This window comes from Paenibacillus sp. FSL H7-0737, assembly GCF_000758545.1.
Classification (GTDB): Bacteria; Bacillota; Bacilli; order Paenibacillales; family Paenibacillaceae; genus Paenibacillus_AQ.
Genome location: NZ_CP009279.1, coordinates 1,614,802 through 1,730,144 on the forward strand (window position 1 = coordinate 1,614,802; position 115,343 = coordinate 1,730,144).

Here is a 115,343-nt window from a genome sequence, read left to right on the forward strand (position 1 = left end):
ACCGCTTAAATCCTCCAGATATTCCATCCACATATCACGTTCATTGTTGCCACCAATGGTGAAGATATCCGGTTCATCTCCAGATGAGAACTTGGCGCGTAGGGAGGCACCATAATCGGTCCCGCCACCCACGCTTTGCACCTCCAGCTTAATATCGGGGTGTTCCTTCTCAAACTCAGTCTTAAGCGAAGCTAGCGCTTCAGATATTTCAACCTTGAACTGGTAGATATGCACGGTTTTAACTCCATTCGCATTGTCACTGCCACGTCCGCAGCCGGCTGTCAGAGCAGCCAGCAGCAGGGAGCATGCGAGGAGAATTCCACGTTTGGTTCTCATATTCATTCATCCTCTCTGGCTGAAAATAACATGTATCGTTAGCCCTTTACGGAGCCTTGGGCAATGCCTTCAATAATATATTTTTGCATCGCTAGGAAAAAGATGACCACGGGCGTAATCCCGAGCACAAGTCCCGGAAGTGCTAAATCCCACTGTTTCGTATATTGTCCGAAGAAGCTATAAGTGGCGATGGGAATGGTGCGAAGCACCGGGTCCTGCAGAATAAGCGAAGGCATCAGGTAATCGTTCCAGATCCACAGGGTATTCAGAATAATGACAGTGACAATAATCGGCTGCATGAGCGGAAGCACAATCCGGAAAAAGGTACCATAAGGACTGTTGCCATCTACTCTCGAAGCTTCCTCAATATCAAGAGGTACCGATTTGACGAAGCCATGGAACAGAAATACAGTCATCGGGGCGCCAAATCCAAGATACGCTAAAATCAAACCTGTGGTTGAATCCATGACGCCCAGACCGCTAACAACTTGCACCAGCGGGATCATGATCGCCTGAAACGGAATAACCATAGCGGCCACTAAAGCAATATAAAGTATGCGGTTATATAAGCTGTTATTGCGAACCATTTTGTAAGCGCACATAGAGCAGAGGAACGCTAGCAGAATATTACTAATCACCGTGATAATAAAAGAGTTCAGGAAGGCACGAGGAAAATTGATAGCTTTCCAAGCTTCGGCGTAGTTGCTCCACTGGAATACGGAGGGCAGCGCAGCGGAATCCGAAAGAATCTCACTATAGCTTTTAACCGAGTTAGCTAGAAGAAAGTAAAACGGTACTAGAAATAGAAGGCCCAGGAGGATCACAATTACTTCGACGAGAAGCAGAGACACATTGAATTTTTTGGCGGTAGTCTCCATTACAGCTCCACCTCTCTTTTCTTGGTTGCTCTAACCTGTAGCAGGGAGATTACGGCCACAATGACGAAGAAAATCATCGCTTTTGCGGAGCCCATCCCGAATCGGCTAATAGTGTAGGCCTCATTGTAAATATTCAACGCTACAGATTCAGTAGCTTTGAAGGGACCACCCTTGGTCAGCGACAGGTTAAGGTCGAACAGCTTAAATGACCAAGAGATAGAAAGGAACAGACAAACGGTTACAGCTGGCATAACCAGCGGGATGGTGACATGGCGTAAAGCCTGAAAGCGTCCGGCGCCATCCACTTTTGAGGCTTCAATCAGGCTTTTGGGAACGTTGTTGATTGCAGAAATGTAGATGACCATTAGGTACCCTGCATTTTGCCAGACAAATACGATTACAATCGCCCAGAAGGCTGTCCCTCCGGTGCCCAGCCACGGAAGATTAAAGAAGGACCAGCCCGTAGCCTGTCCAATCGAGGAGAACCCTCTGACAAAAATAAACTGCCAAATGAACCCGAGCAAAAGTCCACCGATAACATGAGGTACAAAAAATACCGTTCTCAGGACATTGCGCGTGAATAGCTTGCGGGTCAGTACATAAGCGAGTGCGAAGCCGAGCAGATTGGTCAGTATCAGACCGAAGAAAGTGAACTTCGCCGTGAACCAGAATGAATGAAGAAAGGAAGGGTCCTTTGTGAAGATATGTAGATAATTCCGGAGTCCGGTCCACTCCACATCACGTGAGATTCCGTTCCAACTGGTAAAAGAATAATAGAGTCCTAAAAAGAAAGGAATCAGCACAATCATAAAGAAAAACAAGGAAGTCGGCCCGACAAAAACAAACTGCTGCATCAGGCGTGATCTTTTTCTATGGTCCATCGTTCCTCACCCCTTTTTGTTAATGTAAACTTTTCATTCTATAACCGGATTGGTGATTAAGCGAAACAAACATACTTGAAATTATCGCTGCTCAGAATGATTTCAACACAGGCTTGACAGCCCTTTCAAAGAATCGGTATGGTGGACTTGTCAGACTAATAGGAGGTTGATGCGCATGTCAGGATTGCTTGGTAATTTTGTTACGCAGATTGGAATATTGGTGAATGATGTGGAGAAGGTAAGTACGGCATATGCGGAGTTTTTTGGACTCAAAAAGCCGGAAATTATCGTTACAGATACAGAAGATATTGCGCAGACCCGGCATAATGGCGTGGCTACGCAGGCGCGGGCTAAGCTAGCTTTTTTTGATATGGGCTCTTTACAGCTGGAATTGATTGAACCGGATCATGAGCCGAGTACGTGGCGGGATTACTTGAATGAACATGGTGAGGGGCCTCATCATATTGCTTTTGTAGTTGAAGGAATGAAAGAAAAGATAATGCTGCTAGAAGGCAAAGGCTTCCCACTCCAGCAAAAGGGTGAGTATACCGGGGGGCGTTATGCTTATATGGACACTTTCAAGGAGTTAAAAGTAATTGTGGAGCTGCTAGAGAACGATAAGGATAACGGGGAGGAATAACTATGAATATTATCATTACAGGTGCTGGACGTGGACTGGGTTATGAACTGGCGGCCGAAGCGCTGAAGCGGGGCTATGGAGTTATTGCTGGGGTTCGCCGGCCCGATCAGGAACAAACAGCGCTATCGAAGCTTGCTGAAACCTATGGAGAGAAGCTAACCATCGCTGCGATGGACGTGACGGACGAGGCAGGAATCGCGGCACTGGCTGCGAGTCTACAAGAACAAGGTCGGACCCTCGGTGCCATTATTAATAATGCGGCGGTACTCAACGCTCGGGATACATCGATTGAAGCGTTGGATTTCCAAGATATGCTTATAACGATGGATATTAATCTGTATGGACCGATACGAGTGGTTAAGCATTTCCTGCCGCTACTTACGGAACCCGAATGCTCGATCATCAATATATCGTCGGAAGCAGGAAGTATCACCAATGCTTATCCGAACGACTATCCTTATGGCATTTCCAAAGCGGCGCTCAATATGTTCACACAGCAGTTGCATGTCTATGTAAAAGAACGTGGGATTCAAGTGCTCAGCGTGCATCCGGGGTGGATGCAAACCGATATGGGTGGGGCAGAGGCACCGACAAATCCAAATCAAAGTGCCGAGGGGATCCTTGACCTGATCGAGAAGCGTACTACACCAGAAGGTCATTTCATGTTTGTAGATTATACGGGTAAGGATATGAAGATTTAGGTGATATATAGGCTGAACTAAATTTGCGAACAAAAAGCTCAGTATTCACTGCGGTGAATCATTGGACTTCCGGCCGTTGTTGTCCCCAGATTTCTTGATTGAACCGCTCGTAGCGGTGGAAATCTGGGGACAGAGACGGTCAGTAAAGAGAACCTCGGCAATTATGCCGAGGTCCTCTTTTTTGTTTATAGAACTGCTTATTTCTTAAGCAATAAATAAGCGAAATAAGGTACGCCGATTAGCGACACCATGATCCCTGCCGGAATGCCGTCAGGATCGACGAGATTGCGGCCAACGGTGTCCGCGATCAGAAGTAACCAGCCGCCCAGCAATACAGCGACGGGAATAAACATCTGATTACGCGGGCCGACTAGCGATTTGGCAATATGTGGAGCCATCAGTCCGATGAAGGCGATCCCGCCTGTGACAGAAACCGCGGAGGCGGATGCTGCAACTGCCGTGAGAATCAGAACGATACGTTCACGTTCGAGATTCAGCCCGACACCAATGGCAGAGACTTCACTTAGGCTGAGCAGGTTGAGTCGCTGTGATTTGTACAGGGTAAAGGGAACTAGTAAGATCAACCAAGGCAGTAAAGCCCAAATGAATGGCCAATCTGTACCCCATATATTCCCTGCGATCCATTTTGCAATAAAATCTACCTTGGCACGATCCGCGGACGAAATGATCACGATCATAACGCCAGACAACGCTAGGGAGAACCCTACCCCAACGAGCACCAATCGAACAGGATCAAGCCCCTTAGTCCGACTATATGAAAATAGATAGATTAACGCTGCCGTAAGTAATGCCCCTATAAAAGCAACCAGCGGCAGCGCATAAATGAATGATCCAGCGCTAACCGGGAAAAAAAGAAAGAAAACAGCGACAGCGACACCCGCACCAGAGTTGATACCAATAATACCGGGGTCGGCTAGATCGTTTCGTGTAACGCTTTGCAGAATGGAACCGGATAACGCCAAGGCCATGCCTGCCAGCAGTGTTATCAGAATCCTCGGCAATCTTACAGAGAATAATACAAAGTCTTCTTTAAAGGTTCCATGCCCGAACAGAACCGGAAGCAGTCTGTCAAAAGATAGGGAAGAGTACCCGATTCCCATACTGACGATTGCTGTTAGCAGAATCAAACCGGTGCATACACAAAGGATAATACGTTGCTTTCGCACGGGTGCAGAGGAAATCATGAGAGTGTTTTACCTCCTTTCCGAACAACAAACAAGAAGAAAGGTAGCCCAAGCATAGCAACGACGGCGACCACTGGCGTCTCATAAGGTGCATGGATTGTCCGTCCAATTGTATCCGCGAGAAGCATGAACGATGCACCCGTAAAGATCGATATCGGCAAAATATACCGGTAATCGGTACCGACAATCTTACGGACAATATGCGGAATCATCAGCCCTACAAAAGCCATATCCCCAATTAGAGCGACCGATGCTCCAGTCAGCAGAATAATAAGAGTGAATAGAATCCCTTTAACCACAGCAAGGTTTTGTCCTAATCCGATGGCTACCACGTCACTTAAGCTAAGAATTGTTAACTGGTTTGAAAATATTAATGCCACCACAATGCCGATGAGAATAACGGGTGCGATAGCCTGAAGCTGGCCCCAGGTTGTGCCGATCAATCCACCCGCTGTCCACATGGATACATCCTTGGATATTTTGAAGGCAATGCTTACACCACTTGCAATAGCATACAGAAAGGCAGATACCGCTGCACCGGCGAGTACGATTCGAATCGGAGAGAAGCCACCTTGGCGCACAGAACCGAGAACAAGTACTAGCACGGCTCCTAGGGCAGCGCCAAAGAAACAAGCGATCATGGTACCAAAATAATTCAGTCCCGGCAGAAATACAAACGTAAGAGCCAGCGCCATATTCGCGCCCGAGGTCAGACCGAGCAGGCCTGGGTCGGCTAATGGATTGCGTGTAACCCCCTGCATGATAGCACCGGATACGGCAAAGGCAGCACCGATTAGCATGGCGGCGAGTTCGCGAGGCAGCCGGATCTCGCGCAGAATAAGGACATTGTCTGCCTTTGAATTTGAGGTGATGGCAAGCCACAGATCATTGAAAGTGGTTTCTTTAGCCCCGAATAGCATAGCAATCACGAGGCATATAACCATTACCAGCACGCTACCAAGCAGTTTATATAAAAATGGAAAGGAAGTTTGCTTCGTAGTCATTATCTTTATTTTCCAAGAAATTGTTGTTCAAAGAATTCCAACTGGTACTCAAGGCTAAGCGGATCGTTAAAATAGAATGCTTTTGCATCAGCCTCGAATACGCGATTGTTTTTGACGGCAGGGATGCTCTTGTAGATTTCTGTATTCTGGAAGGAATTATCTTCATCCGCATTTTTACTGAAAATAACGTAATCGCCCAGATAATCCTTCAGCACTTCTGTCGAGACAGCAAAGAATCCATCCGTTTTGGTGCTTTCTTTTACTGTTTCTGGCATGCCAAGCTTGAAGTCCCCATAGAGGAGTTCAGTTCCGCGGCCAAAGTTATACCCGTATACATACAATTGCTTATTAAAGGTCTCAATAACAGAGACAGTTGCATTATCACCGATCTTCGCTCTGATTTCTTCACCCGCTTTTTTGGTACGGGCACTAAAATCATCGACCCAAGCTTGAGCTTCTTTTTCTTTGTTCACCAATTTGCCGACTTCCAGCTGTTGGGTTAAGTAATCCACTTTATTATAAGTATAAGTAACGGTTGGTGCGATTTGCTTGAATTTATCGATATTCTTAATATCGGAGAGCCCGATGATCAGATCCGGCTGCAGTTCAATGATTTTCTCCAGACTTTCATCGCTAACTGCCTCTACGTCTTTTAGTTGCTCTTCAAAGCGCGGGTTAGTTTTGGACATTTCATCTACGCCCACAACAGGTACACCCAGTGCCATGACATTACCTGTTAAAAAACGGGTGAGTACAACAACACGCTGAGGATGTGTTGGAACCTCAACAGGTCCATCTTCGGATTGATAAGTAAAGGTCGCACTTTCTGACTCCGCAGCAGGAGTAGAAGATGGGCTGTTTGTAGGACTAGCATCATTTTTCGCCTGGTTTCCCCCACAAGCACTAAGTGCAATCCCCATAATAAGTACAAACGGAATAAATATCTTTCTCATTAAATAATTCTCCCCTTTTTTGTATGACAGTGTTACTTTGAACAATTCAAACAATGTAAATCAATCTTCAGCCTATGCCTTAGAGTGATTATGAGAATCATTCGCATTTGTAATCATTATAGGGATCACTCATGTGCCTAACCATGCCTTTTTGTTGGAAAAAAGACTTGGACTATTATTTGCCTCCGAATAAAGCTACCGCTCGTCCTAGTTGTAAGCGAATCGAAGCCGGGTTATAAGGCACCCAATCATCCAGATCAAGAATATGGACTTTCTTCTGCTGCACTGCGGGAAGCTGGCTCCAATAAGGGGATTGAAAGATCGCTTCAGTATGCGCAGTAGAGCCTTTGGCATCGGGAAATACAATGACTAAAATTCGGTCTCCTGCATAATCTGCAAGATCTGAAACCCCGATCGAAATCGAATGGAACTGATCTCCCAATCTTTTTATCTCGTTGTCAATCAAGGTCGGTGCTCTAAGTCCAAGGGATTGGTACATCACATAACCTACATTCCTTGCTCCGTAAACGAGTAGCTCCTCAGGCTTGATTACCAGAATGGTGATGATATCGTTAGCGACTGTGCTGTGCTGTACTATTTCTCGGGCTTCTAGCTCTTCTTGTTCAAAATCCTTCAGCCACTGCTCCGCCCGTTCACTCCGCTGAATGGCTCGGCCGATTAGGCGTAGCTGATCTTTCCAGCCGATTTCGTTCCAAGAGATCTCCATAATAGGTGCTACAGCTCGCAGCTGCCCGGCCTTCAATCCGTATTCCTCCAGATGTTCTTTGGCCGCAATAATCAGTTCAACGTTGGCATCAATTAATAGCGATCTGATCTGTTCAGCCGAGCTGTTTGTATTGATAAACTTCATCGACTGCGGTGGCTCCTGATCCGAAAGATTCAAATATTCACTACTTTCAGAGATGGTTACCGCAGGTTCTAAGCCAAGTAACAGCAAATGGCTTGCATAAGGGGTAAGCATTACGGCAACTCGCTGGAAAGAGCTTCGGCTGTAACCAGACGGAGATGCGCCTGTCTGCAGCTTAAAACGACGACTGAGATAAAATTCATCCTTGTAGCCTACCTTTAGCGCAATTTCCCTAAGTGTGCCTGAACCGTTAAGCAAAAGCTCCTTGGCACTATGAACCCGTAGCCGCGACAGATATTCGCTCTGGCTGAAGCCTGTCACCTGCTTAAACAACGTTGAATAATGCGAGCTGCTTACACCCGCAATGGCGGCTAAGTGCTCACGTGTTATTTTTTCGCTAAAGTGATTCTCCAGGTAAGAAATGCTCCGTTCCATCGATGGTTGCTCGTTAACTGTATATCTGGCTTCCTGCTGTTCGAGCAATTGTAGAATAATCTGATGAAAAAGCATTTGATTCTGTACATGGCGTGTTTCTCGATCTGGCAGTCGGTGAAGATACAATTCCTTGACACTGGATACAATAGTAGGCTCATAAGGAAACAACAGCATATTTGTACTCGAAGCCATTTCGCTTTTTCGTATCATCGCACCGCCTGGTATAGCCTGAGTCTGCTCTTGAATCCAGATGGTGAGCTTATAGGCATGAAGCGGCTGCTGGAGATTTGTAATTAAAGAGGCATGAGTATTAGCGGGGAGAAGGATTACGCTTCCTTCCGTAAGCTCATAAGTCAGATTATTAACCTCAAGGCTCCCTTTACCAGCGGCAACGGCCAGTAATACGGTTAGATTCTCATGAATCTGAACTCTTGGTAGATTTGAGGTCCCATACATCGATTGAATGCTGCCAGCGCTATATAAAGGAAAATGAGATTCGGCCCATTCCGGGATAACGTTATTCAAAATAAGGCCTCCGTTACTTGAATATATTTTCAAACTATAATGCTATGGATCGAACTGTATTATTGACGTCTGTGGAACTAATTATAACATCTTACCTTTTTAGATAAGCCTGTTAATTATCTGCCCTATTATTCTTTTTAAAGGATACGTCTGTCCAAGAGAAAGCATATTGGATCGAATATATATACTACCAGGTATTCTTCATCCATTTTAAAGAGGTGATTAAGATGAAAAAGCAGACAGCCTCCACTAAGAAGCGAAGGCTTCTCGCCAGTCCTAAGCCCAAACGTAATCTGAATCCTAAAGCAACAGCCCAGACTATCAACTTCGCGGTAATTGGGGATAGTCATGTGGGATATGGGAATAGCGCAAGCATTTTTAGAAATCTATTGCCAAAGGCTGTAGGGAGCGGGAATAAGAGATTTGTTATTTTTGGAGGAGATAACACGCAAGCGGGAGCGAATCATGGAAATAATGCAAATGCCTATTACAAGGACTTCAAGGATACAGTAACTAGCACGCTCGGAAGTATCCCCTATAAAGCATCGATAGGAAATTGGGAGGCAAGTACCCAGTCCTTATTCACGCAATATTTAGGTGCAGTAGAAGGGCAAATGAATTTCCCTGGGACACAGGGTAAGGTGAAGTACGTGTGGCTTAATTGTGCTCTGGGTCTGTTCACTCCGGGAAGCATAAATATATTGAAAAATTTAGATGATCAGCATTTTTATATTATTGATTTTCATTGGCCTTTAAAAGTGGGCGGGATCACGGTCGATCCTAGCCATGTATTAAGCGCGGCGGAGACTGCTAAGTTTTTTGCAGCTATTCCTACGAAAGTGAGGGATAAAGTGCTAGCTATTTTCACACATCATGGACATTTGTTTTATCGAAAGCTTACTAATATATATCCAGGTTATACAAATACAAAATTCTTTGTGTGCGGATGTTCGGGTGATTATAAATGTAAGCCGAGTGGTGATCGCGGTTATTACAACGCCACATTAACCATCAATGGGACGGCATTGAATGTCGATGCTTTTAAGGTAGCGGTCACTTAGTGAAGAAGTGGATGCGGTTAAAATAAAACGCTAATTTTCGGGAGATAACCGAGATTAGCGTTTTTCTTATATTAAGAATAACCCATTAACCATGGAGTCACAGGTAAATAATAAGTAAGCGGGATTATTTAACATATTTGTATAATAGTTTATATATGTATTGAATAAATTTATTTAGGAGGGCTACCCATGAAAGAACTATTATTTCATTCTTTAGAACAGGCGGGTGTGTCGGCTTACGGTGTAGAGCGCATACGTATAGCAGCTGCACAAATGGTTGAAGACAACATCACACCGGCACAAGTTATTGTTGCTGCGAGAAAGGGGATGCTACTGGTCCATCAAGCGAACGGGAAATTCGGTCCAGAGCCAGGCGCAGCGGAATTAACTGTAGATGCTATTTATCCACTGTGTTCCATAACAAAACTGTTTACGGCAACCGCTATAATGATGTTAATGGAACAAGGGAAGATTGGTCTAAACAGACCTGTTTCCGATTACATCCCCGAATTTACAGGTGAAGGCAAAACTAAGGTATGCGTACATCACTTATTGACACATACCTCTGGCCTGGAGGGTGAGGTGATTTGGCAGAACGGACAGTTGAAAAAGGAACAAGGAGAGTACCCTCCACACGAACCTAATCAAGATCCAGATCAGCATAAGTACTTATATGGCGGTTATGATGCACCGCTTAGTAACGAACCTGGTACGGTCATGTCTTATTGCGGGTATGGCTATGAGCTGTTGGGTGAAATCATCCGGCGCGTTAGCGGACAGGCTTATGATGTATTCGTAAAGGAAACCATTTTTAAACCGCTTGGTATGGAAAATACATATTATCGTGTACCCATGGATGTGCGGGACAAAGTAGTAAGACGTGCACCAGAAGCAGCGTGCGCGGAATGGGTGGACAGCGAGTATAATTTGAATTCCGTATCTGCGGGGGGCGGCGCTTACTCGACGGCTATGGATTTGGCTGTCTTTGGCCAGATGTTTCTTAACGGTGGGATATATAACGGAGTACGATTTCTTAGTCCGGTAACCGTAAAAGAAATGACCCGCAACCAAATTCCAGGCGTATCCTCACAATATAGAAACGAGGTTTTTCCAGAAGCGTATTGGGGGTACGGATGGGCGATTAACGGCTCGAAGCGTGATGGTGGAGATTTGTTTTCTCCAGAAGCCTATTCACACTGGGGCGCGGCAGGTCCTTTCCTCTGCGTTGATCCGATTTATCAGACAGTTACGGTGCATTTATCTGTAGAGCTAGATCACCAGAAGCCATTTAAAAATATGTATGTGGATTACTTCAATAATACTGTTCTGGCAGCCATCACTGATCTTTAATCCTCTTTTTAGTTTTTTTGTCGTGTTATCTATACTTAAAGCGTGCTTTCCCAGTTTCTTCTGAATTGTTTAGGGGTGGTGCCAGTATATTTCTTAAACACTTTGGTAAAATAGCTCTGGTCATTGAAATGTAGCCTCGTAGCGATATCAGATAAGCTAATGCCCGGTAATTCGATTAATCGTTTGGCTTCTACAATCCGCTCGAATTGAATAAAATCACTGATGGTGAATCCTGTTTCCTTCTTAAATAATAGGGAGAGATAGCTTCTGTTCAATCCAGCGACTTCAGCCAGCTTATCTAAGGAGAGTTCCTCATATAAGTGATTAAAAATATAGTTCTGACAGAGGGCCACGGTGCGCGAAAGTTTCGCCATCCGGCTCTCTTTGACATGGTCGGCGAAATCGCAAAGCGCATTAAGAATAGCATGATCTACAGCCGGAACATCCTTTAGTTCTTCGATATGCTGGATATGAAAGTCGCTGAGGGTATAAGAAATCTCCCAATACAGTCCTCCATCTATTGCTGCACGAGTAGCGAGCGTAATACAGGAGATCGCCAGATTTTTTTTGTTGCGTAAATGGCTCTTCTTGGAGAGTACTCCGTAATTGTCTTCGGAGAAGGTTGCTTGGACACGAAGTAGCTCAGCCTTATTTCCATTTTTGATATGGTGAAATAAGGATTTTTCCAGCATGGGTTCGTGGTGCAGCCATGTATTCTCACGTCGATAGGAAACATCCAAGTCCAAACTGCCTGCGGGAGGCTGTTTATGCTCAAGAGTTCGGGTGTCGAGTAGCAGTTCGCTAAGAGATAACGTCTTTCCGGTGACGAGCGAGTACATCAGCATAGCGGTATGGTAGAGTCTCATTTTATTTAGCACGGTCAAGCTGCGGTAGTATTTCATCCATTGCTCTTGAAGCTTTAATGGAACTTCATGGTCACGCATCAGACTTGTCATATTGTCCTCTGAAAGGTGAGTATAAAGTGTAGGACCGATCACAATGCTTCCCCCGTTACTGCTGCCTGAGGGCAGATGGAGAAGGATGTAATTCTCTAGGAAGTTAGTGGTGCGAATGATCGGTATAGAGGCATTTGAGCTATCGTGCTTAGAGTTGTTCTCGCTTTTAGTAGAGTCTGCAATTTCTGAAAGAAGCTCGTTGAGGTTATGAACCCACGGGGCGCTCTCTGAAGAGGAAGGCAGCGCTAGCTCGATTCTCCGATTGGCATCTAGCAGAAACACAGGAATTTGCAGCGATTCATACAACACTTTACAAATATATTGAGCTCCTTCATGACCGTCCAAATGATTCAACATTCTTTCAACCTCCTCGCCCAACCAGAATACCAAAAATACAATGATAATGCCATAAATCTAACATGAAGTAGATTAAAATGGGGATAGTATACATTCAGAGGAGGTATTTTTATGAAAACCAATATTCATGAACTCATATCACAAATGACCCTTGAGGAGAAAGCAGGACTCTGCTCAGGGCTTGATTTCTGGAATACAAAGGGCATTGAACGACTCGGAATCCCCTCTTTAATGGTAACGGACGGACCCCATGGTTTACGCAAGCAAAAAGAGAGCGCCGATCACCTCGGACTCCATAACAGTGTACCCGCGACTTGTTTTCCTTCGGCAGCAGGGATGGCTTCTTCCTGGGATCGGGAGTTAATCGGGCGTGTAGGTAAAGCACTCGGGAAAGAGTGTCAAGCAGAGAACGTTGCTGTTCTGCTCGGACCGGGAACAAATATTAAGCGCTCTCCACTGAACGGTCGTAACTTTGAATATTTTTCGGAAGACCCTTATCTTTCCTCGGAGATGGGTGGGAATCATATCAAAGGTGTGCAAAGTGAAGGGGTAGGCACCTCGCTTAAGCATTTTGCTGCTAATAATCAGGAACACCGGAGAATGTCTGTAGATGCTGTGATTGATGAGCGGACGCTACGAGAAATTTATTTGGCTAGCTTTGAAGGCGCAGTTAAGCAGAGTCAGCCATGGAGCGTGATGTGCTCTTACAATCGGGTAAATGGTGAATATGCCTCCGAGAGTGAATTTCTCCTGACAAAGATTCTTAGAGAGGAATGGGGCTACAAGGGATTCGTCGTTTCCGACTGGGGAGCGGTTAATGAACGGGTGAAGGCTCTACAAGCAGGACTGGAGCTGGAAATGCCGTCACCCGGAGGCATTGGTGATGCCAAGATTGTCGCAGCAGTACAAAGTGGCGAGCTGTCTGAAGAAACGTTAGATCTTGCAGTGGAACGGTTACTTACCTTTGTTTTTAAGGCGGTGGAGAACCGTAAAGATAATGCTTCATTTAATGCTGATGAGCATCACCGTCTGGCTCGTGAAGTGGCGCGGGAGAGTATGGTTCTCCTTAGAAATGAGGAAGGCATTCTGCCGCTGTCAAAGCAAGGAACGATTGCGGTCATTGGCGAGTTTGCTAGAAATCCGCGTTATCAGGGCGGGGGCAGCTCACATGTGAATCCGACGAAATTGGACGATGCTTTTGAAGAGATGAAGGCCCATGCAGGTTCTGCCGAACTGCTATATGCGCAAGGATATGAACTGAATCATGACGGGATTAATGAAGCTTTGCTACAAGAGGCACGGGATACAGCGGCAAAAGGGGATGTAGCCGTATTGTTCCTTGGACTTCCGGATAACTATGAATCAGAGGGTTATGATCGTAGTCATTTGTCGCTTCCAGAGAGCCATAAAGCGTTGATCGAAGCAGTGTCTGAGGTGCAAAGCAATATCGTTGTTGTACTCAGCAATGGTTCACCCATAGAAATGCCTTGGATTCATAAAACTAAGGGGATTCTTGAAGGTTATCTAGGCGGTCAGGCTTTTGGCGGTGCAGTGGCAGATTTACTGTTTGGAGAGGTTAGTCCAAGTGGTAAACTGGCAGAGACCTTTCCGATGAAGCTGAGCGATAATCCATCCTTTCTTAATTTCCCAGGTGAAGGGGATACGGTAGAGTACAAAGAAGGCTTGTTTGTAGGCTATCGTTATTATGATAAAAAAGAGCTTGAACCGCTGTTTCCTTTCGGCTTCGGACTAAGCTACACAGCGTTTCAATACAGCAATTTGAGAATCTCCAAGAGCAGTATAAAAGATACCGAGAACGTACAAGTTACGGCCACCGTCAAAAACACGGGTACTCGCGCAGGAAAAGAAATCGTTCAGCTCTATGTTAGCGATGTGAAGAGCAGCGTGATCCGTCCACTTAAGGAGCTTAAGGGCTTCCAGAAGATAGAGCTTCAGCCTAGGGAAGAGCAAGAGGTTTCTTTTGAACTGGATAAACGCTCCTTTGCTTATTACAACGTTAACATTGGTGATTGGCATGTGGAAAGTGGAGTCTTTGAGATTGCTATCGGTTCATCTTCGCGGGATATTCGTCTGACTGCTTCTATTGAAGTGGAATCGACTGCTCCGCTTGCATTAAGTTATCATCGCAACAGTACCGTTGGTGATTTGCTGGACAATCCACGCACGGCAGATAAAGTGAAGAAGTTCAGCAGTATTTTTGGCATGGAAGGTGCGATGGATGATAATCCGGAAATGTTCATGGCGATGATGAAATATATGCCGCTACGGGCGCTGGTTGGGTTCGGTCAAGGGAAATACACAGAAGAAGATTTAGCCAAGGATCTGCAAGAATTTAATGCTTTGGCTGTAGAGTAGGAGATAGAAAAGGCCAAGTCTGATCTTTAATAAAAATCTAATATAAGTAAGCCAGTAGTTCATATTAGTCATTTATAATATGCACCACTGGCTTTTTTTTATATTTCGTGTTCGGCTACCGTGATCCGTAAACTTGATGATTGTGGCATGATTTCATAGGTGTGCTTCAACGCTTTCTTGAAGGAAATCCGTATTCTTTAGCGCGCCACGCTACTAGTAGCGCAAGAATTAATAGAATAAACAGTACCCACGGGAAGGAGCGGACACCAACTGTTTCAATAAGAATCCCACCCATCACGCCGCCACCGCCGATAGCTAGGTTCCATGCCGTCACTAACATCGACTGGGCCACATCTGCACTTTCGCCAGCTGCTTCAGCAACTGCTGTTTGTAGCAAAGTAGCCGCTCCTCCGAACGTCAACCCCCATACAGCAACCACTAGATAGATCACTATGGGTTGGCTGCTGCTAATGCCCAGTGCAATGGATGACAAGGCGAAAGCAACGAGGCTGTTAAGAACCAATGGACGTAGTTTACGGTCGATCAAAATACCGATGACCCAGATGCCAATAAGCGCAGTAATGCCGAAAATAAGCAGTACCAAGTCAACGCGCTGGGTAAGCCCAGCCTGAGTAAGATAGGGTGCAATGTAGGTATACAGGATGTTATGTGCTAGCACCCATGTCAGAACGACAAACAGTACCGGCCGTACCCCTGGAATAACAAAAACCTTGTAGAGAGGGAGCCGCTTATCAGGAGCCCCCCCTGGATAGTCCGGTAGCTTCCAAAGTACCCAGCCGACCAGCATCAGAGCCAGCAGCGACATGATCCCGAAGATGGAGCGCCAGCCCACAAGAGTGCCAAGAAGTGTTCCAGCAGGGACTCCGAGTGCCAGAGCTAGAGGCGTGCCAACCATCGCTACCGCCATTGCTCGTCCCTTGAGTGACTCCGGCACCATGCGCCGGGCATAACCTGCTATCATGCCCCATAAGACTCCAGCGGATACACCTGCGAAGAACCGAGCTGCCAGCGTAAGTATATAATTGGAAGAAAAAGTGGTGACGGTGTTGAATACGAGAAAACCAAGGATGCACATTAGTAGCAGTGGTCGCCGCCGCCATCCACGCGTCATGGTGGTTAAGGGAATCGCGGCCAACAGTGAACCAAGGGCGTACAAAGTGACAAGTTGACCCGCAAGGGCCTCGGAGACACCAAGCCCATCACCTATTTGGAGCAACAAGCCGGCCGGAATCGTTTCGGTAAGAATACAGATAAACCCCGTCATAGCAAGGGCGAGTAATCCTGCCCATGGTAAATGTTCAGAAGAGGGAGTACTGGAGGCACTTTGTGTGGCAGAAGTTGTGTTTTGGGTCATTGGAGAAGCACCTCTCTTTTAAATTGTAAAAAACTCAATGATACACACTCGAATAGGATTTACTAGACAGAGAGCCTAGACCGGTTCATTCCGGACCAAGGCTCTTTGTGTTCGTTCTTTATTTATTACGTCTATCATAAATGGCATCACAAAGGTCAACGGTAAACTGACCCGACATACCTTCTAGTGCAGTATTAGTAAATGCCACGACACTGAGCCGTTGCTCGGGGTCGACGAACCACGAATGACCATAGGTGCCACCCATACGCCATGTACCCGGGGATTCCGAAGTGTCTGCGGCGACAGGATCCTTCAGTACCGTAATGCCTAGGCCAAAGCCTCGTCCTGGCCAGAAGGCCATTGGCAGATCACCGATCTGGTTGGTCGTCATATCGTGAACCAGAGACTCTGGTAGCAGCGGTGCTCCGCCCTTACGTAATGTTTCCAGCAGCTGCAAAAAATCCCCAGCACTGCCGACCATGCCAGCTCCTCCAGAATGATAGGCAGTATCGTCAAGTGCTCGACCAGGGGCAAGCAGGAATCCAGCCGTTCCCTCCATAAAGGCAATACTGTCGGGATCATGTAAAGGACGTGGCTCTGGAGTATCATTGGCATAGGAAGTAGCCAGTCGTTCTCGATTGACTGCAATAAAACCCGTGTCGCTCATGCCAAGCGGTTTTGTCACGAGTGAATGTACGGCCTCATTGAGCGGTGTTTCTGTGACCTTTGCAATTACTGCTCCTAGCACATCTGTCGCGATGGAGTATTTCCACTCGGTACCTGGCGTATAGAGGAGGGGGACAGAGGCAAGACGACGCAAGTTCTCTTCCAATGTGATGCCGGACTGATCCATACCATCTGATACCCCTGCTGACTGATAGGAACCATTCTCTTCTTGGAAAAATCGGTAAGAAAGGCCTGCTGTGTGCGTCATCAAATGACGAATCGTCAATGTCGCGAACTCGCCATTCTGCAAACGTGGCCGAAACTCTGGGAGCCAACGATCAACGCGGTCATCCAGCTGTAGTCGACCTTGCGCAACTAATACTAGGGCTGCCGTTGAAACGATAGGTTTGCTAACTGAGGCGAGCCGGAATAAGGCGTCTTCTTGCATAAGTCTGCTCATCTCGCGGTCGGCAAGACCGGCAGCGCGGCTATAAACCAGTTCCCCATCTATCGCCACTTTAATGACAGCACCGACCAGGCGCTTGTCAGCAAGGGTTCGATCAATTACTTCATCGATGCGACCTGATAACCATTCTGTATTTATTTTGTTTGAATCCAATATACTCAACATTCTTCATCCCTTCGGAATAGTTAAAGCCAGGAACACTTTACTATTGTAGGGTTATTATATATAACAAGTTATCTTGATTACATAAGGCAACTAAGTTAAATTAGCCTTATAACGGTTAATTACAAGCTAGTTTATAGGGGGAACCTTAAATTTAAAGGATGTGATTTTGATGGACCATATTGATAAGCAAATTCTTTTTCATCTTCAAAATCAAGCGAGAATTTCTATGACAGAGCTGGGAAAATGTGTCGGTTTATCGCAACCTGCAGTTACGGAAAGAGTTAGGCGTATGGAGGAGAAAGGCATCATCAGCGAGTATCGCACCATTATTTCCCCTGAAAAAATTGGAAAACATGCTGCTGCCTACATGTTATTTCATTCTAGGGATTGTAATGCATTCCTTGATTTCTGCCGCTCAAGTCCTGATGTCGTCGAATGTTACCGTATAAGTGGGGAACACAACTACTTATTGAAAGTAGTAACCGACTCTACACGAGCCCTCGAGGATTTCGGAAATCAATGTGACAAATACGGTACCTATACGATTCTAATCGTGATGTCATCGCCAATCGATCATAAATTTCTTATACCTTCGCTTGAAGAAGAAAGCATCAACTTGCTGAGTTAGAATTGAACATTACTTCTGCCAGCCCTTCAACGCAAAAAGACTCTTCTATATAAATAGAGGAGTCTTTTTGATTGGAATATTTTTCAGGATAAATGGTTCCACAAATCGTTGTCGGTCCCCTTTACATTCAAATTAATTAGCTAAGACATTGCCAGCATCGCCTAGTTTCCAACGGCAGGTCATTATCAGCTTCTCACCCTCCAGTTCGGCTGTCAGCGTGCCACCCATTTTATTCATTAGACTTTTGGCGATGGAGAGACCCAGCCCGGAAGCTTGAGAAGATCGGGTACGGTCTGCGGTATAGAATCGGTCAAATAAGAGGTTAATATCGCTTCCGGCTAGTTCCTTCGCATCGTTTACTATCGTTAAGTCAGCTGTTACCTGCCGTCGTTCGAAACGGATTTCCACATACCCGGTCGCGTGTTTGACCGTATTGACAAGTAAATTCTCGACAACCCTCCGCACAGCGGACTCATCGGCGTATACGGATACATTTTCCTCAGGTAGCCGTATATCCGGTGTAATATTGCGTTCGTTGAAAGAATCGTAAAATCCGACCAGAATTTCCGAGAGTAGGGCCGTCATCCCAAGCTTTTCGGTATGTAGAGGATAATCTAGCGATTCGATCAAGGAAAGCTCAAAAAAATCATTCAGCAGTGCCTGCAGCCGTTTCGTCCGATTTTTAACGATGGCAACATATTCAAGTTTTTCATCAGGGGTAATTGACTCATCCTCCAACAGTTGAATATAACCGAAGATGGAGGTGAGGGGGGTACGGATATCATGTGAAATATTCGCTACAGCCTGACGGAATTCTTGTTCGACACGTTTTCGTTGGGCTTCCGCTTCGACGATTAAATTAGATTGACGATTGATTTGTCCCGCAAGTGCCTCAAGCTTCTGGTCGAATAGAGCCACATCGATTTTTTTACCGGTTGATCGCTCATTGTAGGTATGCAATTGCCCTGTTATCCGCCCTAGCTCTCGCCTTAACATCAACAAACGGAAAAGCAGGAGAGCTCCTACCGCAAACAATATGATTGTCAGAATAAGCAACACTCTCCTGCACCTCCTATTTATTATTTGATTTCTTTTCTGTGGAATACGAGAATACCGAGTACCCCGGAAACGGCTATTGTCAACAACGGTACAAGTAAAAGCGCTGGCCAATCTCCACTGTCGATACTGGGCTTACCGATATCGCTCACCAGTTTGAAGATGGAATAATCGTACAAATTACTAAAGAAAGAGATCTTCGAAACTATACCAGCCAAAACCGTATCGATCATAAGGAAGAAAATCATTGAGAAGCCGATAGTTTTGCCGCTGTCGGTTAGGATTACGGTGAACAGCGCCCCGATGGCTGCGTAACCAGCTGTGTACAACAACGTTAGCCCGAGGGCTCGCGGTATAAAAAGTGTAGTGCTTCCTTCCGGCAGATGACCGAAGCCCGAAAGCAGCGTGACTTCGACTGTGCTGACAATAGGAAAGACGAGAGAAATCGCCATGGCCCCAACTGCGAATACGATTAGTTTTGCCGCGAACAGCCGGCCTCTGGTGTTGCCCGAAGATGCGATCGTCTTCATGACTCCCGTGGAATATTCGTTAGAGATAAAGAATCCAGCCAGAATGGCTACGCCGAATTTAATAATGTAGGCATTGCTTGAAATAAAGGTAGTCAGAAATTCAGCGCCGGTGATCTGAGGTTCCCCATTGGACCGATGATCAAAATAATATAGCAATGGGTAAGCAAGCGAGAGAACGGAAAGTGCCAATAGAAAAGTCCAAAATGATCTATTCTTACGGAGCTTGAAAAACTCGACTCTGATCAGATTATACATTTGGATTCCCCCCAATCCGCTTCGTAAAATAACTTTCCAAGTCTTCACCCATAGGCATAAACTTCTCGATCTCGAGGCCTGCAGAGAATAACGCTGTTGATACTTTGCCTGGCTGCTCAATACGGCTATACAACTTGATGGTTCCATCCTGCATCACTTCGAAATCGGCCGTACCCAGCTCGTTCTGAATGACGGCTGTTGCCTTGCCCGGATCATCCACTTTGATAAACAAATACTGCTGACATTTCTCGTTTAATTCCTCCGCAGTGAGTTGTTCAAGCAACTGACCGCGATGAATAATGCCATAATGACTTGCCATTAAATGCAGCTCACTTAGAATATGACTTGAGATCATTATCGTAATGCCAAGCTCACGGTTTAGTCGCTTGAGCAGTTCGCGCATTTCGACGACACCCATCGGATCTAACCCATTGGTCGGCTCGTCCAGAATCAGAAATTCTGGATCTCCCAGCAAGGCGATGGCAAGACCTAACCGCTGCTTCATTCCAAGTGAGAAATTCTTGGCTTTCTTCTTGCCGGCGCCCTGCAGTCCAACTTGCTCTAGCATTCTAGGAACGCAATCTTTGCCGGGAATACCACGTAGAATCCGGTTTGCTTCTAAATTTTCGCTCGCAGTCATATGGGGGAACAAAGCGGGACTCTCGATAATCGAGCCGATTCGCTTACGAGCCTGGATCAAGGCCTGCTCTTCACTGGCTCCGAACAGCTCGATCGTCCCCTGAGTCGGAAAAGCAAGTCCGGTCACAATCCGGATTAATGTTGATTTTCCAGCTCCGTTTTGCCCAATAAAACCATAAATAGAGCCTTTACGGATTGACAAATTGACTTTGTCCAGCGCTGTATGGCCCTTGAACTTTTTGGATAGCTGATTTGTTTTTAATACATACTCGTACATCTCGTCTTGGCCTCCTTTTCGTGATAGACCAAGTATAGAATTGAAAACATAAGAAGAGCTAAAGCCAAATCTTAAGAATGTCTTAAGGCTTGAGCCGATAACCTATGCCCCATACTGTCTCGATAAATTCGCTTCCTGGTGCGGCCTTGGTTAGCTTGCTGCGCAAATTGCTCATATGGACATTGACCGTATTGTCATCCCCGTAATATGGCTCGTGCCAGACCCTTTCGTACAAATTCGCTTTCGTGAACACCTTCTTAGGGGCCGACAAAAGCAACGAGAGAATCTCAAACTCTAGAGCTGTGAGCGTCAGTTTCGCTCCATTTGCCGTAACCGACATCGCATCTCGATGAAGTACAAGGCCCTGATGCTGGAGCACGTTAGGCATAGCCGATTGCGCAATCCGCGAATACAAACGTAGATGAGAATCGATCCGTGCAGAGACTTCCTCAACGTCGAAGGGTTTCGTAATGAAATCATCCGCCCCCGCCCGCAGGGCAGATACCTTGGTCTGGGGCTCACCCTTGGCTGAAATGATAATTACGGACATATCGACCCGCCCGGCAATCTTCTCAAGTAGTTCCTCTCCCGACATGCCAGGCAGCATCAGATCCAGTAGCAGCATGCTCCATTGACGTTGCTCCAGATAGAGAAGTGCCTCCGTTCCCGAGTAAGCAGGTTGGGGGATGTAGCCACTTTTCTTAATAATGTTGCACAGCAATCGGTTGATGTCGCTGTCGTCCTCAGCAACGAGAATATGTATCGGGTTATTCATTTAATCTCCTTATTCCACCTAAAATAGGTCATTATTCGGATGAATGCCTATTAAATAGGATAGCAGGTTTTAGATTCTGTATCCAGATCCAGCCAATTTCTGCATTTTGGTTATTCAAATCTATATCACCGATTCTGGTGAGTTCATTTTTATATAACAAAGAGACTCTTCTATATAAATAGAGGAGTCTCTTTGTGGTGTTAAGGTATTTAGATAAATAGATTATGACTAGATTGATCAGCTTGACCGAGGTAATATCCTACACCGCCGATTCCAACACCGTCGATCAGTTCTTCACGGGTAATGCCCATAAGATCCATAGACATTTGGCAGGCAACGATCTCGACACCTTGGTCGACAGCCATCTGAATCAATTCTTCCAAAGAAGAGACATTATTGTTCTTCATTACAGAGCGGATCATTTTGGAGCCCATGCCCATCATGTTCATATTCGAAAGCGTTAGCTTCCGACTGCCGCGGGGCATCATTGCTCCGAACATTTTGCCGATGAAATTTTTGTTCACAGCCACTTTTTCATCCTTGCGGATAATATTGAGACCCCAGAAGGTAAAGAACATCGTCACTTTTTTGCCGCTGGAGGCTGCTCCGTTGGCAATGATGAAAGAAGCGATCGCTTTATCCAGATCACCGCTGAATACCACCATCGTACTTGCATTATTAGTTTGGACGGGTTGTGCTCCTGCTGGTTCGGATTCCGCGGTAATGCCTTTGCGCAGATAAGCTTCAATCATGCCAGTAGGCAGCTTCGTTAATTGCAAAAGCGTGTGCTTCGACATGCGAGCCCATGCCTTAATATCTTCATAGAATCCCGGATCGGAAGCCGTTACCTTCAAGACTTGCCCGTCCAAGAGCGGGTCCATGCTCATCTTGACTTGGATCAGCGGCCCAGGGCAGCATAGTCCGCAAGCATCAAGCACGGAATCAGGTGTTAGATTCAATTCTTGTTCGGCAGGGGTGGATATAGATGCGCTGGTGTTGGCTGCGAAAGCTGTAGTATTGGTATTGGCTGTAGCAGTCCCACTCCCAGTGCTAGTGTCAGTCCCCGCCGGTGCTCCCGTTGCTGCGATTTCTTTACGGACTGCTGAAATGCCTGCGTTTGGCGTCAGGCTATCTTTTTTTTTAGGCGAATATTTGCTCAGTTGATACGTCTTATAGCCTCCGGTCAGATTCTTCACACGGAAACCTTTTTGCTGCAATATCCGGGAAGCCGTGTAGCCTCTAAGTCCAACTTGGCAATACACCCATATTTCTTTATTAGGGTCAAACTCGGCTAGACGACCACGCAGATCATCCACAGGGATGTTAATGGAGCCTTCAATATGACCGTTGGCATGCTCGATTTCCGAACGTACGTCAACTAAAATGGTATTGTTGTTGTCACGACCTTCTAAATCCTTAGGAACGAATACTGTAGTCATGCCTTTCAAAATATTTTCAGCAGCAAAGCCAGCCATATTCACTGGATCTTTAGCAGAAGAGTAAGGAGGGGCATAAGTAAGCTCCAATTCCGTTAAATCAGTGACCGTACCTCTAAAGCGAATCACTGTAGCGATATCGTCGATACGTTTATCTACTCCACTGTAACCCACAGCTTGTGCGCCGAGTACTGTACCTTTTGGATCAAAAATCAGCTTCATAGATATTGGAGTTGCTCCCGGATAATAAGTTGCATGAGAGCTTGGATGTACGTAAATCACGTGATATGGTAAGCCCAAACGTTGTAATGTTTTTTCGTTATTGCCGGTAGAAGCACCCGTGACTCCAAAAACCTTAATAATAGAAGTCCCTTGTGATCCTTTGTAAGTAGTGCCTAGACCGCTGACGTTGTCCGCAGCAATCCGTCCTTGCTTATTGGCAGGACCAGCTAGTGGAATAGCAGTTTTAGTTCCGTTCACGAAATCAACCACCTCGACCGCGTCACCTACTGCATAGACCTGATCCAAATTTGTTTCCATGCGCTCGTTGACCAAGATATGGCCGCGTGGACCGAACTCTAAACCACTATCCTTCAGGAAAGAGGTATCCGGCGAAACGCCGATGGCCAACAGAACCATATCACTTTGAAGCACAGTGCCACTTGCCAACTGAACCTCTATTTGTTCACCCACTTCTGCAAACCCCTGGACCATATCGGAAAAAATAAGATTAACGCCATGCTCGTCGAGCTCTTTTGCCAAAATAGAAGACATTTCAGTATCGAACGGAGCTAAGATTTGTGGACCCGCCTCGATCAAGCTTACTTCCAGACCTGCTTCTCTGAGGTTCTCCGCCATCTCAACACCGATAAACCCACCACCGATCACAACGGCGGAACGAGTGCCTTCGGCTGCGACTTTGGTTTTGATTTTGTCGGTGTCGGGAATGTTGCGCAGCATGTGAATTTTGGAACTCTCGATACCAGGTAGATTCGGACGAATCGGTTTAGCGCCGGGTGATAAAATAAGCGCATCATAGCTCTCTTCATAGGAGCCTTTTTCTATACTTTCTACTCTTACTTTCTTGTTCACAGGGTCGATAGACACCACTTCACTTTGAATCCGAACATCGATGTTAAAACGTTTATGCATCGCCTCTGGTGTCTGAACCAGCAGCTTGGAGCGATCCTGAATGGAACCTCCGATATAATAAGGCAGTCCGCAATTGGCAAAAGAAATGTACGGATCACGTTCAAACATGATGATATGAGCCTCTTCATCTAATCTCCGAAGCCTGGCGGCCGCTGATGCGCCTCCTGCAACTCCTCCGACAATCAGTACTTTTTTACTCATGATGTTTTATTCCTCCCCTAAAAATAGCTGAATTAGATGTTTGATTTTCTCGTCTTTAACAGAATAGTTAATTTCCAGTCCATTACGTTCGGTTTCGACAATGCCTAGAGCTCTAAGCTTCTGCAAATGCTGGGATACCGTAGATTGTGGAAGGTCGAGACAGTCCTGCATGAAGCTAACGTTGCAGCTGCCTTTTTCAAGCAGACCTTTAATGATGCACAAGCGAACGGGATGAGCGATTGCCTTTAGGGTTTCGGCGGTTTGATTATAGGCTTTGAAATTTTTGTCCATGGTTATGAACTCCTCGCTTTACAATATCCTTATATCGTAATATTATGATATAGTGATATTAAAATCAAGTTATTTTTTAAAAAAAGAGAAGGAGAGATGCTCGATGTCTTTTAAAATTTTAAAGGAAATTACCCCTCAGCAAGTGGCGGAACGTCTGAAGAATGGAGAGGCTCCTACGCTGCTGGATGTACGCGAACCCGCCGAATGGGTGGAGGGACATGTGATCGGTGCGAAGCATATTCCGCTTGGGCAGCTGTTAATGCGTATAGATGAACTAGATCCTAATGGAGAGATGATTGTAATGTGCTTAAGTGGTGGTCGAAGCGGATTGGCTTGTGAGCTGCTGAGCGAAAAGGGTTATAACGTTGTGAACATGACGGGTGGATTAAGCGCTTGGACGGATGATTTTTTGGTACGGGGGTAATAGATGAACATGATGTTTAGGATCCTACTGAGTATAGTAATTGCTTTTAGTATAGTAAGGTTCTTACGTTCCGCTTGGCCAGTCCGTTCACTCTCCTATGTAGAAGCCCGTGACGTTCGCGAATTAGCAGATCAATCACTGGACATGAAAATGCTCGATGTTAGAGATGCCGTAGATTATGAGAAGGATAGTATCCGTGGCTCGATAAATATATCGATCGGGCGGTTAGCCTATGTCTGGCAACATTGTCTATCTACTGACGATTCGGTTCTAATCCTTGCTGATAGTTACTATAAAAGAAACAAAGCTGCGAGAATTCTGTATAAACAGGGCTTTCGAAAGTTATATGCGGTAAATGGTGATTTTTTAGGAAGTAAAAGAACACTCTCCGACATTTCGGTGAAAGGTTGTTGTGAAGGATAATGGATTTAAGCTCATTAATGTCCCGTCTCGGATTTGGTAAAAGCGCAAGTGTAAGTGTAAGAACGTTAAAGGTGTCAGAGTTTCGGAGCGAAATGGAGCAATCCAAAAATAGGCTGCTGATCGATGTCCGCGAACCGGATGAATACAAGAGTGGATTTATTCCGGGGGCGAAAAACATCCCGCTGTCTCAGTTGGAAAAGCGGCTCGGTGAAATCCCTAAGGATCGGGATGTGTTGCTCTACTGCCGCAGCGGTATGCGAAGCAAAAGTGCAGCGCGGATTCTGAGCAAGCAGGGGTATACTCGCCTTGCACATTTGCAGGGCGGGGTAAGCAGCTGGAATGGGAAGTTGAGTCGACGGTAACTGAACTAATTTCTCTGAACAAACTCTAATAGAGCTAACTCCAAATGAGCTTACTAAAGCTGGCTTTGCTTTAACGCAACGTACTTAAACCAATTAGCTTTTTTGATGGATAAGTTAAATTTTGCTGGATCTATCATTGAATGTAGAGTGTTTATTGACAGCATCAGAAAGTGAATACTATACTTTTGAGGAATAGGACGAAGCACGTCCCGTACCCATATTGGGTGCGGGATTTTTTTATGCCAAGAAGGAGGGTGACGTATGGGATTTACGGAGGAGCATCGTAAGTGGGTAGAGGATCATATTAGTAGAAGAACGGGAGAACGGCGGGGGAGATTGGAGCGTGGACATGGCCATGGTGAGCGGATGTTTTTGGAGAAGGTATGGTGGCCTATGATGGGGCATTTCAATAATCTTCATCCTGAATATGAAGTGTTGGATTGGCGTAGTAAGCCCTACTTTGTTGATTTTGTGTGGAAGCCTGGCCAGGTTAAGTTTGCGTTTGAAGTTAAAGGCTACGGCCCACATGTGCAAAATACAGACCGAACACGCTACAGACAGGAGCTGAATCGAGAGACTTATCTGCAAATCGCGGGTTATCGGGTCGTGGCGATTCCTTATGATGATCTGGATGCGAATCCTGAACTTACGATTACTTTGCTAAGACCATTGCTGATGCCTTACCTCGCTGTGAAGATGGAGGAGCAGGGGGAGTTTAGCCGACTGGAGCGTGATATTTTGCGGATTGCGGTTCGCACGAATGGGTGCATTCGTCCGGTTGATTTGGTGAGGGAGCTTGGGATTGATAAGCGTACGGCTCGAAAAGGACTGAGTGCTCTCAGCCAAAAAAGGAAAGTTCTCCCCAATAGTTTCTCAGGAGAGCGGTAGAGTCTGCAAATATGAATATATCCATTCCTTAAAGGATATTCAGTTATGGTAAGGCAATTAAAATACCCCAGATGCGACCCAAAAGGCTGAAATTGAGCAAAAGAGGGGTAGAAATACCCCAGATGCGACCCAAAAGGCTGGAATTGAGCAAAAGAGGGGTAGAAATACCCCAGATGCGACCCAAAAGGCTGGAATTGAGCAAAAGAGGGGTAAAAATACCCCAGATGCGACCTAAAAGGCTGGAATTGAGCAAAAGAGGGGTAGAAATACCCCAGATGCGACCCAAAAGGCTGGAATTGAGCAAAAGAGGGGTGAAAATACCCCAGATGCGACCCAAAAGGCTGGAATTGAGCAAAAGAGGGGTAAAAATACCCCAGATGCGACCCAAAAGGCTGGAAATGAGCAAAAGAGGGGTGAAAATACCCCAGATGCGACCCAAAAGGCTGGAATTGAGCGAAAGAGGGGTAAAAATACCCCAGATCAGCCCTCTCCAATCCACCTCGTCCCGTTATCATCCGCATCACTTCACCAAGGGAGACGGGCGAGCGAAGCATACGATAAATCTCTAATTTTGACCTGATTTTCACTTAGATTGTTTAGGTGTTACTTATCAAGCTAATCTTCTATGATTAAGTTGATAGACCAGATTTGTGTTAGACACAGACAACTACCTCGAGAACATATGAAACCGCTATCAACTTGAATCGAAGGAGCGATTATGATGGAAACAGTGACATCTAAATATCCATTTCAACAGATTGATTTACCCTTAAAAGACCGAGTGCAGGATTTGATCTCCAGATTAACGCTTGATGAAAAAGTAAGCCTGATCCCCCAGTATCAAGCGGCCATAGAGCGTTTGGGCGTTGGAGCCTATAAGCATGGTACAGAAGCGGCGCACGGAATCTCCTGGCTTGGAAAAGCGACCTCTTTTCCTCAACCAAGCGGACTGGCTTGTACTTGGAATCCAGAGCTAATGAAGGAAATCGGCTCGGCTATTGGAGATGAAGCAAGAGCATTTTACAAAAAGAATCCAACGGTGAATGGCCTGACGTTATGGGCACCAACGGTGGATATGGAGCGTGACCCACGTTGGGGTAGAACGGAAGAAGCCTACGGTGAAGATCCAGAGTTAACTGGACAACTCAGCACATCACTTGTGCAAGGAATCCAAGGCGATCACCCGGTTTATTTGAAAGCGGTCGCAACGCTTAAACACTTCCTAGGGAACAACAACGAAATCGAACGCGGAAATTGTTCCGCCAGCATCGATCCGAGAAATATGCGTGAGTATTATCTGGAAGCATTCAAGCCTGCTTTTCAAGAAGGTGGCGCGCAGTCTATGATGACCGCCTATAACTCGGTGAATGGCGTGCCTGTTATTCTTCATCCGGCAGTGATGGATGTTGTCAAAGGCGAATGGGACATGGACGGTTTTGTCGTCAGTGATGCTGGTGATTTATTCGGGATTGTGAAAGATCATAAGTATTATGAATCTTTTGCACAGTCGATGGCGGAATCTATCAAAAACGGTATTGACAGCGTAACAGAAGAAACTGAAGAGACGATCAAGGTTCTTCATGAAGCACTAGACCAAGGCCTACTGGCAGAGGAAGATCTGGATCGTGCACTAACTAACACATTTAGAGTTCGTTTCCGTCTGGGAGAGTTTGATCCCGCTGAAGGTAATCCATACACAGCAATCGACGATTCCGTAATTCTTAGTAAAAAACATGCCGCACTTTCCTTGGAAGCTGCCAAACAATCCATTGTGCTGCTGAAGAATGATCAGGCAACATTGCCACTGAGCAAGACTGAATTAAACAAAGTGGCGATTATTGGTCCACTTGGCGATGAAGCTTTCAGAGACTGGTATTCCGGCACATTACCTTATGGAGTGACTCCACTGCAAGGTGTTAGTAAGAAACTGCCTGGTAAACAAGTTACTTTTGAGAGCGGCGCAGATCAAATCATTCTTACCTCAGCTGCAAACGGCCAAGCCATCGGAATCACGGGTGAGGACGGAAGGCTGGCTGTACAACATGACATAGCAGAGCACGGAGAATTGTTCCAACATACCGCTTGGGGCTGGACTAGCAATACTCTGAAGGCGACAAGTCGTGGACAGTATGTAACTTTAAGCGAAGCGGAGACACTTACAGCATCTGCTGATGAAATCTACGGCTGGTTTGTAAAAGAATCCTTGAACATCGTCCCGGAAGCTGAGGGTAAAGTCTCTTTGCGGACTTGGAATGACAAATTGATCTCTGTGAATGCTGAGGATGGCACGCTGCAGGTTGCTGATCAGGTCGCAAGTGCGGACGCTCGTCTTTTCAAAAAGAACATCGTTACAAACGGACTGGACGCTGCGGTAGAAGCTGCCAAAGCAGCTGAAGTAGCAGTGGTTTTTGTCGGTAATCATCCACTCCTTAATGGAAAAGAAGAAATCGACAGACCTGATATTATACTTCCGGAAGAGCAGGAGCGCCTGGTCAAAGCAGTCTATGAAGCGAATCCAAATACAGTGGTAGTTATTGTCGGCAGTTATCCGATTTCTTCCACTTGGATTGACGAGAATATCCCGGCAGTATTGTATACATCCCACAGTGGACAAGAGCTTGGTAATGCGGTTGCAGAAGTGTTGTTCGGAGATTACAGTCCTTCTGGTAAGCTGAATATGACTTGGTTCCGTTCTGTGGAGCAGCTGCCTGAGCTGATGGATTATGATATTATCAAAGGTAAAAGAACCTATATGTACTTTGACGGTAAGCCATTGTATCCTTTTGGTCACGGCCTAAGTTATGCTGAAGTGAATTACAAGAATCTAAATTTGAGTACAAAGGAACTGCAGCAAGACGATACGCTTAACATTGCCGTTCAAGTGGATAATACTGGTGCAGTCGATGGGGACGAGGTTGTTCAGTTATATGTGCAAGCTTTGAATTCCCGGGTCAAACGTCCGATTAAGCAGCTGAAGGGTTTTGAAAAAGTGAGCACCGCCGCAGGTCAATCGAATACTATAGAGTTTGCATTACCAGTTACAGAGTTAGCATTCTGGGATGTTACACGCGAACAATATTGCGTCGAAAATGGAGAATACGCAATTTTGATCGGCTGTTCTTCTGCTGATATTAAATTATCTTCAGTAGTAACGGTGAAAGGGGACATCATTCCTTCCCGTAATTTATATAACAACACCAAAGCAGAGAACTATGATGACTACGAAGGCGTATATCTGGACGAATGCAAAGCAGGCGGGGCTTCGGTACATCCGGTAAAAGAGGGCGCTTGGATCGCTTTTAATGACGTATTGTTCGATCATGGAGCAGTAGCAATTGAAGCTCAGGTCTCCTCTGCAAAAGGTGGCAGCATTGAGATCAGAACCGGAAGCGCAGCTGGGAAACTGGTTGGAACCGTGACCGTCCCTTCTGGTGGAGTTCTGCAACAGTGGAGCACATTGAAAGGCGAAGTATCCGTGGAGACGGGTACTAGCGATGTTTATGTAGTTTTTAACGGTGAGGTGCTTCTCAGCCGGTTTCAATTTAATCAATAATAGAGATGACCTTTGATTATGGGATGGAGTGTGCTATATGGAGTGTTTGGGGTGTCGGATTGCTAACGGAATTGAGCCTAACGTAAAAGTAGTATATGAGAATGAATTTATTACTTGTGTGCTAGATATCGCTCCGTTTAACGAAGGACATCTCCTGATCCTTCCTAAAAAGCATTATTGGGATCTCGAAGAAATCGATTCAGAGACTTCCTATGCGATAATGGACGCATCAAAGAAGCTGTCAATCGTCTTGAAGGATCTATTCAAACCAGATGGCATAAGCATATGCCAAAATGGCGGGAAGTTTAACGACCTGACCCATTACCATATGCACCTCATCCCTAGATACGAAGGAGACGGATTTGTTTGGAGTGAACCACTACACCCGCACGGTGCTGAGAATTTTTTAAGTCACACGCAAGCAAAGATTATTGGTGTTTTAAAAAAGTAATAAACATAAAAAGGGCATTCCTGAAGCAATATCAGGGATGCCCTTTTCCTTTTGTTATAGAGTAACGCTCTAATCACATCCGCCACCGCCACCAGCATCTCCGCCACCGAAATCTCCCCCGCTGCTGTGCCCGCTATCCCCGCCCCAGCTATGACCGCTGTCATGTCCAGAATGGTGATGGGAGTCGCTCCCGTGATGTTGATGGTGATGTTGGTGATTAGAATGATTCGGGTTATTTGGATCCAGCAGATCTGGATGGCTAGCTGCCATAAAAGACATGCTGGCGGCGTCATCTCGTCTATTTCTCTCAAATCTGTTACTGTTCGAGTTTGAACCATTACTAACTATGGACTGTATGATTATAAATACAACGACTCCAATAAACAGTATCCCAAAGACCATTAGATCGCCCTCCTAGTTGTTCATTATAAGCTGTATTCACTTAAATTGTACCATAATATTGAATAAATGGATTGTGAAAAAGAATATAAGCGGCTAGCTGTTTTGAACAGAAACTTGGTTTCTTTGTAGTTCAATCCTTGGAACACGAATTGTGCTGCCTATGTGTAGCGTTGTGTCGAGAGGGCAGTAGCTTTAAATCCAAGTAGAAAATATTGGTATTCTATAGTATGATCAAAATTGCTAGAATTACAAAAAAATACAAGGAGCGCGAACATGAAAAAGGGGAAGAATTATTTTATTCTAGTGTTATTATTTATTTTACTGATTAACTCACTGGGGGTTGGAGTTCCCACAGCGAGTGCGGATTCCTCAGCGGTGCCTTTAGAACTTTCGCTTCCGGCTAATTTGACAGACTGGGTAATGGATGAAGAAGCGGGCTATATTTATGCCATCTCCAGCGCGGAGAATAATCTTTATTTTATTCGGCTTAGTGATCTTAAGATTGAGAAGACGCTCAATGTGGGCTCGAACCCGTCTTATCTTGCAAGGGATGGGCAATCTCTGCAGATCGCGCTTTCCGGAGCGACGATGATCAAGACAGTAGACTTGTCCACTCAACAAATCTCGAACACGATAATCACAACTGGAATCCCCAACTCAGTCGCTGCTACTTCCAAATTTCTTTTCTATGGTACTAGTAATGGGGTTTATAAATATGACAAGTCCAATCAGTCGAACAGTCTATTATTCCGAAACTTTTTATATAACGGTGTGGCTCTGGCAGTTGATGAGTCCTCCAATATGCTGTTTGTCGGTGAAATATCCTCGTATGCCGGAATAACGGCTGTAGATATTAAGACCGGTGCCGTGCTGAGCCAGGATATTGACGACGATATGGAGATTGGAGGAAATTCCATATCGCTTCAGCATATTTTTGTGGATGATCAATCCGTATATTTTGGTGGGCATCAGTTCAATAAAAGGAATTTGATAGAGACCACGGGTACCTACTCGAGAACGAATGGCGATTACACCTATCTCGAAGCTGTTATATTGGATGTATCAGATACATATGTTCTTACTACGCAAGGGGTATACGATAAGGAGACTTATACTCCATTGGCGTTATTCCCTTCCGACAAAAGATTTGCTTTGCTCGACTCGAACGGTCAAGCTTATCTGGCAGGTGAATCGAACTGGTTCGATAATGCCAAAAGTATTACCCGAATTGGACTTACCATCCCGTCTAGACCCACTTCGCTGTTAACGACAGATGCTTATTCCATTCGAAGCAATCAAGCGATTACGGATTGGACTACTACGGATAATTCTCCTTATATCTATGCTATTATGGCAAGCACTAATGAGCTTGTCACTATCAGTAAGGCAGATATGAGAGATGTAAAGAAGATGTTCATTGGTTCCAACCCGAGTAAGATCAAAATACTTAATAATAAGCTCTATATCCTCTTTAAAGGTGAAAACAATATCAATATTATGGATCTGCAAAATGGTATTCCATCAGATGCTGCTGTCAGCAAAATTACCACTAAGCACTATCCGCTTGATGTCTATCCTGATAACAATAATCGAATTTTATATTACGGCGGGACATTTGGGGGCGGTATCAGTGTAACCTCGGCAGTCTATACCTCGGTTACAGATACGGTATATGAAAAGGAAACTGGGATCAATCGCTCCAGCACCTATTTGCTTCTCCCGGATCAACATATTTTGTATGGTGGAGATACCTTCTCTCTCTATAAATACAACTCTGATAATTTTGATGTGATAGAGAGAAAAGACGGACAAAGTGGTTCTTATGATGCAAAGCTCTTTCTCGATGAAGGTAGTCTGTACTTTGGGAACCGTAGAATGGATGCGAATCAAACGTCTACCCTGTACGGGACCTATGCGGAGCAAATTATCTACGCGCGCGGCAGCCTCGTATTCAGTAACAGCGCCGTCTACGACAGAGACAGCTTTACCAAACTGTATGATTTGTTAATGTTCAACCAGCACACATATGTTGATGCGGATCATACTATTTTTGTATCCGATGCAGGTAGGTTATATAAATTCAATAATCTTCAAGAGATGCAGGCGATAATGAATGAGGGGCGTCAGCCTTCTAATGCCATCTTCGTGGACGAAAACTTGACACTTGGCGCGATTGACGGTTATTTATCTTTTGAACCTCCTGCTAACCAAGATGGTATTACGAATTATACAGCCTATTATCTTGATCAGAATGGAAATAAACTTAAGCAGATTGGTATCTATAAGAAGACAGAATTATCGACAGATTCACTCCTTGTTTATGAAATATCCCATTCGACTCTGCCCGCAGGAGCGGTAAGTATTGGGGTATACCCGGTTGTTCGTTTTGTAGATTATGGAAGTGAAAGAACACTTGATGTTCATACAACGGCTCCAATCTATGATGCGCCGAGTTATCTGCCTGTGGACTTTTCAGTCACAGATACGAATCCGGACATCAATAAATTTTCGGGTACAGTGACATGGAAATCTGGAATCGCTGAATTACCAGGTGTCCGCTATTCCTTATACTTTATCAATGAAGAAGGTGAGCTTGGAGATGCCATCGCAGTAGTAAATGGTGGGCAAAAGAGTTACTCCCTTACTATTTCTGAAAGAAATGTGCCGGTGGAAGCTTTAGCAATCGGTATTTTCATGGAAAATGATGATTTCATATCACCATTCTATAGCAGATCAATTCTTGAAGATAAAGTCACACCAGATATCTTGGTATCGTCCATTACTATACACAAATACCAGGTGCAAGCGGATAATATCGTTGTGAATAACCTGGTCGCCGGAGATATCGTTCGTGTTTACAATGAGCGACTAACCCGTTTACTTGGTTACGGGATCGTTGATCCAAACAAAACCGCAATTACGATTACTATAAGTAACGTTGGAAATCCGGGGGAGAAACTCCTTATAACCCGGCAATCAGCCAAGAAAATTGAAAGTATGGGGACTTTAGTCGTTGTACCTCCTATTACAAATGATAGCGGCGGCAATGGAACCGGCGGCGGTGGTACTGGCGGCGGTGGAACTGGTGGTGGTGGAACTGGCGGCGGTGGAGCTGGTGGTGGCGGAACTGGTGGCGGTGGCAGCACGGGTGCTGTCCCTACTGACAGTGCCAAGGTAGTAACCACAATCAAAGAAAACACAGATGGAACCAAGTCATCTATGACAGAAGTGGCAACAGCGTTTATTTCAAAGACAATAAATGATCCTGAATTCAAGAAAAATCCAGTAATCATTATCAAGGCTGATGAAAAAACGCCAACTCAAAGCAGTCAATTTCAGATAGATTTAAGTTTATTAACAAGTATTAATAATAACTCTAAGGATGCTGTACTTATTCTGGAATCATCATCGGGCAAGATTCAGCTCCCTGTAAATTCCTTGTTCTTGGCAGTTTCCGGGAACAGTGGTTCGGGGCAGAGTGTTATCATTACGATTGCGCAAGCAGCAAGTGACTACAAGGCCAAATTGACTACTCAACTGAGTGGCTCTGCCAGTGTTACGCTGGGAGGACCTGTGGAGTATGAAGTTAAATTGATTGGAAGTGGCCAGGATCGTATTCTTTCCAATTTCTCAAGTTATGTCGGTCATGTGATGAATTTTAACGTAGCCCAAGATGCTAACGCTGTTTATACTGGCCTGACCTATGATTCGGTCACACGGACTTACGTTCCGGTTCCGACCATCTGGGAATGGAAGGATGGAGTTTTGCAGGTCACAATGAAACGTAAAGGGAACTCTGTATATACTGTAGTTCAAAACCATACACAATTTAATGATCTGAATAACAGCAATCCGTTTAAAAACAGTATCTTAGCCTTAGCGAACCGAAGCGTGATCAATGGCTATTCTGATGGAAGTTTTAAGGCGGAATCTGTTGTCACGCGTGCTGAGTTTGCCACCATGCTAAATCGTGCTTTAGGTATTTTACCGAAGCTGGAGGCTTCTAGAAGTTTTAAGGATGTTAAGGAAGGTGCTTGGTATGTATCGCAGGTCAATGCTGCCATCGATGCTGGTCTGATAAACGGTTTTACAGATGGAACATTCCGCCCGAATCAAGAAATTACGCATCAAGAGATGATTGTTATGCTTGTCAACGCCTTGAAATATGGCGAAATGAACACAAATGTTAATAAAACCTCTTCGACAGCACTTCCTATTAAGTTGCCGGATTGGGTAAAACCTTATTATGTTATTGCCTTGGATAATGGAATTCTGCCGACGGACGGTCCGTTCCAATTCCAGTTGGGTAAAAAAACTGAGCGCCAAGAGAGTGCAATGCTATTGTTCCAATTGATGAAGATCCTTAAACTTACAAACGCTTAGTAAGATGCAGGGGGATTGTGGATCAACTGGTTCACGCCTATTTCAGAATTGTTGTCAAACTTTTATTTAGAAAAGGTTGATTTTATCACCCCGATTTGCTACCATACGATGTAACTTAATAGTTATTGTTTTCTAGGGTTCCGCAGCTGGTGCACAGCTGGTCTGGTCCGAGGGGAAACGCACGAACAGCATCGTTCGTGTCTACACGGAGGGATAAAAGCCCGGGAGGTATCGTTATAAATGACGATGACCTTCCGGGCTTATTTGTTTGTTTCGTGGGCAATTATAAAGTTAGTGAATTGAAGGAGGGCTTGGAATGAAGAACAATTCAGAGTGGTTAAAGGTAGTTGGTGCAGCTGTTTTCGAGGTCATGTGGGTCATCGGCTTAAAACATGCTTCCACGATGTGGGAGTGGCTGATAACTGTGGTAGCTATAATAATAAGCTTCTATGTGATGATTTCAGCGAGTACCAAATTGCCGGTCGGCACGGTATATTCCGTGTTTGTTGGTCTAGGAACTGCAGGGACAGTAGTTGCGGACATGGTTTTATTCGGAGAACCGTTCAAGTTGATGAAGCTGGTTCTAGTGGTTATTTTGCTGGCAGGCGTTATAGGATTGAAAATGGTGACCAAAGAAGCCGAAGTAAAGGGGGAGTCTTAAATGGCATGGGTATTTCTGGTCGTTGCTGGTTTATTTGAAATGTTTGGAGTAGCTATGATTAATAGGTTGAATAAACACCGGAATTTCCTGTCGTTCGCGCTGCTCTTTCTTGGTTTTGGAGCAAGCTTTCTGTTTCTGTCTTTAGCTATGAAGAGTCTGCCGATGGGAACAGCTTATGCGGTATGGACGGGGATCGGTGCATCCGGCGGAGCGATTCTGGGGATGATATTGTATGGAGAGGCCAAAGACTGGCGCCGGATCGTCTGTATTATTATGATTCTGGGGGCCGCTGTGGGACTAAAGCTGATAGCTTAGTTAGGTATTCATTCTTTACTTTTTCTCTTCAAAAGAGAGATTAGTTATAAATTGGACACGATTCAGATGTTTAGAAAGGTTCTTATAGGTCGTATAAAGTAAGTATACAATACTTCAATAAGGGGATTTTTAATATGACTAAGGATTCAATCGAACATTTGGCTGAAATCGCAAGAATGAACCAATCTAACCGCATGCTGCTTCCAGATGGAACGTCACTTCCCAGAATTGGGCAGGGAACTTGGAATATGGGTGACGACAATTCCCGTAGGGAGGAAGAGATTGCTGCCCTGCGATTAGGCGTGGAGCTAGGCATGGATTTAATAGATACGGCTGAGATGTATGGGGACGGACGCTCGGAGCTTTTAGTAGGTGAGGCTATCCAAGGCATTCGGGATCAAGTTTACCTGGTGTCAAAAGTCTATCCACATAATGCCGGGAATGAGCAACTTATCCGCAGCTGTGAAGAAAGCTTGAAACGCTTGAATACGGATCATCTGGATCTTTATTTGCTGCATTGGCGGGGAGATATTCCACTAGAAGAGACTGTTGTCGGTATGGAGAAACTAGTCTCACAAGGAAAAATAGCAAGATGGGGTGTATCCAATTTCGATGTCGACGATATGAAAGAACTGCTTGGTATTGCTGGAGGAACTCATTGTGCAACCAATCAGATTCTATATCATTTAGGGTCCAGAGGAATTGAAACTGAACTGCTGCCATGGCAGAGAAGTCACAAGATCCCGGTAATGGCTTACTCACCGCTTGCTCAAGCTGGTTCACTCCGAAAAGGAGTAATCGAGAGTGAAGTCGTTCAGGAAATCGCCAGTGCACATCAGGCAACACCGCTTCAGATTATGTTAGCTTGGACGATGCGTGAAGAGGATGTTATTTCTATCCCAAAAGCTTCTTCTCGTAAGCACGTCATTGAGAATGCTGCTGCAGGCTTGATTACGCTAAGTGACGATGAAATTTGGAAGCTGGACGAAGCTTTCCCAATACCTTCTTGGAAAGTACCGCTAGATATGATTTAAATTAGTTCTATTCACATAAAGAGAAGCCCTCAATCACTGTAAAAGTGTTTGAGGGCTTCTTCTGTCATTCCTTGTGCGATTAGCTGTTCTCAATAATTGTCTGTAGTGTAGTCCGGTCAAGGCCTTCTACCAGCTTGATCAGAAGCTCTTTAGCAGCATCGTAGTCATCACTGTGAATCACTGATGAAGCGGTGTGTATGTAGCGGGAGCATATTCCGATTACTGCGGAAGGAACGCCAATTCCACTAACATGAACCTGACCTGCATCTGTTCCGCCTTGGGATACAAAATACTGATATTTGATCCGGTGGGTATCCGCTGTATCTTGTACATATTCAATCAGACCGCGATGTGTAACCATCGTAGGATCAAAAATACGTAAGAGAGCTCCTTTGCCCAGATGGCCAAATGCCTGACTGTCACCAGTCATATCGGCAGCAGCGCTCGCGTCCAGACCGAAGAAGATGTCAGGTGACAGGAGATTAGCCGCAGTACGCGCACCCCGAAGACCTACTTCCTCTTGTACAGTGGCACCAGCGAAAACGGTATTCGGCAGCTTTTTACCGTGCAATGCTTTAACTAGTTCAATGGCAAGACCTACGCCGTAACGGTTGTCCCAAGCTTTCGCCAAGATTTTTTTGGGATTAGCAAGGGGAGTAAAAGGACAAATCGGCAGAACTTGTTGGCCTGGTCTAACGCCAAAGCTTTCTGCTTCTTCACGGCTGTCTGCACCGATATCAATATACATTTTGCTGATTTCGCCAGTCTTACCACGTTCTTCGTTGCTTAGCAAATGGATAGGCGTACTGCCAACAACTCCGGTCAGTGTTCCTTTAGGTGTAATGATATGTAGGCGCTGGGATGCAACAGCAGAGGCAAGCCAGCCGCCAAGTGGTTGAAAACGGATCATACCGGTGTTAGTAATTCCAGTTACCATGAAACCTACTTCGTCAAAATGCCCAGCGACCATAATCTTTGGCCCGTTCTCTTCGCCGCGGAGTACGCCGAACAAACTACCGAGACGATCCTGTACGAACTCTTCAGTATAAGGAGTCATAGCATCCTTGACGTAAGCGCGGAGTTCGCGCTCAAATCCTGGGGCTGAGGGAAATTCGGTAAGTGTTTTGAACATGTCCAATGTTTCTTGATTCATATGAATTCACTCCTTTATTAAAATATAAGAACTCATTTATACATCATTCTTATATTTCTACGAGAAACGGATGTTATCCATAATGGACCACATCGTTATTTCTTCCTGCAACCTAGTATGAACATTCTGAGCTCACTTGTCCATGACAAGAGACAATGAACACCGGGCACGAGCTCCACGAATACTATGCATTAGAGGCTTTGGTGGCAGGAGCCTTAGAAAGGATGCGAAGATGAATGAGGGTAGCGGGTAGCGTACCCCCAAGAAGGGTGCAGGGAGGATTATCAAGTAGGAGCCTACAAGGAAACGGAACGCGCAGACGATACTGGCGCCACAATCCAAGGGAAAGAGAAGCAGTACTTATTTTTGTGCTCTTTTTATTGCTGATTGTTGTGTTACTGTATTTTTCCTGAACTGGAGGGACATAACGAAGCGGAGGATGGCAAACAATAAGGAAAACTTCTAAGCGAAGAACAACTTAAGGGGCTTAAAAGTGAGTACTATGATGCTTGTCAGCCCCCTTCGCCTAACTTTCAGGAGGTGCCTCAATGCCGGCGAAAACTAAGAAATCGGGTGTCAAGCTGAAGCTTGACACCCTGACTCCACAAGATTATGAGAAATTGTCCAAGCCTTTTGTTCCTGCTAGGCCCGTATTCAAAAACTGCATACGAGCGTTTATTGCTGGCGGCATAATCTGCGTTATTGGACAAGGGATTCAGGAGGCTTTTATGGCAATCTTCGATATGACCTCCAAAGAAGCTGCCAGTCCCACAGTCGCGGTGATGATCCTACTCTCTGTAATTCTGACCAGCTTTGGCGTATACGACAAAATGGCGCAATGGGCTGGTGCAGGAACCGCAGTTCCAGTGACGGGGTTCGCAAACAGTATGTGCTCTGCAGCTCTGGAGCACCGCGCTGAGGGTCTTGTACTTGGTGTAGGCGGCAATATGTTTAAGCTTGCGGGTTCGGTCATCGTATTTGGTGCCGTCGCTGCTTTCATAATTGGTATCGTCTATATCTTTTTGGGCACAGGAGGTGCACACCATACATGAAACAGCTTGGTAGTCAGACATGGGAGTTCACGAACCGCCCCATTATTTTAGGCTCTTCCGCAGTAGTTGGACCGGAGGAGGGAGAAGGTCCTTTAGCTTCTGATTTTGATTTTATTTTTGATACGCTGGAAATGGATGAGAAGACATGGGAGAAGGCCGAGCGCGCTCTGTTCGAGAAGGCTTGCCATCTGGCTCTGATTAATGCGAATATCGATAAACAAAAGCTGGAGTTTTTTGTTGGCGGAGATTTGATGAACCAGATTATCAGCAGCTCTTTCGCGGCAAGAAAATTAGGTGTGCCTTATCTCGGAGTCTTTGGTGCTTGCTCTACTTCTATGGAGAGCCTTGCGATTGCCTCAATGATCGTTGATTCTGGAGGCGGTAAGTATGCGCTAGCGGGAACATCAAGTCATAACTGTACGGTGGAGAAGCAGTTTCGTTATCCAACGGAATATGGTTCGCAGAAACCCCCAACGGCGCAATATACAGTTACAGGTTCGGGTTGTGCTGTAGTGGGTCAGAATGACGGTTCGGGTAACTATCCAGTCGTGGTGTCTGCCACGCTTGGACGTATTATGGATCTTGGTTTGACAGATCCTTTTAATATGGGGACGGCTATGGCACCCGCGGCCGCGGATACAATCACTGCGCATTTTCGGGATACAGGTCTATCGCCCGGGCACTATGATTTAATTGTTACCGGCGACCTGGCATCCGTAGGGTTACCTATAGCCAAGACCCTATTGGCTAAAGAAGGAATTCCTATGGAGCAAACAACCTTTGACGATTGTGGTTTGCTTATCTACGACTTGGAGAAACAGAAATATGTGATCGCTGGAGGAAGCGGCTGCGGGTGCTCAGCGGTTGTAACCTATGGTCATATCCTTAAGCGGTTAAAAAAAGGTGAACTTAAACGGGTTCTTATAGTGGCAACGGGCGCACTTTTATCACCTTTGTCTTATCAGCAGGGAGAGAGTATTCCATGTGTTGCTCATGCCGTAGCCATAGAGAGCGGAGGTCAAGCATAATGATGATTTACTTATGGGCTTTTCTGATTGGAGGAGCCATTTGCGTTATAGGACAGCTGATGTTCGATGTATTGAAGCTGACACCTGCACATACGATGAGTACCTTAGTTGTAGCCGGAGCGATTGCTGATGCTTTTGGTATCTACGACCCACTTGTGAAATTTGCGGGTGCTGGGGCAACCATTCCGATCACAAGCTTTGGGAACTCATTGGTTCATGGGGCATTAACGGAGCTGGAGCGGGATGGCTGGATCGGTGTAGTTACGGGTATCTTTGATATTACAAGTGCGGGCATCTCGTCAGCTATTGTGTTCTCCTTTTTGGCAGCTTTAGTTGTACGGCCGAAGGGGTAAAGTCGATGCTACATGAAAAGGTTGTCGTCAGAAAAAGACGGCATCCTTTTTTTGTTATTTTAAAATTGTAGGATGTTTCATCTTATGGTTTTTTTTGTATCCTCACTTCGTGATCTTCAACAATGTACTTTGGGTCCCCTAATCATGTAAAATATAAATAATACTGTTTATTCTGACTAGGAGGATCATATATGCCCGTACGTCAAGAATCGATGCACACTATGAATGCTGTACGCACTAATTTGGAATCCTGCATACTTGGAAAATCATTTGAAATACAATTATTGTTAACCGCTCTGCTTGCTGGTGGTCATGTATTGATCGAGGATGTACCGGGAACAGGAAAAACCCAGCTAATACGCGCACTTTCAAGATCAATGTCCGGTGAATATCGCCGAATTCAGTGTAATCCAGATATACTTCCGAGTGATATTACAGGTGTATCTGTTTATCATCCTAGGGATGAGATGTTTCATTTCCGGCCTGGTCCGGTGATGACGAATATTTTGCTAGCCGATGAAATTAACCGTGCTACTACGAAGACACAATCCGCACTTCTGGAAGTGATGGAGGAACGAAACGTTACCGTAGATGGAGAGACGTATCCACTTCCTCATCCTTTCATGTTATGCGCTACCCAGAATCCGATAGACTTTGAGGGAACCTTTACACTGCCTGAAGCCCAATTAGATCGATTCATGCTAAGAATTAGCCTTGGATATCCTGATGCAGCGACGGAGAAAAATTTATTGCTGAGCCATCAGGAAGGCCAACCGGTGGACAGGCTTTCGCCAGTAACAAGCATGGAACAAATTGCAGGGATTCAGGAAGAAATTCGTGACATCTTCATGAGTGATCCTGTGCTGAATTACTTGTTAGATATTGTGCGGCAGACAAGAGAACATCCACTTGTAATGCTGGGTGCAAGTCCACGTGCCTCACTATCCTTTATGATGGCTTGTAAAGCTTATGCCTTTTTGCAAGGACGAGATTACGTTCTGCCTGATGACGTGAAGATCCTTACTCCATTTGCCTTGGGTCATCGAATATTGCTGCGTCCAGAGTCGCGCCTAGATAATATTAGCGTAGAATCTTTGCTTCAAAAGCTTCTGCAGAGCATTCATGTGCCTGTTACGATGAGGCAATGATATGAGACGTTATTTGTCGTCGGTTGCAGCCATCATTCAGCCCTCTAAGCTTGCAAGCATCCTTGTAATTTGGAGTATTACACTCTTATATGTACTTTTTCAGGGCGGGAAAACAGCATTTATGTTGTTTATCATGGTCTCTGTACTTATTGCATATTTGATTGCTGGAGGTTTAGGAGGCGTTCGGCGAGCTAAGGGCACTCGCAGTCTTTATTCTGAACAAGACAAGGGAGATTTGCTCTCTGCCGGAGGGCATCTTCGTGTAAAACTAAAGGTTACAATCCCCGGGATTTTGCCCTTGCCTTACGTTGTTGTAAGGGAAGTTCTTAAGCGGCATAATGGAGAATCGTGGGTATTTGAAGAAAGTGTGATTCCAAGCCTCAGAGGCATTGGGGAACTGAAGTTTCAGACACCAGCCTTAGAGCGTGGAACATACACATTCGCTAATACGGATATTATCAGCCAAGATATATTTGGGCTTGTCGAGCATAAGGGAACATTTTTATCGGAAGGACAATTTCAGGTTTTGCCTCGTGCGATCTACGTTCCGCGCTGGCAGTTATATGAGAGAAAATCTCGGCTATCTGGACCGCAGACATCCGTTGTTCAATCTCGGCGTGAAACCACACAGATTAATGGCGTCCGTGACTATGTATATGGTGATCGCTTGACGCGAATTCACTGGAACGCTACTGCTAAGACAGGCTCTTGGAAATCCAAAGAGTTTGAGCATGAGTCGATTCCCAAAACCATTCTAGTCCTTGATGGAAGCACATCAGCTTATATGAATACGAATCAATTCGAACTAGCAGTTTCGGTGACGGCATCACTACTCGGCTTCGGCATTCGGGAGAGAATTGGAATTGGACTGTGTTGTTTGGATAAGACGACGAAGGTGTTCGCACCAGTTGAAGGTGCTGCTGAGCGTCAGAAGATGATTCAATATTTAATCGATCTAAACGCTGAGGGACGCGGTCCGCTTATCTCCCGATTGGAAAAAGGATACCGTATGTTTCCTAAAGGCTCTTACTTCGTGTTAATTAGTCCACAGCGTGGACAGCCTGTACTTGATGCACTACGTTGGGCTGACAGCAGAGGAATGACTGCTTCTCACATTCATGTGCGAAATTTGGCAGAGGTAAATAGAGGTAACGATTGGATAGACGTCCTTAGATCTCGTGGAATAACCGGTTATGGTATTAGCTCGCTTCAAGAGCTTCCCTCAGTGTTAGGAGGGGAAGGTTGATATGAGAACCTGGTGGAATCAGATAAAATTCTCCTGGCACCGTTCCGTCGGCCTATTATGGCTATTGATTATTGCACAGCAGTGGATTTCTTATACGGAACCCATCTGGCTAAATCAAACCACTGCTTCTGTATGGGCTGCCCTATTAACGATCACTGTCATTGAGATTTTTATCCCTGTTAAAGTCCAATTCAGACTGATTATAGAAGCAGTAGCTATTATCTATATCGTTTATCGCAACATTACTAATTATGGAATTTATGTTCCTGATCCATGGGCCACAAGCCTTCTTGATAAGCTCCAGGATATTAGTGTGTATATGGTGCCGTATATCTGGTTTGCTCTTGGTGCCTCTGCTTTGCTGTTGCTATCGTCTTGGTGGGTATCCTCTAAGAAGCGTATCTTATGGTTTATAGGAATGAACATTGTAGCGCTGGCTGCGCTTGATTCCTTTACATCTATTGTATTGTGGCAGGAAGTGGCTTGGACAGTATTTGCGGGTATGGGCTGGCTTGTCAGCCAGCACCTGAGAAGTTTTCAGCTACATTATCCGCGTGGATGGGTACATTTGCTGGAATATCCCTCGAAAATAGTCATGAATATCGCAATCGTCTTCTCTCTGGTTATTTTAATCGGTGTGAATATGCCGGATGTAAGGCCTACTTTGACGGATCCTTATACGGCGTGGCAAGAGTGGAATGGAATTGGAAAGTCTTCTGGTAAGAGCACAACTGGAACAACAAATTCCAATACGGGCTCAGGTTCCTCGGTTAACAATACTTCGTCTGGCTATAGTCTGAATGATGACAACCTGGGCGGGGGCTTTAACTTCGATTATACCCCGGTGATGACAGTAGTTTCAGATTTACGTGTTTATATGCGAGGAGAAACACGCAGAGTCTATTCTGGAAGTGGATGGTCGGATAAGGATCGATTGAAGCGAGGACCAATAGAAGAGGTGGAGACGGGGAAATCCTTGGAGCGAAGTGTGGCTTCTAAGGTCACTACCCGCACATTGAAACAGACGGTTAAAGTGCTTAACAATAATGAATTTCCGGTGTTATTCGGTGCTTATTCTGTAACTTCGGTGGATTCATTGAATGGTGAGGCAGCCGGGAAGGGTCTTTTCTGGAGAGATCGTGATAGTGAGCTTCTATGGGATATGGATAAGAAGAAACTAGACTATCCCTCGACCTTCGAGCTGACTTCTGAAGTTCCCGTCATTCCTGTTCAGGAATTGACAGCAAAGACCTATGAGGAGCTATACAAAGGTAATGATCTGGAGGAAAGCTTCCTTCAGCTGCCTGATGACTTCCCTCAACGGGTTAAAGATCTGGCCGAGGAAATTACAGCCCAAGGAAGAACACCGTATGAAAAAACAGCACTTTTGCAACAATACTTACAACAAACCTTTCCATATACCAACAAGCCGGATATAACACGTGTTTCAAGTGAGGATTTTGTAGATGGATTTTTGTTCGAGTTGAAGGAAGGTTACTGTGATTATTATTCTACGGCACTAGTCACTATGGCACGTTCCCTAAACATCCCTGCAAGATGGGTTAAGGGTTATGCACCTGGAGAACAGCCAGAAATGCCTATGAATCTGGCGCAGCAGGTGGGTGCGGCAAATAATAATTACACGATTACCAATGCAGATGCCCATTCCTGGGCTGAAGTCTATTTTGGTGAGTATGGTTGGATTCCTGTTGAAGCTACACCGGGGTTTAATGTTCCTCTCCTGACTAAGAATGAGCAAATACCGGAGACAGACCCGGAAGATCAAGATGAAATGGCAGAACCAACACCTGCACCTGTGACTAATGCACAAGCAGATCAAGGCTTCCATGTGGGTTTATGGGTAATTTTGGCGGCAGTGGTTGTATTATTATCCTGGACTATTTTTAAAGTTTGGCATATTCGCTTTAAGCTTCGCTTCTTCGTTCAACAGATGCGAATGGGCCGACCTTTAACGCCTGATCAGAAAGTTGTGGCTGAAACTGAGCGTTGGGTAAGGTATTTGCATCGTAAGGGAATGATGAAGGAAGAGCATGAAACATTGCGTGAAGCCGTAGTCCGCTGGAGTCAGGAACGACCTGCTGTGGCCAATCATCTTTCTTCACTGCTAACGATGTTTGAACAAGCGAAGTATAGCCCTGATGTTATTGAAGACAAAGACTGGCAGAGCGTGTATACTGAAGCTTTGCGGCTGCGGAGAACGATAAGATCCAAGAAATAGCCTTTATGCAGTAAATCATTGCTATAGATTTATTTGCGTAGCGCATGGAGTATGTTATAGTTTTTTGTATGAAATCGAGGTGAACGTATTGTTTGAAATGTTAGTTCCCAAACTCCGGGTGAATACGGTATTCGATATTTCTCTAGAAGAGCTGTATCGACAGGGATACCGTGGAATCATTACGGATCTGGATAACACACTGGTCGGTGCCAAAGCGCCTGTGGCTACTCCGGAGCTGTTGTTATGGTTTGAGAAGGTGAAGGAAGTGGGCTTTAAGCTCATCATCGTATCCAATAACAACATGGAACGGGTGTCACGCTTTGCTACACCGCTTAATATTGAATTTGTGCATCAGGCTCGTAAACCGAGTAATGCTCCTTTTCTCAAAGCGATGAAGCAGATGGAGTTGCCACCGGAGCAGACGATTGTGGTGGGAGACCAAATGCTTACAGATGTATACGGCGGCAATCGGCTTGGCCTGTATACCGTATTGGTGCTGCCAATCTCCGTTAAGGATGAAGGGTTCGGCACAAGATTTAATCGTCGGGTAGAGCGAGTTGCTCTGACACGGCTTCGTAAAAAAGGATTGTGGCACGAGGAGGAAAAATAGTAATGAACGAACAAAGTGAAACACAGCGTACTGAGAAGTGTAGCGGCTGTGGTATCAAGCTTCAGACGGAGCATAAGGATCAACCAGGATACCTTCCGGAAGTCGCACTAGATCGGGACCCTGTGATTTGCCAACGCTGTTTCCGGATTAAGAATTATAACGAGGCTTCATCTGTTTCTGTGAACCAGGATGAATTTCTTCGCTTGCTGAGTGGAGTAGGGGAGAAGAATGCACTTGTTATTCATATTGTTGACATTTTCGATTTTGAAGGCAGTTTGATTTCCGGCCTTCAGCGGTTTGTCGGTAATAACCCAGTTATTCTTGCAGTGAATAAATGTGATCTGCTGCCTAAGGTTACGAACTGGAATAAACTGCGTAACTGGATGCAACAACGCTGTAAAGAAGAAGGATTGCGGACAGCTGAAATCGTACTTTGTAGTGCGAAACGTAATCAAGGCTTTGACCGTTTACTGGAAGCTGTAACAGAACTGCGTGGTGGGCGTGATGTTTATGTAGTGGGTGCTACGAATGTAGGGAAATCCACGCTTATCAACCGTTTGATTTCGGACTATAGTGATTTGGAGCAGGAGTTAACCACCTCGCGTTACCCTGGTACAACACTGGATACGGTCAAAATCCCACTAGATGATGGCCACTATATTATAGATACGCCAGGGATCGTGTATCCATGGCGTTATAGTGAACTAGTTGAGCGTCAGGATCTGGATGCAGTTATGCCGGCCAATCCGTTGAAGCCTGCTGTCTACCAGTTGAATGAAGGACAGACGCTATTCTTCGGTGGACTGGGACGTTTTGATTTCGTGCAAGGTCCGCATCAATCGTTCACTTGCTTTATTAGTGGTACTTTAAAAATCCATCGCACCAAACTGGAACGTGCAGATTCCCTTTATGCGGACCATCGTGGTGAAATGTTGTCTCCTCCAGGAAGTGACCGGATGGACAAGCTGCCACCATGGCAACGGCATGAGTTCCGAATTAATAAAGGCAGTCGGAGCGATCTATATATTTCAGGTTTGGGCTGGATTAAGGTCAACGGGACAGAAGGCGCAGTCGTGGCTATCCACGTTCCGCGTGGTGTGAAGGTGCTTACCCGCCCTTCGATGATCTAACGGGAGGCTATTACAGTGTCTTTGATAACTGCAACCGAGGGCTACAATACCGGGAATATTTTACTGGGCGTAATGGGAGATCCTATTATACAATCCAAATCTCCTATTATGCATGAAGCAGCACTGCAAGCACTGGGAATTCCGGGTGCTTACGTGCCGCTTCATATCCTTCCAGAGAATCTGGAGGATGCGGTGCAAGCGATTCGCACGCTTGGATTCCGTGGCGTAAATGTGACGATTCCGCATAAGGTTGCGGTGATGGCTTATGTGGATCTATTAGATGAAAGTGCGGTAGCCGTTGGTGCAGTCAATACGATTGTTAATAATAACGGGATACTCACCGGATATAATACGGATGGAATCGGTTATGTACGTTCGCTTAAAGCGGAAGCTATTTCTGATTTGTCAGGTACGAAGATTATGGTGATTGGAGCCGGTGGAGCAGCAAGAGGAATTGTTGCCGCACTGCTTCAGGAGAAGCCTTCTTCTATCCTTATCGCTAATCGCAGTGTTGATAAGGCACAGGACTTGGCTGCAGAGTGCCAGAGCAAAGGGAATGTGGTCGGGATTAGCATGAACGAAGTAGCGGAAATGCTAGATGGCGTTGATGTACTGATCAATACAACCTCCGTAGGAATGTATCCTCATATGGATGAGACACCTATAGATCCTGAACTGCTTCGTGCAGGGATGGTCGTAAGTGATCTGATTTATAATCCACTGCGCACGCGTCTATTGTTAGAAGGACTTGAACGAGGCTGTACGATTCATGGAGGCCTCGGGATGTTTGTCTATCAGGGAGCCTATGCACTGGAATATTGGACAGGGCAGCCTGCTCCTACGGAAATCATGCGACAGACCATACTCCATTGTCTGGGTGGAAAAGAGTAAGAAATGGATTCATCAATTTAGGGTAATAATATATGTTAATTAAGGAGTTATTCATTTATGTTAACTGGTAAACAAACACGGTATCTTCGTTCATTGGCGCATCACCTCGATCCTATTTTTCAAGTGGGCAAAGGTGGAGTAAACGATCACCTCGTACGTCACATTGAAGAAGCTATTGAGAAGCGTGAGCTTATGAAGATTAGTATATTGAGCAACAATATTGAGAATCCCAAGGAAATCGGTGCTGCATTGGCCGAACAATCGGGTTCTGAGCTTGTACAAGTGATCGGAAAGACCATTGTCCTTTACAAGGAATCGCGTGATAACAAAACTATTGAGCTGCCACGCTAATACCTGAAAGCATACTACCGAGGAGGTCGTCCTCTTGAAAGTTGGAATTATGGGAGGTACCTTTGATCCTCTTCATATTGGTCATATGATGGCAGCGGAAGCAGCTAGAGAAACTTATGGACTTCAAGAAGTATGGTTTATGCCTTCACATATTCCGCCTCATAAACATGAGGCAGGGGTATCTGGAGCAGATCGGCTGGCAATGGTGCAGGAAGCGATACACAATCATGAAGCTTTTCGCACATTAGATTGGGAAGTTGTCAGAGGTGGCGTTTCTTATACGTATGAGACCATAAGACGGCTGCAAGAGGCGTATCCGCATTTCGATCTTTATTTCATCATTGGAGCGGATATGGTCCAGTATTTACCGAAATGGAACGAGATTGAAGAGCTTGTGCAGCGGCTTACATTTATCGGCGTAGGTCGTCCGGGAACACCTCTTGATCTAGACGCATTGCCAACTTATATAGCAGAAAAGGTACTACTAGCAGATATGCCTCTGGTTGATATTTCGTCAACGATGTTGAGAGAACGGGCTGCAACTGGAAAATCCATTCGTTATATGGTACCTGAGGCAGTGTTCGATTATGTTCAAAGGAGTGGATTGTATGGCATACAGCCGCGAAGCTCTGATTGAGGCGGTCTCGACACAAATGCCTGCTAAGCGCTGGAAGCATACACTGGGCGTCATGGAGTCATCCATTCAACTAGCGGAGCAATATGGCGCTGATCCTGAGCGTGCGGAGACAGCGGCAATTCTGCATGATGTGGCCAAGTATTGGCCTGTGGAGAGAATGAAGGAGATTATCGAGCAGAATCATCTGAACTTGAATCTTCTGAAGCATGACAAGCAGCTGTGGCATTCGGAAGTAGGTGCCTTTGTAGCAGAGCAAGATTATGGGATCACAGATCCGGATATTCTTAATGCGATCCGTTTTCACACCTCAGGTCGTGAAGACATGAGTTTACTTGAGAAAATTGTCTGTCTCGCCGACTATATCGAGCCTGGCCGAGATTTTCCAGGCGTTGATAAGATACGTAAGCTGGCTAAAGTAAGTTTGGAAGAAGGACTAGTCGCTGGATTTGATTCTACGATTAGTTTGCTACTGGAAAAACGCCGAGTGATCTTTCCGTTAACGGTACTGGCGCGTAATGATTTAGTTAGAATATTGGAGGATAAAATATGAGTGTACAACCAAGCAAGCTGTTAGAACTGGCCCTTAAGGCTGTGGAAGATAAAAAAGCAATGAACGTAGTGGCATTAGATCTGCGTACTGTTTCACCGATTAGTGATTACTTTGTTGTATGTCACGGTAATTCGGATACCCAAGTTCAGTCCATCGCCACCGAAGTCCGCAAAGTGGTCCATGAAGCAGGCGGAGTAATTAAGGGGATCGAAGGAATGGATTCAGCACGCTGGGTGCTGATGGATCTTGGAGATGTTATTGTTCATATTTTCCACCGCGATGAACGTGAATACTACAATATTGAGCGTCTGTGGTCGGATGCGAAGGTAGTGGAGACTGTATGAGCCTGATTGCAGGAACTACAGTTACACTTAATGTAGTAAGAGAGGTATCCCCATACGGATTTTTCCTGAATGCAGGAGATCAGGATGTTATGCTGCATTATACTGAGCTTACCGAGAAGGTTAAGACAGGCGATAAAGTAGAAGTCTTTATCTTCTTCGATACCGAGGACCGTCTAGCGGCAACGATGAAGAAACCGTTTCTGACATTGGGCGAAATGGCCTTATTGGAAGTGGCTGATATCCATCCGCGTCTAGGTTGCTTCTTGGAAATGGGTCTCGGACGGCAGCTGCTGCTGCCTATTCGTGAGCTTCCAGAGCTTCCAGAGCTGCGCCCTCAGATCGGCGACTATGTGTATGCGATTATGGAGCATGATAAACAGGGGCGTCTTCGTGCTAAATTAGCTGGAGAACAGGAACTAGCTCCGCTAGCTCTTCCTGCGCCTGAATCCTGGATGGGACAGACTGTGACAGCCCGGGTGTACAAACCGCTGCAAATGGGGACTTTTGTTCTTGTAGATGCTGGGGTTTTAGGCTTTGGTATTATCGGTATGGTCCATTCCTCTGAACGGAGTCGTCTACTACGTCTTGGAGAGCAGTTCGAAGCACGTGTCTCCCATATTCGCGAGGATGGTCGTGTTAACCTTTCTATGGGTCTCCGTAAAGAAGTAGGCATGGATGTAGACTCTGCCACGATTTTGGAATTCTTGCATGCCCGTCCGGGTGGAGCGATGCCTTATTCGGATGCTACACCACCGGATATTATCAAGCAGCGTTTCGGAATTAGTAAATCAGCCTTTAAGCGTGCGCTTGGAAAGCTGATGAAGGAAGGCCATATTACCCAAAAAGAGAATTGGACGTATCTTGCTCCTAAGGAAGAGGAAGGTTCAACCGAGGGAAATGAAGAAACAACCGAATAATTTAAAACATAAGAGATCTTGTGGGGACGCCTAGAGCGTTTATGCTCGATGGGTCAATAATAGAATCATATTAAATGTTGTAATAGAAAGCGGTGTACTAGTGTCTTCCTATGGGAAATTTGCTTATGTATACGATGAGCTCATGGCAGATATGCCGTATCCTGATTGGATCTCCTTTGCTGAAACCGCATGGAGCAAATACGGTAAGCCTGTAACCGTGGCTGAGCTTGGCTGCGGCACCGGGAGTATCACTATTCCTTTGGCGGGTTCAGGGTATCATATGACCGGAATCGATCTATCTTCAGATATGCTCTCAGTGGCACAGCGCAAAATGGAAGAGCATCCCCAGGGACGGCGTTTCTTGCGTGAAGGTAGTGTTCGTTGGATTAGACAAAACATGAAGGAATGGGAGCTTCCAGAGCTTGTGGATTCTGTGATTTCTTTCTGTGATTGTCTGAATTATGTGCTGGAAGAAGACGATATCAGAGCTGTCTTTGCTAGTACCTTTGCAGGACTAAAGCAAGGTGGCACCTTTCTGTTCGATGTGCATCACCCAAACACACTGATCCGTTATGAAGAAGAGCAGCCCTTTATTCTGGACGAACCATCGGTGTCTTATATTTGGACTTGTGAGATGGATGTTCCACGCCGCGAAATAGAACATCATCTGTCCATTTTCGCTCGCGAAGAGGGACGGAGTGATGTATATCGCCGTTTCGAAGAGACGCATATTCAGCGTGCCTACGATCCCCAGTGGATGAAGGATGAACTGCTTAAGGCTGGATTTAGTGATGTGAAGACCTACGCCGATTTCGAGTGGATAGAGGCGGATGATGATGCGGAACGTTTATTTTATATTGCTATAAAATAAATATTCAACACTAAGAGGGGCTGTCCCAAAAGCTATGAAAATAGCTGATGGGACAGCCCTTCTTTTTTGAGTTCGGTGTGGTTCCTGCTATTGAAAACGAGGGGCTAAAAATAAGCAGATAACGTCATCTGAGTCCGTATGCTTCATGGAATGTTGGATTCATGATTCATGATTCGTGTATGAAGAAGTAGCTCTAATTGCGCAAAATATGTATATCAAAAAAACCGGGCAGTGTTTATGCCACCCGGCATCTTCCAATCCTTACCGATGCTCAAACAGATCAATGGCACCCAATACGACATGAGCCAGACCAAATCCAAGTACGCCTGTTGCTGCCATCTTATACTTGCTTCCAAGAAAAGCGGCGCTAGAAGCGGTTACGACGGTTCCAAGAACAGCGGGAATTAGACCTTCACGCATTCGAAACACTCCTTCTCGGTGGTTTGGGAGACAGGGTTATTATGAGTCAAACTCAAAAAAATATACAAAGTAAAAGAAGACCTTAGACCAGTTATTGCTGGTTCTAAGGTCTTTTTGTTTAGGGAATATTTTACTCTGATAAGGTAACGGCAGTACGAGAAGCGCCAATTTCTACTTCATGAACATCATATAGTACACGCGCCAGTAAGTCCTGGCTATAGTTGCCGAAATGTTTGCCGTAAATGGTGAGCCCGCGTTTGTTTACAGGCTTGTCCGTTACGGCTATCCGGAAAGTAAGCTCGCTCTTGTAATCAAGCTGAATATCATCCAGGGTCACGTCAGAAATCCGGCAACCGTCAATAAAGCTACCTTCATTATTAATACGGATCAGTTTGAGCATACCATATTGGTTTAAATGTGGAGGCCACCAGTCTGGATTAAACGTTCCACGGGTGTCTCCGAAATCTCCAGGACTAGTCCAGTAGCCGATTTCAATTCCATTTAAGTAGAAATAAAGATCGGAGGGATAGTTATCGTTAGATCCAGGGGCCTCAGAGCCAATCTCCATCGAGAATTGGATTTCGCGGAACGTTTGATTAGCTTTAAGATAGTTCGGAATTCTATATTCGAGAAAGCCTTCAGCCATCCAAATGATCTCGGATTCAATCCGCTGAGGATCAGCGAAATAACGGGGTTCGTCGAAGTCGCCGATAATGCTGTCTTTGGTAGCAAGACCGCAGGTCGGAACAGCCTGATAGTTGCTATAATGTCCTACTTGGATTTCTACTTCGTAGAGATTATCAACATCCTTGCTGCGAAGATCAACAATAAGCTTATCCTTATTTAAATAGCAGACCTTCTGAATACCGTGTTTACCCACAGATGTGTTTATCTCGATGAGACCGCTTTCTTCTAGCTTTTTAATATGCATCGTGATTGCGCCATTGCTGAGGTTCAGCTTCTTGGCAATTTCATTCAGATTCAGTGCTTGATTGGTAGCTAAAAGTTCGAGTATGAGGATTCTGATTTCAGAACTAAGCGCCTTGAATATTTCAAGACCACTCATTAAATCTTTAATATAGATCATTTTATCAATACCTTCTTCCAAATGGTCATAAATGAATACTGTTTTATGAAATTATAAACTAATATAGCATATAAATAAAGCATCCTTCCTTGTTTTGTAGAATGATAAAAATAAGGGGGATTTTTTCCTTTTTTTGCATTTAATCTAATTTAATTTAAAAATTAATGAAACTAATTCACGAAATAAGATGGTTTTACACCGGAATCATGTTACTTTCACTATTTATTTTATAAAAGTATTAAAAGGTTTAAATAAATATGTTTACAAGTCTTTTTGTCTATGCTATTTTTAAACTGAAAGTCTAAGAAAAGGACGTGAAAATCATTATGTTAGCTGCAACGCCCCCGATGGGCTGGAATAGCTGGGACTGTTACGGAGCTAGTGTTAATGAAGAAGAGGTAAGAGGCAACGCTGAATATATGGCTGCTCATTTGAAGGGATTTGGCTGGGAATATGTTGTTGTAGATATTCAGTGGTATGAGCCTGGAGCGAACTCTTCGCAATATCGTAACTTTGTACCGCTGGTCATGGACGAGTATTCCAGACTTCAACCGGCAGAAAATCGTTTTCCTTCCGCAAAGGGAGGCAAAGGTTTTGCCCCACTCGCTGAATATGTGCATGGATTAGGGTTGAAATTCGGCATCCATATTATGCGTGGAATCCCTCGACAGGCCGTTCATGCGGCAAGTTCCATTCTAGGATCTGAGCAAACTGCACGTGATATCGCACATCCCAATTCTATATGTCCGTGGAATACAGATATGTATGGAGTAGATGCTTCTAAAGAAGGCAGTCAGGCTTACTATGATTCTCTTTTCCAGCTGTATGCCAGTTGGGGCGTAGATTATGTGAAGGTGGATGATATTGCCGCTTCACGTATTTATGGATACCACAAAGACGAAGTTGCCATGATCCGTAAGGCTATCGACCGCTGTGGTCGTGAAATGGTGCTTAGTCTTTCACCTGGACCTGCTCCGGTAGAAGAGGCTGAACACTTAGCTGAACATGCTAACCTGTGGAGAATGACCGACGATTATTGGGATCATTGGCATTTGCTGCGTGGAATGTTCGAGCGCTGCGAAAAATGGGCTCCTTACGTTCAGCCAGGCCATTGGCCAGACTGCGATATGCTGCCGCTAGGTCATCTTGGGATTCGTTCCGTTGATGGCGGGGGAGACCGATTTACAAGGTTTACTCCAGACGAACAGGTTACCATGATGACGCTCTGGACTATTTTCCGTTCGCCTTTAATGTTCGGGGGAGAGCTTAGAGACAATGATGAGTGGACATTATCTTTGTTAACCAATAGGGAAGTGCTTCACCTACATCATTTTGGTAAGGGTGGTAGACAAGTAGAGCGGAACGAAGAGTATGCGATCTGGACTTCTGAGGATGAACAAGGTAACCACTATGTAGCGTTGTTTAATCTCAGTGACAAAGAGTCGACACTCCAGGTATCGTTCCAAAAGCTAAATGTTTCAGTTCCAAAAACGATACGTAATCTGTGGCAAAGCCATGACCTGGAAGTTACTAATGAAGGGGTTACGCAGGTTCTTCCACCGCATGGTTCTGCATTGTTAAAGCTTTTATAGAGGAGAGAGATTATGGATACGAGTAGAGAGTACAACAACCCATTGGTGGAGCAACGTGCTGATCCATGGGTATATAAACATACGGATGGATATTACTATTTCACAGCTTCTGTTCCAGAATACGACCGGATCGAATTAAGAAGATCGACAACCATCGAAGGATTAACTACTGCAGAACCAGTTGTAGCATGGCGCAAGTATGAGACGGGGCCGCTTAGTGCTAACATTTGGGCGCCGGAAATTCATTACATAGACGGAAAATGGTACATTTATTTTGCCGCAGCACGGACTACGGAGACGACGGATGGTTTGTTCGATCACCGTATGTTTGCGCTCGAGAATGCATCTGCTAATCCTTTAGAAGGAACATGGGTAGAAAAAGGTCAAGTGAAGACCGCTTGGGAATCGTTCGCTTTGGATGCGACAACGTTTCAGCATAAAGGAAAACTGTACTATGTATGGGCTCAGAAGGACCTGAATATTGAAGGTAATTCTAATCTGTATATTTCTGAAATGAGCAACCCGTGGACACTCACAGGTCCTCAGACTATGATTGCTACTCCAGAGCATGACTGGGAAATTATAGGGTACAAAGTAAACGAAGGCGCAGCAGTACTGAAACGAAATGGTTGTATCTTTATCAGCTTTTCGGCGAGTGCTACAGACTTCAATTATTGCATGGGACTATTAGTAGCGGATGAAGACAGCGAACTTCTGGAGGCAGCTTCATGGACTAAACTACCAAATCCTGTATTCCAAACAAATGAAGAAAATGGACAATTCGGTCCAGGCCATAATAGCTTTACGGTCAATGAAAATGGGGAAGATGTGCTCATCTACCACTGTCGCAATTATAAAGAAATTACTGGCGATCCTCTTTATGATCCAAACCGTCATACACGTGCTCAGGTCTTCCATTGGAATGAAAATGGCACGCCGAATTTTGGAGTACCTGTTAAGGATGCGCAATAAAAATAATCCGTTTTGCAAAAAAAAGAGGGTTACCCCTAAGCCACGTAAATGGCCGCTGGGTAACCCTCTTTTTCATATGTTACGTGTTGCTGCTTAAGGTATATATTGTTGCACGATGGAAGTGATTACGCCGTCCTGAATCGTAAGGTGATAAGGGAACTGGCTTAGATCGAAAATATCCGTTTTATTAAATTGATCGATAAATTGCTGTAAGGTGATAGCTTCGTTCCACTGAATGTCTAAGTCCTCAATGTTACCAGTGTGATCAAAGATCTGCATGGTGACTTTTGCGTTATCCGCGATCGGATAGGTTGTCAGTGTATCAACATCATTAACAACATAATATCCGTCTGGAGCTCCGCCAATTTCTGCTGCACCTTCTGGGTCTCTCTCAGCAAAGATTCGGTCAGCATCAGCACCCTGATACCAGTTTATTTCATCGGCTGTAATGGAAAGCTTGCCATTCTCGGATTGAATAGTATGGATATATACCGTCTGTTGCTGAGTCTTGCCACTATCTTGCGCATCTACTCGTGTTCCAACGGTACTAGCAGTAGTAATTAGGGAAAGAAACAATAGAACAACAACCGGTAACACATACGCTGACTTTTTCTTAAACATTAGAAATCTCCCCCTTGAGATATGTAAAAAGGTTGTATATATCTTATTACCCGCTACGTTTTTTCCTAAACGGGCTATATACTTCTATTACGTTAAATGAGCAGGTTTTGTTGCAATTTTTTAAAAATATTTCTGAAAAACGATGCCGGTCATGAATCCGCTAAAAATGATAGTAAAAGTTTGTCTCCTCGGGCATATTAAAATGTCAAAACATACAGATTAGGGGGAGCAACGAATGGGTGGAATACTACGGATTTATAGGAACGACTGGCGCAACGTATTTAAGGTTCCTGTGGCCGTGTTCCTGATCGCTGCTTTGGTGGTGTTACCTTCTGTGTATGATTGGTTTAATGTTGCGGCGGTGTGGGATCCCTACAGTAATACCTCTGGCATTAAGATTGCTGTAACCAGTTTGGATGAAGGGACCACTGTGAAGGATAAGAGCTTCAATATCGGCAATGATGTCATGGAAAGTCTTCGGAATAATAAAAGCTTAGGCTGGACCTTCGTAGATGCAGAAGCTGCGCACAACGGTGTGAAGCGTGGAGATTATTATGCGAGTATTGTTATCCCTGCTGATTTCTCCAAAAGAATGACAGGAATCCTCGAAGGCAGGATCGTGAAACCAGAGATTGAATATACCGTCAATGAGAAGATAAATGCTATTGCCCCTAAAATCACAGATAAAGGTGCCTCTTCAATTACAACACAGATCAGTGAGAATTTTACGGAAACCATTAGCGAAACCGTATTTACGGCTTTAAAGCAAATTGATTCAAAATTCCAATCTGAATTGCCTATTATACGCAAGGTTGAAAAAGGGTTGTTTAAGTTAGAGGCAAGTCTCCCCGAGATTGAAACGGCAGGCCAACATGTATTGAAAATTGAGGAGCAATGGCCGCAAATTCATGCATCGGCAACGCGCATCTCTAAGCTGGAGGATAAGCTGCCTGAGGTTGAAAAGGCGGGATTGGCTTTAGAAAAAATAGCTGAACATTGGCCTCAAATTGCCAATGTTGCAGATCATTTAGGGGAGCTGCAGGATAAGCTACCAAAAATTGAACAAGCAGCACAGCTAATCGTTCAACTTGATAATCATTTTGGTGAAGTTGAACAAATCATGGACAAGGCGTCGGAAGGTCTTGCGGAAGCAAATAAAGTTGTTAACACTGCTCTAACTGCGCTACCTAAGGCCGACAAAATTGTAACTGCTGGAAATGATTTTGTTCTAGAGCTTCAACAGTTCTTAGAGAAGAGTAATGCTGCATTTGAAGCGGTACCTGCCGCCCTCAAACAAAATATATACCTGCTGCAAAATACGGAGGACGCAGTAGTTCAGCTTGCTGAACTGCTGCAGGGAGAAGATCTTGACCCGCAAGCGGTACGCGAGCAACTTGAGTCAGTTTCCGCTCAGCTGGTGTCGGGAAGTAACGTGATGGATCATACGCTTTCTTTGTTATCGGCACTGAATACATTCTCACCAGGAACAGTAACTAATGCTGAGATTGGCACCTTGAAGGCTGTAAACAATGCCTTAAGCAGACAGACTTCTTTGGTAAACTCACTGGCGACGGATCTACAAAATGAGGGTCAGCCTGATCCGAGTAATGTTAAGCAATTGGGTCTTAAATCTGGCGAAGGGAACGTAGCCATTTCGAAGCTTATTTCCGAATATGAAGCGGCAACTATCCCTGCTATAAAAAATACATTAGAGCAAATATCCACTGCTGCTGAGACTACAGCCACTGCCCTGGATCAAGTTCCGGATCGTCTATCGGCGCTGGGTACCCTTCTTGAGGAGACTATGGCAACGATTGAGTTCGGACAATCAAGCTTGGCTAGTCTACAGCAGGACTTACCAGCTATTCGTGAAGCGGTACATACAGCAGCTAGCGGTGTCGCAGATAAGACACAGAGCTTTGGTACTTTTGTTCGCGATACACTTCCACTAATTCAGAGCAGCTTGCCTGTTGCAGGAGAAAAAATACAACAAGCTGCAAATTTTGTCCGTAAGGATCTGCCGTCTGTAGAGGAACGGGTGCACCAGATTTCTGATCTGATTCGTACAGGTCTCCCCCGTGCGGATAAGGGAGTGGCGGTCGCAGCGGATATGGTGCGAAATGATCTTCCGATCCTGGAAGATTCGATTCGTAAAGCGGCAGCTACCATCCGTCAGATCAAAGATGAGGTGGATCTGGGAGAGATTGCTGAGCTGCTCGGAGGGGATATTAAGAGCAAAAGTGATTTTTTAGCCAATCCGGTAGTATTAAAAGAGAATAAGTTATATCCTATTCCGAATTATGGTTCGGCTATGACTCCTTTTTATGTTGTACTTTCCTTATGGGTAGGTGGCACACTCCTAATCTCACTTCTCCGTACGGGAGTGGATACTGAGGGAATTGTGTACAAGCGGTATCAATTGTATTTTGGACGTCTGCTGACGTTTCTTACGGTTGGAATTCTGCAAGCGTTGGTGGCTGTACTTGGTAATATCTTTATTCTGAAATGTTATGTGGTGGACAAGGTGTGGTTTGTCCTTTTTGCAGTATTAATTAGTATCGTATTCGTGACGATTGTATTTACGCTTGTATCCGTATTCGGAAACGTTGGGAAGGGGATAGCAATCGTATTCATGGTGCTTCAATTCTCAAGCTCTGGCGGTACGTTTCCAATCAGTACAACAGGCCATTTCTTTCAAATGTTGAATCCGTTTATGCCATTTACTTATGCGATTAGTTTGATGCGGGAGGCGGTAGGGGGGATTCTGCCGGAAGTGGCGATTCGCGATTGTCTTTATTTGATCCTATTCGGTGTAATAGCACTCTTACTGGCGCTAACGCTCAAGAAGCCGCTGGAGCGTTATATCGAAAAGGCGGCTGAACAAGCCGAAGAATCCAAATTGATCTCTTAAGAAAAAAGAGGTTGTACCTAAGCCAATTGCTGTGGCTTTTGGTACAACCTCTTTTAGATTATCTCGCTGGAGCGAAATCGGCTACTGGCTTTAGAATCTCTTCAATTCGCTCCAAAGTATCTAGAGATAGAACGGCATCAACAGCTTTGGCGTTCTCTTCCACCTGCACCGGCTTACTGGCCCCAATAATTGCAGAACTTACACCAGGTTGCCGTAGGGTCCAAGCTAACGCTAGTTGCGACAGCTTCAAATCAAGACTGTTAGCTAGTTCATCCAGCTGTCCGACAACAGTCAGTACATCATCGCGGAAGTAGCTGCGAATGACGCCATTTACCGAATCATCAGCTGCGCGGGTTCCTGCCGGAGGCTGTTGTCCAGGTTTGTATTTACCTGTCAGGATACCTTGGGCGAGTGGGGAAAAGACCACTTGTCCGAGGCCCTCACGCTGAGATACCTCAAGTACCTCATCTTCAATGTAACGTTCGAACATGTTATAGATAGGCTGATTGGAAATAAGCGGACGCAGATTTAGTCTGCGTGAAATGCCGGTGGCGTCAGAAATTTGAGCTGCGCTCCATTCGCTCACTGCTGAATACAGAATTTTACCTTGTGCAGTTAGGTCGTCCAGTGCGCGTAAAGTTTCCTCCACAGGCGTCTCTCTGTCAAAGCGATGACAAAAATAAACATCAATATAATCGGTTCCTAAACGGCGAAGGCTAGCTTCACATTGCTCCATGATGTGCTTGCGAGACAAACCGCGATTATTCACATCATCCCCCATGGGGAAGAATACCTTTGTACTCAGCACATAAGATGATCTTTCATAGGCGCGAAGAGCAGCGCCCATTGCTTTTTCGCCTTCACCACGGTTATAAGCATTAGCTGTATCAAAGAAATTGATACCGCATTCAAAAGCTTTGCTGATGCAGGCATCTGCTGCCTTTTGCTCTGCTGCTGTTCCATATGTAAGCCAGCTGCCTAAGCCGATTTCACTGACTTTTAGTCCTGATTTGCCTAGTCTTCTGTATTTCATTATTTTCTTCCCTCCTTGAGTTGTATATGTTAACTTTACTTGTATCCTATGAAACATTCAACTTGAATGTTTCATGTAAAAGACGAGATCAAGGAGATGAATCGTAGTAATGACTATTCCAACTTCTAAAGCTAAAAAAGTGATTTTGTTTCAGGGTGATTCTATTACGGATGGAAGCCGTGGTCGTGATGAAGATCCCAATCATATTCTAGGACATAGCTATGCATATATCATTGGCGGTAAGCTAGGCAACGAAAGGGCTGAGCAGAATCTCGTGTTCTATAACCGTGGAATTAGTGGGGATCGGATCTCCGATTTATATGCACGCTGGAATGAGGATGCGATTTACCTTCAACCGAATATCATCAGTATTTTAATTGGTGTTAATGATCTTTGGAGAACAATGAAAGGGGAACCAAGTGGTATAACGGACCGCTTTGAACGTGCGTACCGTCATGTGCTTGAAGAAACTGGGGAAGTACTTCCGCAAACGAAGCTGGTCTTGTGTGAGCCTTTTATTCTAAATACCGGAGCTCCGGCAGAACAATGGGACGAATGGAAAGAGCGGATTACTCATTATCAGGGTGTTGTTAAGCAGCTTGCAGAGGAATTTAATGCTGTGTTTGTTCCTTTACAGGAAGCATTTGATGCAGCTACTCGTAGAATAGATCCAGCCTACTGGCTGTGGGACGGCGTTCACCCGACAGCGGCTGGGCATGATCTGATTGCTGGGGAGTGGCTGAAGATCGTAGAGAAAAGCGGTCTTTTAAACGACTAGTGAAATAAAGGTTTCCCCTTATCTTTATTTATGCACCTACTGATTACTCAGCGGGTGCATAGATAAGAGATATATGATAGTTATTCAGAAACTCGATCCATTCCTCAGAAGGCTTCTCGTCTGTAACGATATAATCCACTCGATCGAAACTAAATAATTTAATGAACGCAGTCCTGTCGAACTTAGAGTGATCTGCGAGCAGAACTACTTTATTCGCCTGCTGTTGCATAAGAATCTTCAATTCACTTTCTTCTTCGTTCGAATCACTGAGCCCACCAGTCATAGACAACGCTTTACAGCTGAATATGGCTACGTCCACATTATATTTTTGAATAGTCTGTGAGGCGGTATGTCCAACGAAGGAGCTAGTCTCGGGGCCTAGTATTCCACCAGTAGAAATTAGCTTTTGCCCAGAATGTTGAAATTCGGATAATACAACCAAAGAATTCGTAATAATCGTCAGATTGTTTTTCTCCTCTATAATTCTCCGTAAAGCCTCAAAAACTGTTGAACTCGTATCCGTCACCAAACTGTCCCCATCATTAATTAATTGGAGGACATGATCAGCTATCGTACGTTTGGCCTCAATATTTACCTGATGTCTACTCACATAGGGAGGGTCCTCATTCGTGTGGGCATTAAGGATTGCACCGCCATAATTTTTCTTGGCAAGTCCTTCCTTGTCCAGTTTATCCAGATCCCGCCGAATGGTCTCTTCCGAGACATTGAATTTTTGCGCCAGCTGAGCGACATGGACTTTCTTTTGTCTATACAGCTCATTAATGATTAGATCCCGCCGTTCAAATGCTTTCATCCGTTCACTCACCTCTATCATCATCTACTTCCTAGTTTACTACATTGCCCAATAAATCAAAGAAATAACCTCATATTCACATAATACCACAGTATAATAATATTAATACCACATAAAACCACATAATTTATCTATAAATGTGTTGTTTTATGTTGACTAAAGCGTTTCCATATTTTATGATGAAGGAGAAATAGGTCCATTACCGATGATACTAAGATGATCTTGAGGAGGAACAGCAGTGATAGAAAACTATCCGAAAATTGGCATCCGCCCGACCATTGATGGCAGAAGAAGAGGGGTTCGCGAATCGTTAGAAGCTCAAACCATGGGTATGGCTCAGCGGGTAGCTAAGTTTATTGAAGAGAACTTATTTTATCCGGATGGCCGCCCCGTAGAGTGCATTATTGCCGATTCTACGATTGGTGGTGTGAAAGAAGCTGCTGCTGCGGCTCAGAAATTTGCCGGGGCTAATGTTGGCGTATCGATTACTGTGACCCCTTGCTGGTGTTATGGTTCTGAAACGATGGATATGGATGTCTCAATCCCACATGCGGTTTGGGGATTTAACGGAACGGAACGCCCAGGTGCGGTATATCTAGCTGCTGTTCTCTCTGCTTATGCACAAAAAGGAATTCCAGCGTTTGGTATCTATGGTGAGGATGTTCAGGAGTCTAGCAGTGAGGAGATTCCAGCGGATGTGCAGACTAAATTGCTGCAGTTCGCCAAAGCTGGGTTGGCTGTCGCTCAAATGAGAGGGAAATCCTATTTATCAATGGGTTCTGTTTCGATGGGGATTGCTGGATCGATTGTGAATGAACAGTTCTTCCAAGAGTATCTGGGAATGCGTAATGAATATATAGATATGTCAGAATATGTACGCCGCTTTGAAGAGGAGATTTATGATAAAGAGGAATATAAGCGAGCACTCGCGTGGACCAAAGAAAACTGCCAAGTTGGTGCCGATAATAATCCGAAGCATCTGCAAATAAGTGATGATGAGAAAGAGAAGCAGTGGGAGACTTGTGTGAAAATGACATTGATCGCCCGTGATCTGATGATCGGAAATCCTGTTCTCGCTGAGCTGGGCTTTGAGGAAGAGGCCAACGGTCATAATGCGATTGTGGGTGGGTTTCAAGGTCAGCGCCAATGGACGGATCATTTTCCTAATGGGGATTTCATGGAAACGATACTGAACTCCTCTTTTGACTGGAATGGCAAACGTACACCTTATATCGTAGCGACAGAGAATGATAGCCTGAACGGAGTAACGATGCTGTTCAATTATTTGCTTACGAATACTGCACAAATTTTTGCGGATGTCCGAACCTTTTGGAGTCCGGATGCAGTTAAGCGAGTAACGGGTCATCAATTGGAAGGTGAGGCAGCACACGGAATACTTCACTTGATCAACTCGGGTTCGGCTGCTCTTGATGGGACGGGTGAGCAGACGATAGACGGTAAACCTGCGATTAAACCTTTTTGGGAAATTTCGGAGGATGAGGTAGAAGCTTGTTTGAGCCATACCCAATTCCGTCCGGCTTCTCAAGAATATTTCCGTGGGGGCGGCTTCTCTACGGATTATTTAACTAAAGGCGGGATGCCAGTTACTATGGCACGGATGAACTTGGTTAAAGGGCTTGGACCTGTTCTTCAGCTTGTAGAGGGGCACACGGTTGAGCTGCCTGAAGATGTTCACCATACACTGGATCAAAGAACAGATCCGACTTGGCCAACAACCTGGTTTGCGCCTAAGTTAACCAATAGTGGTTCTTTCCAATCAGTGTATGATGTCATGAATAATTGGGGCGCGAATCATGGAGCGATCAGTTATGGGCATATTGGGGCAGATTTGATTACGCTGGCGTCTATTCTGCGCATTCCGGTCAGCATGCATAATGTTGAGGAATCACGTATTTTTAGACCTCGGGTATGGTCGTTATTTGGTACCGAAGATCTGGAGGGAGCAGATTACAGAGCATGTCAGAACTTTGGACCCCTCTATTAAAATCTTCCTGTGAAGCAGGTGTGGTGAACAATGGGTGATACGATTAAGCTTCTAGCCATAGATCTCGGCGCCAGTTCCGGAAGAGTTATGCTGGGGATATATGATGGCGATAAGCTGCAAATGGAAGAAATTCATCGGTTTGAGAATACGCCGGTACAGGTCAACGGGCATTTATATTGGGATACTCTAAGGCTCTTCCATGAAATGAAGCAAGGGGTTCAAAAAGCCTTTAGGCAACATGGAGAACTGACGTCCTTAAGTGTGGATACATGGGGAGTCGACTACGGGTTTATTGATAAAAAAGGAATGATGCTCTATTCCCCCCATCATTACAGGGATCGGAGGATGGAGGCTCACCGTCTCAAATTGGAAGCGCTACTGTCACCGGCGGAGCAATTCCGTATGACCGGTCTTCAGCCAAGTGTCATTAATACGCTTTATCAGCTGTTCTCTGATTTTCAGGATAATGATTCTCTTATGAAGACCGCGGATACGATTTTAATGATGCCAGATCTATTTCATTACCTGTTTTCAGGTATAAAAGCAGCAGAAAGCACGATCTGGAGTACAAGCGGCTTAGTGGATGCTGTAACGGGAGAGCTCTCCTCTGAATTATTTAACAGGCTTGGGATTCCGAGTAGTCTAGTTCCACAACAGGTTCATGCGGGAACAGTTATTGGATCTATCCTGCCGACTATTCAAGAGGAGCTTAATATAGGCCCGATGAAAGTGATAGCCGGCGCTTCACATGACACGGCTTCAGCAGTAGCTTCGATCCCTTATACTCGTAAGGATGAAGCAGCATTTTTAAGCTGTGGTACGTGGTCGTTGGTTGGTATGGAGACGCCTGAGCCGGTCATTTCAGAGAAAAGCTATGAATATGGTTTCACAAATGAACGTTGCTACGGTAATTCTAATCGTTTGCTAAAAAACACAACGGGACTATGGATTCTACAGGAGCTCCAGAGGAATTGGGCGAAAGCAGGAGAGAATTTTAGTCAAAGTGAAATGGTTGAATTAGCCCAAACGATTAATGGGGCGCCAGCGATCATTGACCCGAATGACCAGCTTTTCAGCACACCTGGTGTGATGATGCAGCGGATTCAGGAATATTGTGAGCGAACGGGGCAACAGTCGCCTAATACGAAAGCTGAGTTTATACGCGTTATCCTTGAGAGCCTTGCGCAATCATACTGTAGAACGATTGAAGAAATGGAAGAGATCACCGGCAAGACAATCACTATCATTCATATGGTTGGCGGTGGGATTCAAAATGAGCTATTATGCCAGCTCACCGCTGATGCTACGGGTAGAGAAGTCGTTGCGGGGCCTGTGGAGGCCAGTGGAATTGGCAATATCATTGTCCAACTGGCTGCGCTGGGGAAATTGGATGTTTCCGAGGGGAAAGAGTTCGTGGCACAATCCTTTACCTTTAAGACATACCAGCCTTCTGTGGGAAAGAACTCTAAAAAATAGGATACGAGGAGAGTACTTATGGATAACTTGGAACAAAAACTACGTTCGCAGATTTGTGATATCGGCAGAAATTTGTTTAATAAAGATTTCATCGCCGCCAATGATGGGAATATTTCAGCACGGTTATCAGAGAATGAAATTCTTACTACTCCCAGAGCGGTGAGCAAAGGATATTTAGAGCCTCATATGATTGTAAAAGTAAATCTGCAAGGTGAAGTGCTTGAAGCGGCAGAAGGGTACAGACCTTCAACAGAAACCAAAATGCATTTGAGAATTTATAATGAGCTACCTGAGATGAATGGTGTGGTTCATGCACATCCCCCGTATGCCACTGCTTTTGCCATTAAAGGTGAGGCACTCGATAAAATGATGATGCCGGAATCGGTTATCATGATCGGGGATATCCCATTAGCGGAATATGGTACCCCTTCGACAGAAGAAATTCCAGACTCACTGATGCCTTACCTTGGCAAAAAAACAGCAGTCCTGCTCGAAAATCACGGCGCACTTACTTGGGGAACGGATGTTATGGAGGCTTATCTGAATATGGAGAGACTCGAATATACAGCCAAGATTACCTTTATTACACGTATGATTGACGGGGAGAGAGAGCTGCCACAGCATCGGATTGATGAGCTGGTTGCTTTGAGATCTTTTTATGGGAAGTAATGAGGTGCTTGGATGTTGAAAAAAATTCCTAAGCTACTATCTCCGGAACTGGTACGTGTGATGATGGAAATGGGTCATGGCGATGAGCTTGTACTGGCAGATGCTAATTATCCCGGACACTCCTTAAACTCAAAAGTACTAAGATATGATGGTATTGGGATACCTGAGCTTTTGGATGCAATATTGGAATTGCTGCCCCTTGATCATTATGTGGAACATCAGGTGGCATTTATGGCTGTGGTTGAGGGAGATCCTACGGTGCCGGTGATCTGGTCCACGTACGAGTCGATAATCGCCAAACATGACGCTGAAGCGACGATTAAATATGAGGAGCGGTTTGATTTCTACAATCGTTCTAAGCAAAGTTATGCTGTTGTAGTCACAGGTGAAGAAGCACTTTATGGAAATATTATTATCAAAAAAGGTGTAATCAAGGCCTGATGATCAGCGATTCTGCTTGCGGTATTGCAGAGGTGAGCATTTGGCGATTTGCTTAAACACCCGCCCAAAGTGGGCGATGCTGTCAAAGCCTGTATTCTCTGCAATGGCAGTGACTTTAGTGTTAGTGCTCTGCAAGAGTCGTTGGGCTTCCTTGATCCGAATGTAGTTTAGATATTCAACAATGGTGAAGCCAGTGGTCTGTTTGAATAAACGGCAAAGATAGGTACTGCTGATGAAAAAAGTTTCGGATAGCTGCTCTAATGTAAGCTTTTCAACATAATGTGCCTGTAAATAATCGATCATTTCGTAGACTTTAAGCTGCTTCTCACTGCTCTCAGGAGCGATGGGCTCGCGGCTTATTTCTTGTACTCTGTTCATTTCAATAAATAACTGGATGAGCAGTGTCTGAAGATAGGGGATTTGCTGTGATCGATGTTCTTCTTGTTCTTTTAGCATGGAGAAGAGGATAGATTCGATGGCTCCTTGTTCATGTACTCCGGGACGCAGAAGTAAGCTTTGTGTAGTTAAAAAAGGAATACTTAGGTCGTAGTTCGCCAACGTTTTTTGCAGAAAGTCCTCCTCAAAGTTAATCAATATTCGCTCATGGCGTACTGAGCCCTTAGAAGTGGTGCGATGGAGTTCATTTTTGTTAATAAATATCAGATCACCTTTGCGTAAGGTATAAATCAGATTGTTGATATAATAGCTGCGCTCACCTGCGAGTAAATAATAAATTTCATATGTATCGTGATAATGGTCGGAATCCATGCTGAATGGGCCGGCTCTTTTGATTTGTTCAATGATAAATGGAGGTTCTAGCTCCTGTTCCATTGTAGATTTGCCCCTTTCAGATAATGAAGCTAATATATGCAAAGTTTTCGCTATTTTTGCTAATAATCGCTTAGATTTGAATGTATTTTATACTATAAACTATAAGAAGAAACGGCATCAAAATCAATAGCGATGGAGTGATCCTTGTGTCGAAGAAGAAATATGTATTCGTAGGTACCGGTGGCCGAGCGGAGTTCTTCTATGGTGAGATAACTACGAATTATCGTGAAACTTCAGAAATTGTAGGCTTTTGCGATGTGAATGGGGCAAGAATGGATTATGCGAATCGATTACTGAAAGGGAAATATCAGTATCATGCGGTTCCTACTTATAAAGCTCATGAGTTTGATCGTATGATTGAAGAGACTAAGCCGGATGTAGTTATCGTTACGAGTATTGACCGCACACATCACCATTATATTATCCGGGCGATGGAGCTTGGCTGTGATGTGATTTCGGAGAAACCAATGACGGTAGATGAAGAGAAATGTCAGGAAATTCTTGAAGCGATTGAGCAGACGGGGAAAAAACTGCGTGTTACGTTCAATTACCGCTATGCCCCGCACAATACCAAAATCCGTGAATTGATCATGGATGGGGCGATTGGAGAAGTGTTATCCGTTAATTTTGAGTGGCTGCTAAATACACAGCATGGGGCGGATTACTTCCGCAGATGGCATCGGGATAAACGGAACAGCGGAGGGCTGTTGGTTCATAAATCAACACATCATTTCGATTTGATGAATTTCTGGTTGGGCTCTCGTCCGGATACGGTCTATGCCATGGGAGATTTAAGGTTCTATGGCAGAGAGAATGCGGAGAAGCGCGGGGTGACAGAGTTTTATCAGCGTGCCCATGGTAGTAGTGCAGCGGAAAATGATCCCTTTGCGCTTCATCTAAAAGACAACGAGCAGCTTAAGCAAATGTATCTGGATGCCGAGCATGAAGATGGGTACCTGCGAGATCAAAGTGTATTCGGTGATAATATCAGCATTGAGGATACGATGGCAGTCATGGTCAAATACAAAAACAAGACGATTATGAACTATTCACTTAATGCTTATTTGCCTTGGGAAGGCTTCATTGTAGTATTTAATGGGACGAAGGGGCGGATGGAAGTTAAGGTTGTTGAACAGTCCTATGTAAACGCCGGGGGGAAGAAAGAAGATGAAGGGGCACTAAAGGACAAGCAAATCACTGTATTCCCTCATTTTGCGCCGCCTTATGAAGTTGAAATTGAAGAAGGCGTTGGGGGACATGGGGGCGGAGATCCGGTCATGCTTCGTGATATTTTTGAACGACCTGTGGAGGATCGGTTTAATCGTGCAGCTTCCCATGTGGATGGGGCGTTGTCCATTATGACCGGGATTGCGGCTAATCGTTCGATCGCTACTGGACTTCCGGTGAAGGTGGATCAGTTAATCAAATGGTAGAAGGAAAAAGCTCAAAACCAAAAATAGTAGTAGCCTGTTTGTGAATAAACCGCTGCGGAGTGGAGGGTTCTTACGATCGCTGTTAAAGCCCAATTTCTGAATAGTAGAAAGATTAGCAGTTGAAATGGGTCTTTAAAGGCGAACACTGGCGTTTCTCCAGAATCCCTCCACCCCTCCGCTCTGTCTTCACGTCAATTTACTACTATTTTTAGATTGAGCTAAAAAAGTAAAAATAAAAGGCTGCCTCAAAGTCATTGTAGATGACTAAGAGACAGCCTTATTTATTTTGACACTAGTATTTATTGTTTGACGACGTTAAAGCCGTCTTTTTGCAATTGAGTCACAATGCCATCATCACCCAGCATGTGTAGTGCACCAACAACGACAAGATAAGTCGCTTTTTTATCACTATTCAAATACTCTTTTACATGCTTCACCATGTTGGCATTCCGATCCGAAACGAGACCCTTATAGTATTCTGGCTCCTTAGCGACCGCTTGTGTCATAGCTACGAGGGATTGTTCATCCCCCTGCATCCACATTTGGGATAATCCATCCAGCGAAGCCGTTGCTGCGGCATTGTCCGTTTGCTTGAGGCTATCGAGTGTATCAAGGAGAAGCTTTTCTTGCAATCCATCTGAGAATTGATTGAACATGTTCAGCTGCAATTGCATATTTTCCAATTCAACGATAGGTTTATTCAGTTTGCCTGCCTTCTGTGTGAAATATAGGTCGATACCCGTATCCGGTGTATAATCTGTTGTTTGCATTTGTAGGCTTGAGATACCTTGAGTAACGACCCATGGCTTATAGGAATCGAATGCATTTCCTGCAAGACCATTCGCTTTCAGAAGCGCAACAACTTTGTTATAGGTATCAGCGGATACGTGATCCTTGAGCTTGGTCCCATCTGTATAAGAACCTTTCTCCGTAAGGAACTTTTGCATCTCCGTTTGATCAACCTTTGTTAAGTCAACTTCGACCCCGAGATATTGAGACGCTTCAAAAGCAGCTTCAATTTCCGGGCGTAGCGGGTACATTTTGTCGTTAGCCACATGGATAGAGCCAAGTAGATAGACGGTATTACCGTTGTTCTCCACTTTCCATAAGAATCCGGTGCTCCCTGCAGCCTCGTTATTAGCTACAAAGGTGATGGTGCGCTGCGCCGCATTCCATTCTACCTTATAGCCGATCGTTTCACCGATAAAGCGGACAGGAACATAGGTGACATTGTTGATGGTTTTAGGAGCCACCTCTAGTTTTTTCTTCTCCCCGTTTACCGTTGCTGTGGTGCTGCCGATAGTCAGTGAGAGGGCTAGTCCATTTTTGGTCCCCGTTACGGTTTGGGTCTTTTTATTCCAATTCATATTTACATTAAGCTTCTCTAGGAGTGGACGCATAGGAACCAATGTAGTTCCTTTTTCTAGAACAGGATTAGAATTGCCTAACTTTACTTCTGTTCCATCAATCCACACACCGACAGGCTTTTCAGCCGCATGGGCAGTGGTAAAGATAGACATAACCATGAAAATGGATAAAAATAATGCACCTAGCTTTTTCATTAATAGGACACTCCGTTTCTAAAAAGAATGAAAGTTGTAAGTCACTTTCTGATTTTAACGTATTTTTCCATAAATAGTTATACGTTTTGTTACTTCGTACAAAAGTCAAAATAATGCACATCAAAGCAAAAATCGCCCCTATTAGATCCTGTTCACTCTCCTTATCATGAAACATAAGAAACGAAGAGCCCGAAGGGAGCAAGGAACTTATGTGGAGCAATGCGATTGAAGATGCGATAGAGAAGGTACGTAAAAATATAGACCGATTCGGGGGTAGATTCCCTCATGTCAGCATGAATGGAACTTACCAGCTCAATAACAATGACGACTGGACCAATGGATTCTGGAGCGGCATGTTGTGGTTGTGCTATGAATATACGCAGGATGACAGCTTTCGTATCGCGGCATCTCATACCGTAGAGGATTTCCGCCGCCGTTTCGCGGCAAAGACGGTGCTTGATCATCACGACATCGGATTTTTGTATTCGTTATCCTCCAAGGCCCAGTGGATTATAGATAAAGACGAATCCGCGCGTCAGTTGACACTGCAGGCGGCGGACTTATTACTGAAGCGCTGGCGCACAGGCGGTGGTTATATTCAGGCTTGGGGACCTGTGGGAGATGCCCAGGAAGGTGGGCGCATCATTATTGATTGTCTGTTGAATCTCCCTCTTCTGTATTGGGCGGAACAACAGACCGGTGATTCCCTATATCGGCAGGTGGCGGTCATGCAGGCGGATAAAACGAAACGTTATCTGGTGCGGGGAGATGACAGCTCCTACCATACGTTTTTCTTCGACCAGAAGACAGGAGAGCCGATTGGCGGCGCTACACACCAGGGTTATACTAACGGATCGACTTGGACGCGCGGGCAGGCCTGGGGCGTCTACGGTTTTGCATTATCTTACCGCTATACTAAGGATCCGTTGTATTTGGAAACGTCCAAGCGGATGGCTCGCTATTTTCTGGACCATTTGCCACAGGATCATGTCGCTTACTGGGACTTTAATGCTCCAGTGTCTGCGGATACGTACCGGGATAGCTCGGCCTCTGCAATTGTTGCGGCTGGACTACTGGAACTGCTGGAGCTAATGGAGGAGGAAGATCCCGAACGGGCTTATTTTCAGCAGGGATTAATACAGTCGATGACTTCACTTGTGCAGAACTATTCTACGATCGGTGAAGACGCGGAGGGGCTGCTGAAACACGGCTCTTACCATGTACGCGGCGGTCTGTCTCCGGATGATTTCATGATCTGGGGAGATTATTTCTACCTCGAAGCGTTGCTGCGGTTGCAAAAAGGCACCAGGGGGTACTGGTATGAACGCTGATGGCCGAACAACCTCTCCCTATGCTGTCTTTACGCTACTCGACCTTGAATTACCTGCTCTAGCGCCCGTGAAGGGTGCGCTGAGCCAAGCACGGCAGGATGATGCGCTGACTGAATTGCATCGGTATTTGACTAGTCGGAGCACGCCGGGCTGGCGGGCAGAGGACAGTCGGAAACAGCAGCATATCGATTATATACAGCAATATTGCGCAGATGAGCTGGAAGTCGTAATGAAGACGGCGGATGAAGTTATGGAGCAGACGTTTCTTTTTCGGTTTCCCTGGGATATGGAGCGCAGCCGCATTCCGGTTACCTTTGTGGAAGAAATTGACTGGCGTTATATTCCGGATAAGGATGTAGAATGGGCTTATATGCTGAATCGCCACCGCTACTGGGTGGCATTAGGACAAGCGTATGCGATAACAGGTAATGAGGAGTATGCGAGAACATTTTGCTGTCAGCTTGAAGATTGGATGGACCGTAATCCTGTTCCAGACATGCCTACGAATGATACGTTGACTTGGCGCACCATTGAAGCGGGTCTTCGCTGTGCGAACTGGATCAAAGCGCTGTCCTATATACAGGATAGTCCGCTGCTCACACCGACGCTTCTGGCGAAAGTGATGATATCCCTTCATGAACACAGCGAATATTTAGCTTTATCGTTTACGGGCTGGAAGAATATCAGCAATTGGGGCGTTCTGGAGACTTGTGGTTTATTCCAAACCGCGCTCTACTTCCCTGAGTTCACTAGGGCTAAGATTTGGCGACGGCTCGGTGAGGAGAGATTAGGGGAGACGGCTAGAATCCAGGTTATGGCGGATGGTATCCAGTGGGAGCAATCGCCCACCTATCACCATGAGGTTCTGGTATGTTTTCTCGATTGCATCCGCTTGGCTCGCATGAATGGACTGGAGCTACAGGATGAACTTCAGCAAAAAGTTCATCAAATGGCCGTCGCTTCCTTGTATTGGGCCAAACCGAATCATCGGCAGCCGATGCTCGGGGATAGTGATGACAGCGATGTCCGTTCGATTTTGACTTATGCAGGTTGGTTGTTCCAGGATTCTGTGCTCCGCTTTGGCGGATACGATCATATGGATTATGACAATGCCTGGTTGTTCGGAACGAGTGGAGTTGAAGGCTACGAGCAGCTGATTGCGGAGGAACCGCCTTACTTGTCACGCTCTTTCACACATTCCGGTCATTATGTGATGCGAATGGGTTGGGACGAGCAGGACTTGTACCTATATTTCCACTGCGGACCGCTTGGTGGTGGACATGGTCACGCGGATTTGCTACATTTCGATCTGCATGCCTTTGGGCGGGATATGCTTACCGATCTGGGCAGATACAACTATAGTGATCACACACCACTTAGAAAAGCGTTAAAAGAAAGCGCTGCCCATAATACGACTACTGTTGACGGAATTGGATTCACTGAAATCACGGATACATGGTCCTTCTCCCAAATTGCGAAGCCGGTAGGCAGCAAATGGATCAGCAATCCGGACTTTGATTATGTTGAGGGCAGCCATGATGGTTACCGTCATTTGGATGATCCGGTACACCTGCTAAGGAGGATCATATTCATCAAGCCTTATTACTGGCTTCTGGTCGACAGCTTTAGCTGCCGTCAGGAGCATACGTTTTCCCAGCATTTTCATTTTGCTCCCGGAGCGGTTCAGATGGAAGACGAGACATTCATTTGCCGTACAAACAATGAGCAGGAAGCCAATCTTTGCATCATTCCCGTAAATGTTAAAGGACTTCAGGGCAAGATTGATGACGGGGTAATCTCCCGCGAATACAATCTGCTGGAACCCAATCAACATGCCGTTTACTCCCGAACGGGAAAAGGAAAGGTATCGATGATACAGATGCTGTACCCGCAGCCTTCCGGTGAGCCGTTCTGTCCACTGGTTGAACAGGTGCCGATTTACCGCCATACGGGTGAACCTGTGGATGCTGTGCAGGCGGAGGCATGCCGCATCAGCTTCCCTGAAAGGAATGAGGAGCATATTATCGTGATCAGCCATGAGGTTCCATCCAGTCACTTGGATTCCTATGTAGTGGAAGGTATACAAATATTTGGTGAAGTAGTGCTTATTGTTTTCGCAAACGGTCAAAAGAAAGTCACGGTAATCAGATAATGCATGTATACTGGATAACGGGCTGATAGAATAAAAGAAAAGAGCATGAGAGAGGCGTGGAGAAAACATGTTCAAATTCACTTACTATAGACGTATCCAGGTTTCATTTCTTTTGCTGATTTTTATTCCGCTGATTGCAGTATCGATCATCTCCTTTGTGCTTATTCGGGATACGATGGTAGAGAAGTTGCAGCTCAGCAACGATAACTTTCTGAACGTTATGATTGACGAACTAAACAAGACCATTGATGATGTGACATTTGCATCGCATTTTATTGTAAACGATACCAATTTTCGCGCCAATCTGAAGGTCTTTGCAGATACCGAGCGATTGAACACCTATCAGGATTACGTACATTTTACGCAAATTCAGGATGTGTTTTCGCTCATCAACTCTAAGCCGCTAAATAATAACATTCGCATGTATTTGGTTAACCGGAAACACTTTGTGATCTCCTCTGGGACTGAGAATTTATCCGTGATTAATGCCAACATGGACAAGCTGATGGGACGTGTCAATATTCACGAACCGGAGACCTTGCAATGGCTTGGGATGGCTGACAGCGGTTCCGGTAAAAGCAGTAGCTACTATATTGCCAGAGTAATCTATGATAGCCGGGAGAAACAGCAGGTGTCCGTGCTTCTCATTTCAATTCCCGATGCCTATTTCAACAAATTGCTCGGGCCGGTCGAGTTTGGCAAGCTGGCGTTGTTTGATTCCAGAGGAGGTCTGATCGCCGGGAACTCAGAGCTAGCCCCAGAAGGCAAGGAAGCTAGAGGGAGCGTGCGTACGGCCAGAGCCATCGACAAATCCAATTGGGAGCTGGTCTATGAAGCTTCAGAGAAAGAATGGTCGGGCCAGATTTCGCGAACTTTTTATAGTGGTATTGGTTTAGTGCTTCTCTTGTTTATTGTCTTTTCGGCTACTTCCATGCTGATTGCCAAAAGATTGCATAGTCCGATCATGAAGCTGCAGCGCGTTGTGCGCCAGTTCGGGATGGGGAATCTTGATGTCAGGCTGGAGGTCAAGGGCAAGGATGAAATCGCTGAGCTGGGGCAGACATTGAATACTATGCTGGATCAACTGCAAGGATTGATTCACGACATCGAGCTGGAGCAAGAACAGAAGCGAGTGATGGAACTTGAGGCGCTGTTTATGCAGATTCGTCCCCACTTTTTGATCAACACGTTGAATTCGATCAAATGTAGCCTTATTTTGGCTAAAGATAAGCTGCACAGCGGGATCATTGATTCGCTAATGAGTCTTCTCCGTGCCTATCTGAAAGTCAATGAACCGGCTACCCTACGGGAAGAATGCAGACTGCTTAGCCATTATATCGACATCATGAAGATCCGCAACGAAATCCCTCTTGAACTGGAGGTAGATCTGGAAGCGGATACAGAGAAGCTCATCGTTCCTAAACTTATTCTGCAGCCTCTCGTAGAGAATGCCATCGTTCACGGTCTAGTTGACCACCCGGCACCGCGTATTGTCGTCCGTGCCCGAACGATCCCTGATGGGATTATGATTGAAGTCGAAGACAATGGCTGTGGTGCAGGGGCAGAAATTCTGGCAGGACTGAACCGCAGATTGCTCTACAAGGACGATGAACAGGATGGAACTTATCAAAGGGTCGGTTTAATTAACGTGGTTCAAAGGCTGAGGCTGACCTATGGTCAGGATACCCGCTTGTCGCTGCATAATTTGCCGCAAGGTGGGGTGTCCGTTTCTCTGTATTTGCCGCAAGGCAATCATCAGGTTAATCTGTCGGAGAGAGAGGGATATTGATGTATAAAGTGATGCTCATAGATGATGATGTTCCTATGCTCAAGGTGCTTCAGCAGATGATTGACTGGGAAGCACATAGCTTGCAGATTGTCGGCAGCACCTATTCCAGTGCCAAGGCGTTATTAATGTTTGAGGAAGTACAGCCCGATATCGTGATCACAGATATTGGCTTGCCGCAAAAGAACGGGATTGAGCTGGCCGATTACTTTACCCGGATGAAGCCGGAGGTCAGAATTATTTTCCTGACCTGTCATGAGGATTTCCATTATGCTCAGCAAGCGGTAAAGCTGAAGGTGGATGACTATTTAATTAAGGACCAGCTTACGGACGAGCAACTGGAGAAAAGCCTTGCCAAGTCTGTACGCTTGCTTAAATCGAAGATCGGGCTAATCAAGCATGGGGAAACGGGATACAATAGCCAGTTATTCCGGCAGAATCTGCTGCAAAGGGTGATTGGCGGCGCTCCGCCCGAAACCACGCTAGCCTATGCGACGCAAATCGGCATATCCTGGACGTATCCGTGGTTCATGCTGGGCACGGTCAGCATTCACTTTTCCAGTTTCGAGAAGAGGTACAAGCAGAGCGAGTATCCACTTATTTTATATGCCATCTACAATATAGCCCTAGAGCTGTCCGAAGCGTGTGAGGGGATTACGCCTTTTTTGGAACAGAAGAATATTGTGATTCTGTATAATTACCGTGTGAATCTGGCGCAGAATGCCAGTCTTTATTTTCATGATTATTTACAGCGATTGTGTTCCGAGTGCTCCCATCTCCTTAAGATTCAACCGGGCATCATCGCAGTCACTGAGAAAATAGAGCTGCAGGCGATTGGACAGATTCATCGGCAAATTGTCCAGGACAAGTGCGAGTTCTATGCAAGTGCGGAATACACAGTTCTGGATACTCTGCAAATCGCTACCCCTCGCTTCCAGCCTGCTCCTCAAGGATTTCTGGATAGTTATATCCCGCAGATGGAACGGGCCGTGATTAAAAATGATCTTGAAGCCATCCGTGGCACTCTTCAGGAAATCGCTAGGACTGCAAAAGTTATGGCTATCCATCCGGGCGATTTCGTCCGGGATTTATCCTTTATGCTCCGCGGTATCGAGCTGATGTTCACTAGCCTAACATTCGATGAGGATCTGTTCGTCTATCTCGTGCAAACCCGCACACTGGAGGATACGATGGAACTGGTGGAAAGAAAGCTTGTGCAGATTACAGGCAACAAACAGCAGGTGGCGGGAACTCCCCCGCAGGAGCCCAAGCTGCAGCTTATCCAGCAATTTATCGATCAGCATCTTGGCGATAACATCACTTCAATTGATATGGCACGTTATCTCTTTCTGGACCCGAGCTATTTCTCGCGTTATTTCAAACGCATGACAGGTCTGACCTTTACGGACTATGTACATCAGCACAAGATGAAGGTTGCGACTAAAATGCTGAAAATCTCCAGCCAAAATCTGGAATCGCTAGCCGTTGGTCTGGGATATTCGGACAGAACCTATTTTTCAAAAGTGTTTAAAAAATATGTGGGAACAACGCCGAGCGAATATAAATCCAAACACTCGGTACGCTGAGAAGCGCAATTCTCAACCTACCGAATAGACCAGCCGCCCATCTAGGGCGGTTTTTTTGATGTCGAAAGACAAAGGTCAAAATCTTGCACATCTCGGGTCATAATCACTCCTTCATGCGGGAGGCGGATATATTACTATAATGACAAATCAAATTGTCGAGGTGATACAACGTGGAGGCTGCAAAACAACCTGTGCCAAAAATTCTGCAGGAGAAGCGGAAGTTCTGGACTCCGCAGCGGAAAGAGGCTTTGACCGGGTGGCTGTTTCTAGCTCCGGAAATTGTCGGAATGCTTTTTCTTAATGTATTTGCACTTGGATTCTCACTTTATTTAAGCTTCTCGAAATGGGATCTATTGTCGGGGGTTCAAGGGATCGAGTTTATCGGATTGGATAACTATATCAAAATGTTCCATGATCCGAGCATCATTCAAGCTTTGAAGAACAATGCTATTTATATGATTATGACCGTGCCGATACCGATTGCGATTGCTTTGGTGCTGGCGGCATTGATTCAAAATAGTGTATTTCTTAAAAATTATTTCAAAGTTGCCTTCTTTATCCCTTATATTTCTTCGATTATTGCAATTGCCGCTGTATGGAGCGCATTGTTCCATCCATCCCTTGGACCGATCAATCAGTTCTTGATGGAGCTTGGAATTTCCAGCCCTCCAAAATGGCTGGTCGATCCAAAGACCTCGCTGTTATCGATTGCCATTATCAGTTCTTGGGCGAGTCTGGGTTACACCATTATTATCTATATGGCCGGCTTGACGAATATTTCCGATGAAATCTACGAAGCCGCCGAAATAGATGGAGCTAGCGCACTGAAGAAATTCTTTGCCATCACGGTTCCGATGCTGCGTCCAACCACGTTCTTCTTGCTTATAACCATGCTGATTGGCTCGTTTAAGGTGTTCGACATCATCGCGTTTTTGACCGAAGGTGGCCCGAACAATTCTTCTACCGTGCTTGTGTTCAGGATCTATGAGGAAGGGTTCAAATACTACAACATGGGCTATGCCTCTGCAATTTCCTGGCTGCTATTCGCCGTCATAGGCTTGATCACCGCAGCTACTTGGAAAATGAGAAATGAAGAATAAAGGGGGGAGATTAACATGCAACTGATTAGAAAAAATATGTCCAGAGTGATCACTACCTGCATCATGGGGGCTTTGTCCATTGTATTTCTTATTCCTCTGATCTGGATGATTTCCGCAGCCTTTAAATATGAGAAAGATGTTATGCGCTTTCCGATCCAATGGATTCCCGAGAAGATCAATGTAGCGTATAATTTCAAGATGGTTTGGATGGGACGAGTACCTTTTTCTCATTTCTATTTAAATTCCTTTAAAGTTGCGATTATTACAACCTTAATTACACTTATCATTTCATCTATGTCGGCGTACGCCTTGACCAAAATCAAGTTTAAAGGACGAAATATGGTGTTTCTGGCGCTGCTGTCGTTCATGATTATACCTGACCAGGCCACACTGATTCCGCGCTTTCTGCTGATTCGCTGGTTCGGTCTTTATGATACTCATGCTGCAATCATATTAATGAGTATGTTCTCCATCTACTTCACGTTCCTGCTGCGGCAATTTATGATTGGTGTCAGCGACGAATATATTGAAGCGGCGCGAATTGACGGTGCAGGCCATTTACGGATATTCTGGTCTATCATTATTCCGCTCTGCAAGCCGGTGCTCGCTACGGTAGCGATCATCAAATTTATCTGGACCTGGAATGATTACCAGAATCCGCTGATCTTCTTACTAAATAAGAATTTGTACACTATCCCACTCGGTATGACCCTGTTCCGGGACGATTATTCGAACAACTATGCGATTATGATGACGGCAGCTGTTTCGGCGATCATCCCGCTCGTCATCGTGTTCATTGCCCTGCAAAAGCAAGTCATTAACGGAATCTCCCTTGGCGGCGTAAAGGGCTGACCTGCGGGTGTACACGATAGATAGTAAAAGTCAAAAATGTGATCCTACAACAGCAAAATTGTGCACTTGGCCAGTAAAGCGGATGCCTATAATAAGAAATGAACAAGGAACTATACTTAAAATTCAGTGCGGGGGGAAGTAAAATGAAAACAAAGAGCAAAAAAAAATTATCCGTTGTACTGGGCTCCATGCTGGCGGTTTCCTTAACGCTAAGCGCCTGTGGAAATTCCGGAAACTCGGAAAAGAACGGGAATGCTGAAGCTAGCACGAATGCCGGGAACACCAAGGTGGACAAGCAAGTCGCCATCAAGTATTACAACTGGGATAATGAAGCCCAGTCGGCTGGTACCGATGCTATGCTGCAGGAATTTATGGATCAGAACCCAGGCATCAAGGTAGAGCATGTGACACTCGTTCCCGGTGATTCTGTGGAGATGCTGAAGAAACTCGACTTCCTGATATCTTCCGGCGAAGCGATTGATGTTGTTCAGGTGCCAAGCTTGGGAGGCGTGCTTGAACGGGCGACTCGGGGAGCACTTGCCCCGCTGAATGAATTCTATGAGAAAGATAACCTCGTTCCTGAGGATGAATATTATGTGAATGCTAAGGTCGACAACAACTATTATGGGTTGCAATATACGAAGAGCAGCAACTACGTGATGCTGAACAAAGATGCACTGGATGAAGCGGGTCTGCCTGTACCTACTTTTGGCTGGACATGGGATGACTACCGCGACTATGCCAAAAAACTGACCAAAGGCGAAGGCGTGGACAAACGTTACGGCACATATTTCCACACCTGGGAATTGTACATGAACGCTCCAGCTCAAACGATGATGAAAGACCCGTTCGTATATGATGACGGGACGACGATCTTCGCGGATCCGACATATAAGTATTTCTTCCAGCTGCGTAAAGATATGGAGTCTGCTGATAAATCTGCGAAATCTTATGCAGACGCTCTTGCCGCTAAGCTTAACTATCGTACCGAATTCTTCAATGAAGAAGCTGCTATGATCTTGGCTGGCAACTGGACGATTGCTGATCCAGGTAACACCGAGCAGTATCCGCATGAATTCAAGACAGCCTTTGCTCCGGTACCGGTGCCTCCTGCAGGATCGGAACCGAAAGACTATGAAGGCAAATACTTCACCAGCGGCAACATGCTGGCGATGGGCGCAACTTCAAAGAACAAAGAGGCTTCCTTCAAATTGATGAGATTTATGTCTACGGCTGTTAGTGATAACAGACTGGAATTCTCCGGATATAAAAAAGCTGACAATGAGACCTTGCTGACTAAATTGGTCGCTGGCAAAGAAGATATGTATGATATGGATTCACTCAAATACACACTTTTCGATAACGAAATTCAATTCCTTGACGGTGCGCAGGTGATGACGACGGCAACGTCCGAATTGACCAAAATTATCGATGACGGCTTCAGCAGATTCATGCTTGGAAATGAATCGATTGATAAGGTGCAGCAATGGATGGTTGGTGAAGCAACGAAAATTATCAACGAAAAAGGTGTCATCAAGTAAATAGGCAATAAGCGAGGTATCCCAAGTTGGGGACGGGGCTTTGGAAGGTCATCAACCGGCTTTCCAAAGCCCTTATTTATACATTGGGCTTACACAAATATACGGGAGAGTATAAAAATGATGGAAAGCATTTCTTCAAAGAACAAGTCCGAAGAGCAAGTAGCTTTGCCTTCTAAGGAACAGATGGAGTGGCAGGATCTGGAGCTGGGGATGTTCTGCCATTTTGGAATGAACACATTTTGCGATCAGGAGTGGGGAGAAGGTAGCGATTCACCTACGGTCTTTAACCCGCTTCATCTGGATGCTCGCCAATGGGTTAGTGCAGCTAAAGAAGCTGGATTCCGTTATTTTATACTGACCGCTAAGCATCATGATGGTTTCTGCCTGTGGCCGACTGCAACGAGTACTTATTCTGTTGCCTCCAGCCCATGGAAAGAAGGGCGAGGCGATGTTGTCAAGGAGTGCGAGGAGGCTTGCCGTGAATTTGGACTAGGCTTCGGCATTTATTTGTCTCCATGGGACAGACATGAGCCATGTTATGCGGATCCGCAAGCATATGATGATTTCTATTGCTTGCAATTGCAGGAGCTCCTTACGGGCTACGGCCCACTTACGGAGATTTGGTTCGACGGCGCAGGATCTGAAGGCCGTAATTACGATTGGCGGCGGATTATGGATCTGATTAAGCTCCATCAGCCAAGCGCCATGGTGTTTAATATGGGGGCACCAACGATTCGCTGGGTTGGCAATGAGGATGGCGTTGCTCCTTATCCATGCTGGAACACTGCGGATTCCGCTCGGGGTAGCATGTTCAGTGAAGCTTCATTGAACTGGCTTCCCGGAACACCGAGCTGGGTGCCTGCGGAATGTGATGTGCCCATCCGTAAAGACCGCTGGTTCTGGCATCCTCAGGAAGAGCATCTGCTGCTGTCTCTGGAGCAGCTAATGGATATTTATTATCGTTCGGTTGGGCATGGGGCGACTTTGCTACTCAATGTGGCGCCTGACAACCACGGGCTGTTTCCAGAGGCCGATGTGCAGCGTCTGCTGGAATTCGGTAAGGAGATTCAACGTAGATTCGGAAAGGCACTAGCCGTAACGGCGGGCACTGGAGATCTTATTGAGCTGGAATTGCCTGTAGCTACTGTGATTGACCACGCCGAGATTATGGAGGACATCGCTTATGGCGAAAGAGTGAGCGAATATGTGCTGGAAGCATTCAGTGACGGAGCGTGGCTGGAGTTGAAACGTGGCAGCGCGATTGGCCATAAGAAAATCGACACCTTCCCTCCGGTATGCGCAGAGAAGATACGACTACGGGTGCCAGTAGCTGCCGCAAGCCCTAAGATTAGACGGCTTGCCGTCTACCACTGTGGGGAATCGTTAGAATAAATGCTAAAAAGGAGGTCGTCGATAATGAGCCTACTCACTTGGAACGACGGACAATATTTCCTGGACGGACAGCCTTACCGGATCGTATCGGGAGCCATTCATTATTTTCGGGTTGTGCCTGAATACTGGAAAGATCGGCTACTGAAATTGAAAGCCTGCGGATTCAATACCGTGGAGACCTATGTCGCCTGGAATATGCATGAACCCAAGGAAGGGGAGTTCGTATTTGATGGCATGGCCGATGTGGTCTCTTTTATTGAACTGGCCGGAGAGCTTGGGCTTCATGTTATTGTCAGACCGAGTCCATTCATTTGTGCCGAATGGGAATTCGGTGGTCTGCCGGCCTGGCTGCTGGCTTACAGTGAACTTCAGCTTCGCTGCTGTGATCCTCTTTATTTAAGCAAGGTGGACCGGTATTACGATGAGCTGATTCCTCGACTGGTTCCGCTACTGTCCACACATGGCGGGCCGATTCTGGCCGTCCAGGTAGAGAACGAATATGGCAGCTATGGCAATGACAGTAGTTACCTGAGATATATGCGTAATGGACTCCTCAGCAGAGGGGTTGATGTATTGCTCTTTACCTCCGACGGACCAACCGATGAAATGTTGCTCGGCGGAACACTGGAAGATGTGCATGCTACAGTTAATTTTGGCTCCTGTGCAGAGGAATCCTTCCGCAAATACCGGGAGTACCGATCTGAAGAGCCGCTGATGGTGATGGAATATTGGAACGGCTGGTTCGATCATTGGATGGAGGATCATCATGTGCGCGATGCCGAAGATGTAGCTGGCGTTCTGGATGATATCCTGACGCACGGCTCCTCACTCAATATGTACATGTTCCACGGCGGGACCAATTTTGGCTTCTATAATGGGGCGAATCATATCGTCGCCTACGAGCCGACGACTACAAGCTATGATTATGATGCCCCGCTCACGGAATGGGGAGATACGACGACGAAATTTGAAGCTGTTCGGTCGGTACTGGGCAAACACGGATTTGCACCGACTTGTCCGCTCCCTGAGCCGATTCCGAAGATCTCCTACGGGAAAGTTGCCTTGATGGAAAGAGCGGAACTATTCACAGCCTCCAATCTGGAGAAGTTATCCGAGCCGGTGAACAGTGTGTGTGTGCAGCCGATGGAAAAGCTCGGACAATCCTATGGTTTTATATTGTACAGCACTTATGTGCAGGGACCACGGACCAGGCAGAAGCTTTACATCGAGGGTGTGCGTGATCGGGCGCAGGTCTTCCTGGATGGACAGGTACTTGGGGTCATTGAACGCTGGAATCCGCAGCCACTTGAACTTTCCATTCCTGCCGGAGGAGCGCAGCTGGATATTCTCGTCGAGAATATGGGTCGGATTAATTATGGGCCGCTCATTCGTGATCCGAAAGGAATTCTGGACGGTGTTCGAATCGATAACCAGCTGCAATATAACTGGACGATCCGTACACTTCCGTTAGAACCGGGAACGCTGGCTTCACTTGAGTACAAGGAGCAGACGGTGGAGAAGCAAGAAGCTGCGGCACCTTCAGGTTTGCCCGGATTCTATCGGGGCTGCTTTGAGGCGGAGGAAATTGGCGATACTTTTCTACGGTTCGATGGATGGAATAAAGGGGTTGCCTGGATCAACGGATTTAATCTGGGCCGCTACTGGAACGCAGGACCGCAAAGGGCCCTATACATCCCCGGTCCATTGCTGCGCAAAGGTCGTAATAAACTGGTTCTTTTGGAACTGCACGGCTGTGCGGAGACTTGCGAAATTGAGCTTGTGAATTGCCCTGATCTGGGAAGAACTTCGGCCGTCGACGATGCCGTGCTGAATTTTGTGCAGGAAGATAACTTGTAGACTTTTTTAGCGTTGCCGTCATAGAAATCATTCCCCTATCCTCTCAGTTATTAGACACAAGAAACCTGCGTTTTCTTTCATTATTTTACAAAAAAATGAAGACGAGCAGTCAATATAAGGATACCTGAAAGGCACTCCTTCGGGCGTGCCTTTATTTTTCGATGCCACATGGTTTTGTAGTATGATGAGCACAAGGGAGTTACATGGTTGTTCATAGGCTGAGAAGAAAGTGGGTGTCGCTATGTGGTTTTGTATGATCGCGATGGTCGTGATCTTGATCGATCAGGTCTCGAAAATTTGGATTCGGATGAACCTGGATATCGGAGATAGCTTGTTCTTCGGACGATGGGAGATTACACATTATGAGAATAGCGGGATGGCTTTCAGTTTATTCCAAGGTTATGCGTGGTTATTCGGGGTGATCGCCATCTTGTTCGTCATCGGTGTGTTCTATTATCGCAGAATGGGTGCCTGGAAAGGCCGATTGGCGGATATGATCGCTGGTTTCTTGGTCGGCGGTGCGGTTGGCAACGGGATTGATCGACTGGTGTTCGGGCAGGTCACGGATTTTATCATGTCTCGATCGGGGAGAGGCATTCTCAATTTAGCGGATTATGCGATCAACATCGGGATGATCATGCTCGTCTTAAATATGGCAGTGAGATTCGTGAAGAAGCGGTTCTGGCACGCGCATTGAGGAATTATTCTCTTATCTTTATAGATTCCTTAGAAGTTCCTGTTACGATGTCTCTGCATGGTAAGAGAACGACGTAATAACAGATTTCGAAGGAGGAGAACATTCAACATGCAAGCAACGAAACGATTAACAGGTATCATTTCCCTGGGCCTAGCATTTTCACTATTACTATCGCCTGTGAGCGCCTCGGCGACCGCGCAGGAAATTACGGGGTCGAAGGAGAATATTCAAGAGATTAAATCTTTGACGTCATCGGACTATAAAGATTTAGCGTTTCTGAAGCCGATCTTGAAAGATAAGACGGTCATTAGCCTTGGCGAGAACTTTCACCGTGTCGCAGAATACAGCAGCATGAAGACAAGGTTGATCAAATATTTACACGAAGAGCTGGATTTTGACGTGATTGCATTTGAGTCGGGCCTTGGGGATTCATTCATGACGTACGATAATGCAGGAACATGGACATCGCAACAAATGATGGAACGTTCAATTTTTCCCATCTGGCATTCCAAGGAGACTCTGAATTTATTCGATTACATCAAGAAGAAGCAAGGGACGAACGATCCCTTATATCTAGCAGGTTATGACATGCAGTTCACATCAGGGTACTTAACGCAATTTATTGCCGGTTGGATTGCCAAGGTAGACAAGGATCAGGGCGAGAATTATTTCAACTTCGAAATGCAAGCGATGACGGATTTCTATAAGGTGCTCAACCAATATGGCATGGACGATAGTCATCCGGAGGCGAAAGCAGAAATCAAGAAGGTGAAGAATGCGTACGAACCGAAATACAAGGCGTTGATCCAATTCATCCAAGAGAACAAAGAACAACTTGCAGCCGCCTACCCTACGAACCCGCGGATGGTGGATATCGCTGTCAAGACGTTGGAGGATCGGGTCAAATTCATCGAGATGGGGATGTACGATACGAAGGAAAGCTATGAATTCCGTGATCGAATCATGGCTGACAACGTGGAGTGGTTAATGAAGGTGATGTATCCCGGCAAGAAAGTGATTTTATGGGCGCATAACGATCATCTGGCGAAGAATACGTCCAAAATCGAAACGAAAGAACAAGGGAAATGGATTAACAGCTTTACAAGTATGGGAGAATTGCTACATAAGAAGCTAAAGGATAAGGTCTACGTGTTGGGTCTGTACATGAACAGCGGTAAGGCGAGCACGATTACGACACAGAAGATCTTCGATATTCAGCCGATGCCGAAGGGGAGTCTGGAACAACTGATGATGCAGAGCGGTTATAAGATTGCGTTTGCGGATCTATCCAAGCACAAGTCTCCGAACAAAAATAATGCTTGGATGTTCAAACCGATCTATGCAGCCGAGGATGGCATGACGTCCGAGATCATTATGCCGATGTCGATGCGATTCATTCCAAAAGAGCAATATGACGGGATCATCGTCTTCGATAAAGTCAAAGAACCGACAACGAAGCTATAACTCAGTTATACCTGGAAATTTAATTGTTCCCCTGTTGTGAACACCGTGTGTGCCGCTGCAGGGGATTTTTGGCGCACAAGAAGGTACAATGAGGGGATAAAGCTGCTAGATTGATAGACGCGAAAGGAAATTCAAGAGATGAGAGAAAAGATACTAATCGCCGATGATGAGCGAGATATCGTCGGATTTATGCGCGATGCGCTTCAGGATGATGGGTATGAGGTATCAGTGGCTTATGACGGCAAGGAAGTGTTCGATCGACTGGGAGAGACGCCCGACTTAATCATCCTGGATATTATGATGCCGCATCTCGATGGGCTCGAAGTATGCCAAGCGATACGTGACCGGGTCTCGTGTCCGATTCTGTTCTTAAGCGCGCGCTCCAATGAAGCGGATCGGATCCAAGGACTCGCCGTCGGTGGCGATGACTATATCGTGAAGCCTTTTAGCATGCAAGAATTGAAGGCGAGAATAAGAGCGCATCTTCGTCGGGAGCAGCGGAGCCATCTTGATCATCAACCGAAGCTGCTGCACCATGGCGATCTCACGATGGATCTGGACAGCCATCAGGTATTCTACCAGAACCTTCCGATTCCGCTGACCAGCCGGGAGTTCGAATTGTTCCGGCTTCTCTTCATGCATCCGAATCAAGTATTCTCGCGGGAACAAATCTATGAGAAGATCTGGGGATTCGATGCGGAGGGAGAAGCAGCCACAATTACCGAACATATCAAAAATATCAGGGCGAAGCTGGCGTGCGCAGCACCGGAGAAGACCTTTGTTACAACGGTATGGGGGGTAGGGTACAGATTCGAAAGGAAGTAAAGGCAAGTCGAAAACCGCTGCGCAGACAGTTTATGGGCGCATTTACACTCGTTCTTTTCTATAGCTTCATCGGCTCGATGCTGGTTTGGGGCGGTACGCTTTATGCTTTGATTAATCAAACGGACAAGAGCATTCTACCAGCCAACTATTATGAGCAGCAAATTCCCCAGATTCTAGGTTATGTAGATCAGCAAAAAGATGCCTTATTATCTCCTTCAAAGCAGAATGCGTTGGAACATGTTATTCTGACGAAAGGCATGCAGTATCAAATCGTGAATCTGAAGGGGCAAATCGTCTACGGCTGGAAGGGGCAGACTTTCGTCAACAGCCCGGAGGATGTGCTAAGCAAGCTGAACCGTAGCGAGAAACAGGGCGGGAAATATATCAATTACCACCCGATCCTTGATTCGCAGAAAAAATTAAAGGGGATGCTGGTGCTACGATACAGTTTAAGTGTATCCTCCAACAACCCTGGAAACGGGCTGCTCGTTATGCTTATTTTGTGCAGTTTGATCGCACCGTTCTTCTTCATCGTCTTGTTCTCTTTTATTTTCGCGAGAAAATTGGGTAAACGGCTCGAACCGTCGATCGCACGGATCATCGGGGGAGCTAGACGAATCCAGCAGAATGACCTGAATTTCTCCGTCGCAGGAGCAGGTGGGTCGAAGGAGCTGATCGAGCTCTCCGATGCCTTCGAAGAGATGCGGATCGCGCTGGAGCAATCCTTGAAGTGGGAGTGGAAGCTGGAGCAGGAGAGACGCGACATGATCTCTGCGATTGCCCATGATTTGCGGACGCCGCTGACGATCATTCAAGGTCATGTAGACAATTTAATCGAGAGCGGTGCACGCCGTCCCGAACGGCTGGAGAAGTACTTGTTAACCATTCAGAACAGTACGCAGCGTGCGGACAAAATGCTGACGGAATTGCTGTTCATGAATAAAATCGACACGCCTGATTTTGTCCTCCAGTATACGAGAGCGGATTTACTCGCCTTCTGTGAGCGGAAAAAAGATGAATACGCATTGTTATGCCGTGAGAAGTGGATTGCTTTTGACTTCTCTTATGTGAATAGGCGATGCGACCAAGAACAGCAGTTTCTTGTGGATACATCACGGTTGGAGCAAGTATTCGATAACGTGATTACCAATAGCTTGCGATTTACGCCAGTGGAGGGAAGGATCGAGTGGACGGTCATCGTAGAGGAGACGCAGATTACCTTTGACATGACGGATACGGGGAAGGGGTTCAGCGCTCTTGATTTGCGGCGGATGTTCGATAAATTCTACACGGGGGATCCGTCTAGATCTCTAGACAAAGGTCATTCCGGGCTTGGATTGTATACAGCACAGTTGCTCATTACAAAGCACGGAGGGCATATCGAAGCAGGAAACCGTGTCGAAGGCGGCGCACAGGTGATCATAACGGTGCCATGTAAAAAAGCCTGAAGAAACTCATCATACGAGTCTTCAGGGTTTTTGCTGCAATAATTCGATAAATTTATGGAATGCGCTTGTCTTGAAATGATCCCGTCGATAGATGAACTGTACGGTCACATGGCGGTAATGATCGGGATGGTACTGCACCGAACCTTCCGATTCGGAACCAGACGAAGCTGTATGTTTCTGAAGATGCGTATGTCAATGGAGAATCGAAAGCTGCAGTCAATTATAGTTCGGTCAATCTCAAGCCCTTGGACTTATCCCGGGTCGAAGTGACAGGCAATTCGATCCGGGAGGCTCAGCAACTCGAGCTGAAAGCGCAATGATTCTGCACAATCTGCTGGCAATCAAGACTGAAAAATAAGCATTCGTAGCTAGGGCTTTGGGACGGTTCAGTAGAACCATTCCAGAGCCCTTTTGACGTTTATAGAAGTCTCCGGATGACCTCTTAAAATTAAACCGATTGTAATGACGTTTCATTTCACCTTGGTTTGTGAATAATAGGGGATTGAATAGAAAGGAGCATTAGAGATGCAGGCGCATATGGATATTGTTCTTCGTACTGTGGTCGCTATGATCATGCTGCTAGTGATAGCTAAGATATTGGGTAAACAAACGATTTCTAATTTGACGTTTCATGATTTCGTGACAGGCATTATATTAGGATCGCTTGCGGCAAACCTGGCTTTTAATAAAGACCTGAAGTCGTCATATATGATCGTGGCGCTCATTGTTATCACTGCTACGTCTTTTCTACTATCTATCATCGCTATAAAGAGTCGTAGAATGAGAAGCTGGATCTCAGGATCACCTACGGTACTTATTGAAAACGGGAAAATTCTTGAAGGGAATATGAAAAAGGTAAGGTATTCGCTAGACTCCTTGGATCAGGCACTGAGGGAAAAAGAAATTTTTAATCTGGAGGTAGTAGAGTATGCCGTATTAGAAGATAACGGAATGGTATCCGTCTTAAAGAAACAAGAGTATCAATATGTTACTCGAAAAGATTTGAAGCTTCTTTCGGTTCCTCAGAGCTTTCCCGTTGAGTTAATTATGGATGGCGTCCTCATTGAAGAGAATCTTGAGAATAATGGACTGACCAAAGAATGGCTGGAGAACGAATTAAGACGGAAGGGGAAACGGATCTCCGACGTATTTTACGGGGTAAGAGGAACGCAGCGGCAGCTCGTTTTTGATTATTATGAAGACGGGATAAACAAACCGATTGATAAAGAATAGATTCATTCATATTGGAGATTGACGGATCGTTGAGGACCGCTCTATAATATTTGTATAATTATTAATTAGTTAATAAAAATATAAATGTTGAAGGGCGGAGTTTATTCATGGCAGATCGCGCAATCCTTAACACAGACATTCGCAAAGGTACGATAAACAAAAATATTTATGGACACTTCTCTGAGCATCTAGGACGTTGTATTTATGAAGGCATTTGGGTCGGAGAAGATTCACCGATTCCTAACACTAACGGTATTCGTAATGATGTTGTGAAAGCGCTTAAAGAAATACAAATTCCAGTACTTCGCTGGCCGGGTGGATGTTTTGCAGATGAATATCATTGGAAAGATGGTATTGGTGATCGCGAAGCTCGTAAACGTATGATCAATACGCATTGGGGCGGCACGGTTGAGAACAACCATTTTGGTACACATGAATTTATGGAATTATGTGAGATGCTGGAATGTGAACCTTATATCAATGGTAATGTGGGAAGTGGTACGGTTCAAGAGATGTCCGAATGGGTAGAGTATTTAACCTTTGGCGGTGTCTCACCGATGTCTGAGCTTCGCCAGCAGAACGGTCATCAAGAGCCTTGGGCTGTCACTTATTTTGGCGTTGGTAATGAGAATTGGGGCTGCGGCGGGAATATGCGTCCAGAATATTATGCAGATCTTTATCGCCAATATCAGACGTATGTACGTAATTACGGGGAGAATCGTATTCACCGGATCGCTTGTGGTCCTAACGTGGATGATTATCACTGGATGGAAGTTCTAATGCGTGAAGCTACACGCTTTATGGACTCGATTACTCTTCATTATTATACGATTCCTGGTCCAGCATGGGAGAATAAAGGGGCAGCAACAGGCTTTGAAACTAGTGAATGGTTTAGTACTTTAGAGAAGGCCCTTCGCATGGATGAGCTGATTACTAAACATGGTGTTATTATGGACAAATATGACCCAGATAAAAGAGTAGGCCTTATCGTTGACGAATGGGGAACTTGGTATGATGTTGAGCCGGGTACGAATCCAGGATTCCTATATCAACAAAATACAATTCGGGATGCCCTTGTAGCTGGCGTAACCCTGAATATTTTCCATAAACACAGTGACCGGGTACGGATGGCAAATATTGCGCAGACCATTAACGTGCTTCAAGCAGTGATTTTAACCGAAGGAGAAAAAATGCTGCTAACGCCTACCTATCATGTATTCAATATGTTTAAAGTCCATCAGGATGCTGAGTTGTTGGATTTAACAATCGATAGTGGGACTTACAGCTTTGAGGGCAGCGAGATTCCTGAAGTATCTGCTTCAGCTTCCGTAACAGACGCTGGGATCATTCATGTCAGTCTTTGCAACTTGAATCACGCTGCATCAGCTACTGTACCCCTCGAGCTGCGTGGTCTTTCCGGGCAGAAGGTTGAAGTGACAGGCACTACGCTCACAGGTAACAAGATAGATGCTCATAATACATTTAGTCAGCCAGATGCTGTCGTACCGCAAGCTTTTACAGCCTTTACACTTGAAGGTGATCTTCTTAATGTAGAGCTGGCTCCAATGTCAGTAACTGTGCTGGAGATTACGCCGAAGGCATAAGGTGGTGTTATCATGTCAACAACATCTGCATGCAAGGGGTGTCGCGACGATTATAAGGTTACCGATGCACAGATAGAGCGAATCTTGTCATCATCCATGTTTAAGACAGAGCTTTGTGTTCCAGATGAGGTTTATGCTGAACGGATTTCTCTTTGCGGGACTTGTCCTAAGCTGCATGAGAGTGTGACTTGCGTAGCTTGTGGATGCATTATTCCTGTTGTAGCTAAGCTTAAGGAACGTGGCTGTCCACTGCCTGGTGGCGGATTATGGGGACCCTTCATTGAACATGAAATAAGGTAAAATAAGAGCCGCATTCGACTCTCCAACGGGAGATGAATGCGGCTTTATTCATGGGTATCTGTGTAGAACAGCTCAACGATTAGATCATCATTATAGTTGCCAAAGCCTTTGCCAAAAAGGGTAATGCCGCCAATATGCTCGGCCTCTTCATCGACGGAAAGCTTGAAAGTCCATTGCTTGTTGCGAATGTTCACTTGATCCAGCGTAACGTCGGACAGTTTCAGGCCGTCCATAAACGTGCCTTTAGATGTAATGCGCAGCTGCTTAAGAAGGCCGTATTGATTCGTGAGTGCTGGCCACCAAGCTGGCGTGTATTTACCACGTCTATCTCCGTAGTCACCCGGACTTGTCCAGAATCCAAGCTGTACTCCGTTCAGTGTGAAAGTGATGTCGGAGGGCCAATTATTATTAATGGAAGGCGCTTCGGAGGCAATCTCCATCGTAATGATTAGCTCCTCGGGCTGTTGACTGGAGAGAAGGAAGTTAGGAATTTTATATTCGATATACCCTTTGCCGAACCAGAGAATACCAGCATTCATACGCTCGAGATCCCAGAAATAACGGGGATCATCAAAGCTGCCAATCACTTGCTCTGTAGTGGCAAGACCGCAGGTAGGCTCGATCATGAAGTCAGAATAATGCCCAACAGGAATCTCCTTGCGGTAGCTTTTGCGCTCATTAATTTGTCTGCCTGGAAAGGTGATCTCGGCGCTTTCAGCAGCCAGCGTACAGATCTTTTGCAGACCACTTCGTCCAGGTGCCATATGTGTCTGGATAAGTCCTGCAGCTTCTAGCTTACGCACATGCATTGTCATAATGGCGCTGCTCAAATTTACCGCTGCGGCCAATTCCTTGACATTCATTGGGTTCTCGGCAAGCAAGCGCAGCAGGTGCAGACGAACTGAACTGGCTAAAGCTTCGTAGACGGGAAGAGATTCTTCCGACAGGTCAAGTTTCATAGATGGCCTCCAATTTAGTTCAAGACGTATAGTTAATGATTATATTATTTAAATGCTTGTTTTACAATACGAAGGTGAGAAATTTTATGGGCGCTCATTCACTTTGATCGCGTGACTTAAGATAAAAAGAACGGAGCCTGAGGCTCCGCTCTCTTTCCAAATGATGATTCTCTTAATTTACATTTGAGTTATATTCGGTCAGTATTTCGTCTGATTTGAGTGCTCTGCTGTAAATCTTCAGTTCATCAATCATTCCCTTATAAGGTACGTCCCAATAGTTTACACCAAGAGTGAACACACCATTCTTGTTCTTAAACACATTCGGGAAGCCCTCACCGGAGAATTGCTCAACTCCGTCGAGGTATACCTTCACGGTACCGTTGTTGACCGTAAATGCTACATGCGTCCATTTATTCTCTGGAATCTTCATAGCGGAAACAGCATCATACCACGCCTCGCCAGACCATAGCAGTGTTTTACCTGCGCCGTTCTGTGGAACGAAGCTAATCCAGCTGTTTATCGAAGCAGCACCGAAGAAGGTTGTTGTTGCATCAGTAAGCTGCTCAGGGTTTAACCACATAGATACGGTATAGGTATTGCTGTCAATTAATCCATTAGGTAACCGGATTCCGGAAACACCGTCAAATACTGCTGCTTGATTAGTGATACCGTTACCGTAAGTGATGTTACCTACAGTTGGAGCCTCGATTTTTATTCCCGTAACCTGTCCAGTACCGACCAATTGGAGGGAGTCATCAAGGTTTCCATCAAAAGCATAATAGGCTACTTTTCCATCCGTAACGTTTACCTTATAGTCTGCTGAGACACCACTGCCATCAGCCGCAGTGGCTGTAATCACTGCTTCGCCACCTACCGTTAGTGCGGTTACGGTTCCGGTTGTAGCATCAACTGTAACGGCGCTAGGATCACTAGAACTCCAAGTAAGTTTCTTATTTCCGGCATTGGTAGGAAGTACTTTTACTTGAGGGGTAAAGGTATTCCCCACAGCCACATCCATTTCAGCATCACGGATGGTTATCGTACTTACTTTAATATTACTGTCAGGCTCACCGTTTACCAGCAAGTCTACAGCTTCAGCGGAAAGTGCACTTTCGTAGATACGCAGGTTATCAATCAAACCTTTGTATGGGATATCCCAGTAGTTTACACCCAGGGCGAATACTGTATCTGCACTGTTAAATACATCCGTAAATCCTTTTCCAGTGTACTTCAATACTCCGTTCACATACAGCTTCACAGTCCCGGCATCGTAAGTGAAAGCTATATGCGACCATTGGTTAACTGGAATCTGCATGCCTGCTTCTGCATCGTGGAAGGTTTGGCTACCAAACCACATCCGGGTAGTAGCTCCACCGTTTCCATAAGGCAAGAGACTAATCCAATTCGTATCTGTTGTAGCACCAAAGAAGGCTGTAGTGAATTGAGTCAGTTCTTGTGGGTTAAGCCACATGCCTATTGTGTAGGTGTTGCCTTTAATCAAACCATTTGGTAGGCGAATACCGGAGCTACCGTCGAATTTAGCTGCAAGACCAACTTCACCTGTCTCATAGGTGATGTTCCCACCAGTATTGTTAATCCGATTGCCGGTAATTGTACCCTTATCAGTACGATCTCCGTTCTCTGAAAGATCTCCTTCAAAATCATACGCTGCCACCAAACCGTCTTCCAGTATATTTCCAGTCAGTTCCATTACAATGATAGTAAAGGTCTTAGTTGCAGTAGACTCACCCAGCGCAATCGTAGCAGTAAGTTCAATCGTTGCGTTTCCAAGTCCTTTTTCAGGACGAACAACTGAACCATCGTTTCCTACTACGGCTTCATTGGAAGACGACCACGTAATGACTGTTCCTCTAACGTCCTCAGTTGGGAGCGTAAGATCTTTGTATACTTTACTTGTGTTGCCCAAGCTTAAACTATCTTTAACATTGGATACAATTTGATCTGTGCTCAGCAGTTCAATTTGGCTGCCCCAGACGGTAACACCCTTATTGGACATGGCTGTGAAAGTCATAACATTGCTCTGACGAGTGGAATCCCATTGTTTTACGAATACACCTTTGTAGAGATTTTGTACAGCAGCTCCGTTTTCTATTTCATTGATGAGCAGGTCGGCGTAATACTCTCCTTTTAGCTCCCAAGAACCGGTTACGGACCCTGTAATGGTTCCATCACTTCGCAGTTCGATAGCTGTTGTGGATTTAATTTTAGCAGAAGTATCTTTCCCGTGATTCACGAACTGGTAAGCTCCAATAACATCTTCCTGCATAACGGCTGCGATAGTTTCACCAGTGTAACGATGAGGAGAAGTGAGCGGCCATCCATCTTCGTTGGTGAACATTTGATGCACACGAAGCTCATGTGTTTCACCACGCTGCGGGAAGCGAGTGTGGAAGAAGTTGAATATTTTACCCGTCTCTTCATCATAATTGACTGAATTATGGCCTGATGCAACATAGCCGTAAGTTTGGAAGTCTGGATCACTATTCACGTTCGTGAACATGAAATTACCAAGAACTTTGTTGCCAATGGCCGAATGATCATTGGTCGTTGCCAGCACTGCACTTTGTCCGGCAGCATCCACATAAGGACCATCCGGATTCATTGAACGGAATTGACGCATATTGTAACCACCGTCGGACGCAAGTCCTCCATAAGTTACGTATAAGAAGTAGTAACCTGTATTTTTGTCGTAAATGATATACGGACCTTCGCCCGATTTGGTCATACCACCAGAAATATGGGTACCGAAATACCGGTCGATTAGACGTCCATCAGCGGTCGTTCCATCTTTACCCGGATATTTTGGCTCGCCGGTAGTTGGATCTATTTCTAGAATAAATATACCGCCTGACCATGATCCATAAGTCATCCACAGCTTGCCGTCTTTATCGTAGAATAACGTCGGGTCAATTGCGTTTGTATACGTTTTGTTCTTATATGAACCGCCTGCGTCAAACCAATCTGGGTTGGCATCTTCTAGTGTTCCGTTATCAATAAGCTTTTGAATATTTGTGTTTGTCCATTTTTTGTTAATTTTGCTGTTAGTATCGTAATCTTCTTCCTTGGTGAAGCCGGAATAAATTACGGTATTTCCATAGGTATAAGGACCTTCAATATTTTGTGAAGTGGCAAAGCCAATCGCTGAGCGGATGTAAGTGGAAGAAGCACTGTAATACATCATGTAAGCGCCAGTGGTTCCGTCCGCATTCTTATAATCCTCATTCCAGAAAACGTCTGGAGCCCATATGGAGAACCCGCCTTTACTGTCAGAATCGTTCTCTCCAGCCCATTTAAAGGATTCTGCCAGATTCGCGGAAAGATCACCAAAGAGTACGTTGCCTGGTGTTGTATAACCATTTGTGAAACGAGTCCAGTTCAGCAGATCATCCGATTTGGCCGCATCGATATGAGACCCGAATACATAATACGTTCCTTTGTCTACAGCCACTGACGGATCATGTACAGAAACATTGGTGAGTGCTGGTGCCGTTGCTGACGGACCCGGCGTAGCAGTAGGAGTCGCTGTAGCTGTAGGAACCGGGGTAGTAGTAGGTGTAGCAACAGCGCTGCCGTCCGATCCACCAGAACCTGAACTACCAGAACCAGACGTTGCCGTAGCTGTCGGAGTAGGTGTTTCAAATTTGATTAAGTTATTATATTTACTGTCAAAGCTAACCTTCCCGGTGCCTTGGATAGTAATCATATCGTTTATACCAAGGATAAGATTCTTGATTGCTGCACCAGCATCTACACGCAGCTTGGCTAATTGGTTCAATGTAACTTCAGTAATATTGCCTGCGGCTAGATGTAGTGTAGGCACTCCTACCGCTCGTACCTCAGCAGAATCAAAATTTCCTCTCAGCCTGATGATTGAATCGTTCGGGAGCGTATTCTCTATAACGACCCGGCCGAAGCCTGCTCCCGTCAAAGTAGTATCTTCCTCAAGCATTACACCGGAATGTACACGTACACTTGGTACGGTACTCGTTCCTTTAGTAACGACGCGGAGTTTCCCATTACGCTTATCTACAACCATGTCACCTGCATTAGAGTTACTAAGTACGATACTATTTTCGCCGCCGCCGGATACGAATATTGTTCCTTTAACAGTGACGTTATTCAGCGTGATATCACCTTCTGCAATACCTTCGGTAAGGTACAGGTTTCCGGAGATGGTGGAGTTGTTCAACTCAACACCCGGGTTAATAATTACCATATTCTGAGTGGTAATCCCCGTATAACTCCCGCTCTTAGAAGTGATTTCCCCGGCCAACTTCTCAATCATACGCAGTGCTTCCGCTCTTGTTACGGCTTTTGCGCCTTTAAAGCTGCCGTCACTATAACCATTCAAATAACCTTCACCAAATAAAGATAATACAGCTTCTTGGCTCCATGAGGGTAAATCTTCAACATCTTTTGGTGCAGAGGTATTTGCAGAAGAATTGAGCTGGAATAGTCTGTGCAGCATAACCGCGGCTTCTTGACGACTTACTACCTGTGTTGGTCGGAAGGTGCCATCGCTATATCCTGATACATATCCTGCAGCCGAAGCTTTCTGGATATCGCTGTAATAAGCACCTGACTCCAGTACATCCATGAAGGCGATTTCTGATTTTTCCTGCAAATTAAAGACCCGATTGATCAATGTGACCCATTCCGCGCGGGTGATCTCTTGATTAGGTTTGTAAATTCCATTTCCATAGCCTGAAATCAAGCCCTTATCCACCCAGGATTGAAAATCTTTCTGTGCCCAGTGGCCTGAATAATCGACAGCCTGTTGTTGCGTGGATGGTGGGATTGTTTTGGAATCGCTTGCAGAAGCTGCTGAAATGAATGGTGCAGGTACTAGCAGCGTGAGTGCAAGAAGTGAAGCGGTTAGCTTACGAGTTGTTTTCCTCAAATTCATGATCCTCCGATTCTATTGATTAGAGATTGCGGCGGTACGAAAAATGTAAAACGCTTACAATAGAGCTACTAAAAAAACGTTTTTCACAAATCAAAATGGATTTGTTTTATGTTTATACAAACCATATCGTGGAGAACGTTTTATATTGATCTCATTTTAAGCATGATATTAGCATATAGTCAAATAGAAATTTATGAAACAATGAATCTATTTATATTTTTATTAACAAAAGGTAGTTGGGTTTGGATAGCGTATGAAAAGTACTGCAGATTACTACTGGAGTTGTGGAAAGTGAAAGAAGGTGGGAAATGTGGGCGATAAAGAGATGGATAGGGGAAAGTGATAACTGGTTCATATCACAGTACAGATAGGGGGGGCTAATGAAGAATAAATACTAATTAGTTGTTCGCCCCCATGAAAGAACCAACTTTGATACATTTGCATACTAGAAGATTTTAAAGGTAATACATTTTGAACATGATATCTTGATCATGATTTCCGAATTTTTTTCCGAAAATTGTTGCGCCTCCGACGTGTTTTGCATCTTCCTTCACTTCGATCCGGAAAGTCCATCGGTCACAGGTCGTATCTAAATCCTCAATCGAAACGGAAGACATGGGGTCACCGTCAATGTATGTTCCATTGTGATTAGTAATTCTAATCGTTTTTAGTAATCCATACTGGTTAATATTGTGCGGCCACCACTCAGGTGTGAATTTACCTCTTGCATCAGCAAAATCTCCAGGGCTTGTCCAAGTACCTAATTCCAAGCCGTTCAATGAAAAGGTGATGTCTGAAGGCCATACGTCATTGGCAAATGGAAATTCGGAAGAAAGCTCTAAGCTAATTTCAAATTGCTGCAAGGTTTCATCTTTTTTTAGAAAATTGGCAATGTTGTATTGAACATAACCTTGGGTAAACCATAGAATCTCTGCATCGACTCTTTTAGAATCCATGAAATACTTAGGTTCGTCTACTCTGCCGATAAACTCTTTCTCTGTGGCAAGTCCGCATGTAGGCTTCAGATCATAATCCGTATAATGACCAATCGGCACCGATGTCTCATAGGAGGCAAAGGAATGAAAGATTTTTTTAGGGAAGTTGATCTCAATATGGTCGACTCTAAGAATTGAGATTTTTTGCATTCCGGATTTACCAGGAACTTTTTCTGTTTTTATGATTCCTGCATCTTCTAACTTTTTAATGTGTTTTGTTACGATGGGACTGCTTATTTTAAGTTCTTCTGCCAAATCTTTGATGTTCATCTTATTTTTGGAGAGTAACTGAATGATTTTTATTCGTACTTCACTTGCCAAGGCTTCATAAACAACGAGAGAGGACTTGTCTATTTCCAATTGCATTTTATCCACTTCTTTCAAAGTAATTTCATATACTGTAAAGTTTATTAATCTCTATATAAAGTAACACGAAAGGTAACTGAAGTAAATAATATATCGCTTTCATCTCGTCTTAATGAACTAAAAGGTTAACTAAGTTTTAAAAAAATCTATTAAGTTTATTTAAAAGTTATTGACTACGCTTTCAAAGCGACTGTATACTAAGTTTAAGTTAATCGTTTCCAACAAAGTTAATGTGAATGATTATCTTAACATTACAGCTGCAGGGGGAGAGAGTAATGAAAAAGAAATTTGGAGTAGTATTAGCAACGGTTCTAATGTTAACGACAGTGTTAGCAGGATGTGGTGGTAAAGATGATAGTAAGACGATTACGTTCTGGACACCGCTGACTGGTGATGATGGTGCTTATATGGATCAAATCGTTAAAGAGTACAATGCAACGAATCCAGAGATTAAAGTGAAGCACGTTATTACAGCTGATATGTACACGAAAATTTCTACCGTTTTGGCTTCCAGCAAAGGTGTTCCTGATTTAGCAATTATCCACGCTGACCGTGTTCCTGGGTTTGTTAAGCAAGGTGTCTTAGAACCCATGCAAGATACTGTATTGCCGGCACAACCTGAACTAAAAGCTGAAAATTACTTACCACAAGCTTGGAACACTGGTAACATCGACGGAACACAATACACAGTACCTCTTGATATCCACAGTAACGTAATGTATTACAATAAAGATTTGCTCAAGAAATATAATGCTGAATCTTTCTTGGATGATAACGTTGTTACGATTGATGAAATGCTTTCCTTACAAGGTAAATTGGATGAAGGCGACTATGTAGTTAATGATGCCTTGCTCGGATGGGTTATCCTGGCTCAAATTCAAAACTTGGGCGGAGATATTCAGGTGGACGGCAAACCGGCTGTTAACTCCCCAGTATTTAAACAAGCCTTTGAAGATGTTAAGAAAATTGCTGATGCTGGTTTGATGACTCCATTTGGTGAAGACGGTTACTTGATGTTCCAATCCCAAAACGTACTCTTCTCCACAGACGGAACTTGGAGTTCTACCGCACATGCTGGAGTTGAAGGCTTGAACTTTGGTGTGACTAACATTTATTCTCCAACCGCTGATAAATTCACGAATAGATCTTCTTCTCACTTGTTCGCTATGCTTAAGAACGATAAGAGAACAGATGAAAAAGAAGTAGGGATTGCTAACTTCTTAGAATATGTGCGTACAAACTCAATGGAATGGGCAAAAGCTGGTCAAAACGTCGCAAGTAACGTAGTTAACCAAAGTCCGGAATACCAAAACTACATGCAATCCTTCTTTACTTCTAATGAAAAAGAAATTGAATCCCTTTACATTTACACATATGAGTACTACCCATACATTGCAGAAGCAGTAGATACTTATTGCGCAGATATCGTTCGCGGTAACGTTGATTTAGATGAGACCTTGGCAACCATGCAGAAGTTTGTAGAAGATAAGATCGCAGAAAGCAGCAGTGCAGCGAAATAAAGCGAAATAGAATAGATTGTACGAAGTAATGTGCCGTATATTGGTGCATTACTTTGTGCAAAAGGAGAAATGAAATCCTATGAAAAAGAAAATAAACTGGGCACCTGCCTTCTTTGTAGGTCCGCACGTCATTTTGTTTGCTGTCTTCATTTTATTGCCAACGATTTATGGGATTTATGCTTCATTTACAAAGTGGAATTTAATGAGTGACCCGGTATGGGTAGGCTTTGATAACTATAAGGCCATTCTTTTTGATGGCAAATCAACGTTTCATACTCAATTTTTCAGAGGTCTGAAAAATACTTTGATCTTTGTGGGTCTCTCTGTTCCATTATTAATAGTTATCCCATTAATGGTTGCTGTTGCACTAGAACATAAAAAAGTTAAAATGAAGAGCTTAATTCAATCTATTCTTTATATTCCGGGCTTGATTTCGATTTCTGCGGCTGCACTAATCTGGCTTTTGATCTTTAATAAGCAATTAGGGATTACTGGTAATCTATTCGGATCACAAATTGCTTGGCCTGCAAATCAGCCGTATGCGTGGATTATCATCATTGTAATCACACTATGGGGCGGTATTGGGGGCAACATGATTATTTATCGTGCTTCCTTAAGTGGCGTTGCGCAAGAATTATATGAATCAGCCGAGCTCGATGGTGCGGGTTCAATTAAAAGATTCACAAGTATCACCTTGCCATCTATTCGTTTTCCATTAATCTATACCTTTGTTATGACAACTGCCGGAGCCTTCAATGTATTCGGCCAACCGTTAATGATGACTGATGGCGGGCCTCGACAAAGTACACACGTACTCATGATGTATATTCGTCAATTAGCTTTCGGAAACGGTGAATCCATTGCAGGGATGGCATCGGCGATGGCAGTGTTATTGGGATTAGTAATCTTGGTGATCTCAGCGCTGCAATATTATGTAATGAACCGAAATGCTACATAAGGTTCTAGGGAACTAATTGATTAACAAGGAAATGGAAAAGGTAGGTGTACTATAATGTCAAATCAGGCGGTAAATGGCCTAGATAATCGTCCAGTTGTAAATAGAACAGGCAAAGTAAAAGGATCATCCAATGTTAGTATTTCAAAATATGTATCATATGCTTTTTTGCTTATCCTTTGTGTGATTTGGATTATTCCAGTAATATTCGGGATTTCCACGTCTTTTAGATCACAAACGGAAGTGGTTTCCTCAGGCTTTAGACTATTTCCTGAAACATGGGTTTTTGAGAACTATGTTACGATTCTGAACAATACTTCTACAGCCCCAATTCTACGTTGGTTAGGCAATTCATTGTTTATCGCTACAACCCACACGATCCTGGTCGTTATTGTGATTTCGATTACAGGCTTTGGTTATACCCGTATTAACTTTAAAGGAAGAGACACACTGTTCTTTACTTTGCTTGGGATCTCCTTTTTCCCGGGTGTAGTTAACTTAATTCCTTCTTATAAAATTATCGATTCCTTAGGCTGGGTGAACACTTCTTGGGCAATGATCATTCCCGGTCTTGCGGGTATGGGGAATATCTTCTTGGTCAGACAGTTTATGAACGGTATCCCAAAAGAATTAGATGAGTCTGCAAAAGTTGATGGTGCAAGTGACTTTAGAATTTTCGCGCAAATTATATTGCCGTTAGTTAAGCCGATTCTGATTGTTTGCGGATTGTTCTCCTTTACGGGATCTTGGAATGACTTCCTCTGGCCGGTTATCGTGTACACAGATGTAGACAAAATGCCAGTCACAGCTGGGTTGCTCTTGCTACAAGATATCTACGGAAACTATCGTATGATCGGGCAATTAATGGGGTCGGCAATCTTGGCGATCGTTCCAACCCTGCTGTTATTTATATTTGCTCAAAAATACTTCGTTCAATCTATTAACTTGAATTCAGGTATTAAAGGGTAGATCAAATGAACATAGCTTAAATACACCTTGCCTTCTTATAAGGAATGGTGTGTTTTGGTGACCCATAAAATTAAAAATAAAGAGAGATATAGGAGTTGTCATCATGAGAGAATTCAATGCGAAAAATCCGCTTATTGAGCAAAGGGCAGATCCATGGATCTATAAACATACTGATGGTTATTATTATTTCATAGCTTCGGTTCCGGAGTTTGATAGAATCGAGCTTCGTCGTTCTGAATCCATTCAGGGATTAGCTGAGGCTGAGGGTAAGACCATTTGGGTTAAGCATGAAACAGGCTTAATGAGTGCCAATATTTGGGCGCCCGAGATTCATTATATTGATGGAAAATGGTACGTGTATTTTGCAGCTGCACATACCTCCGATACGAAAGATGGCTTATTTGATCATCGCATGTTTGCCATAGAAAACTCATCCGTAAATCCATTAGAAGGGGAGTGGGTGGAAAAGGGTCAAATCAAAACGAAATGGGAATCCTTTGCCCTGGATGCAACCACTTTTGAACACAGAGGGGTTAGATACTACGTATGGGCACAAAAGGATCCTGATATCCCTGGTAATTCTAATATGTATATCTCTGAAATGGAAAATCCTTGGACGTTAAAAGGAGAGCAGGTGTGCATCACCACGCCTGAATATGATTGGGAAAAAATCGGCTTCCTGGTGAATGAGGGTGCGGCAGTTCTTAAGCGGAATGGACGTATTTTCATGACTTTCTCGGCAAGTGCAACAGATCATAACTACTGTATGGGGTTGTTAACCGCTGATGAGGATAGTGATTTACTGGATCCGAAATCATGGGTCAAAACACCAGAACCTGTGTTTACAACTTCTGAAGAAAACGGTCAATATGGACCGGGACATAATAGCTTTACAGTCTCAGAAGATGGCAAACAGGATATCCTAGTGTTCCATGCTAGAAGCTATAAGGAAATTGTGGGAGACCCATTATATGATCCTAATCGGCACGCGCGTGTGCAAGTGATCCAGTGGAATGAAGATGGAACGCCAAACTTTGGTGTCCCTAGACCGGATACGAAATCTTAAAATAATGCTTCTCTAGTGTGAAGAAGCTTATTATATTCTTCTATATGAAAGAGGGACGCTCCAGTAGCCACATGCTATTGGAGCGTCCCTTAATCCTATAATGGAAGATCCCGTCGTCTGAACAGTTCGATCCCTATGGCAAAAGCGAGAATACCGATCAACAGTAACCAACTAGAAACCTGAATAATCTCCACGTTTCCTTGAACGATTTTACCAGGCTGATAGAAGGAGAACAAGGTCATGTAACGTAATCCCTCCAGTTTATCGCTTATTTTGCCTAGCAGATCCAGAGTGAAGAATCCGAAGGTGATAGCGCCGGAAATTCCAAGCGCTTTTTTCTCATCATTACAAACCGAGGATACGAGGAAAGTGAGTCCCCCCACGGCAAAAAACAATAAAAACGCTACGCTATTCAGCTGAGCGAATCGGCCGCTATTAAATTCATATTCACTGCCGAGGAACCATGCTTTACCTAATAATCCGGCGAGTGTGGTTACGCCCATAATCAGGAGCAATGCTGTTGTGAGTACAAGCGCCTGCGTGGTAGCTACTTTTCTCCGCGTAGTTGGTGCTATCAGAAGATAAGCCATAGAGCCACGATCCACAAGTCGAGCCATGAGCTGCGTCGACATTTGTACACATACGATGGATAGAATCAGTACCAGAATAAGTCCATAATATTCTCCTGAGATAAAAGCCTCAGCACTGGTAAATCCGCTGTTTAATCCAAAGGCTTTACCTACACCTTCCGGCATAGCTTTAATGAGGTCATCAATGGCTTGTGTGCTTCCGGCGATCCCTGGATATAGCCAGATCATAAACAGAATATAGAAGGCAGAACCGAAGGCGTAATTCATAATGCCTTTGAGGTTCACCCTCATCATTTCTTTATAGAGTGGAAGATTCATTGCACGGCCCCCTCACGGTCATAATAGTCCATGAAAATGTCCTCTAGATTCTGCGTGAACACATCCATACTGCGGATATTATATTTCCCGGTCTCCTGAATGAATCGATCATAATTCCCCTGAACGGCAATGCGGACCATATTCCCTTCACGTGCTTCCACCTGCAGGCCGGAGGCGGCGAATTGCTCTGCATCTTCGCGACTCGCGAAAACAACCTCAAACAGCTTCCGTTGCATCGATTGTAATTCGTGGATATTTTTTATAGTGACAATGCGTCCTTCTTTAATGATTGCAGCTCGGTCACAGGTGCGCTCAATTTCTTGAAAGCTGTGAGAGGACATTAGAAAGGTGGTTCCGGCTGCTTTTTCCTCCAATACGAGATCTATAAATACCTTTTGCATAAGCGGGTCGAGTCCCGAGGTGGGTTCATCCAGAATAATAACTTCAGGATTGTGCATAAAGGCTGCGACAATACCGACTTTTTGCTTCATTCCCTTTGACATTTTGCGGATCGGAGTTGCGGCGTCAAATTGCAGTCGTTCAATAAGGTGGTCGCGTTTATTAGTGTTCTTCATCCCTTGCATACCAGACATGAACTTAAGGAAGGAAAGGCCCGTCATCCCGTCAAAAAAGTTGATTTCACCGGGGAGATAGCCAATATGCTTTTGGACTGTGCCTTGTGCTTTCCATACATCAAGTCCATGGATGCTCGCATTACCTTTGTCCGGCTTCATAAATCCCATGATATGTCTTATGGTCGTAGATTTACCCGCGCCATTAGGCCCCAGAAAACCAAATACCTCACCTTTATTAACGGTAAACGTAACATCTTCGATTCCTTTGCCATTCGAAAAACGTTTGGTTAAGCCTTCAACTACAAGCATGCCGCCACCCCCGCTGCAAAATAATGAACTATTACTAATTGGATATTTCATATGTTATATTATTCCTAGTGAATAGTGAAGTCAATGGAATTATGAAATAATTGATAATAAATATTTCATTAAATTTAAATAAGCGCACTATATAATGAAGTTAAGGGTGGATAGCATGAATGGATTTGAGAAAAGAGCCGCTCAAATAAAACTCAAAATTATGAAGACTACGATGGAGATGCTCAAGAGCAGTGAGCCCAAACGTCTCCGGATCGCAGACATTGCGAAAGAGGCAGGCGTCTCACAGGTGACGATTTATAATTATTTTGGCAGCAAGGAAGCACTGCTTGGTGAGGCCTTTAAGGATTTTATAGAGAAGGCCATTCGCGAATTTGAAGATTACATTCATGGAGAGCATTCTCTAAAAGAGATTATTGAATATATTATGACGATGGAGAGAGAAACCTACAGTTCATTGTCTCCTACGACTGTGAAGGAGCTTATGATTGAGGACCAGGAAATGTTTCATTATATTGAAGAACGTTACACAAATGACGTTTTACCATTGATGGTCAAGATGGTGGAGGATGGCAAAGCACGAGGAGAAATTTCAAATAAAGTGTCCACCAAAGGGATACTTTCATTTATAGGAATGTATATGCGAAGTTCGGGAGAAATGCTAGATGAAGCCAGCAAACAAGAAGAGATAGATGCCTTCCTGGAGGAAGCCATCCATCTCTTCTTCTATGGCATTTGCGGGCGTGAGCAGGAGTAGCGTGAGCTTTGTTGTATTAATAGTTGAAAAATGATCGTAGATTACGCTAACAGTGATTTATCAAAAGATTTTGTTCAAATGCGAATAAATAAAATAGTAGATCCATTGTATACTAACCAAGATACTAAGGAGTTTGCCATTTTTAATGGAAAAGCTTCGGGCACTATTGAAGAAGGAACAACTGACGATTTGAAAGCATTTACTTCTAATGACTTCTCGGCAGGTTTCTATGTGAATGCAGAGCAGCGGATAAAGGATGCCCGAGGAGCAGCGAAATACATAGGGGGTTATTTAGCGCGACCGGCGATTGCAGAGTACCGGGTGGTCAGCTACGACCACCACAAGGTGCATTACTGGTACGAAGATCACCGAACGGGGAAACGGGTGGATGTGGTGTCGCCGGTGATGAAGTTTATCTACGATCTCGTGCAGCACATTCCACCGAAGCATTTTCGGATGGTGGGTCGCTATAGTCTATACAGCCGGGGGAAAAACAAAGAGTCACAGAAGGTGATTAATCTGTGGTGGTACATGATCCATAAACAAATCGAGATGACCTTTCCTGTGAAAGAACGAAAGAAGAAGAACTACCGTCAGCGGATGCTGGAGAGCTATGGGCGAGACCCGATGCTCTGTCCATGCTGCAATCACCGGATGTTGAGCCGTGGGAGGAAGAACCAGAGGTATGGATCGATTATGTTTGCGTAGAATGTGGGACGGTAGATCCTGTCCCTGAATTTATAGTGGGAGAGTGTGCCTACGACCTGGAGTCTGGAGAATCCCCAGAGTTTGTCTCTGTAACGGAACCTTGGTGAATAACTTTCTAGCCAGCGGACAAATAACCGCTGGCTAAAAAGTTATTCACCCGTTAGGGTGATTTTGTTCGTATATGTAATTAATCTCACTGCGTTTGTAGTCCCTAATCTAACTGCATATTAAAAAATAGTGTCACAAAATAGCATTACGAGATTGTTATATAGGTAAACAAGAAAGGAGGTGAGCTCTTGCAGCCAACCATCCCCGGGGAAGAGGAAGGAAAATGGAATGCTATTGAAGCGGTTGTAGAACAGGTCAGAGCAGGAGACAAAGAGGCATACAGTGCGATCATCATCCAGTTTGAACGGCAAATGTATACCTACTGCTATTATATCCTGAAAAATCATGCGGAGACGGAAGATGCCGTACAGGAGATCTTTATTCGCGCCTATCAAAATCTTCACCAGTACAGCAGGCAAGTATCCTTCTCAGCCTGGCTGTATAAGATGGCATACCATCATCTAATCAATTTGAAGAAGAGACAGAGCCGCTGGCTTAAGCTGATCGATCATTATAAAGAGCAGCAGCCTGTGCTGCAAATCTCCCGTCATGAGTCAGAGGTTTATGAGCTTTTGACTTTTCTCACAACTGAAGAGCGTCATATTTTACTCCTTAAGGCAGTAGAGCAGTACACCTTTGAGGAAATAGGCGAAATCATGGGCCTCAAGTCCGCAACCATACGGAAAAAATATGAACGATTGCGCCGCAAACTGATGGAATGTAAAAGCCGAAAAGGAGAGATAGCACATGGGACATTCGCCGGAACAAACGGAATTCGCTGAAATGAATGCCATCGAACAAATGATTCGTGAATCGTCTTTACCAAAGAAAAGTATGAGTTATCAAATTATGAATACGATTGGAGCGAGTGAATTGAAAAGAACATCATCCGAACCTAATTTAATGAAAAGAACAGCAGTAGTGGCCGCAGCAGCAGCCATCCTAGGTGCAGGTGTGGTGGGTACGGGATTTGTATCACCGGCAATGGCTTCAACGTTAAAGCAAATTCCTATTGTTGGAATTCTCTTTGAGGGAACCAGCAACGAAGCTTTGGATACTGCCATTAAACAAGGAATCGTAACAGAACCTAACCTGAGTGTAACCCATGAAGGAATCACGCTGAAGGTAGCTAATTTACTTTATGATGGAACCCGGTTGTCCTTCGTTTTGGAACGTGAAGGCGTAGATTTGCCGAATACAGGCTCTCCATACCTTTTTGAAAAAGATGTTGAGGAAAAGGATCAGCTTAAAGGTTATATTAAAATGCCAACGATCCTCGCTAACGGACAAGCCATTGAATATGGCGGAGGCAGCTTTGGCGACTCGCCTAGGCAGAAGAATGCTTATGTAGTTGAAGTGACTAAGGGTCTAAATTTGCCTGACCAATTCGAGCTGACCATTCAGGCGAATGTCACACAGGTGAAAGAAGCTTTTGAATTCAAGATTCCTGTGAACGTGGAGAATAAATCGATTGTTGTGAAACCAGAGGCCTCCAAATCTGACGGACAGTTCAGTTATACCGTTAAGCAACTGGATATTTCGCCGGTGTCCACCCGTTTCGTTCTGGATAGTAAGGGCCAAGTACCACAATCTCCGGGGCAAACCGGTGATTACAGCGCCAGTATGGTCTATTACGAGCTTGTAGACGACCAAGGAAATGTCGTGAATCCGAGCAGATTCGAGTATTTCAACAGCGAACCCAAGACTGAATATCAGATTGATCAACTGTTTTCTCCTTTTGCTGGCACACCTAAAACGATTACAATCAAGCCATTTACTCTTACTGTGAACAACAAGGATTGGAGCGTTGTCGGCCAAGGAAAGAACAGTGTGGGTGAGAAAACATATCTGAAAGATCTGGAATTGACCATTCCTGTTAAGCCTTAATCCATTAGAGAAGGGGACAGTCCCGCAGGTCATCAATAATGACCTGGGGATAGCTCCCTTTTTCTTTTCATAAAAAATAGGACAGGAGCTAATCCATTGAATTCTATGAAACCTGAATTGAGAAAAAAATTCGCTGGAGCAGCATTGGCAGTAACGTTGGTAATGGCAGTCACAGGCAGCGGGTTCCCTTCAACCGTTAGTGCCGAGACCTCCGGGCAATCTGCCAGTTCCAATCTAGCGATTACCCACGAGGGCGTAACGCTCAGTATATCCAAAGTAATGTTTGACGGGAACCGTCTTGACATGGCATTCCGGCAGGAGGGAGGCACTGTGGGTAAGGGGATCATTATTGATATCGCGCAGATCCCGGTTTTGTCTGTTAATGGGAAAAGGATGTTATATCTTCCCTATGTGACGTCTATGCCGGAAGATGAAAGGGCAGCTTTGCTCTCTTTCAACATCCCCAAAGATGGCAAACCGCAGCTCGCGGATGAATTCAAAATGACGATAGAGGTGTACACCAAGAGCGTCAAGGAGCCATTTACCTTTACCGTCCCGGTGAAAAAGCTGAATAGTCTTGCAACCTTGCAGCCGGGTACAACTCAAAAAAGCGGGGATTTTAGCTATACCGTGGACTATTTCCAGATGACGCCGTTAATGATGGAACTCAAGCTGCACAGCAGCGGGAAAGTTCCTGGAGCAGCCAAATCCAAAGGGCGTTCAAGCAAGATGTTGTATGACATTGCCGATGAGAAAGGAAATCTAATTCAGGCAACCGTCAGCGACATCGACATCAAGCGACCGATCACAGCTAACATTAAAGAAGACCTGTTCTATGCAGCCTCCTTCAAAGCAGTGCCGAAAACCATCACAATTAGGCCATTTACGTACACCATAGACGCTAAAGGAGACATCCTGAAAGACTCAGGAAAAAAATGGATCAAGACCTATTACAAGGACTTGGAAATGAAGATTGCAGTTGCTAAATAACAATCTTACAGGTGAGGGGAATTCACGCTGATACCAGCGCGGGTTCCTTTTTTATGCTTGAGGGATTCCAATATAGGTCAATCTCTGGGTGGTCGGCGAACTCTGGGCTGCTCGCTGCAGTGCTCACCCGTGGCCATTCCTGCCTGCAGGAGTGCCTGCAGTTATTTTCGGGCTCCCTGGCTCAGTGCTGGCTCGCGGATCCGCCGCAGATGCTGCTGCTGCAAGTTGCAGCACAACCAGGTGATCGGGTTTTTGATCCGCAGCATCCGGCGCTCTTCCGGAGGCGGATGCACCAGGACCGGCGAACGCCTGGCAGCTCACTACAGTGCCCACCGGTGGCCATACCCGCCGTCTGCAGGAGTGCCTGCCGCAGTTCCCGGACTACCCGGCACGGTGCCGGCTCAGCGATCGGTAGCAGCCGGCGGCTTCCGGATGTGGATACCGCGAACGGGCATACGTCAGGCTGCTCGCTGCAGTGATCACCGGTGGCCATACCTGCCGTCTGCAGGAGTGCTTGCAGGTATTCCCTGGCTACCCCGGCGCTGGCCGGTTCGCGGATCCACCGCAGCTGCTGCTGCCAATACATTCCTGGTGAATGGCAAGCTGAAGCGCAATCCAACGACCGGCTTATCGATCGGCAGCCGTAAAAGCATGCTTTTGTGGACACTTTAAAAACGTCTGTTATTATGTTCCAAAATGTGGTCGGGAGCTGGGCATCGAGGAACGGTTTATTTTTGTGGACAAGCTAACCAGAATCATTAATTTATTAATATATATCTGCTATACATTAGCGCTAATACTATTATCTATTTTGATCCAATCATAGTCATTGTTTGGCCATCTCATTTTGATTTGATTCAAATCTTTATCGATCTTCCTACGATCATTATATTCTCAATAGGATCGAGCATAGTTAAGTAATAGAACTATGATCCTCAATTGACTTAGCCACCACTTCATGAATTTCATCATGGAAAGAGCGGATTCCCTGTCATCCCTACCCACAGCTCGGATTGTTCAAGATGGGCTGCAAGCTGAAGCAGTAAATCTTCCCGGCCTTTAGCAGCCATTACCTGTACCCCCAACGGTAGACCCTCTTGCGACATATGGACGGGAACGCTCATAGCTGGCTGACCCGTCAAATTGGCGAGCTGGGTGAACGGTGTGTAGGTTAGGCTTGGTTTAAACATAGCGTAAATCATTCGCTCTTGTTCCTCTTTCGGCAATTCATGTACATGCAGAAGTTTTTCGATTTCAGCAGAGCTATGCGTTAACTCGCCAATCTTAGGGGCTGAATCCGCATTTGTTGGTGTGATATACAGATCGTAGCGGTTAAGCAGACCTGCCATTTGTGCGGCTGCAATATCCCATTCATCCAGACTATGCACAAATTCTGCCGCAGAGACTTTTCTTCCGGCTTCCCCAAGGACCCAAGTAACGATATCGACTTCACTGGAAGTAATGGAACGTCCCATCATTTTTTCCAGCGATACGAACATCGCTGCCACTTCGCCAGTATTCATCGTATAGTAATTCTCCATCAGCCTAACACCATTTACTGGACTTAGCTTTTCTTCAACTTCATACCCCTCAGCTTCGAGCCATTTTACAGTTTTGAGCACAGCAATGACTGCTTCATTCGTTACAGGAGTGCCTACTGGAGAAGCTGTTGTGAACGCTATGCGCAGTTTTCGCTGTGCTGGCTTGAATAGATCGTCTAAATAGACGCCCGGATATAGAGGTGTTTGAAAAGCAGCCTCTGGCTGCACAACCTGTAGTAGATCCAGCATGGCAGCACTATCGCGTACGGACCTTGTCAATGCAAAGTCAATAGAAGCGCCTTGCCATTGACGACCGACACCTGGTCCTACTGGAGTACGTCCACGGGTGGGCTTCAGTCCGAACAAGCCGGTGAACGAGGCAGGGATACGGATCGAGCCGCCACCATCACTAGCACCCGCTGCCGGAACAATACCAGAAGCTACAGCTGCAGCTGCACCACCACTTGAACCGCCGGGGGAATATTCGGGATTCCACGGATTACGTGCCGGGCCATGAAGGACGTTCTCGGTAATGTTTTTGAGGCCGAATTCTGGTGTATTCGTATGTCCAAGCGGAATAAATCCGCCGTTTCTGATTCGTGCTACGTAGTTCGAGTCACGTCTGGCAATATTGTCTTTCATAAGCAAGGCACCCGAAGTAAGAGGTTCTCCAGCGATAGCTTGGGAGATATCCTTGAGCAGAAAAGGAACGCCGGCAAACGGGCGAGTGCTATCATGAACAGGCATATCGTCAGCTTCCTTAAGAGCAGCTTCTCTACGAGTGCGCACGACTGCATTAAGAACTGGATTGACTTCATCGAGCCGAGCGAAAGCGGCTTCGACAAGCTCACGAGGGGAGACTTCACGTGCTTTGACAAGCGAAGCAAGCCCTAGAGCGTCATATGTAGAATAAGAAAAGGACATGATAGATAACCTCTTTCGAATAGGCGTGAATTGCCTGTATTTTATATATAACAATGTATCATTTATCGTCAGTAAAGGACGACCAAGCCCTTTCTTCTGATCCCATTATACATCTCGATAGTAATGATTTGAAAATGGATATCTGACATCTATCAATTCTTTTTTATGCCCGATTAGGCTATACTTAGTGTTAAATGGATCTTATGGGGTGTACTGATGAACGAAGATAAATATCAGAATGTTGATGGACTAATGGAAGCTTTCCAGCAATTTGCCAGGATGAATTGGCGTAAAACTACAGTCTGGGGATTGAAGCCAAGTGAGGTTCGGATGTTGGTTTCTTTAAAGCTCGGCAAGGAACGGGAAGGGAAGAAGGGCCAGACCGTATCAGATATCAGCAAGTTTCTTAAAGTCACTTCTCCTACGGTTACACAGATGGTCAATAGTCTGATTGCACAGGGATATGTAGTGCGTTCTGCCGATGCCCAGGATCGCCGAATCAGTGAGATCACGCTTACGGAAAAAGGAGAGCATTTGGCCGAAATGGCCGTGACGAAATCCCGAAATACCTTTAAAGGCATGATTGATTATATGGGTAGAGAAAAGACAGATTCGTTAATGGAGCTGTTAAACGAAGTCTACGATTATTTCGAAGAATTGAACGATCAACCAACCGAATCCTAATCTCCTTCACATAAAAAAGAGATGCCGCACAGCCAAAGCTGTTTACGGACATCTCTAATGTATATTTATTTGTGATTAGTGTGCAGCAGGTACTGACTTTTCAAGGTTTTTGCCTTCGCTTTTTCCCTCTGCAGTTACCTCTGTTTTTTTCTCACCACTTCGTAACGGAATCTCTTTAAGGAACAGGACAAGCAATGCTGCAATGACTAACAGTGCCGTGCCGCTTAAGAATACAACCGTCAGGGAATCGCTTAGTGCGTTTCGCAGCATCTCAATCAATTGATTGAAGAGCGGCTGGATCTGCTCTGGCAGCGTTGCGTGCAGTTCCTTCAGCTTAGGCTGATCTAGCAGCATTTGCGGATTCATAAATGCAGAAAGCTGTTTAGCGGATTCAGGGTCAAGTTTGGTTAAATCTGGACCCTTGCCAGAGGACACTGCTGCCTCTAGTTTATTCGTTAATGAAGTGTTCATGATGGTACCCATAATAGCGATACCGATGGTTCCACCTAAATTACGGAACAAAGTATTTGTAGCAGTAGCAACCCCTAGCATGGAGGGAGCTACAGCATTTTGTACGGTTAAGGTAAAGACAGGCATCGATAGTCCTAAACCAATCCCGAAGACAATCATGCTGACTACGGCCATCGCAATGTTGCTCATAAAGGCCATTATGATCATGGCTACAACCATAAAGGGCATACCCATCAGGGCATAACGCTTGTATTTACCTGATTTGGAGATCCATCTACCCACGAGCGTACTAAGTACAATCATTGCCAGTGACATTGGCATATTAATGAATCCCGAGTTGGTTGGGGAGACACCTTCTACACCTTGGACAAAAAATGGCAGATAGATCATTGCGCCCATCATACCGGCATTCATCAGGAAGCCGACAACCATGGAGATGGTTACGATGGAATTCTTAAATAAGGATAATGGCAATACTGGACTTTTAGCTTTTCGTTCAATCAGAATTAAAATAATAACTCCGAGAATAGATGCCCCGAACAAGCTGAGAATCTCTGGGGAACCCCATTCATATTTTGTACCCGCCCATGAAAAGCCGAGCAAGAGTGCAACAATGGTAAGGGAAAGGAAAATGGAGCCTAAGTAGTCAATGGATTCTGAAGTGGAGCGTGCAGTTTTAGGGAACATTTTCCAAATCATGAAGAAAGCCACGATACCGAAAGGCAAGAAGATCCAGAAGATCCATTTCCAAGCCATGTGATCCACCATGAAGCCGCCAAGGGTAGGACCAATTACACTAGAGAATCCAAATATGGCCATCATAATTCCAGTCCACTTGGCTCGCTCTCTAGGAGCGAACAAATCACCTACAGCGGTTACGGTAGCCGACATTAGAATCCCGCCGCCAAGACCTTGAATCCCGCGATAAGTGATCATTTGGAAAATATTTGTCGACAATCCGGACAGGAAAGCGCCTATAATAAAAATAACGATCCCCGCTAAGAGGAATGGCTTTCTTCCATAGATATCGGATAATTTGCCGACAAGTACGGTAGCGATTGTAGAGGTGAGCATATAGATGGTAATTACCCAAGTATAATGTTCAATGCCTCCTAACATCGCAATAATTCGGGGCATTGCAGTACCCACAATGGTCTGGTTGATTGCTGCGAAAAACATAGCCGCCATTAAAGCAATCATAATTGTAACTTTTTTCTTTTGCGTAAGATGCTCCAGAGCTGTTCCTCTCCTTTAACTTCTATATATTGTAGTTTGGGAATTCACGTCTTAATAATTAGGTAGCCAAACTATCATTTATGTATAATACACAAATTCATCATTTAGCACAACTGTTTAATTATTTAATTTTTATGGAAACAGAATGTGATTTGGACTTGATTTTTTGGAAATAGGTAAGTAATCTAATTAGATTGAGTTAAATTGGAGGTGCCCTATGGATACTCAAAATAGTCAAGAGCAAAAGCTAATTATAGCCTTTGAAAATATTAAACGTTTGACCTCTCGTCCGTCCTCAAAGGAAGTGATTTCGTATAGAGAATTTATGATGATGTATGTCATAAACAATTTGATGAAGCGAAAGAAGCTTTCAGACGAAGTCGAAGAGCAGCAGGGAGTCATGATTTCTAGATTAAGCGACTTGCTCCAAATTAGCAGGCCTACTGCGACACAAATGGTTAACAGTTTGGAGGAGAAGGGTTACGTGGTGCGAACAACGTCCGATACCGATCGGCGGGTTGTATATATTGGTCTGACGAATAAAGGGGAGCAGATTTATGATTCCCAGATGGCTACTTTTTCAGGTATTTTAAGTGAAGTTACGGAAAAGGTGGGTAAGAAAGAGATCGACCAGTTGATTTTTCTGTGTGATCGTTTTCAAGAAGCGGTGCATGAAGTCAGAAGCCGCCAGCTTTTTACTCAATCCGATGAAGATCCGCTCGTTATGGATTCCGTATAGCGACCATTACAAAAAAAGATATTTCGGTGCCTCTGCCCGGAACGTCTTTTTTTAATTATAAGAAAGTATAAGT

Annotated in this window: 101 protein-coding genes and 1 riboswitch (1 of these 102 running past the window's edge); of the genes, 67 read left to right on the top strand and 34 right to left on the bottom strand. The window is 45.0% G+C overall.

The genetic code is table 11. The annotated features are described in order from the left end of the window. The 3 genes in view from H70737_RS07055 to H70737_RS07065 are tightly spaced (at most 32 nt apart) and all read right to left on the bottom strand, a layout consistent with a single transcriptional unit that may run on beyond the window. A protein-coding gene (locus H70737_RS07055) for an ABC transporter substrate-binding protein (protein ID WP_143764054.1) crosses the window boundary here: on the bottom strand, positions 1-342 show its beginning. The gene continues 930 nt to the left of window position 1, outside the view; the window shows 342 of its 1,272 coding nt (coding positions 1-342); it begins with the start codon at positions 340-342; its stop codon lies off the left edge, out of view. Between the two features lie 32 nt (positions 343-374). After that, the gene (locus H70737_RS07060; protein WP_042185898.1) at positions 375-1,214 is read right to left on the bottom strand and encodes a carbohydrate ABC transporter permease; all 840 of its coding nucleotides are present in this window, start codon (positions 1,212-1,214) and stop codon (positions 375-377) included. Then, positions 1,214-2,095: a carbohydrate ABC transporter permease gene (locus H70737_RS07065; protein ID WP_042185900.1), complete on the bottom strand. Its 882-nt coding sequence runs from the start codon at positions 2,093-2,095 to the stop codon at positions 1,214-1,216. Before H70737_RS07065 ends, H70737_RS07060 begins: the two co-directional genes overlap by 1 nt. Before the next feature lie 175 nt (positions 2,096-2,270). Between H70737_RS07065 and H70737_RS07070 the strand changes: the two genes are divergently transcribed. Further along, positions 2,271-2,735: a VOC family protein gene (locus H70737_RS07070; protein WP_042185902.1), complete on the top strand. Its 465-nt coding sequence runs from the start codon at positions 2,271-2,273 to the stop codon at positions 2,733-2,735. A 2-nt stretch (positions 2,736-2,737) separates the two neighbouring features. After that, positions 2,738-3,436, top strand: coding sequence for an SDR family oxidoreductase (locus H70737_RS07075; RefSeq protein ID WP_042185904.1), 699 nt, complete (start codon positions 2,738-2,740; stop codon positions 3,434-3,436). A gap of 197 nt (positions 3,437-3,633) precedes the next feature. Here the strand turns inward: H70737_RS07075 and H70737_RS07080 are convergent, their stop codons facing one another. From H70737_RS07080 to H70737_RS07095, 4 genes are all read right to left on the bottom strand, one after another. Continuing rightward, on the bottom strand, positions 3,634-4,641 hold the full coding sequence (locus H70737_RS07080; RefSeq protein WP_042185906.1) for a FecCD family ABC transporter permease: 1,008 nt from the start codon (positions 4,639-4,641) through the stop codon (positions 3,634-3,636). Then, positions 4,638-5,645, bottom strand: coding sequence for a FecCD family ABC transporter permease (locus tag H70737_RS07085; RefSeq protein WP_042185908.1), 1,008 nt, complete (start codon positions 5,643-5,645; stop codon positions 4,638-4,640). The genes H70737_RS07080 and H70737_RS07085 overlap by 4 nt, the downstream gene beginning before the upstream one ends. Positions 5,646-5,650: 5 nt before the next feature. After that, positions 5,651-6,598: an iron-hydroxamate ABC transporter substrate-binding protein gene (locus tag H70737_RS07090; protein ID WP_042185910.1), complete on the bottom strand. Its 948-nt coding sequence runs from the start codon at positions 6,596-6,598 to the stop codon at positions 5,651-5,653. 175 nt (positions 6,599-6,773) lie between these two features. Continuing rightward, positions 6,774-8,426 carry a helix-turn-helix domain-containing protein gene (locus H70737_RS07095; protein ID WP_042185912.1) on the bottom strand — a complete coding sequence of 551 codons (1,653 nt, stop codon included), beginning with the start codon at positions 8,424-8,426 and terminating at the stop codon, positions 6,774-6,776. A 227-nt stretch (positions 8,427-8,653) separates the two neighbouring features. On the opposite strand from H70737_RS07095, the gene H70737_RS07100 reads away from it, so the two are divergent. Beyond that, positions 8,654-9,487, top strand: coding sequence for a metallophosphoesterase family protein (locus H70737_RS07100; protein WP_042185914.1), 834 nt, complete (start codon positions 8,654-8,656; stop codon positions 9,485-9,487). A gap of 189 nt (positions 9,488-9,676) precedes the next feature. Beyond that, the gene (locus H70737_RS07105; RefSeq protein ID WP_042185916.1) at positions 9,677-10,837 is read left to right on the top strand and encodes a serine hydrolase domain-containing protein; all 1,161 of its coding nucleotides are present in this window, start codon (positions 9,677-9,679) and stop codon (positions 10,835-10,837) included. A gap of 35 nt (positions 10,838-10,872) precedes the next feature. Here the strand turns inward: H70737_RS07105 and H70737_RS07110 are convergent, their stop codons facing one another. Continuing rightward, complete coding sequence (locus H70737_RS07110) at positions 10,873-12,150, bottom strand: AraC family transcriptional regulator (RefSeq protein ID WP_052404193.1); 1,278 nt, start codon at positions 12,148-12,150, stop codon at positions 10,873-10,875. A 111-nt stretch (positions 12,151-12,261) separates the two neighbouring features. On the opposite strand from H70737_RS07110, the gene H70737_RS07115 reads away from it, so the two are divergent. Next, on the top strand, positions 12,262-14,526 hold the full coding sequence (locus H70737_RS07115; protein ID WP_042185918.1) for a beta-glucosidase family protein: 2,265 nt from the start codon (positions 12,262-12,264) through the stop codon (positions 14,524-14,526). 166 nt (positions 14,527-14,692) lie between these two features. Here H70737_RS07115 and H70737_RS07120 read toward each other — a convergent pair whose 3' ends face one another. Both H70737_RS07120 and H70737_RS07125 read right to left on the bottom strand, forming a co-directional pair. After that, a complete protein-coding gene (locus tag H70737_RS07120) occupies positions 14,693-15,901 on the bottom strand; it encodes an MFS transporter (protein WP_042185920.1) in 1,209 nt (402 codons plus the stop codon). Between the two features lie 118 nt (positions 15,902-16,019). Beyond that, a complete protein-coding gene (locus H70737_RS07125; RefSeq protein WP_042185922.1) occupies positions 16,020-17,198 on the bottom strand; it encodes a serine hydrolase domain-containing protein in 1,179 nt (392 codons plus the stop codon). 169 nt (positions 17,199-17,367) lie between these two features. On the opposite strand from H70737_RS07125, the gene H70737_RS07130 reads away from it, so the two are divergent. Beyond that, the gene (locus H70737_RS07130; protein ID WP_042185924.1) at positions 17,368-17,826 is read left to right on the top strand and encodes an Lrp/AsnC family transcriptional regulator; all 459 of its coding nucleotides are present in this window, start codon (positions 17,368-17,370) and stop codon (positions 17,824-17,826) included. Positions 17,827-17,958: 132 nt separating this feature from the next. Here H70737_RS07130 and H70737_RS07135 read toward each other — a convergent pair whose 3' ends face one another. The 6 genes from H70737_RS07135 to H70737_RS07160 form a co-directional block, all read right to left on the bottom strand. Further along, a complete protein-coding gene (locus H70737_RS07135; RefSeq protein ID WP_042185926.1) occupies positions 17,959-18,885 on the bottom strand; it encodes a sensor histidine kinase in 927 nt (308 codons plus the stop codon). A gap of 20 nt (positions 18,886-18,905) precedes the next feature. Continuing rightward, the gene (locus H70737_RS07140) at positions 18,906-19,667 is read right to left on the bottom strand and encodes an ABC transporter permease (protein WP_042185928.1); all 762 of its coding nucleotides are present in this window, start codon (positions 19,665-19,667) and stop codon (positions 18,906-18,908) included. Further along, on the bottom strand, positions 19,660-20,583 hold the full coding sequence (locus H70737_RS07145; RefSeq protein ID WP_036675740.1) for an ABC transporter ATP-binding protein: 924 nt from the start codon (positions 20,581-20,583) through the stop codon (positions 19,660-19,662). Before H70737_RS07145 ends, H70737_RS07140 begins: the two co-directional genes overlap by 8 nt. A gap of 82 nt (positions 20,584-20,665) precedes the next feature. Next, entirely contained in the window at positions 20,666-21,358 is a 693-nt protein-coding gene (locus tag H70737_RS07150) for a response regulator transcription factor (protein WP_042185930.1), read from the bottom strand. A 209-nt stretch (positions 21,359-21,567) separates the two neighbouring features. Next, positions 21,568-24,147, bottom strand: a complete 2,580-nt coding sequence (locus H70737_RS07155) for an FAD-dependent oxidoreductase (protein ID WP_042185932.1) — start codon at positions 24,145-24,147, stop codon at positions 21,568-21,570. A 6-nt stretch (positions 24,148-24,153) separates the two neighbouring features. Then, positions 24,154-24,438: an ArsR/SmtB family transcription factor gene (locus H70737_RS07160; protein ID WP_042185935.1), complete on the bottom strand. Its 285-nt coding sequence runs from the start codon at positions 24,436-24,438 to the stop codon at positions 24,154-24,156. 103 nt (positions 24,439-24,541) lie between these two features. Here H70737_RS07160 and H70737_RS07165 point away from each other — a divergent pair, with 103 nt between their 5' ends. The 4 genes from H70737_RS07165 to H70737_RS07180 all read left to right on the top strand — a co-directional run bounded on the left by H70737_RS07165 (position 24,542) and on the right by H70737_RS07180 (position 26,535). Then, complete coding sequence (locus H70737_RS07165; RefSeq protein ID WP_042185937.1) at positions 24,542-24,862, top strand: rhodanese-like domain-containing protein; 321 nt, start codon at positions 24,542-24,544, stop codon at positions 24,860-24,862. Between the two features lie 9 nt (positions 24,863-24,871). Then, entirely contained in the window at positions 24,872-25,285 is a 414-nt protein-coding gene (locus H70737_RS07170; protein WP_197071272.1) for a rhodanese-like domain-containing protein, read from the top strand. Beyond that, on the top strand, positions 25,285-25,647 hold the full coding sequence (locus H70737_RS07175) for a rhodanese-like domain-containing protein (protein ID WP_042185939.1): 363 nt from the start codon (positions 25,285-25,287) through the stop codon (positions 25,645-25,647). The genes H70737_RS07170 and H70737_RS07175 overlap by 1 nt, the downstream gene beginning before the upstream one ends. 261 nt (positions 25,648-25,908) lie before the next feature. After that, a complete protein-coding gene (locus H70737_RS07180) occupies positions 25,909-26,535 on the top strand; it encodes a hypothetical protein (protein WP_156113072.1) in 627 nt (208 codons plus the stop codon). A gap of 43 nt (positions 26,536-26,578) precedes the next feature. Here H70737_RS07180 and H70737_RS30650 read toward each other — a convergent pair whose 3' ends face one another. Further along, complete coding sequence (locus H70737_RS30650) at positions 26,579-27,034, bottom strand: hypothetical protein (RefSeq protein ID WP_156113073.1); 456 nt, start codon at positions 27,032-27,034, stop codon at positions 26,579-26,581. Positions 27,035-27,256: 222 nt separating this feature from the next. Here H70737_RS30650 and H70737_RS07190 point away from each other — a divergent pair, with 222 nt between their 5' ends. Both H70737_RS07190 and H70737_RS07195 read left to right on the top strand, forming a co-directional pair. Then, a complete protein-coding gene (locus H70737_RS07190; protein WP_042185943.1) occupies positions 27,257-30,088 on the top strand; it encodes a glycoside hydrolase family 3 protein in 2,832 nt (943 codons plus the stop codon). A 37-nt stretch (positions 30,089-30,125) separates the two neighbouring features. Further along, positions 30,126-30,539: an HIT family protein gene (locus H70737_RS07195; RefSeq protein ID WP_042185945.1), complete on the top strand. Its 414-nt coding sequence runs from the start codon at positions 30,126-30,128 to the stop codon at positions 30,537-30,539. Between the two features lie 69 nt (positions 30,540-30,608). Here H70737_RS07195 and H70737_RS07200 read toward each other — a convergent pair whose 3' ends face one another. Beyond that, entirely contained in the window at positions 30,609-30,941 is a 333-nt protein-coding gene (locus H70737_RS07200; protein ID WP_042185947.1) for a hypothetical protein, read from the bottom strand. A 273-nt stretch (positions 30,942-31,214) separates the two neighbouring features. Between H70737_RS07200 and H70737_RS07205 the strand changes: the two genes are divergently transcribed. From H70737_RS07205 to H70737_RS07220, 4 genes are all read left to right on the top strand, one after another. Further along, a complete protein-coding gene (locus H70737_RS07205; protein ID WP_042185948.1) occupies positions 31,215-35,324 on the top strand; it encodes an S-layer homology domain-containing protein in 4,110 nt (1,369 codons plus the stop codon). 121 nt (positions 35,325-35,445) lie between these two features. Beyond that, positions 35,446-35,554: riboswitch (guanidine-I (ykkC/yxkD leader) on the top strand. Positions 35,555-35,640: 86 nt separating this feature from the next. Then, positions 35,641-35,985: a DMT family transporter gene (locus tag H70737_RS07210; RefSeq protein ID WP_042125357.1), complete on the top strand. Its 345-nt coding sequence runs from the start codon at positions 35,641-35,643 to the stop codon at positions 35,983-35,985. Beyond that, positions 35,986-36,300, top strand: a complete 315-nt coding sequence (locus H70737_RS07215) for a DMT family transporter (RefSeq protein WP_042125359.1) — start codon at positions 35,986-35,988, stop codon at positions 36,298-36,300. A 134-nt stretch (positions 36,301-36,434) separates the two neighbouring features. Next, complete coding sequence (locus tag H70737_RS07220) at positions 36,435-37,334, top strand: aldo/keto reductase (RefSeq protein WP_042185950.1); 900 nt, start codon at positions 36,435-36,437, stop codon at positions 37,332-37,334. A 79-nt stretch (positions 37,335-37,413) separates the two neighbouring features. On the opposite strand, the gene H70737_RS07225 is transcribed toward H70737_RS07220, so the two are convergent. Beyond that, positions 37,414-38,487, bottom strand: a complete 1,074-nt coding sequence (locus tag H70737_RS07225) for a M42 family metallopeptidase (RefSeq protein WP_042185952.1) — start codon at positions 38,485-38,487, stop codon at positions 37,414-37,416. 548 nt (positions 38,488-39,035) lie between these two features. On the opposite strand from H70737_RS07225, the gene spoVAC reads away from it, so the two are divergent. From spoVAC to H70737_RS07300, 15 genes are all read left to right on the top strand, one after another. After that, entirely contained in the window at positions 39,036-39,539 is a 504-nt protein-coding gene (gene spoVAC, locus H70737_RS07230) for a stage V sporulation protein AC (RefSeq protein ID WP_042185955.1), read from the top strand. Continuing rightward, positions 39,536-40,567 carry a stage V sporulation protein AD gene (gene spoVAD / locus H70737_RS07235; RefSeq protein ID WP_042185957.1) on the top strand — a complete coding sequence of 344 codons (1,032 nt, stop codon included), beginning with the start codon at positions 39,536-39,538 and terminating at the stop codon, positions 40,565-40,567. The genes spoVAC and spoVAD overlap by 4 nt, the downstream gene beginning before the upstream one ends. Positions 40,568-40,569: 2 nt before the next feature. Further along, positions 40,570-40,920 (top strand): stage V sporulation protein AE, encoded by a 351-nt coding sequence (gene spoVAE, locus H70737_RS07240; RefSeq protein ID WP_036675923.1) that lies wholly within the window; start codon positions 40,570-40,572, stop codon positions 40,918-40,920. 191 nt (positions 40,921-41,111) lie between these two features. Beyond that, positions 41,112-42,068 carry an AAA family ATPase gene (locus H70737_RS07245; RefSeq protein WP_042185959.1) on the top strand — a complete coding sequence of 319 codons (957 nt, stop codon included), beginning with the start codon at positions 41,112-41,114 and terminating at the stop codon, positions 42,066-42,068. Between the two features lies 1 nt (position 42,069). Further along, on the top strand, positions 42,070-43,314 hold the full coding sequence (locus H70737_RS07250) for a DUF58 domain-containing protein (protein WP_042185961.1): 1,245 nt from the start codon (positions 42,070-42,072) through the stop codon (positions 43,312-43,314). A 1-nt stretch (position 43,315) separates the two neighbouring features. Then, the gene (locus H70737_RS07255; protein WP_042185963.1) at positions 43,316-45,553 is read left to right on the top strand and encodes a DUF4129 domain-containing transglutaminase family protein; all 2,238 of its coding nucleotides are present in this window, start codon (positions 43,316-43,318) and stop codon (positions 45,551-45,553) included. An 88-nt stretch (positions 45,554-45,641) separates the two neighbouring features. Next, complete coding sequence (locus H70737_RS07260) at positions 45,642-46,163, top strand: YqeG family HAD IIIA-type phosphatase (RefSeq protein ID WP_042193454.1); 522 nt, start codon at positions 45,642-45,644, stop codon at positions 46,161-46,163. A 2-nt stretch (positions 46,164-46,165) separates the two neighbouring features. Then, a complete protein-coding gene (gene yqeH / locus H70737_RS07265; protein ID WP_042185965.1) occupies positions 46,166-47,293 on the top strand; it encodes a ribosome biogenesis GTPase YqeH in 1,128 nt (375 codons plus the stop codon). 15 nt (positions 47,294-47,308) lie between these two features. Further along, positions 47,309-48,184 carry a shikimate dehydrogenase gene (gene aroE / locus H70737_RS07270; protein ID WP_269321813.1) on the top strand — a complete coding sequence of 292 codons (876 nt, stop codon included), beginning with the start codon at positions 47,309-47,311 and terminating at the stop codon, positions 48,182-48,184. A gap of 57 nt (positions 48,185-48,241) precedes the next feature. Then, positions 48,242-48,535, top strand: coding sequence for a ribosome assembly RNA-binding protein YhbY (gene yhbY / locus H70737_RS07275; RefSeq protein WP_042185967.1), 294 nt, complete (start codon positions 48,242-48,244; stop codon positions 48,533-48,535). A 34-nt stretch (positions 48,536-48,569) separates the two neighbouring features. Then, positions 48,570-49,172, top strand: a complete 603-nt coding sequence (locus tag H70737_RS07280) for a nicotinate-nucleotide adenylyltransferase (RefSeq protein WP_042185968.1) — start codon at positions 48,570-48,572, stop codon at positions 49,170-49,172. After that, positions 49,144-49,722 carry a bis(5'-nucleosyl)-tetraphosphatase (symmetrical) YqeK gene (gene yqeK, locus H70737_RS07285; RefSeq protein WP_042185970.1) on the top strand — a complete coding sequence of 193 codons (579 nt, stop codon included), beginning with the start codon at positions 49,144-49,146 and terminating at the stop codon, positions 49,720-49,722. Before H70737_RS07280 ends, yqeK begins: the two co-directional genes overlap by 29 nt. Further along, positions 49,719-50,066, top strand: a complete 348-nt coding sequence (gene rsfS, locus H70737_RS07290; RefSeq protein ID WP_042185972.1) for a ribosome silencing factor — start codon at positions 49,719-49,721, stop codon at positions 50,064-50,066. The genes yqeK and rsfS overlap by 4 nt, the downstream gene beginning before the upstream one ends. After that, complete coding sequence (locus H70737_RS07295; RefSeq protein ID WP_042185974.1) at positions 50,063-50,983, top strand: CvfB family protein; 921 nt, start codon at positions 50,063-50,065, stop codon at positions 50,981-50,983. The genes rsfS and H70737_RS07295 overlap by 4 nt, the downstream gene beginning before the upstream one ends. 100 nt (positions 50,984-51,083) lie before the next feature. After that, positions 51,084-51,854, top strand: a complete 771-nt coding sequence (locus tag H70737_RS07300; RefSeq protein WP_042185976.1) for a class I SAM-dependent DNA methyltransferase — start codon at positions 51,084-51,086, stop codon at positions 51,852-51,854. 261 nt (positions 51,855-52,115) lie between these two features. Here the strand turns inward: H70737_RS07300 and H70737_RS07305 are convergent, their stop codons facing one another. Together H70737_RS07305 and H70737_RS07310 are read right to left on the bottom strand one after the other, a co-directional pair. Then, a complete protein-coding gene (locus tag H70737_RS07305; RefSeq protein ID WP_036675694.1) occupies positions 52,116-52,274 on the bottom strand; it encodes a hypothetical protein in 159 nt (52 codons plus the stop codon). 130 nt (positions 52,275-52,404) lie between these two features. Then, positions 52,405-53,361 (bottom strand): ArsR/SmtB family transcription factor, encoded by a 957-nt coding sequence (locus H70737_RS07310; RefSeq protein ID WP_042131966.1) that lies wholly within the window; start codon positions 53,359-53,361, stop codon positions 52,405-52,407. 326 nt (positions 53,362-53,687) lie between these two features. Here H70737_RS07310 and H70737_RS07315 point away from each other — a divergent pair, with 326 nt between their 5' ends. Further along, positions 53,688-54,953 carry a glycoside hydrolase family 27 protein gene (locus tag H70737_RS07315; protein ID WP_405175954.1) on the top strand — a complete coding sequence of 422 codons (1,266 nt, stop codon included), beginning with the start codon at positions 53,688-53,690 and terminating at the stop codon, positions 54,951-54,953. A gap of 12 nt (positions 54,954-54,965) precedes the next feature. Next, positions 54,966-55,925, top strand: coding sequence for a glycoside hydrolase family 43 protein (locus H70737_RS07320; protein WP_042185980.1), 960 nt, complete (start codon positions 54,966-54,968; stop codon positions 55,923-55,925). 93 nt (positions 55,926-56,018) lie between these two features. Here the strand turns inward: H70737_RS07320 and H70737_RS07325 are convergent, their stop codons facing one another. Continuing rightward, positions 56,019-56,546 (bottom strand): hypothetical protein, encoded by a 528-nt coding sequence (locus tag H70737_RS07325; protein WP_042185981.1) that lies wholly within the window; start codon positions 56,544-56,546, stop codon positions 56,019-56,021. 235 nt (positions 56,547-56,781) lie between these two features. Here H70737_RS07325 and H70737_RS07330 point away from each other — a divergent pair, with 235 nt between their 5' ends. Then, positions 56,782-59,457, top strand: coding sequence for a YhgE/Pip domain-containing protein (locus H70737_RS07330; protein WP_042185984.1), 2,676 nt, complete (start codon positions 56,782-56,784; stop codon positions 59,455-59,457). Positions 59,458-59,515: 58 nt separating this feature from the next. On the opposite strand, the gene H70737_RS07335 is transcribed toward H70737_RS07330, so the two are convergent. Next, on the bottom strand, positions 59,516-60,490 hold the full coding sequence (locus H70737_RS07335; protein ID WP_042185986.1) for an aldo/keto reductase family protein: 975 nt from the start codon (positions 60,488-60,490) through the stop codon (positions 59,516-59,518). Positions 60,491-60,599: 109 nt separating this feature from the next. On the opposite strand from H70737_RS07335, the gene H70737_RS07340 reads away from it, so the two are divergent. Next, positions 60,600-61,268, top strand: a complete 669-nt coding sequence (locus H70737_RS07340) for an SGNH/GDSL hydrolase family protein (protein ID WP_042185988.1) — start codon at positions 60,600-60,602, stop codon at positions 61,266-61,268. Positions 61,269-61,311: 43 nt separating this feature from the next. Here the strand turns inward: H70737_RS07340 and H70737_RS07345 are convergent, their stop codons facing one another. Continuing rightward, positions 61,312-62,082: a DeoR/GlpR family DNA-binding transcription regulator gene (locus tag H70737_RS07345; RefSeq protein WP_042193458.1), complete on the bottom strand. Its 771-nt coding sequence runs from the start codon at positions 62,080-62,082 to the stop codon at positions 61,312-61,314. A gap of 238 nt (positions 62,083-62,320) precedes the next feature. On the opposite strand from H70737_RS07345, the gene H70737_RS07350 reads away from it, so the two are divergent. Genes H70737_RS07350 through H70737_RS07365 form a run of 4 tightly spaced genes read left to right on the top strand, consistent with a single transcriptional unit; the run spans position 62,321 to position 66,673 of the window. Further along, on the top strand, positions 62,321-64,087 hold the full coding sequence (locus tag H70737_RS07350; RefSeq protein WP_042185991.1) for an L-fucose isomerase: 1,767 nt from the start codon (positions 62,321-62,323) through the stop codon (positions 64,085-64,087). A gap of 30 nt (positions 64,088-64,117) precedes the next feature. Continuing rightward, positions 64,118-65,563 (top strand): rhamnulokinase, encoded by a 1,446-nt coding sequence (locus tag H70737_RS07355; RefSeq protein WP_042185993.1) that lies wholly within the window; start codon positions 64,118-64,120, stop codon positions 65,561-65,563. Positions 65,564-65,581: 18 nt separating this feature from the next. Further along, positions 65,582-66,232 carry a class II aldolase/adducin family protein gene (locus H70737_RS07360; RefSeq protein WP_042185995.1) on the top strand — a complete coding sequence of 217 codons (651 nt, stop codon included), beginning with the start codon at positions 65,582-65,584 and terminating at the stop codon, positions 66,230-66,232. A gap of 12 nt (positions 66,233-66,244) precedes the next feature. Beyond that, the gene (locus tag H70737_RS07365; protein WP_042185997.1) at positions 66,245-66,673 is read left to right on the top strand and encodes an RbsD/FucU family protein; all 429 of its coding nucleotides are present in this window, start codon (positions 66,245-66,247) and stop codon (positions 66,671-66,673) included. A gap of 3 nt (positions 66,674-66,676) precedes the next feature. On the opposite strand, the gene H70737_RS07370 is transcribed toward H70737_RS07365, so the two are convergent. Further along, complete coding sequence (locus H70737_RS07370; RefSeq protein ID WP_042186000.1) at positions 66,677-67,504, bottom strand: helix-turn-helix transcriptional regulator; 828 nt, start codon at positions 67,502-67,504, stop codon at positions 66,677-66,679. Positions 67,505-67,650: 146 nt separating this feature from the next. Between H70737_RS07370 and H70737_RS07375 the strand changes: the two genes are divergently transcribed. Further along, complete coding sequence (locus tag H70737_RS07375; RefSeq protein WP_042186001.1) at positions 67,651-68,937, top strand: Gfo/Idh/MocA family protein; 1,287 nt, start codon at positions 67,651-67,653, stop codon at positions 68,935-68,937. A 299-nt stretch (positions 68,938-69,236) separates the two neighbouring features. On the opposite strand, the gene H70737_RS07380 is transcribed toward H70737_RS07375, so the two are convergent. Then, entirely contained in the window at positions 69,237-70,499 is a 1,263-nt protein-coding gene (locus H70737_RS07380) for a TraB/GumN family protein (protein WP_042186003.1), read from the bottom strand. Positions 70,500-70,708: 209 nt separating this feature from the next. Here H70737_RS07380 and H70737_RS07385 point away from each other — a divergent pair, with 209 nt between their 5' ends. The 16 genes from H70737_RS07385 (at position 70,709) to H70737_RS07460 (ending at position 91,667) form a co-directional block, all read left to right on the top strand. Continuing rightward, positions 70,709-71,830 (top strand): glycoside hydrolase family 88 protein, encoded by a 1,122-nt coding sequence (locus tag H70737_RS07385; RefSeq protein ID WP_042186005.1) that lies wholly within the window; start codon positions 70,709-70,711, stop codon positions 71,828-71,830. Then, positions 71,820-73,982, top strand: a complete 2,163-nt coding sequence (locus H70737_RS07390; RefSeq protein WP_042186007.1) for an alginate lyase family protein — start codon at positions 71,820-71,822, stop codon at positions 73,980-73,982. Before H70737_RS07385 ends, H70737_RS07390 begins: the two co-directional genes overlap by 11 nt. A gap of 67 nt (positions 73,983-74,049) precedes the next feature. Then, positions 74,050-75,771 (top strand): sensor histidine kinase, encoded by a 1,722-nt coding sequence (locus H70737_RS07395; protein ID WP_042186009.1) that lies wholly within the window; start codon positions 74,050-74,052, stop codon positions 75,769-75,771. Beyond that, positions 75,771-77,354 carry a response regulator transcription factor gene (locus H70737_RS07400; protein WP_042186011.1) on the top strand — a complete coding sequence of 528 codons (1,584 nt, stop codon included), beginning with the start codon at positions 75,771-75,773 and terminating at the stop codon, positions 77,352-77,354. The genes H70737_RS07395 and H70737_RS07400 overlap by 1 nt, the downstream gene beginning before the upstream one ends. Positions 77,355-77,524: 170 nt before the next feature. Then, entirely contained in the window at positions 77,525-78,454 is a 930-nt protein-coding gene (locus tag H70737_RS07405; protein ID WP_042125419.1) for a carbohydrate ABC transporter permease, read from the top strand. 15 nt (positions 78,455-78,469) lie between these two features. Then, complete coding sequence (locus tag H70737_RS07410) at positions 78,470-79,306, top strand: carbohydrate ABC transporter permease (protein WP_042186014.1); 837 nt, start codon at positions 78,470-78,472, stop codon at positions 79,304-79,306. Positions 79,307-79,449: 143 nt separating this feature from the next. Beyond that, positions 79,450-80,847, top strand: coding sequence for an ABC transporter substrate-binding protein (locus tag H70737_RS07415; RefSeq protein ID WP_042186016.1), 1,398 nt, complete (start codon positions 79,450-79,452; stop codon positions 80,845-80,847). 117 nt (positions 80,848-80,964) lie between these two features. Next, positions 80,965-82,239, top strand: a complete 1,275-nt coding sequence (locus H70737_RS07420; RefSeq protein WP_231573397.1) for an alpha-L-fucosidase — start codon at positions 80,965-80,967, stop codon at positions 82,237-82,239. 24 nt (positions 82,240-82,263) lie between these two features. After that, positions 82,264-84,096, top strand: a complete 1,833-nt coding sequence (locus H70737_RS07425; protein ID WP_042186018.1) for a glycoside hydrolase family 35 protein — start codon at positions 82,264-82,266, stop codon at positions 84,094-84,096. A gap of 253 nt (positions 84,097-84,349) precedes the next feature. Further along, positions 84,350-84,793 carry a signal peptidase II gene (lspA, locus tag H70737_RS07430; protein ID WP_231573398.1) on the top strand — a complete coding sequence of 148 codons (444 nt, stop codon included), beginning with the start codon at positions 84,350-84,352 and terminating at the stop codon, positions 84,791-84,793. A 108-nt stretch (positions 84,794-84,901) separates the two neighbouring features. Then, positions 84,902-86,257, top strand: a complete 1,356-nt coding sequence (locus tag H70737_RS07435; RefSeq protein ID WP_042186023.1) for an erythromycin esterase family protein — start codon at positions 84,902-84,904, stop codon at positions 86,255-86,257. A 138-nt stretch (positions 86,258-86,395) separates the two neighbouring features. Continuing rightward, entirely contained in the window at positions 86,396-87,082 is a 687-nt protein-coding gene (locus H70737_RS07440; RefSeq protein WP_042186024.1) for a response regulator transcription factor, read from the top strand. Then, positions 87,013-88,530 carry a sensor histidine kinase gene (locus tag H70737_RS07445; protein ID WP_231573399.1) on the top strand — a complete coding sequence of 506 codons (1,518 nt, stop codon included), beginning with the start codon at positions 87,013-87,015 and terminating at the stop codon, positions 88,528-88,530. The genes H70737_RS07440 and H70737_RS07445 overlap by 70 nt, the downstream gene beginning before the upstream one ends. A 525-nt stretch (positions 88,531-89,055) precedes the next feature. Continuing rightward, the gene (locus H70737_RS07450) at positions 89,056-89,763 is read left to right on the top strand and encodes a DUF421 domain-containing protein (protein ID WP_042186028.1); all 708 of its coding nucleotides are present in this window, start codon (positions 89,056-89,058) and stop codon (positions 89,761-89,763) included. A 107-nt stretch (positions 89,764-89,870) separates the two neighbouring features. Then, positions 89,871-91,367 carry an alpha-N-arabinofuranosidase gene (locus H70737_RS07455; protein ID WP_042186030.1) on the top strand — a complete coding sequence of 499 codons (1,497 nt, stop codon included), beginning with the start codon at positions 89,871-89,873 and terminating at the stop codon, positions 91,365-91,367. Between the two features lie 12 nt (positions 91,368-91,379). Then, positions 91,380-91,667 (top strand): hypothetical protein, encoded by a 288-nt coding sequence (locus H70737_RS07460; RefSeq protein ID WP_042186032.1) that lies wholly within the window; start codon positions 91,380-91,382, stop codon positions 91,665-91,667. Positions 91,668-91,711: 44 nt separating this feature from the next. Here the strand turns inward: H70737_RS07460 and H70737_RS07465 are convergent, their stop codons facing one another. From H70737_RS07465 to H70737_RS07480, 3 genes are all read right to left on the bottom strand, one after another. Further along, the gene (locus tag H70737_RS07465) at positions 91,712-92,626 is read right to left on the bottom strand and encodes an ArsR/SmtB family transcription factor (protein ID WP_042186033.1); all 915 of its coding nucleotides are present in this window, start codon (positions 92,624-92,626) and stop codon (positions 91,712-91,714) included. A 172-nt stretch (positions 92,627-92,798) separates the two neighbouring features. After that, the gene (locus H70737_RS30180; protein ID WP_197071273.1) at positions 92,799-97,547 is read right to left on the bottom strand and encodes a LamG-like jellyroll fold domain-containing protein; all 4,749 of its coding nucleotides are present in this window, start codon (positions 97,545-97,547) and stop codon (positions 92,799-92,801) included. Positions 97,548-98,008: 461 nt separating this feature from the next. Then, a complete protein-coding gene (locus tag H70737_RS07480) occupies positions 98,009-98,914 on the bottom strand; it encodes an ArsR/SmtB family transcription factor (RefSeq protein WP_042186035.1) in 906 nt (301 codons plus the stop codon). 275 nt (positions 98,915-99,189) lie between these two features. Here H70737_RS07480 and H70737_RS07485 point away from each other — a divergent pair, with 275 nt between their 5' ends. The 4 genes from H70737_RS07485 (at position 99,190) to H70737_RS07500 (ending at position 103,424) form a co-directional block, all read left to right on the top strand. Next, positions 99,190-100,434 carry an extracellular solute-binding protein gene (locus H70737_RS07485; protein WP_042186037.1) on the top strand — a complete coding sequence of 415 codons (1,245 nt, stop codon included), beginning with the start codon at positions 99,190-99,192 and terminating at the stop codon, positions 100,432-100,434. Positions 100,435-100,513: 79 nt separating this feature from the next. After that, on the top strand, positions 100,514-101,392 hold the full coding sequence (locus tag H70737_RS07490) for a carbohydrate ABC transporter permease (protein ID WP_042186039.1): 879 nt from the start codon (positions 100,514-100,516) through the stop codon (positions 101,390-101,392). A 54-nt stretch (positions 101,393-101,446) separates the two neighbouring features. Next, the gene (locus tag H70737_RS07495) at positions 101,447-102,358 is read left to right on the top strand and encodes a carbohydrate ABC transporter permease (RefSeq protein WP_042186041.1); all 912 of its coding nucleotides are present in this window, start codon (positions 101,447-101,449) and stop codon (positions 102,356-102,358) included. 103 nt (positions 102,359-102,461) lie between these two features. Next, positions 102,462-103,424: a glycoside hydrolase family 43 protein gene (locus tag H70737_RS07500; protein ID WP_042186042.1), complete on the top strand. Its 963-nt coding sequence runs from the start codon at positions 102,462-102,464 to the stop codon at positions 103,422-103,424. A 95-nt stretch (positions 103,425-103,519) separates the two neighbouring features. Here H70737_RS07500 and H70737_RS07505 read toward each other — a convergent pair whose 3' ends face one another. Next, the gene (locus H70737_RS07505; protein ID WP_042186044.1) at positions 103,520-104,332 is read right to left on the bottom strand and encodes an ABC transporter permease subunit; all 813 of its coding nucleotides are present in this window, start codon (positions 104,330-104,332) and stop codon (positions 103,520-103,522) included. After that, positions 104,329-105,216, bottom strand: a complete 888-nt coding sequence (locus tag H70737_RS07510) for an ABC transporter ATP-binding protein (RefSeq protein WP_042186045.1) — start codon at positions 105,214-105,216, stop codon at positions 104,329-104,331. The genes H70737_RS07505 and H70737_RS07510 overlap by 4 nt, the downstream gene beginning before the upstream one ends. 166 nt (positions 105,217-105,382) lie before the next feature. On the opposite strand from H70737_RS07510, the gene H70737_RS07515 reads away from it, so the two are divergent. From H70737_RS07515 to H70737_RS07535, 5 genes are all read left to right on the top strand, one after another. Next, entirely contained in the window at positions 105,383-105,982 is a 600-nt protein-coding gene (locus H70737_RS07515) for a TetR/AcrR family transcriptional regulator (protein ID WP_042186046.1), read from the top strand. Positions 105,983-106,060: 78 nt separating this feature from the next. Next, positions 106,061-106,690, top strand: a complete 630-nt coding sequence (locus tag H70737_RS29695; protein WP_197071274.1) for a transposase — start codon at positions 106,061-106,063, stop codon at positions 106,688-106,690. A 296-nt stretch (positions 106,691-106,986) separates the two neighbouring features. Next, positions 106,987-107,580 carry an RNA polymerase sigma factor gene (locus tag H70737_RS07525; protein ID WP_042186048.1) on the top strand — a complete coding sequence of 198 codons (594 nt, stop codon included), beginning with the start codon at positions 106,987-106,989 and terminating at the stop codon, positions 107,578-107,580. After that, positions 107,546-108,685: a DUF4179 domain-containing protein gene (locus H70737_RS07530; protein ID WP_042186050.1), complete on the top strand. Its 1,140-nt coding sequence runs from the start codon at positions 107,546-107,548 to the stop codon at positions 108,683-108,685. The genes H70737_RS07525 and H70737_RS07530 overlap by 35 nt, the downstream gene beginning before the upstream one ends. A 105-nt stretch (positions 108,686-108,790) precedes the next feature. Continuing rightward, positions 108,791-109,675, top strand: coding sequence for a DUF5643 domain-containing protein (locus H70737_RS07535; protein WP_231573476.1), 885 nt, complete (start codon positions 108,791-108,793; stop codon positions 109,673-109,675). Between the two features lie 123 nt (positions 109,676-109,798). On the opposite strand, the gene H70737_RS07540 is transcribed toward H70737_RS07535, so the two are convergent. Next, positions 109,799-109,996, bottom strand: a complete 198-nt coding sequence (locus tag H70737_RS07540; protein WP_042186054.1) for a hypothetical protein — start codon at positions 109,994-109,996, stop codon at positions 109,799-109,801. 647 nt (positions 109,997-110,643) lie between these two features. Next, positions 110,644-112,140, bottom strand: coding sequence for an amidase (locus tag H70737_RS07550; protein WP_042186059.1), 1,497 nt, complete (start codon positions 112,138-112,140; stop codon positions 110,644-110,646). A gap of 216 nt (positions 112,141-112,356) precedes the next feature. On the opposite strand from H70737_RS07550, the gene H70737_RS07555 reads away from it, so the two are divergent. Beyond that, the gene (locus tag H70737_RS07555) at positions 112,357-112,824 is read left to right on the top strand and encodes a MarR family winged helix-turn-helix transcriptional regulator (RefSeq protein WP_042186061.1); all 468 of its coding nucleotides are present in this window, start codon (positions 112,357-112,359) and stop codon (positions 112,822-112,824) included. 75 nt (positions 112,825-112,899) lie between these two features. Here H70737_RS07555 and H70737_RS07560 read toward each other — a convergent pair whose 3' ends face one another. After that, the gene (locus H70737_RS07560; protein ID WP_042186064.1) at positions 112,900-114,531 is read right to left on the bottom strand and encodes an MDR family MFS transporter; all 1,632 of its coding nucleotides are present in this window, start codon (positions 114,529-114,531) and stop codon (positions 112,900-112,902) included. Positions 114,532-114,748: 217 nt separating this feature from the next. Here H70737_RS07560 and H70737_RS29700 point away from each other — a divergent pair, with 217 nt between their 5' ends. Next, entirely contained in the window at positions 114,749-115,270 is a 522-nt protein-coding gene (locus H70737_RS29700; protein ID WP_052404196.1) for a MarR family winged helix-turn-helix transcriptional regulator, read from the top strand. Positions 115,271-115,343: the final 73 nt, after the last annotated feature.

What these genes read in the sequence shown, in the direction of transcription:
- H70737_RS07310 (WP_042131966.1), bottom strand. Translation starts at nt 53,361, where the DNA reads ATGATCTATATTAAAGATTTAATGAGTGGTCTTGAAATATTCAAGGCG.
- H70737_RS07450 (WP_042186028.1), top strand. Translation starts at nt 89,056, where the DNA reads ATGCAGGCGCATATGGATATTGTTCTTCGTACTGTGGTCGCTATGATC.
- H70737_RS07400 (WP_042186011.1), top strand. Translation starts at nt 75,771, where the DNA reads ATGTATAAAGTGATGCTCATAGATGATGATGTTCCTATGCTCAAGGTG.
- H70737_RS07125 (WP_042185922.1), bottom strand. Translation starts at nt 17,198, where the DNA reads ATGTTGAGTATATTGGATTCAAACAAAATAAATACAGAATGGTTATCA.
- H70737_RS07415 (WP_042186016.1), top strand. Translation starts at nt 79,450, where the DNA reads ATGAAAACAAAGAGCAAAAAAAAATTATCCGTTGTACTGGGCTCCATG.
- H70737_RS07255 (WP_042185963.1), top strand. Translation starts at nt 43,316, where the DNA reads ATGAGAACCTGGTGGAATCAGATAAAATTCTCCTGGCACCGTTCCGTC.
- H70737_RS07505 (WP_042186044.1), bottom strand. Translation starts at nt 104,332, where the DNA reads ATGAATCTTCCACTCTATAAAGAAATGATGAGGGTGAACCTCAAAGGC.
- H70737_RS29695 (WP_197071274.1), top strand. Translation starts at nt 106,061, where the DNA reads ATGCGAATAAATAAAATAGTAGATCCATTGTATACTAACCAAGATACT.
- H70737_RS07330 (WP_042185984.1), top strand. Translation starts at nt 56,782, where the DNA reads ATGGGTGGAATACTACGGATTTATAGGAACGACTGGCGCAACGTATTT.
- H70737_RS07365 (WP_042185997.1), top strand. Translation starts at nt 66,245, where the DNA reads ATGTTGAAAAAAATTCCTAAGCTACTATCTCCGGAACTGGTACGTGTG.
- H70737_RS07345 (WP_042193458.1), bottom strand. Translation starts at nt 62,082, where the DNA reads ATGAAAGCATTTGAACGGCGGGATCTAATCATTAATGAGCTGTATAGA.
- H70737_RS07530 (WP_042186050.1), top strand. Translation starts at nt 107,546, where the DNA reads ATGGGACATTCGCCGGAACAAACGGAATTCGCTGAAATGAATGCCATC.
- H70737_RS07075 (WP_042185904.1), top strand. Translation starts at nt 2,738, where the DNA reads ATGAATATTATCATTACAGGTGCTGGACGTGGACTGGGTTATGAACTG.
- H70737_RS07175 (WP_042185939.1), top strand. Translation starts at nt 25,285, where the DNA reads ATGGATTTAAGCTCATTAATGTCCCGTCTCGGATTTGGTAAAAGCGCA.
- H70737_RS07215 (WP_042125359.1), top strand. Translation starts at nt 35,986, where the DNA reads ATGGCATGGGTATTTCTGGTCGTTGCTGGTTTATTTGAAATGTTTGGA.
- H70737_RS07220 (WP_042185950.1), top strand. Translation starts at nt 36,435, where the DNA reads ATGACTAAGGATTCAATCGAACATTTGGCTGAAATCGCAAGAATGAAC.
- H70737_RS07360 (WP_042185995.1), top strand. Translation starts at nt 65,582, where the DNA reads ATGGATAACTTGGAACAAAAACTACGTTCGCAGATTTGTGATATCGGC.
- H70737_RS07335 (WP_042185986.1), bottom strand. Translation starts at nt 60,490, where the DNA reads ATGAAATACAGAAGACTAGGCAAATCAGGACTAAAAGTCAGTGAAATC.
- yhbY (WP_042185967.1), top strand. Translation starts at nt 48,242, where the DNA reads ATGTTAACTGGTAAACAAACACGGTATCTTCGTTCATTGGCGCATCAC.
- H70737_RS07100 (WP_042185914.1), top strand. Translation starts at nt 8,654, where the DNA reads ATGAAAAAGCAGACAGCCTCCACTAAGAAGCGAAGGCTTCTCGCCAGT.
- spoVAE (WP_036675923.1), top strand. Translation starts at nt 40,570, where the DNA reads ATGATTTACTTATGGGCTTTTCTGATTGGAGGAGCCATTTGCGTTATA.
- H70737_RS07080 (WP_042185906.1), bottom strand. Translation starts at nt 4,641, where the DNA reads ATGATTTCCTCTGCACCCGTGCGAAAGCAACGTATTATCCTTTGTGTA.
- H70737_RS07305 (WP_036675694.1), bottom strand. Translation starts at nt 52,274, where the DNA reads ATGCGTGAAGGTCTAATTCCCGCTGTTCTTGGAACCGTCGTAACCGCT.
- H70737_RS07180 (WP_156113072.1), top strand. Translation starts at nt 25,909, where the DNA reads ATGGGATTTACGGAGGAGCATCGTAAGTGGGTAGAGGATCATATTAGT.
- H70737_RS07195 (WP_042185945.1), top strand. Translation starts at nt 30,126, where the DNA reads ATGGAGTGTTTGGGGTGTCGGATTGCTAACGGAATTGAGCCTAACGTA.
- H70737_RS07225 (WP_042185952.1), bottom strand. Translation starts at nt 38,487, where the DNA reads ATGAATCAAGAAACATTGGACATGTTCAAAACACTTACCGAATTTCCC.
- H70737_RS07120 (WP_042185920.1), bottom strand. Translation starts at nt 15,901, where the DNA reads ATGACCCAAAACACAACTTCTGCCACACAAAGTGCCTCCAGTACTCCC.
- H70737_RS07480 (WP_042186035.1), bottom strand. Translation starts at nt 98,914, where the DNA reads ATGCAATTGGAAATAGACAAGTCCTCTCTCGTTGTTTATGAAGCCTTG.
- H70737_RS07550 (WP_042186059.1), bottom strand. Translation starts at nt 112,140, where the DNA reads ATGTCCTTTTCTTATTCTACATATGACGCTCTAGGGCTTGCTTCGCTT.
- H70737_RS07325 (WP_042185981.1), bottom strand. Translation starts at nt 56,546, where the DNA reads ATGTTTAAGAAAAAGTCAGCGTATGTGTTACCGGTTGTTGTTCTATTG.
- H70737_RS07060 (WP_042185898.1), bottom strand. Translation starts at nt 1,214, where the DNA reads ATGGAGACTACCGCCAAAAAATTCAATGTGTCTCTGCTTCTCGTCGAA.
- H70737_RS07510 (WP_042186045.1), bottom strand. Translation starts at nt 105,216, where the DNA reads ATGCTTGTAGTTGAAGGCTTAACCAAACGTTTTTCGAATGGCAAAGGA.
- H70737_RS07105 (WP_042185916.1), top strand. Translation starts at nt 9,677, where the DNA reads ATGAAAGAACTATTATTTCATTCTTTAGAACAGGCGGGTGTGTCGGCT.
- H70737_RS07295 (WP_042185974.1), top strand. Translation starts at nt 50,063, where the DNA reads ATGAGCCTGATTGCAGGAACTACAGTTACACTTAATGTAGTAAGAGAG.
- H70737_RS07420 (WP_231573397.1), top strand. Translation starts at nt 80,965, where the DNA reads ATGATGGAAAGCATTTCTTCAAAGAACAAGTCCGAAGAGCAAGTAGCT.
- H70737_RS07115 (WP_042185918.1), top strand. Translation starts at nt 12,262, where the DNA reads ATGAAAACCAATATTCATGAACTCATATCACAAATGACCCTTGAGGAG.
- H70737_RS07425 (WP_042186018.1), top strand. Translation starts at nt 82,264, where the DNA reads ATGAGCCTACTCACTTGGAACGACGGACAATATTTCCTGGACGGACAG.
- H70737_RS07440 (WP_042186024.1), top strand. Translation starts at nt 86,396, where the DNA reads ATGAGAGAAAAGATACTAATCGCCGATGATGAGCGAGATATCGTCGGA.
- H70737_RS07315 (WP_405175954.1), top strand. Translation starts at nt 53,688, where the DNA reads ATGTTAGCTGCAACGCCCCCGATGGGCTGGAATAGCTGGGACTGTTAC.
- H70737_RS07155 (WP_042185932.1), bottom strand. Translation starts at nt 24,147, where the DNA reads ATGAGTAAAAAAGTACTGATTGTCGGAGGAGTTGCAGGAGGCGCATCA.
- H70737_RS07245 (WP_042185959.1), top strand. Translation starts at nt 41,112, where the DNA reads ATGCCCGTACGTCAAGAATCGATGCACACTATGAATGCTGTACGCACT.
- rsfS (WP_042185972.1), top strand. Translation starts at nt 49,719, where the DNA reads ATGAGTGTACAACCAAGCAAGCTGTTAGAACTGGCCCTTAAGGCTGTG.
- H70737_RS07380 (WP_042186003.1), bottom strand. Translation starts at nt 70,499, where the DNA reads ATGAAAAAGCTAGGTGCATTATTTTTATCCATTTTCATGGTTATGTCT.
- H70737_RS07190 (WP_042185943.1), top strand. Translation starts at nt 27,257, where the DNA reads ATGGAAACAGTGACATCTAAATATCCATTTCAACAGATTGATTTACCC.
- H70737_RS07555 (WP_042186061.1), top strand. Translation starts at nt 112,357, where the DNA reads ATGAACGAAGATAAATATCAGAATGTTGATGGACTAATGGAAGCTTTC.
- H70737_RS07170 (WP_197071272.1), top strand. Translation starts at nt 24,872, where the DNA reads ATGATGTTTAGGATCCTACTGAGTATAGTAATTGCTTTTAGTATAGTA.
- H70737_RS07515 (WP_042186046.1), top strand. Translation starts at nt 105,383, where the DNA reads ATGAATGGATTTGAGAAAAGAGCCGCTCAAATAAAACTCAAAATTATG.
- spoVAC (WP_042185955.1), top strand. Translation starts at nt 39,036, where the DNA reads ATGCCGGCGAAAACTAAGAAATCGGGTGTCAAGCTGAAGCTTGACACC.
- H70737_RS07460 (WP_042186032.1), top strand. Translation starts at nt 91,380, where the DNA reads ATGTCAACAACATCTGCATGCAAGGGGTGTCGCGACGATTATAAGGTT.
- H70737_RS07210 (WP_042125357.1), top strand. Translation starts at nt 35,641, where the DNA reads ATGAAGAACAATTCAGAGTGGTTAAAGGTAGTTGGTGCAGCTGTTTTC.
- H70737_RS07320 (WP_042185980.1), top strand. Translation starts at nt 54,966, where the DNA reads ATGGATACGAGTAGAGAGTACAACAACCCATTGGTGGAGCAACGTGCT.
- H70737_RS07535 (WP_231573476.1), top strand. Translation starts at nt 108,791, where the DNA reads ATGAAACCTGAATTGAGAAAAAAATTCGCTGGAGCAGCATTGGCAGTA.
- H70737_RS07495 (WP_042186041.1), top strand. Translation starts at nt 101,447, where the DNA reads ATGTCAAATCAGGCGGTAAATGGCCTAGATAATCGTCCAGTTGTAAAT.
- H70737_RS07455 (WP_042186030.1), top strand. Translation starts at nt 89,871, where the DNA reads ATGGCAGATCGCGCAATCCTTAACACAGACATTCGCAAAGGTACGATA.
- H70737_RS29700 (WP_052404196.1), top strand. Translation starts at nt 114,749, where the DNA reads ATGGATACTCAAAATAGTCAAGAGCAAAAGCTAATTATAGCCTTTGAA.
- H70737_RS07485 (WP_042186037.1), top strand. Translation starts at nt 99,190, where the DNA reads ATGAAAAAGAAATTTGGAGTAGTATTAGCAACGGTTCTAATGTTAACG.
- H70737_RS07390 (WP_042186007.1), top strand. Translation starts at nt 71,820, where the DNA reads ATGAACGCTGATGGCCGAACAACCTCTCCCTATGCTGTCTTTACGCTA.
- H70737_RS07140 (WP_042185928.1), bottom strand. Translation starts at nt 19,667, where the DNA reads ATGTATAATCTGATCAGAGTCGAGTTTTTCAAGCTCCGTAAGAATAGA.
- H70737_RS07070 (WP_042185902.1), top strand. Translation starts at nt 2,271, where the DNA reads ATGTCAGGATTGCTTGGTAATTTTGTTACGCAGATTGGAATATTGGTG.
- H70737_RS07160 (WP_042185935.1), bottom strand. Translation starts at nt 24,438, where the DNA reads ATGGACAAAAATTTCAAAGCCTATAATCAAACCGCCGAAACCCTAAAG.
- H70737_RS07145 (WP_036675740.1), bottom strand. Translation starts at nt 20,583, where the DNA reads ATGTACGAGTATGTATTAAAAACAAATCAGCTATCCAAAAAGTTCAAG.
- H70737_RS07090 (WP_042185910.1), bottom strand. Translation starts at nt 6,598, where the DNA reads ATGAGAAAGATATTTATTCCGTTTGTACTTATTATGGGGATTGCACTT.
- H70737_RS07205 (WP_042185948.1), top strand. Translation starts at nt 31,215, where the DNA reads ATGAAAAAGGGGAAGAATTATTTTATTCTAGTGTTATTATTTATTTTA.
- H70737_RS07355 (WP_042185993.1), top strand. Translation starts at nt 64,118, where the DNA reads ATGGGTGATACGATTAAGCTTCTAGCCATAGATCTCGGCGCCAGTTCC.
- H70737_RS07465 (WP_042186033.1), bottom strand. Translation starts at nt 92,626, where the DNA reads ATGAAACTTGACCTGTCGGAAGAATCTCTTCCCGTCTACGAAGCTTTA.
- H70737_RS07370 (WP_042186000.1), bottom strand. Translation starts at nt 67,504, where the DNA reads ATGGAACAGGAGCTAGAACCTCCATTTATCATTGAACAAATCAAAAGA.
- H70737_RS07395 (WP_042186009.1), top strand. Translation starts at nt 74,050, where the DNA reads ATGTTCAAATTCACTTACTATAGACGTATCCAGGTTTCATTTCTTTTG.
- H70737_RS07250 (WP_042185961.1), top strand. Translation starts at nt 42,070, where the DNA reads ATGAGACGTTATTTGTCGTCGGTTGCAGCCATCATTCAGCCCTCTAAG.
- H70737_RS07110 (WP_052404193.1), bottom strand. Translation starts at nt 12,150, where the DNA reads ATGTTGAATCATTTGGACGGTCATGAAGGAGCTCAATATATTTGTAAA.
- H70737_RS07500 (WP_042186042.1), top strand. Translation starts at nt 102,462, where the DNA reads ATGAGAGAATTCAATGCGAAAAATCCGCTTATTGAGCAAAGGGCAGAT.
- yqeH (WP_042185965.1), top strand. Translation starts at nt 46,166, where the DNA reads ATGAACGAACAAAGTGAAACACAGCGTACTGAGAAGTGTAGCGGCTGT.
- H70737_RS07065 (WP_042185900.1), bottom strand. Translation starts at nt 2,095, where the DNA reads ATGGACCATAGAAAAAGATCACGCCTGATGCAGCAGTTTGTTTTTGTC.
- H70737_RS07435 (WP_042186023.1), top strand. Translation starts at nt 84,902, where the DNA reads ATGCAAGCAACGAAACGATTAACAGGTATCATTTCCCTGGGCCTAGCA.
- H70737_RS07085 (WP_042185908.1), bottom strand. Translation starts at nt 5,645, where the DNA reads ATGACTACGAAGCAAACTTCCTTTCCATTTTTATATAAACTGCTTGGT.
- H70737_RS07165 (WP_042185937.1), top strand. Translation starts at nt 24,542, where the DNA reads ATGTCTTTTAAAATTTTAAAGGAAATTACCCCTCAGCAAGTGGCGGAA.
- H70737_RS07340 (WP_042185988.1), top strand. Translation starts at nt 60,600, where the DNA reads ATGACTATTCCAACTTCTAAAGCTAAAAAAGTGATTTTGTTTCAGGGT.
- lspA (WP_231573398.1), top strand. Translation starts at nt 84,350, where the DNA reads ATGATCGCGATGGTCGTGATCTTGATCGATCAGGTCTCGAAAATTTGG.
- H70737_RS07130 (WP_042185924.1), top strand. Translation starts at nt 17,368, where the DNA reads ATGGACCATATTGATAAGCAAATTCTTTTTCATCTTCAAAATCAAGCG.
- yqeK (WP_042185970.1), top strand. Translation starts at nt 49,144, where the DNA reads ATGGCATACAGCCGCGAAGCTCTGATTGAGGCGGTCTCGACACAAATG.
- H70737_RS07200 (WP_042185947.1), bottom strand. Translation starts at nt 30,941, where the DNA reads ATGGTCTTTGGGATACTGTTTATTGGAGTCGTTGTATTTATAATCATA.
- H70737_RS07150 (WP_042185930.1), bottom strand. Translation starts at nt 21,358, where the DNA reads ATGAATAACCCGATACATATTCTCGTTGCTGAGGACGACAGCGACATC.
- H70737_RS07385 (WP_042186005.1), top strand. Translation starts at nt 70,709, where the DNA reads ATGTGGAGCAATGCGATTGAAGATGCGATAGAGAAGGTACGTAAAAAT.
- spoVAD (WP_042185957.1), top strand. Translation starts at nt 39,536, where the DNA reads ATGAAACAGCTTGGTAGTCAGACATGGGAGTTCACGAACCGCCCCATT.
- H70737_RS07410 (WP_042186014.1), top strand. Translation starts at nt 78,470, where the DNA reads ATGCAACTGATTAGAAAAAATATGTCCAGAGTGATCACTACCTGCATC.
- H70737_RS07490 (WP_042186039.1), top strand. Translation starts at nt 100,514, where the DNA reads ATGAAAAAGAAAATAAACTGGGCACCTGCCTTCTTTGTAGGTCCGCAC.